Below are 88,694 nucleotides of genomic sequence, written 5' to 3'. Positions count from 1 at the left end.
TTACCATTAAGGAATTAAGCCATTTTCGCTTAAAAAACTTAATAAAAATCAATTTATTGATTGCTTAATCAGAATAAACTTAACTCACTGAAATTCTTAATGTTAAATTTAAGAATAAACAGAGTTTATTTTAATTTAGAAAATTAAGAAAAGGCTATAAAAAATTTATTGAATGAAATTTAAACAGGCTCTAAAAATCTTTTTGATTTCACAGAATTTTAAATACATTTTAATATTAAAAAAAATTTAAGCAAATTTGTGCTATGAGAAAATTGGTGATTGCTGTAGATGGCTATTCTTCCACAGGCAAAAGTTCCATTTCAAAGATTATTGCAAAAAAATTGAATCTTGTTCATTTGGATACAGGATCGATATATCGCGCTGTGACTTATTACGCCTTAAAAAATTGCAAAAATTCGGAAGGAAAAATTGATTTAGATTTGCTTTTTAAAAGTTTAGATAAAATAGAAATTTCCTTTAAAGAAGATAAAAATGAACTAAAACTTTACCTCAATGGCGAAGAAATGTCGCACAAAATTCGGCAAATTAAAGTTAATAACAATGTAAGTTTCATTGCCAAACAACCAGAAATTCGTGCATTTCTTTTAGAATTGCAAAGAAATTTGGCCAAAAATGGCGGTATTATAATGGATGGCAGAGACATCGGCGCTTTTGTTTTGCCAGATGCAGATTTCAAATTTTTCTTGACTGCAAGTGTGGAGGAACGCACAAAAAGAAGATTTCAAGAACTTAAAAATTCTGGCATCGACACTGAAGAAGAAAAAGTAAGAGATAATTTATTAAAGAGAGACAAAATAGACAGCGAAAGAGAAAATTCTCCACTAAAACAAGCCGAAGATGCTATTTTGATTGATAATACTTTTTTAACAAAAGAAGAAACCATCGCACTGATTCTCAATTATTTAAAAAAAACATGACAAATAACGTAATATTACTTTTTGGTACGTTTGTTGTAATTTAAAAAGCAACAAAAATTAAAATAATATTAACAATAAATTATTAAAAATGTCAAAAAAAAGTAGCAATAACGTAGCAGGAGTATTAGCAGGATTATTAGCAGGAGCCGCTGCAGGTGTAGTTTTAGGAATGCTTTATGCGCCAGAGGAAGGAACAGAAACACGAAAAAAGATTAAAAAGAAAGCGAAAGAATTAAAAGATCAGGCCGAAGATAAATATTCTGAAGTTTCTGAAAAAGCAAAACACAAATACCATGATGCAGCAGAAAAAGCAAAAGAAACCTACAAAAATGTTTCTGAAACTGTGAAGGACACAACAGAAAAAGTTGTTGGCAGCATGAAAGAAGGCTATGACAAATATAGAGATCAAGCCGCGAGTAAAATTGCAGATGTTGCAAAAGATGTAGAAAACGAGTTGGATAGTTTAAGATCTTAAGCTAAAAACCGACCTAAAAATAAAAAGGAACTTGTGAAGAGTTCCTTTTTTTGTAACTTTAAAAAAAAAATAAAAATGGTAGAAACTTTAAAAGAATTTTTAGCCAAAAGAATTGAACTTCTTAAAATGGAAGCTACTGAAAAAACCGTTATAATTTTGGCGTTTTTTGTATTTTCGGGTCTTTTTATTTTGATGTTTTTAGTTTTTGTAATCTTATTAAATATTGGTTTAGGCCTCATTTTAGGCCATTATATCGGCAATTATGGCTATGGCATATTATTAATTGCTGGCTTTTATTTGATATTTGTTTTTATCACACTCCTTTTTAAAAATAGCATTAAAAAACGGGTGGCTAATTTTTTCTTAAAATTTATAAATTCTTAAAAAATGGCAAACAAATACAATAGTTTAGAAGAACTTAGAAGAAAAAAAGCCTTACTGAAAAAGGAAGTTTCAGATTTGCAAGATCTTTTAACTTTTGAAGATACGAAAGAAAGTTTGAGCGTTTTAACGCACGGTTTCTCCGATTCTTTTTTAAAAGAAGAATATAACAAAGATGGCGAAAAATCTGTGGCTTTGGATGGAAAAGAAATTGTAAAAAGCATTTCAAATCAGGTAAAAAGCACACTTATGAATAAAAAAAATATTATGAATTTTGCGAAGAGTGATGTAGGAAGCAGCATTGCCGAAAATGCCATCAAATTAAGCATTGTAGGTTTTGTGGGCAACTATGCCAAAAAAAGTTTAAGCAACAGCAATTGGAAAAAGAAAGTACTTGGTTTGATTCTCATCTATTTAGCGCCAAGCCTTTTGCGATATTTAAGAACAAAATTAGAAGATTACGAAAAAAACCGCAGCGTGAGTTCTATGGAGCAATTGATCTAAAAAATCAGAGCCTTATTTCTATGTTATTTTTGTGCGAAAATCTGTCCTAAAATAATACCAGTTGCCATAGAAACGTTTAGGCTTTCAGTAGATTTAGATTTTCCAAAACGTGGAATTGTAATTTTTTTATGCAAGTTTTCTAAAGTTTTAGGCCGCATTCCGTTGCCTTCATTACCCAAAATTAAATTAAAGTTTTTAGGAAATTTAAAATCATAAATATTTTCGCCTTGCATATCTGTGCCTATATTTTCATTTTTAGTTTCAGATAAATAAAGTTCCAAATTTTTATAATAAATTTTAACGCGCAGAAAACTGCCCATACTTGCCATCAACACTTTTGGATTAAAGCAATCTGCTGTGTCTTCACTACAAATAATTTGCTCAATCCCAAACCAATCAGCCAAACGAATGATGGTGCCCAAATTTCCGGGATCTTGTATGCCATCTAAAATAATTTGCTGCTTTAACTCCTGAAAAGGTTTTTCTAATGGGATTTCGCAAAGTGCTAAAGAATTTTTTGGATGCTGAAGAAAACTTATTTTTTTTAATTCTGCCGCAGAAACGGATATAGTTTCGGTATATTCTACATCAAGATCTTCCAAATCAATTGAAAAAATTTCCTTAATTTTAAAGGAAGAATTCAGCATTTCTCGAATGATTTTGTTACCTTCAACCAAAAACATATTGTATTTTTGTCTGAATTTCTTCTTATCGAGAGATTGTATAATTTTTATTTTATGAGACGACAGCATTTTTTAAAATATTTTCAAAAGTATTACTTATTAATCTGTTCTGCAACTGCGATGCTTTTCATCTTTGGCTGTAGCGCAACTAAAAAAGTGCCGCAAAGCGAGTTTTTGCTTACTAAAAACAATTTTAAATTTACAGATGGTAAAATTTATGCCAATCAAATCCCAGATTATGTAAGCCAAAAGCCGAACAAAAAACAACTACTTTTTTTCCCGATTGGGCTTTATTTTTATAATGTTTCCAACCCGAAATATGATAGTATTCTCAATGAATATCAAACCTATCCCAAAGCAATGCGAAATCAAAAACTTCGAGATTCGCTTTTCATTAAATATAAACATCCAGAATATGTGGGCGAAAATTTATTTTGGAATCGTTTTTTTCATTCTTTGGGGACCGCACCTATTATTTTAGACCAAGGTAAAACGCAATCGAGTGCAGATAAAATTAGAAAATTTTTAGTCTATCGCGGTTATTGGGATTCGCATGTAGAATATAAGCATCAATTGGATTCAGCTACTAAAAAAGCACAAGTAGATTACACCATTACGCACAAAGACCCGACGTTTATTAGCGAATATTACTATGATATTAAAGATCCACAGATTAAAGAAATTTATCAGTGGAACATTAAAAAAAGCATCGTTCGGCAAGGTGAAATTTTAGATCAAACCAAACTAGAAAATGAAGTAAATAGAATTGAAGATCTAATGAGACAAAAAGGGTACTACAATTTTAATAATTCTAATGAGGAAATCTATTTCACTGCAGATACTTTAAGCAGTAGAAAACAAGTGCCATTAACGATGAAGATTGATTCTACCTACAAAAAATCTACCATTGGCAAAATTGAAGTTGCAATTGTTAATAACGTCAAAGATTTCCCAAAAAATACTGTAAAAGATAGTTTGCGTGGCATTAATATCTATAAAATGGATGAGCAATACAAAACCCGTGCGTTGTGGCGACCAATTACTATAAAGCCTGGTGAAATTTACGACCAAAAAAATCTTGATCTTACTAAAAGGAATTTGCTATCGATGAATAATTTCAGCATTTTATCGTCTCAAATAGAATTGCGAAATGGTGGAAAAGCCCCGCCAAACGATAGTATTATTGATGTTCTCTATTTGCTAAAACCGTTACCAAAATATGAATTAAAAGTCGCAACAGATATTAATTATAGCCAACTTCTAAACTTCGGTATTTCACCTTCGATTGATCTAACAAGCAGAAATATTTTTGGCGGTGCAGAAAATCTTTCTTCGAGCATTTCTGGAACTTTCGGCTCTGTTAGAAACGCAGCGGATATTAACCAAAGAACTTTAGCCTATGAAATTTCCACACAATTTTCTTTAAAATTTCCGAGGTTATTGTTGCCTTTTTCCTATTGGCGGCTCATCCCGAAACGCTACTCTCCTACCTCATCTCTTAATTTAGGTGCTTCGGTGCAGAATAATATTGGTTTGGGCAGAATCAATTTCAATGCAGGCTTAAATTATTTCGCAAATGTGGACGACCGTATTTCTCATCGATTAACGATTTTTAATTCCCAATTAAGTTTAACCCAAAATAAAGATAAATATTACGACTTTTTCCCGGCAGATAATGCTTACCGGCAAGATATTTTTAATCTCTATTTTATAAATCATCCACTAGAGCAAGCGTCTTATAACGATGGTACATTAACTAGTGATGAACTTACTCTTTTGATAACTGGCGATTCTACTTTTATAAATTCTCTTGATTCTGCGCAGTATAGTACTTTCAATAATTTTGTGCAAAGTATTTTTAATAAAGAAAGACAAACGCAAGATGTTTTAATAAATTCATTAATTTACAATTTCACATACAATGAAATTGGCAAGAAAGAATACGAAAATCCCTTTTATTTTAATGCAAAAGTAGAATTTGCGGGTAATTTGCTATCTCTCATCAGTGGAAACAAAAAGAAAGACAATATTATCTCGGATGCTACTAAAACACTTTTCAATATTCCCTACTCACAATTTGTGAAGTTTGATGTGGATTTTAGAAAATATTTCACCTTCACAATGAAAAATGGGCGAAAAAACACACTCGCCGTACGACAATTATTAGGGGTTGGAATTCCGTATGGAAACTCGCAAAATATGCCATTTGTGAGGTCTTATTTTAATGGTGGTTCTAATGATATTCGCGCTTGGACGGCATTTGGAGGTTTAGGTCCGGCAGATTCACAATTAGATGAAAGAGTTCGTTCTTATATTCTAGATAATGTAAAACTCACGACATCAATAGAATATAGAATGCCTTTTACAGACATGTTTGAAGGCGCGATTTTTACCGATGCTGGAAATATTTGGAGTTTAAAAGACAACGGCTTGGGCGATCAGTTCAAATTTAATAAATTTATAAAACAAATGGGCGTTGGGAGCGGCTTAGGTTTAAGAATAAATGTGGCCTACATTACACTTCGCGTAGATTTGGCCTATAAAATTTATGACCCAAATCAACCTGAAGGCGAACGATGGAGGTTTTCTAAAATACAACCTTTTAAGCCCACATTAAATTTTGCATTTGGATATCCGTTTTAGAAAAAAAACATTTTTAAGTAAATTTACAGACGTATGTATTTTATGACAATTTTGATTATATTCAAAATAATTTCAATCAATGTATAAAATTCTTCAATTTTTATCTTTAGTTTTGAAAAAAAGCAAGTTTTTACCTGTAACTTTTTAGCACATATTCACACTTATAAATAATAATAAAATATTATGATTAAAAAATCTTTTTCGGCCTTAGCACTTGTTCTTATCGGAGCATTTTCTCAGGCGCAAGAAATTAAATTTCAAGAATACGATTTGCCAAATGGCATGCACGTTATTCTGCATCAAGACAATAAAGCACCTGTAGTAACTACGGCCGTAATGTATCACGTGGGTGCAAAAGACGAACTCGCTAACCGCACAGGTTTTGCGCATTTCTTTGAGCATTTGCTATTTGAAGGAACGCCCAACATCAAACGTGGAGAATGGATGAAAATTGTAGCTGCCAATGGCGGTACAAATAATGCAAACACCACAGACGACAGAACGTATTATTACGAAACGTTTCCATCAAATAATGAGCAATTAGGACTTTGGATGGAAGCAGAACGTTTGACACATCCCGTTATCAACCAAATTGGTGTAGATACGCAAGACAAAGTAGTAAAAGAAGAAAAGAGAAGAAGTTATGATAATAGACCTTATGGCAATATTTTGACGGCTATAAAAGAAGGTTTATTTAAAAAACATCCTTACAAAAATACAACGATAGGAAAAATGAAAGATATAGATTCTGCCAAATTGGAAGAATTCAAAACTTTCTTTAAAAAATATTATGTCCCAAACAACGCCACTTTGGTTGTAGCAGGCGATATCAATATAAAGCAAACCAAAGAATGGGTTAGCGATTATTTTTCAACCATACCAAAAGGAGAACCCATTGTAAGAAATTTCCCGAAAGAAGACCCTATTACAAAGGAAACTGAAATTACTTATTACGACCCGAATATCCAAATCCCAGCCTATCTTTATACATACAGAACGCCAAGTGATAAAACACGAGATGCAAAAGTTTTGGATATGATATCTTCTTATCTTAGCAACGGAAAATCTTCTGTTTTGTATAAAAAATTAGTAGATAATGAGAAAAAAGCATTGGCCGTGCAAGCGATCAATCTAGGTGAGGAAGATTATAGCATTTTTGCGTTTTTTGCAATCCCAATGGGCCAAACTTCTGAAGCCACTTTGAGAACTGATATTGATGCAGAAGTGAAAAAATTACAAACCGACCTTATTAGCGAGGAAGATTATCAAAAACTTCAAAATCAATTTGAAAATCAGTTTGTGAATTCCAATTCTAGCATTCAAGGCATTGCAAGTTCTTTGGCTACTTACCACGTTTTGCAAGGCGATACTAATTTAATTAATAAAGAAATTGATATCTACCGAGGCATCACACGAGAAGACATCAGAGACGTTGCAAAAAAATATTTAAACAGCAACCAAAGAGTTATTATTAACTATTTACCAGAAAAAAAATAATCTTAAAACTATGAAAAAATCAATATATAGTCTTGCTGCGGTATTTTTAGTTTCTGGCATTATAGGCGCACAGGTTATCGACCTTAACCAACAGCCGAAACCAGGACCAACACCAACAGTAAACATTGCAAAACCACAAAGTTTTAAACTTAAAAATGGTTTAACCGTTTTAGTGGTAGAAGATCATAAATTACCCCGCGTAAATACCACTTTAAGTTTTGATCATCCTCCATTGTTGGAAGGCGACAAAGCAGGTTTAAGCGGTATAATGTCAGATTTATTAGGAAGTGGTACTTCTAAAATTTCAAAAGACGACTTCAATAAAAAAGTAGATTATTTAGGCGCTTCTATTAATTATAGCGCAAATGGTGCATTTGCAAATAGTTTATCTAAATATTATCCAGAAATACTCAATCTTTTTGCTGATGGAATAACCGATGCAAAATTTTCTGCTGAAGAATTAGAAAAATCCAAAGCAAGAGCCATTGAAGGTTTAAAAGCCAATGAAAAAAGTACGCAAGCCATCGGAAATCGCGTTTTTAATGCATTAAGTTATGGCAAAGAAACTGCGCTTGGCGAATTTACAACCGAAAAATCTTTAGAAGCCATTACACTTCCAGACGTTCAAGCAGCATATAAAAAATATTACGCGCCACAAGATGCTTATTTAGTGGTTATCGGTGATGTGAAGTATAAAGAAGTGAAAAATATGATTGAAAAAGCCTTTGATGGCTGGCAAAAATCAGATTACAAATTTCCATCTCTACCAAAATTTGAAAATGCTCCAAAAACGGAAATTGATGTGGTAGATGTGCCAAATGCAGCGCAATCGGTGATTATTTTAGGAGATTTGCATCAATTAAAAATGAAAAATCCTGATTATTTTGCAGCAACAGTTGCCAATTATATTTTGGGAGGTGGCAGTTTAGAAACCCGCGTAAACATGAACCTTCGCGAGAAAAACGGCTTCACTTACGGTGCTTATACTTCATTAGATACATCGAAATATGATTCTAATTTTGGCGGTACAGCCGAAGTTCGTGGCGAAGTTACCGCTCCAGCGATCAAAGAATTCATGACGGAAATAAATGGCATTAAAACCATTAAACCAGAAGAATTGAATAATGCAAAAGAAAAATTAAAAGGCAGTTTTATTCTTTCATTAGAAAGACCTGAAACTGTGGCACGTTTTGCCTTAAATTTAATTACGCAAGATTTACCTAAAGATTTCTATACCAATTATTTAAAATCTGTAGATGCCCTAACTGTAGACCAAGTGCAGAAAGCGACCAGCGATTTTATTAAGCCAAATAATATGAGAATATTTGTCGCAGGAAAATCAAGTCAATTTGCAGATGGATTAGAAACATTGGGCTACCCAGTAAAATATTTCGATGCATACGCCAATCCTGTTGCAAAACCAGAGGTGAAAAAAGTAGATGCAAGTGTTACTTTGGCTACAGTTGCAGATCATTATCTCGCAGCAATTGGTGGTAAAGACAAAGTTTCGAAAATCACTTCTGTCACTTTCAATTCTACTACAAAAATGCAGGGAATGGATTTAGGCATCAAAAATACCCAAGCAACTGGTGGCAAAATGAATATGGAAGTTTCTATGATGGGAAATGTTGCTCAAAAAATGACTTTTGATGGCACCAAAGGAACAATCACAGCGATGGGCAAATCTCAACCAATGCCCGATGCAATGGTAGCTGGATATGCAAAAAATAAAGAAATTTTCCCAGAGCTTACTTTCGGCACTACAAAAGATTATACTTTAGGTGGCATAGAAAAAATTGAAGGCGCAGACTCTTATGTCGTAAATGGCCCAGATACAAAATATTATTATGATGTAAAAACTGGCCTTAAAACTGGAGAAGTAAAAACTGCAGAAGCGAACGGTCAGAAAATGGAAGTTCCGACTTATTTTTCTAACTATAAAGACGTAGATGGTGTGAAATTTCCTTTCACCATGAAAGTGAAGCAAATGGGAATGGATATGCAACTTGACGTTCAAAACTATGAACTAAACAAAGCAACAGACGCAGATTTTAAATAAAATTCTCGTTTTTGTTTACATTAAAACGGCGCCGAAAGGTGTCGTTTTTTTTGTAGTTATAGCTTTTTGCGATACAAAAAAAGTTGATTTTTCAAATTTAAAGTTGATTTTTGTGAAGTAGAAAAATTTTGTACTTTTAATCAAATACTAGATTACCGATAAACAATAGCTGCAACTACAAAACACCAAAGACAAAAATACAATGAAATATTATTTAATTTTAACACTATTGATAGCAACTAAATTAACTCTTGCGCAATCAAATTTTAAGAAAGACTCTTTAATAAAAAATCCAAATTTTGACAAATCGTTAGCTGAAGAACTAGGCGCAGATGAATATGGAATGAAAAGTTATTTTTTAGTTATTCTAAAAACAGGATCTAACACGACGGCAACTAAAGAACTTACAAGTAATAGTTTCCGCGGACATTTAGACAATATATTTCGTTTAGTAGAACAAGGCAAACTAATCGTGACAGGACCATTGGAAAAAAATAAAAATACTTACAGAGGAATTTTCATTTTAAATAATATAGAAAACATTGATGATGCAAAGAAAATATTGCAATCTGATCCCGCCATTCAAAACGGTCTTCTAGACTATGAAATATTTACTTGGTATGGCTCTGCAGCACTATCTAAATATTTACCATTTTCTGATAAAATTTGGAAATTAAAACCATAATAAAAATAGATAAGGCAACGCAAACAATGATAAACAACCTGTATAAAAATACAGGAAAGACTTTAGAACAATGGATTGAAATTGTAAAATCTCAAAATTTTGCGAAACATGGAGAAATCATAAAATTTCTTAAAGAAAAACACGGTTTTACTCACGGATTTGCAAATCTTGTTGCTCATAAAGCAAATAAATCGGACGCAGGATCTTTCAAAAACCAAAATGATTTGATAACGAAACAATATCAAAATAAAGAACATTTTAAACTTTTGTACGACAAACTTATTTCCGAAATTCAAAACTTTTGGCTAAAGCCAATACATTTTCAAAAAAAACAAGTCGGGCTAAAGCCCTCCTCTTCCTCAAAAAAACCAGATCAAAAAAAACTTTTTTTTATATTTGATTAAAATAAAGTGTAAATATGGAAACCAGAATAGAACTCAGTAAATCAAAAATCGTCTTCATGTTTCTAGGCGCCTTGGCCTTCGTTGCAGCAAGTATTTGGTTTCTAACAAATCCCGAAAAATTCGCAAAAGTATTTTTCAATTTAGATTTTGCCGTTTATACCATTGCAATATTAGGTATTTCATTTTTCGGTTTGATTGCTGTTTTATTATTCAAAAAAATATTTAATTCAAAACCGGGAATCCTCATAAATTCAGCGGGAATTACCGATAATTCTAGTGCACTTTCTGCTGGTTTTATACCTTGGGAAGACATTAGTGCAATAGAAAGTAAGCGCATTACGAATCAAAAATTTATCATTATTATTTTAAAAAAACCTGAAAATTATTTAGAAAAAATACAAAATAAATTTAAGCAAAGAGCCATGCAAATGAACTATAAAATGAGCAATTCGCCGATAAACATTTCCGCAAATTCTTTAAAAATTAGTTTTGATGATTTGTATGAAGTTTTAAATAAGGCTTTATCCGAAAACAGCAAAACTGTCTAGAAATGCAAAAAAACCAATTCGAAAATGTTTCTGACGAAACACTTTTAAAAGAGCAAAAAAAACTAAAAAATTTGAATAAAATTTACGGCATAGTTTTAATATTGATATTCTTCGCTGCCATTTATCTTGCATTTGCAAAAGAAAAATTCGCGATGGTAATTGTTTGCACTGGGCTTTTTAGTATTTACGTGGTAAACCATCAATCATTAAATGATTTTAAAAAAGAGGTGGCGAAGAGAAATTTGAATTAAAATTTTTATAATTTATCCAATGGCGATTGTACGTTTGCGATTGTTTTATCTGCAACATCTGAATATTGAAAATCATTATCACCCAATAATTTTTGTATAAGCGTAATATCTGTTCCAAATTCTAAAAGATGTGTGGCATAACTGTGGCGCAAACTGTGAATACCCACTTTTTTTGTAATTCCTGCTTTATTCATTGCAGTTTTAAAAACCGACTGCGCACTTCTTAAAGCATATTTGCCGCCATATTGTCCTTCAAATAGATATTCTTTCGGTAGAAATGATTTATAATAAATGCGCAAATCATTCAGAAAACTTTGCGGCAAATTGACATAGCGGTCTTTTTTTCCTTTTCCTCTTTCTATAAGCACTTTCATGGTTTTAGAATCTATATGCTCCATTTTTATATTCACAATTTCACTTGCGCGAAGTCCCATGCCGTAGCAAAGTTGCAAGATAAGTTTGTGTTTTGGGTTTTCTGCTGCGTTTATTAATTTTGAAATTTCTTCGGTATTTAATGCTTTTGGCAAGAGCAAAGGTTTTTTTGGGCGCAGAATATCAAAAAACATTTTGTCTTTGTGCAGCACTTTTTCAAAATAAAATTTCACGGCATTCATTCTGCTATGAATTTGGTTTTCTGAAAGTTGCAATTCTTTATGACAATACAGAAAATAACTTTGTAATCGTTCTGGCGAAAGTTCGTTTACGAAATTAGATTTTAAAATATAAAGTAATTGTGCAAATTCCATAGAGTAAACCCTAATTGTATTTGGGCTAAAACCTTTTAGCATTAATTGATCTTGAAACTTCTGAAAGGCATCTAAATTTATTGGATCAATTTTTAACAACACCTCTTTACCAACAATTTTTATATCCAGGCCAAAAAGTTCTCTGTTAAAATTATTATCTGTGACATACCAAGAATTTTGGCTTTGCGACCAAGTGGGTTTTGTAGCAGATTTGAGCATATTAATTAAATAATAATCTTTTGTAAATGTAATCCAGATAATTTTCTTTCCCTTATAAACATCTACTTTAGTTTGGAAAAGGTTTTTATCAAAAACGGGCTGCGTATTTTGCATAACTAATATTGCGTATTTTAAATAGATAATCTTGCGTATTTTAACTATTAAGAAAGATATTAAAATTAAACGACTGATAATCTGTACTTACCAAAAATTATATTTTTCTGTAGATTTATAAAACTTGCGTATATTTGAGAGTTATCTGTAATTGTATCAAAATGACGTCAGAATTTAATATTGAAGAATTTAAGGGAAAATTAAATGAATTAACTAAAAATGGTTATGCTTTAATTAAAGGAAATCCATTTGCTATTTTTAGCATTAATTTTTCTGATAAACCTTTTTACGGAAACATCTATGAATCAGAATTTAAAATTACTAAAAATGCGAATTTAAATCCTGTTCCTTATGTAATAATAGGAAACTTTAAAAAAAGTGGAAAAGCAACAGTTGTCAAATACAAAATTAAACCAATGAAATTTGGATACTATTGGATTAGATTTATTCCAATTCTGATCAACATTGTTGGAATATTTGCTTTACTACTTAATCTAAAAAATATAGACAAAAATATTTTTACTATTAAATCTTTTATAATTGTTTTTATGGTCGAATTGTTTCTGTTATTTCCCATTTTGCTTACAGAAATGAAGAAAAGAAAATTTGAGAAGGAATTTCTTACGAAACTAAAAATAAATAACAACTACAGATAACAGCATATTGGCAATAGTGCGGATTTCTCGTAAGTTTAACCATTTTAGATTTTCCGAAGATTAATTTATAATAAGAAAGTTTCCGCGTTAAAGCCGCACCATCGCCAATATGCGAAACGTTATCTGCAAGCGTAACCGAAAATAACGCATAAAATGAGAAAAAATTTATTAATACTTTTTGTTTTATTAGCATCAATCTGTTATTTACAAATTAATGCTAAAAAAACTGTTACAAATTATGATAGAAATATTCAAGATACTATTATTGTTAAACACAAAAATTTTATAGATAAATCATCTTTCGAATTTGGTTTTTATTCAAAATCATACAGTTATTTTTGGATTGTTGGAAAAGATACTCTAGATTTTTCAATTAGTGCATGTGAATATGAAAGAGATAAATCTATGAGTATAAAAATTTTTCACAAAAATCCTATTAATTTAGAAACAGTACTAAAAAACACTAAAAATTGTTTACCTCTAATAAAACAAGATTTTAATACTGAAAAACTAAATTACTTATACTTCACAAACTCATTCATCTACTACCCAGACATTGTTACTAAACTATCAAATGAATATGAAGAAAAGTTTGGACAAAAACGAATAAAGTACGAAAAATTAAATAATTTTATGCTTAATTCAATTTTTAACAGAAAATTAAATATTTTTCTACAATTAGAAAACAAAAAAGTGAGTAGTTATAGTATTGAAAAATTTAATTTGATTGATAAAGAAAGTATGAAATATCAATTACCTAATTCTGAATTAAAAGATTATCCTACATTTTCAATCAATGGAATGGGAACTGTTGTAAATTTGAGTCAAAAATAAATAAAACGCCTGCAGATAACATCGGTTTTGCAATATGCGGGGTTTAGAGAAAGTAGAAACATTTGTGGAATTTATCCGCAAAAAACCATTTTCTTTTACAAATTTTTGTATTTTATCAAAAGAAAAATGGCTTTTGCTCAGTTCGGTTGCAGTTGTAACTTCCTGCCAATCAATACCGTACATCACAAAGTCGTTTTCCGTTAAAAAAAACTTCAAAAACAATTTAATTTTTCGCAAAAAATTTCTTTAAAATATTAAAGAGTAAAACAGAAATAGCGCCAACTGAAATCCCAACAATCAATTCCCGCAACAAATCTGGTAAAGCCGGAAGCAGATGATGAAACCACTCGATATTGTGTAAGAAAATGCCACCAGAAACCAATAGCAAAGCAACAGTTCCTACAATAGCTAAGGTTTTAATCACATAAGGTAACGCTTGAACCAAAACACTTCCTATTTTTCTTTTGAAACTTGTTTCTTTTTTGCTTTTTTTAATTAAATAAAAGCCCGCTTCATCCATTCTCACAATTAGCGCAACAATTCCGTAAACCCCAACTGTTGCTAAAATGGAAATTATAGAAACTACAAAAATTTGATTCGCCAAAGGGTCGTTCACTACAGTGCTCATCGCAATAATGACGATTTCTACAGACAAAATAAAATCTGTTACAATGGCGGCTTTTACGCGGGATTTTTCTAATGCTAAGATATCGGCTTCACTCTCTATTTTGCTTACATCTTCAAGTTTCGGGTGCGGAAATAGCCATTCATAAATTTTTTCAGCACCTTCAAAGGCGAGATAAATGCCTCCAAAAATTAAAATAATTTTAATAGCAATCGGGAAAAATGCACTTAATAAAAATGCAATCGGAAGAATAATTAACTTATTTAAAAGAGACCCTTTTGTAATGGCCCACAAAACCGGAAGTTCTCTTGTTGATGCAAAACCAGAGGCTTTTTCTGCATTTACAGCCAAATCATCTCCCAAGATTCCAGCGGTTTTTTTTGCCGCTATTTTGCTCATCATTGCAACATCATCCAGCAAAACTGAAATATCATCTAAAACTGCGAAAAATCCTGAAGCCATGTTCTATTTCTAAAATTTTTCAAATATAATTCTAAAATAGACCTTAAACAAATTGATTTTAAATTAAAAATCTTTTATAAATTTTAATAAAAGAACAGAAAATGCTTAAAAAGCAACTAGACGACAAACAAAATTCTTAATATAAATTTATTGAAATCTGAACAGTTAACACTAAAATATATTTGAATATTTTTAGTTCATCCAAGATAAAATCTTTACTTATTAATTATTTTTTTGAGGCCTATAAATTTTAAAATATTTATCTAAAGGCGATAATATAAAAATGATAATTCTACAAAAATATAGGAAAAGAGTTTTCATGGTTTTAATTTTTAATATTTAGCCTTCTCAAAGTTCTAATTTTTTAATAAAAAAAAACAGAGGAAAAACACCCAGTTTTTAGCCACAAAAAAAGACTGTAAAAAATACAGTCTTTAACTTTATCTAAAAATTTTTTATTTAAGAATCTTTCAATGCTTCAGCACCGGAAACGATTTCTAAAATTTCATTTGTAATAGCCGCTTGTCTTGCTTTATTGTAGTAGATTTTCAATTCATTTCTTAATGCGTCGGCGTTATCAGTTGCTTTGTGCATTGCGGTCATTCTAGCGCCATGTTCTGATGCAACCGAATCTAATATTGCTTTGTAAACTTGCGTTTTAATAGATTTTGGAATTAGAACATCTAAAATTTCTTTAGCATTTGGTTCAAAAACATAATCTTTGCTTGTATTATTAGAGGCCGTTTCAGGCATTGCAATAGGTAAAACTTGCTCTGTAATCACTTCTTGCGTTGCCGCATTGATGAATTTGTTGTAAACGATATACACTTTATCGAACGTGCCCAAAGTGAATTCTTTCATTACTTTTTTGGTAAATCGGGACACGATTTCAAAAGTTAAGGCATCATATACAGCACTTTGATTATCAAAAACAGTTCTAGTTTTTCTTACCGCATCATAAACCTTTTTTCCTACCGCAAGTATTTCTACATCGTAGTCGTTTTCAGAAATTCTTGTATTCAATTCTTTTATTACTGAAGAATTAAAAGCGCCCGCCAAACCTCTATTGGAAGTTACTGTAATATAAAGCACTTTTTTTATAGGCCGTTGTTTTGCGTATGGCGACACATTATCTGGCTCTGGGTTAGAATTAACATTTTCTATTAACTCTTGCAGTTTCTCAGAATACGGTCTAAGCATCACAATTGCATCTTGTGCTTTCTTCAATTTTGCAGCAGATACCATTTTCATGGCACTTGTAATCTGCATCGTAGAAGAGATGGAGGATATTCTTGCGCGTATTTCTTTTAAGTTTGCCATTCTATTTTAGTTGTTGGTTGTCGGTTGTTGGTTGTTAGTCTGAGAAAAAATCCATCAACTAACAGCCAACAATCATCAACTAATTTTAATTATATTTTGATGCTAATTCTGCAGCTGCTTGCTTCAAGACAGATGTGATAGAATCATCAATTTTACCAGATTTAATTGCAGCCATTGTTTCCGGATGTTTGCTTCTTAAAAAATCGATATATTCTATTTGAAATTCTTTTACATTTCTAATAGGAACAGATTTCAAAAGATTTTCGGTTCCTGCGTAAATCATTGCAACTTGGCTATCTACAGGTAATGGCGAATTTACGGGTTGTTTCAAAATCTCCACGTTTCTTTCACCTTTAGAAATTACAGCCATAGTGGCGGCATCTAAATCGGAACCAAATTTTGCAAATGCTTCTAATTCTTTATATTGCGCTTGGTCTAATTTTAAAGTACCAGAAACTTTTTTCATAGATTTAATCTGAGCATTTCCACCCACACGAGATACCGAAATACCAACGTTGATCGCAGGACGAACACCTGAATTAAATAAATCTGTTTCTAAGAAAATTTGTCCGTCAGTAATTGAAATTACATTCGTTGGAATATAGGCAGAAACGTCACCTGCTTGTGTTTCAATAATCGGAAGCGCCGTTAATGAACCTCCACCTTTGATAATTGGTTTTAAAGACTCTGGCAAATCATTCATTTGGCTTGCGATAGTATCATCTGCAATTACCTTTGCTGCTCTTTCAAGAAGTCTGGAGTGTAAATAAAAGACATCTCCTGGGTAAGCTTCACGGCCTGGTGGTCTTCTTAATAATAAAGATAATTCACGATACGCCACAGCTTGTTTAGATAAATCATCATAAATAATTAACGCTGGACGACCTGTGTCTCGGAAATATTCACCGATTGCAGCACCCGCCATTGGCGCGTAGACTTGCATTGGTGTAGGATCTGAAGCGTTTGCAGCCACTACAGTTGTGTAAGCCATCGCGCCTTTATCCGTTAAAGTTTTTACGATTTGTGCAACAGTAGAACCTTTTTGGCCAATTGCTACGTAAATACAATATACAGGTTCACCTGCATCATAAAATTCTTTTTGATTAAGAATAGTATCAATGGCCACGACAGTTTTACCTGTTTGTCGGTCACCAATAATTAATTCTCTTTGTCCTCTTCCGATTGGAATCATAGAATCTATGGCAACAATCCCTGTTTGAATCGGTTCAGTTACAGGCTGACGAAAAATTACTCCTGGAGCTTTTCTTTCTAGTGGCATTTCATAAGTCACGCCTTCGATAGGTCCTTTTCCATCAATTGGATTTCCAAGGGTATCTACCACTCTACCAAGCATGCCTTCGCCTACTTTAATGGAAGAAATTCTTTCAGTTCTTTTTACTGTATCTCCTTCTTTTATCAATCGAGATTCACCCAAAAGTGCCACACCTACATTATCTTCTTCAAGATTTAGCACGATGCCTTCTACGCCACTTTCAAATTTCACCAATTCGCCATATTGCACATTTTCTAATCCGTAAACACGAGCAATACCATCACCAATAGTGAGAACTGTGCCTACTTCTTCTACATTAGATTGTGTATCAAAATTGGCTAATTGCTGCTTTAAAATTGCTGAAACTTCAGCTGGATTTATTTCTGCCATTCTATGATTATTTTCTTAATTTAATTGAAATTCTTTATTTAATTGGCTAAGTTTTGAGCGAACTGAAGCATCTACTTGCTGATCTCCTACTCTTAAAATATAGCCTCCCAAAATATTTGGGTTGATGTTGGTTTGCAAATCAAATTTTTGCTTTGCATCTACCAAGTTTGTTGATTTTAAAATTGCATCTACATTAGCCGCAGAAAGTTGAGTTGCAGAAGTTAATGATACTTTTTGCAAACCCTCTAAAGTTTCCACTTTATCAATAAATGCTTGTGCAATTTGCTGCAATTGTTTTTCTCTACCTTGTTTGATGATTAAACTAATAAAATTCTGCGCACTAACTGAAAAGTTTTTAAAAATTTCTCCTAAAATAGCAATTTTCTTTTTACTATCTATAACAGGTGTTTGCAGAAAACTGTTTAATTCTCTTGAAGATTTCAAGATATTCACTACATCTTTCATTTCACCGAAAAGTGCAGTTGTGCTGCCAGAATCTGTGGAAAACTCTAACAAACCTTGCGCATATCTTTTTGCTACTTTTGAAGTTCGCATTTTAGTTTAAGTTTGATTTGTTTAGATATTCTTCTACTAAAGCATTTTGCGCTTCAGAACTATCTAATTTTTGTTTCAAAATAGATTCAGCGATGTTGATAGAAAGAGATCCAATTTGTTTTTTAATATCTGCCATTGCCGCAGATTTTTCAGCTTGTATGGCTTGTCTTGCTTGCTCAATCATTTTATCGCCTTCTTCTTTGGCAACATCTTTGGCTTCGCCAACAATTCTGTCTTTTATTTCTCTCGCTTCTTTCAAAATGGCATCACGTTCCACTTTCGCAGCACGGATTATATTTTCGTTTTCGGCTTTTAAGTTTTCAACTTCTTTTTTTGCTAATTTAGCCTGGTTAAGAGAATCTACAATGCTGATTTCTCTTTCGTTCACCGCATCTAAAATCGGTTTCCAAGCATATTTACGCAAAACGAAAAGCAATACTAAAAAGATTGCTGATTGAATAATAAATAAACCTGATGAAAAATTTTCTAATAATCCCATAAGAGTTATATAATAAATTTGTTTTTTATAATTTTTTAAAAACCCGCAGATTGCAACCAACCGTTACAATCTACGAGAGAATTCTTTAAACTTCTTACGATGCAAAAAGTGCAGCAAACGCTACTCCTTCTACAAGAGCCGCAGCGATAAGCATCGCTACTTGAAGTTTTCCAGCTTGTTCTGGTTGTCTAGCCATACCTTCTAAGGCAGCAGCACCGATTTTTCCGATACCGATACCTGTTCCGATTACTACTAAACCACCACCAATAATTCTAGGAATTGATTCTTGCATAATATAAATTTTAAAAAATTAGTTTCGTTTTAATATAATTGATAAACAATTATTGCTAATTGATTTCCTCATCTGTTTAATTTCTATTAATAATATCGATTTAATATCATTCATCAATTATCTTTTATCATTAATGTCTTAATGTACCATTCCTTCTTCACCTTCGTGGCCATGTTCTTCATTTGCCATACCGAAATAAACCGCGGAAAGCAAAGTGAAAATATATGCTTGCAAAAGTGCTACTAAAATTTCTAGTAAATAAATCACAAATGTTAAGAATGGAAAAGCAACACCTGCAATAACATTTTTAAAGTAAAAAATCAAAGCAATTAAACTCATCATCACGATGTGACCAGCGCTCATATTTGCAAAAAGACGAATCATTAATGCAAATGGTTTAATGAACACACCGATAACTTCAATTGGCATCATGACGATTTTCATCCACCAAGGTAAACCTGGCATCCAAAAAATATGTTGCCAATAATTTCCGTTAGCGGTAAATTGTGTAATTATGAAAGTGAGAAGCGCTAATGAAAATGTGATGGCAATATTACCTGTAACATTAATACCAAAAGGCAATAAACCAAAAACATTTAAAAATAAAATAAAGAAAAAAATCGTCAATAAAAAACTCATATATTTCTTATATTTCTTACCAATATTTGGCTTAGCAATATCATCTCTAACAAAGACAATTATAGGCTCAAAAAATTTACCCGCGCCAGAAGGAACTGCAGATTTTTTATAACTTCTCGCAATAGATGTGAAAATTAAGACCAACATGATACTGGTAACCAAAATCATCAAAACATTTTTAGTAATAGATAAATCTAATACTTTTTCGTTTTCTACATGGCCTTCTTTATTTAAAGTTAAAGTTCCAGCCGCGTCTGTTTTGTAAATTTTTTCGTGTGCTAATTTATAGAATGCGCCTTTACTTTCTACCACTTCTTCGCCGTGGTGAAATTTAGAACTCATAAATGCGTGAAAACCATTGGCTTTATCATAAAAAATAATGGGTAAAGAAAAGCCTTTGTGATCCTCGGTTCCATCATCATTTTTGATGGTCATAATATCGAAACTATGCGCATCTAATACGTGATGATCGATGAATTCCTTATTTTCTTGTTTAGTTTTTTCAGCTTCAGAAAGGCTAGATTTTGCTTCAGATTTTTCTGAAGTTACCGCCGTATTTGTATTCTCATGCTGCGCAAAAGATGTTGAAAAAATCGAGAAAAATCCCAGAACCAGTATTATTCTTTTCAGCATTCCTATATCTTGTTTTAAGTTTTGCAAAAATATAACAAATTTTCAGAATAAAAAAGCCAATATTTACTGATTTTTTTCATCTTTAATTAATTGTACGGCGTATAAGGTTTCTAACACTAAAGAAATTAAATAAGGGAGAACAAAATGCAGTTTATAGAGCGGAACTTCTGTGATGTTTAACTTTTTTTTGAGGAGCATTATCATCGTAAGTTTAAACAAAATTAAACCCAAAAAAACAAAACCAATGTAGTTGGGATAGATTTTTTTAAATATCGACAAAACAGTTATAACCATCATAAAAAGTATGGTGAGAAACAGATAATATTTAAGAAATATAACTTCAAACCCTAATTTGAAATACTGCCAAATCGCAAAATGCAGAAAAAAAAGTAGAAAATAAATAAGGATAAAAAGTGTAGTTTTTTTCATTTTTTCTTAAGGTTTTCTTTGATGTTGAAAGCGCTCATTTTTATGGCCCAAAGATAAGTTTTTAGGGCGCACTATTTTATTTTTTTGAAGGTGCAAATTTAAACTAATTTGATTTAATTTCAGGTTATATGGTTTTCCGTAAGTTTTATTGAAGAAAATTCAATTAATTTAATGAAAACTAATTAATAGGAATTGAAAACTCAATTTTTATTAAAAAAATGCTTTAATTATGCTAAAGAGAACCATTTTATTAGAAAACAAGACTTCGGTAAGCACCAAACATTTGCAATTGGTCATTAAAACAGAATTGCGAGAAAGCACGATTCCGGCGGAAGATGTTGGTTATTTGGTGATCGATCATCCGCAAGTTTTTTTAAGTATTCCTGCAATGAATTTATTGGTTGAAAACAATGCGGCCATTGTTGTCTGCGGAAACAATCATTTACCCAATGGCATGTTTCTGAACCTCAATAGCCATTATATTCAACAAGAAATTTTTCGAAACCAAATTGAAGCAACTTTACCTTTGAAAAAGCAACTTTGGCAACAAACTGTGGTAGAAAAAATCGCCAATCAGGGCCTATTATTAGAAAAGATAACTGGTGAGAGTAACTCGCTAAATTTTTTGGCTTCAAGAGTGTTGAGCGGCGACACTTCAAATATGGAAGGCGTTGCGGCTAATCTTTATTGGAGGGCTTTTTTTGAATACAGCGATTTAAAGGTAAAGCGAGAAAGATTTGGTGATTTTCCTAATAATTTTTTGAATTATGGTTATGCTATTTTAAGAGCAGCAACGGCGAGAGCGCTTTCTGGAAGCGGACTTTTGAATACTTTGGGCATCCATCACCGAAATAAATATAATGCGTATGCTTTGGCAGATGATATGATGGAACCGTTTCGACCCTTGGTGGATGAAAAAGTTTTTGAATTAATAAAAATGAGCGACAACCAAGATCTGACAAGCGCTGTAAAAGTAGAATTTCTAAAAATCTTGACGCAAACGGTTTACTTTAATGAAGAAAAAAGTCCGTTGATGGTAGGTTTGCAAAAAACTGCGAGTTCTCTGCAACAATGCTTTACGGGAGAAAAAAAGAAACTAAATTTTCCAAAATTATGGAACTAAATGGCTACCGAATTATGTGGATTTTTGTGTTTTTTGATTTACCGACCGAAACTAAAAAAGACCGACACAACGCGTCGAAATTTAGAACAAATTTATTGAAAGATGGTTTTAATATGATGCAATTTTCTGTTTATATGCGGCATTGTGCAAGTAGCGAGAGCGCGGATGTGCACGAAAAGCGTGTGCAACAATTGCTTCCACCATTTGGGAAAGTGAGTGTTTTGCGCATCACGGATAAACAGTTTGGAAATATTATGAATTTTTGGGGCAAAGCCGAAGTCCCGAAACCGCCTGGCCCTGTGCAATTGGAATTATTTTAGGAATAAAAAAATGCTTCAATCTTGCTTTATCAGTGCAAAAAAGAAGCATTTTTTAGAACGATATTTTCCACTTAAAACTTTGATTATTAGAAGGTAAGGCTCCAACTAATATCGTTTTTTCTAATCTTTAATCAAACCACAACGCTTGCTTGATCTATGTAGAACAAACGAAAAATATCGTTTTTTCTAATCTTTAATCAAACCACAACAAATCCATACTGCAAATATACAAATAAAAGAATATCGTTTTTTCTAATCTTTAATCAAACCACAACGAGGAAGGTATTTCAATCTTTGGAAGAAAAAATATCGTTTTTTCTAATCTTTAATCAAACCACAACAATTCAACTAAATATAATAAAATTGAAGAAAATATCGTTTTTTCTAATCTTTAATCAAACCACAACAAGAAAGCCATTACATCGGTGCGAGAAATCAATATCGTTTTTTCTAATCTTTAATCAAACCACAACTAAAAGCCTCGTAGTTTGCGCCGAACTCTTAATATCGTTTTTTCTAATCTTTAATCAAACCACAACACCTTAAACAGTGTTGTGGGAGCGGCACAAAATATCGTTTTTTCTAATCTTTAATCAAACCACAACAGCAGTATCGTAGGACTTGAATTGAATTAAATATCGTTTTTTCTAATCTTTAATCAAACCACAACAAGAAATTCATAAAACAAATATAAATAATAAATATCGTTTTTTCTAATCTTTAATCAAACCACAACATTCTCTCAAAATCATAAACCCAAACCCATAATATCGTTTTTTCTAATCTTTAATCAAACCACAACGGATATTGTTGCACCCCGATTTTACTAGATAATATCGTTTTTTCTAATCTTTAATCAAACCACAACATTTGATTTTAAAGTATGAATTTAGTGCCGAATATCGTTTTTTCTAATCTTTAATCAAACCACAACACGGTCAAGCAAATACATTTGAGACCATAAAATATCGTTTTTTCTAATCTTTAATCAAACCACAACACACTTTAGATTTTGCACTTAAGCCTGTTGAATATCGTTTTTTCTAATCTTTAATCAAACCACAACTAGATTGCAGCAGAGTTATTATTTACCTTAAATATCGTTTTTTCTAATCTTTAATCAAACCACAACGGTGATTGGCTACAAAAAGCAGGTTTTGAAAATATCGTTTTTTCTAATCTTTAATCAAACCACAACGCTGCGACACGTTGTGCATCTTTACCTTTGAATATCGTTTTTTCTAATCTTTAATCAAACCACAACACAACAAAGTGGGTGCTTTGTTTATGAAACAATATCGTTTTTTCTAATCTTTAATCAAACCACAACATCGGCACTCGATTTCCGAAGATTACTTTTAATATCGTTTTTTCTAATCTTTAATCAAACCACAACGGCTCACACCTTTACGGTTTAGCACCGACAAATATCGTTTTTTCTAATCTTTAATCAAACCACAACAAACGATTCGCCCGTTGCTTTGTCTTTATCAATATCGTTTTTTCTAATCTTTAATCAAACCACAACAACTGGAAGCAACTCTATAACCTCACACTCAATATCGTTTTTTCTAATCTTTAATCAAACCACAACATGCAAGATTTGCAAAACAAAATCACAGAAAATATCGTTTTTTCTAATCTTTAATCAAACCACAACTAAACTGAATATTATAGTAAGGAATTGCCGAATATCGTTTTTTCTAATCTTTAATCAAACCACAACAACCGTCATTAATTAAATTAACAATTGCATAATATCGTTTTTTCTAATCTTTAATCAAACCACAACAACGCCGTTTATTATTTTTTCTGAGTTGTCAATATCGTTTTTTCTAATCTTTAATCAAACCACAACGGAAAATCCGTTGCAGAAAATCGGGAAGATTTTCCGTTGTGGTTTGGTTGCTTATGACCTCCGAAAAACTGTATGTCAAAGAGCTTCTTTCTAATTTCCTAATATTTCGCGCCAATTCTGTATTGATCTATGGCATCATCTGCTCTTTTATCCAGTAAATCGGTTTCTAGTATTTTTGGATTTTGAATTACAATATTAGTGTAAATTTCAATTGCTAAACCTTCAAATTCATTTTTTTTGTCAATTTCACTTATAAATGCAGAAAATTCAACACCTTGGTCTAACATATTGGCAATCGCAATATTTTCATAAGCAGCCAAATAACCTAATTTGTATTCATTAAAATAAACCTCAACGGCAAATTGGTCATAAGTATTCGCTATTTCTCTTTCAAGTAAAAGTTCTTGACCTAAAGTTAATTGCTTTTTAATTTTTCTAAATTGGTAGTGCATTAAACCTTTCACATAATTGTCATATATTTTTACTGGTTTTTGCGACCATAATGTATTTGGAATGACTAAACCTACCGAACCTAAACCGAATGCTTTTAAAAAATCTGAACGATTCATACTTTTAAAATTTTTCCTGAAACTGAAATTTTTACTTTTATGGGATTATGTGTTAACCATCCATTCTTCCCTAGACCAAAACTATTAATTTGTTGTTTTTCTTCTCCGTTTTGGATGGATGATGTTTTAGCAATTCTAAAATAAAAATCACCAGATGTAAATTTCTGAACTCTATACAAATGCTCTTTTAAATGGTTATAATTTGGATTTTCCCAATTGATTTCATCTTCATTTAATCCCAACAAAAACATATCATTTATTTGCAAAGTTGTAACTATTTTTTTGCCATCAGATGGTAATTTATAAACGGGTTCACCTGTTCTTTTGCGTTCAACTACAGTCCAGAAAGTAACAACTTCTTCTTTTAAATTTCCGTTTTCGTCTTTGTATATTAAAACGTGGTGATTGTTTTGCGGATCAACAAATTGTTTTATTTCATTATTTAATTTTTCCGCATTTCTTAATACTTTCCTAATTCTAACTTTTTTAATTGGAACTGGCATTCTTTCAAAATTTGCAGGCTCAATTATATTTAGGCGAATATATCTTTTGCCTTCATTTGGCATAAAAAAAGATGTTTCTTTTAAAATTTTATCAACTTTTGCCTTAATTTTTTTCACTTTGCTTTTATCTAAATTTTGAACTTTTGAATTCATTTTTTTGAATAAAAGTTTTTCACTTTCCTCAAATTTTTTTATAACGCCTTCAACAATAACTGCTTTTAAATTAAGATCTATGATATTTGTTAATTGAGAAAAACTTAAATTATTAATATCAACTCTATAAACGTATTCGTCTGCTTTACAATTTTTATTATGACCATAATAGGTTTTGTCATGCAATTGCCCACGAACCGACATTCCTTCACTTTTATATGTTTTACCATTTTTAGTGATTTTCTTTGTTATTTTTGTTAAAATATTTTTGTTTTGTTTATGCGAAATCAAAATGCTATTTATTGATTTTTGTGCATCAACATGAAATTCCTTCCAAGGTTCTGCAAAATCTAATTGTTCTTTTTCATATTCATTTCCGCGCTTTTTATTTTCAGATGAAGCATTTCTTCTACTTAATTGTTGGAAATAAGTTTCTTTGGTTAATGCTATCACTAAAGCATCAATTGCATGATGACGATGGTCTTCTCTGTTTTTTTTTGGATCAAATTTTATTTCTCCTGTATATTTATCTACCCAAATTGTTCCTTCTGTTAAAGATTGTCCGTTTTCTAATTCAGGACTTTTGGTTTTTATTGGATAGAATTCATTTACTTCTGAAATAATATCAAACAATACGTAATATTTGCCTTTGCCCTCATTCATTAAAAATTGATGTTGACAGTCCATATCTGAAACAAAAACATTTTCATCATTCGTAATTCCTTGAATTAATATTTGGTTTTCTAGTACTTCTGGTCGTTCGTTTAAGGCTTTTTCAAATTCTACATTTTCAAAATCAATATCAAGAATTAACCAATATTTACCGTCTTCAAGATCTGCATCGCATTCGTACATATAGGAAGAGAAAACGCCTTCTTTTACCGCTCCAAAAAGTAAGATTTGCTTTCCATTTTTCTTTGGTTGGTCATCTTTTTTCGGTTTTTTAAATTTTTTATCTACTATTGATAATTTCGCCCAATAAGTTCCGTTTTCTTTACCTTCTGCATTTATTCCACTTAATCCTTCATGTTTAAATTTTTCTTTTTCAATTTTCCCCCGAACCACAATTTCATTTTCAGTTGATTTTGGTTTTTCCTTAAATACACGAACTATACTTTTTGGATTTGATAAAAGTAATTTTGCCCAATATTCTCCATTTGATAAATTTGGTGCTTTTACTTCAAATTTTACATATTTTTCTTTTGATTTAAAAATTTCATTATCTACAAAGCCAGTTATAGAAGTTTGATTTGCTTTCAATATCGGCTTATCATTATAAATCCGTTGAGATAAAATTGGCACATTATCCTCATCCAAAACGACATAATGAGGAATATGTTTGTTTGCATCAATATGAAGAGCAGGCAAATCTAGAACAAAAGCAGGATGTAAAATATTGTTTAATCCCCACAATTTTCTTAATTCAGCAGTTAAACTTCCTGGCATTACTCTTACGTCTTCGCAAATCTGAGATAAAATTTCTTTTGTTTTTTTACTTATATATCTTGTATCATTTAATTGTCTTTGAATAAAATCATTTGTTTCAAATTTAGTTTTAGATGTGAAGCGTTTTGCTTTTGAATATGGTAAAATTCGAAATGTTCGCCGTTCAATTTCTTCCCAAGATTTAGAACCTCCCCACAAATTCGCATCATTGTTAATTTGATAAAACTCATAAGGTGTTCTTTCACCTTTTAAACCATTAAATTTTGAATCACATAAGGTTTTATTTGCAAAACTATCATCCAACGAAATACTTTTGGGTATAATATGTTCTATTTGCATTTTATTTTCATTTCCCAACACATCAGAAATATTAATTGTCTTATTGGTATAAGGACAAACTGCAACAGTTCCTCTATCCAACATTTCTTGAAATAATAAAACTTTTTGCACATTGTCTCTACTTTGTCTTAAACCATATTCAATAAGAAGTTCTTTTGCTTTCTCATTTTTGGCAGTATTTTCACGAATTTTATATCCTATTTCTTCGCGTTTAGATTTGTTATTTTTTAAATCTCTTCCCAACTCAACTCTAACTTGGTCAAATTTCCCATGTACATCCAATAATTCATTTACTAATCGTCTTACTTCATTTACGCCTTGCTGAACAATTGGATTTCTTAAATCTTCAACAGGTCCAATTTTTTTCTGAAGTTTAACTTCTACAACGTCTTGACTATGATGGTAAAGTTTTTTAAATCTATTATCATTTTCAGTAAAACCAAATTTATAATCTATCAAATATTTTTTTATTTTTTCAATGGCTTCACCCTCTTTATTAGATTTTTGATGATTTATGTACAAAATATCTTTTTCAATTTTTTCGTGAAAATCAATAAACTCATGCCATTTTTTCCCAAAAACATTTCGGACACCTCCTAAAATCACTGCATCACTTAAAAGTTTACCTTCTTTTAAATAAGGTAAAATATTTTTAATTGCTTTTAAAGAAACATTAGAATATCCTTCTTTTAAATTTATTTTTGAAATTTTTTCTATATCATTTTCAGATAAATCAAAATTATCTTGAAGTTTTTTAATTAAAACATCATTATCTTCACAAAAATGGAATAAATGCCAAATGCGCTCATAACCATATTCTATAATATCTTCTTTATTAACGTTTACTACAAATTCTTTTTCTAGTATTTCTTTTGGGAAAATAGAGTTCAAATTTTTAATCATATAATTTCCATTAACTGACGAATCATCTGAATAATTAAAAGTTTCATAGGATAACTTTAACTTCTTTTTTATTTCACTAAATTTAAAATTACCGTCTTTAGAGTTTATCAAGTCTATAACTTGCTTACGTTGGGATTCTTCAAGTCGTTGTTTCTTTCCATATTCAATATTATTCACATATTGATAGGCTCTATATTCTTCATATAAAGGATGTGATAAATGACAAGGTGTTTTTCCTTTCTGAATAAATTTACCATTATCATCTTTTAAATCTGGTTCAAAACGACATTTTGCAAGCAACTTTTTTTGAGAACGTAATGGTCGCTGCCAAAACAATACACTTTCATTACTTTTAAATTTAATTTTACCATCCTCATCCTTTTCAATTCTTCCTGCTAAAAATTCTTTTAATGGAAGTTTAGTTGCAATTTTTAATAAATACTTCGGTTTTTCATTTTTTGAGAGGTTATTATTTAAAGTTATAATCTCAATATTTCCATTACCTTTTATTTTTTTTAGGTGGTTGATTTTTCGTTCATTTTTTTTGTTTTTTAAACTGCCTTTTAATAAAACATTTTTTACATTGGAGTAATAAATATTATCAAGACCTAAATGTTTTGCTTGTCTATTCCAAATTGCTTCGAATTCTGCAATGTACATATCTCGCAAAGTATATCTTGATCTTACACGTAATTCATTTCCTAGTTCATCTTCTATAATTTTAAATGGCTCGCCCTCTTTTGGTAATATTTTAAATAAAAATTTACCCAAAGTTGAATTCTTAATTTGTTCATTAGTTTTATCAATTCCGACTATACCTTCTTTTCCACCATAAATTTTTCCGTCATCTTTCCCTTTTCGATTACTTAAAAAACCTCTTCTTTGTATAAGATGATATAAGACTCTTCCAAATTCAGTTAAAGTTAAATCTTTCGATAATGCTTTGTCTCTCAAAATGTAAGGATTTTGTTTCAACCATAGATTATATGCACTATTTTCTGGAAGAAATAATTCAGGTGCCATTCTACCTTCCTTCTTTTTTATTTTGTCCCATTTACTCCAAACATCAAGTTCAAAATGTTCCAACGGGCACATTTTAAAATTAATCAATGTTCTTAATAATTTTATTTTCCTCAATCTTTTTCTATAAAAACCTCTCCTTGTTTGACGGCTTTCTCGCCTTTTCGCATTTTTACTTTCTTCTTTATCTCCACTTCCAATAGTTTTTGCAACTACTCCTTCAGGAAAAATTCTAACTCCTGTATCAAGTATTTTGCTATTCTTATCATCCACAATCGCCCAACCAATGGAGTTTGTTCCTAAATCTAAACCTAATATTTTTGCCATTACTCTACTATTTTTAATCAATCTTTAAAGTTAAATAAAAAATAATTCTGCATCTTACGGCTAGCCGTAAACAAGTTAAAAAGTTTTTCCCTATATTTGTAACTGATTAAAATTTCTAGTCTTTAATCTTATCACAATAAGGCTATATGCCGTAGATGTAAAATCTTTAGTCCTGCTTCGGTGGGACTTTTTTTTTGCAAATCTGTAATTCTTTAAAAATATATAAATTGTATTGCCCAGTTTAAAAATTTATTTTATTTTTGCAGCCTGTAAACTAACCTCTGACGATAGACGTGAACGTTGCTTTGCTTAAAAATTATTTACAATTAAACAATGGATTTAATTAATTACGTACAAGAAAAGTACATTGAGAAAAAAGATTTCCCAAAATTTAAAGCCGGTGATACAATTACCGCTTATTACGAAATTAGTGAGGGTGCAAAAACAAGAACACAGTTCTTTAAAGGTGTAGTGATCCAAGTTCGCGGGACTGGTGCTACTAAAATGTTTACCATCAGAAAAATGAGTGGTGATGTTGGTGTAGAACGCGTTTTCCCTTTAAATTTACCAGCGCTTCAAAAAATTGAAGTGGATAGAAGAGGTAAAGTAAGAAGAGCAAGAATCTATTACTTCCGTAATCTTCGTGGTAAAAAAGCGAGAATTAAAGACGCTGCTAGAAGATAATACTTCTTTTTATAAAGATACAAAACCACCGAATTTTCGGTGGTTTTTTTTATGTTTGCAACGCTGCAATACATTCTTCTCTAATCTGCCAAAATTCAGAAAACGCAAAGTTTATTTCTGGATGCTCTTGCAAATATTGCTTTAAATAAGTTTGATGATAGTTTGTTTTGAACTCTATCGTTTGATCAGATTGAATTTCAATTTCTTGAACTAAATCTTTTAAAAAATCTTCTGGGGTTGAGTTTTTTCTTGTAAAATCTAGATAGTTCTCGCCTACTTTTAGATAATTGTGCGCTTCCGGCATTTCGGTTAAATGATATTTATCTAACACTTTTGAAATCTTTGTTGAGTTCTGAGAATTCATATTAAAAATACCAAGCATCAATTTTATTTCTTCATGCTTATTTTCTACTGCTAATTCTTTTAATAAGGCGTGTTTTGTGCTGCAAGTTCCACCTAAATCTTCAAAAACGCAGAGTTTGTTGAACTTATTAGTATTTCTTTTATATGCAGAATTTTGCACAAACTTTGAGGCCTGAGCAAAATCAAAGATATCTTGACTGATAAAATATTTTGATATTTTACCTTCTGAAGTTATTTTAAAATTCATAAAAATCTCTTATTTTGGAGGGATAAAGTTACAACATATTTAAAGTTATAAAAAAAGCGCTTCACGAATACCGTGAAGCGCCTTATGTAAAGATAGAATGAAGGTTAATTATTTACCTGCATCCATTTTCTTTTTTAATTCTGCTAAAACATCAATATCACCAAGTGTAGATTTTTCTTCACTTGTAGATGAAATTGCAGCAGATTTACCTGCAGATTTGCTAGAAGATTCTTTTACGTTTTTCTTCTCTTCTTCTTTAAAGATGCCGGTGTGGGAAACCACTACTCTTTTGAATTCTTTATTGAATTCAATAACTTTAAAGTCTGCATCTTCTCCTTTTTTGATTTTAGAACCATCTTCTTTTTCTAATAATCTTGCTGGGCAAAATGCTTCAACTTCTGCATCTTCAAACTGCACCGCTGCTCCTTTATCAAAAACATCAGTTGCTTTTCCGTTATGGATGGTTCCTTCAGCGTATTTGGTTTCAAATTTATCCCAAGGATTTTCTTGCAATTGTTTGTGACCTAAAGATAATCTTCTGGCTTGAACATCAAGTTCAAGAACGATTACATCTAATTTATCGCCAACGTTGCAAAATTCTGATGGATGTTTGATTTTTTTAGTCCAAGAAAGATCAGAAATATAAATTAATCCGTCAATTCCTTCTTCTAATTCTACAAAAACACCAAAGTTTGTGAAGTTTCTCACAGTTCCTGTGTGTGTAGAACCAACTGGATATTTAGATTCAATATTCGTCCAAGGATCTTGGTTCAGTTGTTTCATACCAAGAGAAATTTTTCTATCTTCTCTATCTAAGGTTAAAACTTCTGCTTCTACTTCGTCACCCACTTTCACGAAATCTCCGGCGCTTCTTAAGTGCGTGCTCCAAGACATTTCAGAAACGTGAATTAATCCTTCCACACCTGGTGCAACCTCTACGAATGCGCCATAATCTGCAAGAACAACTACTTTTCCTTTTACTTTATCACCAATTTTAATATTTTCACCTAAAGCATCCCACGGATGAGCCTCAAGTTGCTTCATACCTAATTGGATTCTTGTTTTATCTTCATCAAAATCAAGAATTACCACTTTCACAGTTTCACCGTCAGAAAGAACTTCTGATGGATGGTTTACTCTGCTCCAAGATAAATCTGTAATGTGAATCAAACCATCTACACCACCTAAATCTACAAATACACCATAAGAAGTGATGTTTTTCACAGTTCCTTCTAATACTTGTCCTTTTTCTAATTGTGCGATGATTTCTTTTTTCTGACCTTCGATATCGGCTTCGATAAGCGCTTTGTGAGATACAACAACGTTTTTAAATTCTGGGTTGATTTTCACAACTTTAAATTCCATTGTTTTTCCAACAAATTGATCGTAGTCTTTAATCGGTTTCACATCAATTTGCGAACCTGGTAAAAATGCTTCTAAACCGAAGACATCTACAATCATACCGCCTTTTGTTCTAGATTTTACTAAACCATTAACAATTTCGCCTGATTCATGAAGCTCATTTACTCTATCCCATGCTTTTAATGTTCTCGCTTTCTTGTGAGATAGTTGCAATTGGCCAGTTTTATCTTCTCTTTTGTCCACCATTACTTCCACTTCATCACCTACTTTTAGGTCTTGGTTGTAACGGAATTCGTTTAGAGAAATTACACCTTCAGATTTAAAATTAATATCTACAATCGCTTCTCTATCTGTTAATCTTACCACTTTACCAGTGATAATGTCAGAATCTCCTAAATCATTGAGAGAGCCATTATAAATTTCTTCTAATTCTTGTTTTTCTGTTCTATCTTCAGCGTTTAGTCCGCTTTCAAAAGATTCCCAGTCAAACGCTTCTGGTGCTACGTTTTGGTTTACTAAAACCTCCTCGTTTTTTTGTGTGTGTTGGCTTTGGCTTTCTACAACCTCTTCCGGTGTGTTTGTCGTTTCTGACATATTAAAAAAAATTTGTATTCCTTAAATTTCAGTTTTGGTAAATGTGGTAACCTGAAAAATATGGAAGTTGTTAATTATTAAGACTTTACTTTCCCAAAATACTTCCCACAAAAGTGGTGCAAAAGTACAACTTTATTTTGAAATATTATATTAATTTAAAAGACAAATTAAGAATTACAATATTTTATTTGGGCAACTTAATCCGCCCTCCGTTCCTGCTTCCGCAACACCTAGGATTTCTTTACAAGTTGAGATGCGTTAATCTTTTCGCCAAAAAAACTATCATGTTATACGTATTTCAGAAGTAAAGTTCACCACTTAAAAACTTCAAAACATATACTTTTCTCAAAATCCTATTTAATATCATATTTTTTTTAAAATTATAATCGATCTTAAATTCTTATATTTACGAAAATAATTTTTATGACTTTTGAAACAAAAGAAAACATCAAAATGATTGCAGAAACTGCAAGAGATTTTGCTGAAAAAAATATTAGGCCACACATTATGGATTGGGACGAGAGCCAAACCTTTCCCGTTGATTTATTTCACCAACTAGGTGAAATGGGTTTTATGGGTATCGTAATTCCCGAAAAATATGGTGGTTCTGGTTTAGGCTACCACGAATATGTAAGTATTTTAGATGAAATTTCACAAGTAGATCCCTCAATCGGTTTATCTGTTGCCGCGCACAATTCGCTCTGTACCAATCATATTTACGAATTCGGAAATGAAGATCAACGCCATAAATGGTTACCACAATTGGCTTCCGGAAAAGTAATCGGCGCTTGGGGATTAACCGAGCACAACACAGGGTCAGATTCAGGCGGAATGTCTACAACGGCTGTGAAAGATGGCGATGAATGGGTGATCAATGGTGCAAAAAATTTCATCACACACGCTATTTCTGGCAATATTGCAGTTGTAATGACAAGAACAGGCGAAAAAGGGGCAAAAAATAATTCTACAGCTTTTGTTTTAGAAAAAGGAATGGCCGGTTTTACTTCTGGAAAAAAAGAAAATAAACTAGGAATGCGCGCTTCAGAAACCGCTGAACTTATTTTTGATAATGTGAGAGTGCCCGATGCAAATCGTTTAGGCGAAGTAGGTTCTGGTTTTAAACAAGCCATGAAAATTCTTGATGGCGGTAGAATTTCTATTGCTGCATTAAGTTTAGGACTCGCCCGTGGCGCTTACAAAGCCGCTTTAAAATACGCGCAAGAAAGACATCAATTTGGAAAATCTATCTCTAGTTTCCAAGCGATTAATTTTATGTTGGCCGATATGGCAACAGAAATTGATGCCGCTGAACTTTTAATTGAACGCGCATCAGAAATGAAAAATAATAAAGTGGTGATGACTAAAGAAGGCGCAATGGCAAAACTTTACGCTTCGGAAGCTTGTGTGAGAATCGCTAACAATGCCGTTCAGATTTTTGGAGGTTATGGTTATACTAAAGATTTTCCAGCAGAAAAATATTACCGAGATTCTAAACTTTGCACCATTGGCGAAGGCACTTCAGAAATCCAAAGATTGGTGATCGGGAGAGAGATTACGAGATAATTTTTAACTAAATAGTTTTAAAAGCACCTTTTTTAGGTGCTTTTTTTTGTTTTCAGATTCTAATCTAATTTTTTATTCTTAATATCTTATATCATTTTGTCAATAAAATTACTTTAAAAGATTGAACTCCTCCGGAGTTCTTTTTCAATCTTATTCATTTTTTCTACAAAGATATTGCTCCTATGGAGCATTTTTATTTTTCGGAAAATTCAAAGATAAAATGGTATTATAAAGTAAAAATGAAGATTTTTCTAAATGAAAAAAATATTTTTTTCAATTTTTTGCAGTCTCTTAATTTGCAGATTTAATTCTTATAATACACGATTTCAACTCTGTTTTTTTTTATGTTGTTATTTCCTTATTTTTGCAACATTATTAAATAAAAATTATGTTCAACAGTTTACAGGATAAATTAGATAAAGCACTCCACAATATAAAAGGCCGCGGAAAAATCACGGAAATAAATGTGGCAGAAACGGTGAAAGAAATTCGCCGCGCACTTGTAGATGCCGATGTAAATTATAAAATCGCTAAAGATTTAACGAAAAGAGTTCAAGATAAAGCTTTAGGACAGAATGTTTTAACAAGTTTAAGCCCGGGACAATTGATGACGAAAATTGTTCACGATGAGTTGGTAGAATTAATGGGCGGTTCGCAAGAAGGCATCAATCTTTCTGGGAAACCAAGTGTTGTTTTAATTGCAGGTTTGCAAGGTTCTGGTAAAACTACTTTTTCGGGTAAATTGGCCAATTATTTAAAACAAAAAAAAGCAAAAAATCCATTATTAGTTGCTTGTGACGTTTACCGACCAGCGGCAATTGAGCAGTTGAAAGTTTTAGGAAAGCAAATTGGCATCACAGTTTATACGGAAGAAGAAAACAAAAACCCTTCTTCTATTGCCCAGAATGCGATTAATTTTGCCAAAGAAAATAAGCACGATGTTGTAATTGTTGATACCGCCGGACGTTTGGCTATTGACGAAGCCATGATGAACGAAATAAAAACTGTTCATCAAACTATAAAACCTACTGAAACTCTTTTCGTAGTTGATTCTATGACGGGGCAAGATGCTGTAAACACTGCAAAAAGCTTTAACGATACTTTAAATTTTGATGGTGTAGTTTTAACGAAATTAGATGGTGATACACGCGGTGGAGCAGCTTTGACGATTAGAACCGTCGTTGAAAAACCGATAAAATTTATTTCTACAGGAGAGAAAATGGAAGCTCTGGATTTATTCTATCCAGAAAGAATGGCAGACCGAATTTTGGGAATGGGTGATGTAGTCTCTTTGGTAGAGCGCGCCCAAGAGCAATTCGACGAAGAAGAAGCCAAAAAACTCCATAAAAAAATTGCCAAAAATGAATTTGGTTTTGATGATTTCTTGAAACAAATCAATCAAATCAAAAAAATGGGAAATATGAAAGATTTGATGGGCATGCTTCCTGGTGTGGGAAAAGCCATCAAAGATGTAGATATTAATGACGATGCTTTTAAACACATCGAAGCCATCATTCACAGTATGACACCAGATGAACGAAGAACACCGTCACTCATTAACACAACCAGAAAACAAAGAATTGCGCGTGGCGCAGGAAGAAAAATTGAAGATGTAAATGCTTTGATGAAACAGTTTGAACAAATGGGAAAAATGATGAAAATGATGCAAGGCCCACAAGGCAAACAAATGATGCAGATGATGAGCAAAGGAATGCCAAAAGTACCCGGAATGGGCGGCAATTTATTTGGAAAATAAATTCTAAATAGTAAAAATCAAAAATCCTAAGCGACTTGCTTAGGATTTTTTTAATGAAATAATTTAATTGATGATTACTATTTAAAGTTTTTAGAAATACCAACAGTAACGCCTTGTCCAAAAGAAAAACCAAAAGAATTTGTTTTGGTATCCAAACCTTTTACTTTAGAATTTTCATATCCTATTCCTCCGATATTAAAGTTAAGCCCAAAAGAATTTTTCATATTAATGAACAAATTTGGTGTAAATCTCACACCAAAACCTTCTGTTTTTGTATCTGTATAAGAAACCGTATTTCCAACAAAATTTGGACTTGTTACCTTACCACTTGTTGCATAAATATCTAAATCTCCATATACAGAAAACAAATCGCTAAGAGGCATGCTATATCTGCCAAAAATGCCATATTGAAAAGCGTTGTTTTTAGATTCAGTATTTATTGAACTCCCTTGCTGATTAAAACTTACCGTTTGTGTACTTGTACCTACACCTAGTTTTACACCTGCAGTTAGATGATCTGTAAACTGATAACCAACAGTAGGATTAAAAGCGAAAACATCTGCTTTCATTTCTGATGTTGCTCCAGTTGCATTTGAAGTAGTTTTAGATGTGTTATAAGAAATATCACCTTGCACTAAAACAGAACCTTTCTGTGCATTCATCAAGCCAAAAAGCGCTACAGCACTTGCTAATACTAATTTTTTCATTCGATTTTTTTTTAAAATTGGCTGCAAAAGTAGTTCAAAACTTCGTATCAAATTGGGAATATGAGATAAATCACAAAAGCAAAAAAACCACTAAAAAAAGTGGTTTTTATAAAATATTCTAAAAATAAACCTTTTAATCCATTCTTTGCTTCTTATCTTCCTCCGCATAAGCCACAATTATTTTTCGCACCACGGGATGTCGCACTACATCTTCTTCTGTAAGATGTACAAAACCAATTTCATTTACATTTTCTAGAATGCGCATCGCTTCCCGAAGACCAGATTTTTGTCGCATCGGCAAATCTACTTGGCTCGGATCGCCGGTTATAATGAATTTGGCGTTCATTCCCATTCTGGTGAGAAACATTTTCATTTGCGAATGGGTTGTATTTTGGGCTTCATCTAAAATCACAAAGGCTTCATCCAAAGTTCTTCCTCGCATAAATGCCAATGGCGCCACTTCTATCACATTTTTTTCTATAAAACCTTCCAATTTTTCGTGCGGAATCATATCGCGCAAAGCATCATAAAGGGGTTGCAAATAAGGATCTAATTTTTCCTTTAAATCGCCGGGTAAAAAACCCAAACTTTCGCCCGCTTCCACTGCAGGTCGCGTTAAAATAATTCTTTTTACCTCTTTTTCCTTTAATGCTTTCACCGCCAAAGCAACACTGGTGTAAGTTTTTCCTGTTCCAGCTGGCCCAATCGCAAAAACCATATCTTTTTTCTCCGTTTCTTTAACGAGTTTTTTTAGATTGGTGGTTTTGGCTTTTATAACTTTTCCGTTTATGCCTTTTACAATTACATCATTGTCAAAAACCAATTTTTTCTCCTGTTCATCTTTAATCCTCAAAATACTTTCTACATCTTTTATATTAATGGTATTGTATTTTTTAATGAAAGACACCAAATCATTCAATTTTACTTCAAAAATATCGAGCGCTTCTCTGTTGCCTTTAGCAAAAATAAAATTATCTCTTCCCGTGATTTTTAAAGTCGGAAAACTAGATTTTATTAAATTAAAAAATTGATTATTAACACCGTAGAAAGATTTTACATCTATTTCAGAAATTTCGTAGTTTAGTTCAAGCATTCACTTTTTTATTAAATTTTATATCACAAAATTGATAAACTAAATTTAAAATAAATATTTTAAATCACACTATTTTAATTGAATCAATTGCGAGAAACTTTTTATTCTTAACTAATTAAATTAAATTTGCACCCAACAAAATACTTCGTTTTTTAACCAAAATTTTTATGCCTTTAATTACTTTAACATCAGATTATGGTCTTGTAGATCACAGAGTTGCTGCTATAAAAGGTAAAATTTTGAGCATGAATGAAGATGCGAAAATTGTAGATATTAGCCACGAAATAAACGCTTTTCACCTTACGGAAACCGCTTACGTGGTGAGAAATTCCTACATCCATTTTCCTTTAGGAACAATTCACATTATTTCTGTGGATAGTTTTTATTCTAAAGACCGAAAATCTATTTTGTATAAAGCAAACGGGCATTATTTTATTGCTGCAGACAACGGTTTATTGTCATTAATTTTCTTTGATGTAAAGCCTGAAGCAATCTACGAAATTACTTTAAACAACCGTTTTGATGATGAAGTAAAATTTGCAAGTACTGATATTTTCGCTCCTGCAGCCGTACATTTGCAAAACGGTGGTTTGCCAGAAGTCATTGGCAGAAAAATAACAGACCCTGTTCAACTAACCTTTCCGCGCGCAGTTTACAACGAATCTGAAAAAATCATCGTTGGACAGATTATGTACATTGATAATTTCGGAAACGCTATTTCCAACATTTCAAAAAAGTTTTTTGAAAAAATAAATGCGGCGCACGATAGTTACATCGTGAAATTCAGAAACCTTTCGCTCAATAATATTTACGAGCGCTACACTGCCTTCATCCCAAATTGGGAAAATGAAACGCAATACCACGGCAAATCTATTGCGATTTTTAATGATGCAGATTTATTAGAAATCAGCATTTATAAAGGCAATAAAAACAACGGCGCTAAAACACTTTTGGGCATCAATCTTGGCGAAGGTATTTTCGTGGAATTTTCTTAATTTTTAAAATTAAAATAAATATTTTTTGGCAGTTTGAAACTCCAATATTAAACTTTGAAAAAACTTTGCGCTAATTGCGTAAAAAACATTGCGCTCATTGCGTAAAAAACATTGCGCTCATCGCGTGAAAAACATTGCGCTCATTGCGTAAAAAACATTGCGCTCATTCCATGAAAAACTTTGCGCTCATTCCATGAAAAACTTTGCGCTCATTGCGTGAAAAACTTTGCGCTCATTGCGTGAAAAACTTTGCGCTCATTGCGTAAAAAACTTTGCGCTCATTGCGTGAAAAACATTGCGCTCATTGCATGAAAAACTTTGCGCTCATTGCGTGAAAAACTTTGCGCTCATTGCGTGAAAAATCTTGGTATTTATTAAGAAAAAATCTTGGCGTGAAAAAAAAATACTAAATTTGCAAAATAGAAAAAACTATGTTATACCTTATTATCAAAGCGCTTCACATCATTTTTATGGTCAGTTATTTTGCGGGGATTTTTTACCTTGTGCGCTTATTTGTTTATTACAAAGACACAGATTCTTTTACGGAAGAAAAAAAAATTATTCTACGCGAGCAGTATCTTTTTATGATGCGCCGTTTGTGGAATATCATCACTGTGCCGGCATTTGTAATAATGACCGTTTGCGGAATTATAATGATATTTTTAAATCCTTATTTACTGCATGCGCCTTGGTTTCATTTAAAACTTACTTTTTTAGTGGGCTTGTTTTTTTACCATTATTGGGCTTGGAAGAAAATTTTACAAATAAAACTTTTAGCAGGAAAAGACTTGCCTATTTCGAATTTAAAGCTTCGCCAATTCAATGAAATTGCTACTTTTCTTTTATTTTTAATTGTAATCACGGTGATTTTAAAATCTACAGTAATTGATTATTGGTGGCAATTAATTTTAGGATTTTTCGTTTTGGTTTTTATAATTACATTAACAGTTAAATTAGTAAATAAGTCTAAAAAATGATGTTTCCAAACTTTTTACTTTAACCTTTTTACTTTTTACTTAAAAAACTATGCTTGCAATTTTTAAAAAAGAGCTTTGGTCTTATTTCGGTAGTTGGAGCGCTTGGCTAATTTTAGGTGCTTTCAGTTTACTGGGAACGCTTTTTCTTTTTTTCTTTGATAATGATTTCAATATTTTCGAAATCGGAATGGCGAGTTTGCAAAGCTATTTCGTGCTTGTTCCATGGTTGCTAATGTTTATTCTTCCCGCTTTATCCATGAAAAGTTTAGCAGAAGAAGAGCAAAACGGCACTTTAAGTTGGCTTTTTTCTCAACCTATAAAAATTTCTGAAATAATAATAGGAAAATTTTCAGCGGTATTTTTAATTGGGATTTTATGCCTTTTGCCTTCTCTCATCTATTTTTACACCGTTTACGTTTTAGGCGTTCCTGAAGGAAATATTGATTTGGGCATGACTTTCGGGAGTTATTTTGGTTTAATTTTATTAATCGCAGCATTTTCCGCCATCGGAATTTTAGCGAGTTCACTTTCCAAAAACCAAATTATGGCTTACTTGGTAGGTGTTTTTCTTTGTTTTATTTTATACTTTGGCATCCAGCAATTGGCATCTTATAAATTATTAGGCGGCGCAGATTATTTGCTACAAAACTTAGGATTTTATCAGCATTACATTGGTTTTTCTCGTGGTTTGGTAGATAGCAAAGATGTTTTTTATTTTCTTTTTGTGATTGGTTTGGGTTTATTTTTGGCTAAAGTTTTTGTTGAAAAGAAGAAATAATTTTTAAAATGAATAAAAAGAAAATCATCTATTTATTTTTGGCCTTAATATTAATTTTGGGCGTTTTTGGTGTTTTTAAATTTCGTTGGGATTTAACCCAAGAAAAGCGCTACACACTTTCAGATGCGACTGTAAAAGTTTTAGAATCTGTGAAACACCCAATGCAAATTGATGTGTATCTCGATGGCGATTTCCCTGCAAATTTTAAACAACTTCAAAATGAAACCCAATTTTTGTTGGAAGAATTTCAAAAAGTAAATCCAAAAATAGATTTTAAATTTATAGATCCCATAAAAACCAAAATGTCGCAAGATACTTTGCAAGCCATGGGCATGCAACCTTCCATTTTGCCCGATATGAAAGATGGCAAAATTTCGCAAATTGTGATGTTTCCTTTTGCGACGGTTAAATACAATTCTTATGGTTCTACAATTCCATTAATTGTAAGCCAAAACGGTTTAGATGCCTCGGATCAACTTAATAAATCTATAGAGAATTTAGAATACAACTTCGTTTCCAGCATTAAACAAATGACGGAAGAACGAAAAAAAAATGTGGGTTTTTTAGTCAATCAGCAAGAACTAGATCCCGAACATTTTCAAGGATTTTTGCAAATGGTGCTCGAAAATTATAATGCAGGACCTATCATCCCAGAAAACAAAACAGAACTTTCCTTAGCTGACGTTCCGAAATTAAAAAATATGGATGCTTTGGTCATCGCAAAACCGAGAAAAGCTTTTACTGAAAAAGAAAAAGTAATTCTAGACCAATACATCATGAACGGCGGCAAAACTTTGTGGCTCATAGATGCCGTAAACGCTGAAATGGACAGTCTTTATCAATCAAAAAAAATAATGGCTTACCCGATGGATTTGAATATGACGGATTTCTTTTTTAATTATGGTGTTAGAATAAATCCTGCTTTGATGAAAGATTTAAAAAAATCTGCGCTAATAAGAATTGTTTCGGGCGAAGTAGCGGGAAACCCACAATATAGCAGTTTTATGTGGCCTTATTTCCCACTTGGTATTGCAGATAATAACAATCCAATCACAAAAAATATTAATCCTGTAAAGTTCGAATTTCCCACGTCAATCGATACTTTAAGTAGAAAAAACATTAAAACAAATGTACTTTTTGAAAGTAGCGACAAAACTTTACTCAAAAGCGTCCCCAATTATGTCTCGCTTGCAGAAATCATAAAAGCCGATTCTTTAAGCGAAAATGAACATTTAACGACGCCAAAAATCTTTGCTGTAAGTTTGGAAGGAAAATTCACCTCGGCTTATGCTACAAGAATAGAAAAAAATTCTTATCCCAATTTTAAATCACAAAGTACTGATAATAAAATGATTGTAGTTGCAGATGGCGATGTTGCACGCAACCAAGTTTGGAAAGGGAAAGCTTTGCCTTTGGGCGAAGACATACTCACAAAACAAACTTATGGAAATGCACAATTTCTTCAAAATTCTTTAGATTATCTGTTTGATTCTAATTTGATGGCACTGCGAAACCGAAATATTGAAGCCAGATTGCTCGATAGAGAAAGAATCAACGATGAAAAAACAAAATGGCAATGGCTGAATTTGCTTTTACCTTTGGGGATTTTAGCAATTTTTGGTACTTTTTTCCTTTGGTTTAGAAAACGGAAATTTTCTTAGTTTAAATTGCAACTAATCGAAAAAGACACAATTTTTATTCGTGTTTTCGTGGCAATAAGAGACCAACTATTTTCTTAATTAAAAAAAACTGACACAAGTTTTTAAAGTATTAGAAACCAATAACTACAAAACTTGCGACTGCAATTCTATTGCTTTGCCGAAGAATTTTTTCGAAATTTTCTCGAAATTTTTAGTAATGTCTGAAAGGTAGAAATCGTAAGTCGGCTGGGGATTTTGTTCGTTTAATAAATGTCTTTTCTCCAACGAATGCCGCACTTGGTTGGCTACGATATTTGGCGAATCTATCACGCGAACTCGGTTTCCGTAATACTGTCGGATTTCATCTATCAACAAGGGATAATGTGTGCAACCTAAAATTAGAGTTTCAATGTTTTTTAATTTTTGATTGCTCAAATAATGGTAAATTATGGAATGTGTAATCGCGTGATTCTTGAAACCTTCCTCTATTGCAGGAACGAGAAGCGGCGTTGCCAATTCATCTACTTTTATAAATTTATTGTGCTTCCGAATACTTTTTCGGTATAAACCAGAATTAATGGTCGCTTTAGTCGCGATTACACCAACGTTTGTGTGAATTTCAAAAGCCACTTTTTCCGCCACAGGATTGATGACATCAAAAACCAAGGCTTGGTTATTTACCACTTCCACAACTTCTTTTAAAGCGTTTGCTGTGGCAGAATTACAAGCGATTACAATCGCTTTGCAATTTTTTTCTAAAAGGAATTTTGCAATTTTTACAGAATATTCAATAATCGCTTCCTTGGATTTATCGCCGTAAGGTAAATGTTTTGTATCGCCGAAATAAATGAGATTTTCTTGCGGCATTAAACGTTTAATCTCTTTAGCAACGGTTAATCCACCAACGCCAGAATCAAAAATACCGATGGGTTGTGTGGCGGAAAGTTGCGCGAAATCTATTTTTTCTGTTTTCAAAAGTTGGATGTTGTAAACACAAATTTAATGATTTTTTGGAAACTTTTAATACTTCATTTCTTAATACAACTGACACAAATAATTTTTTCATTAGATTAAAAATAACACAAATTTAAAATCTTGGTTCTTGATTCTTGAATCTTGAATCTTGATTCTTGAATCTTAAATCTTGAATCTTAAATCTTGAATCTAAAGATGAAACAAATCACTCGCAATTCCATCGGCTAGAAACCAATGTTTTTCAGGAATCTTTAGGAAATTATTTTCTAAAATTAAGAAGCCTTCTTCAATTTTTCGATTAATTTCAAAATTCGATTTATCTAATAATTCTGCTGAAAATTTTTCTTTTAATTTTAAATAATCTACGCCTAAACTAGTTCGTAAACCAATCATCAACATTTCATTAAACTGCTCATTTTCCGTTAAAATTTCAATTTCATTCGGTCTAATATTTTGAGAAATTTGTTGGATGTATTTTTGATTATTGGCCACATTCCAACTCCTCGTATTTTCACCATCGTAAGAATGCGCAGAAGGACCAATTCCTAAATATTCATTATAGTTCCAATACGCAGAGTTGTGTTTGGATTGAAAGCCGGGTTTCGCAAAATTTGAAATTTCATAATGTTGAAAGCCATTTTCTTTTAAAAATCCGGACATAAAATAAAACTCTTCATTTTGCTCAGATTCATTTGGTGCGGAAATTTTATTAGTTAAAACCCATTGCTGAAGCGCAGTTTTTGGCTCGACAGTTAAAGCATAAGACGAAATATGCGGCACTTGCAATTCGATGGATTTTTTCAGATTTTGTTTCCAGATTTCCACATTTGAAGTTGGCGAACCGTAAATTAAATCAATGCTTAAATTTTCAAAACCAAAATCTTGCGCGCGTTTGATGGAACTTTCTGCTTCGCTTGAATTGTGAGCGCGGTTCATCATTTTTAAATCGGGTTCGTGAAAAGATTGCGTGCCGATTGAAAGCCTGTTGAATTCTGTTTTGGATAATTCTTTTAAAAAATTTTGGCTTAAATCATCGGGATTGGCTTCTAGAGTAATTTCGATATTTTCGTTAAAAGTGTGGTATTTTAAAACTTCATCAATCAAAAATTTTAAATCATCTACTTTTAATAAAGAAGGCGTCCCACCGCCGAAATAGAGAGATTTTAAAGTTTTATTTTCGAGTTCATTTTGGCGCAAATCCAGTTCTTTTGCCATTGCCGAAATCATTTCATTTTTAAAATCTAATGAAGTAGAAAAATGGAAATTGCAATAGCTGCATTTTTGTTTGCAGAAAGGAATGTGGAGGTAGATCATTCTTTAAAAATATAAAAAATTAATACGAAAAGCATCCCAGAAATAAAGCCGAAAATGTGCGCTGCATTGTCTGCATTAGAAATTAATCCAAAAAAGATATTAACAATAAAATAGGCGAAAATAATCAATAAAGCAAGCTTTGTTTCTTTAAAATTATTCTGTAAAATTAATGACATTGCAAAAGCGCCCATTATTCCAAAAATTGCTCCAGAAGCGCCAACCGCAACTAAATTGCCATTATGCCAAAGTAAAGAGGAAATCCCTGCAACTATTCCACTTAAAAAGTAAATTATAATAAAACGTTTTCTGCCAAAAATATTTTCACAAAAAAATCCTAGAATTACTAAAACAACCATATTTTGAACAAGGTGCATAATTCCGGCATGCATAAACATACTGGAAAATATTCGCCAAGATTCTCCGTGGAAAAAAGCAGAAGTTAAAGCGCCAAATCTTATTAATTCTTCCGTTTTTGGTTCAAATGGATTGACGCCAAACAACGATAAAATTATAAATACTAAAACATTTAAATCTAATAAAATTGGGGTAATGAAAAATTCTTTTGAAGGAATAAATACATTAATAAAAAACTTAAAATCATCATCTTCCTTAGCATTGGAAGGTTTTTCTACATATTTTGGAAAAATTAATGCAAATAAAATTATGAAAGTCCCAATTCCCAGAATTTTAAAAAACCAAGCCAAAATACTTTTCCCGTCATCTACAAATTTTCCGTTTGAAGGCGATAAAATAATTAGTTTTTTGTTTTGAGGATTCTCAACTACATTTAGAATAAGTTTGTCATAGACCGTTTTGTCTTCGGAAGTTGACAGACGCAAAAAATACGCATTGTTATAAAAATTAAAATGCTCTAAATCTTGATAACATTTTTCTCTAAATGCTTTATATTCAGCATTTTTCTTATCATCAGATTCTCTATTATTTATTTTTTTCGAAAATTTATTAGCAAACCAAACTTCAGGCAAATCGTCCTTTGGCTCTTCTAAACTATCTTTTAAAATTGCTGCAACAAAATAAAAATTAACGATTAGATTTTCGCCATATTTACCAGAAACATCAGATTCAAATTTATAATTGAGATAAGAATCATCAACATAATAAGATTTTATTTTGATGTGCTTTACGTTTTTATCAGAACTTATTTTATCTACATTTTCTATTGTTTGGTTTTTAGAAAATTTTGCATTGTAATAAAATTGCGAATTGACCAATAAAGCACATAAAACCGCTGCACAAATAACTAAATAGATAAAAGTATCTTTTGATGGGTCTTTATGCCTTAAAATTTTAAATCTTTTTCTGATAACAATTAATGATAAAACCGAAAGTAACATAGGAAGAAAAATTTCCCATGCCTTATCGCTTAAAGCAAGTATTTGAAGTTTATAATCAAAAATATATCTAAATAAGGCCAAACCAAACACACATAAAAAAACTGCCAATAAAAAAATTGGCAGAATATGTTGAACTTTTTTTAAATAATTTTTCATTATCTATATCTAAATCCTCGTGTATTAATAAAATTATCAAAATTATAACCGATGCTCAACATAAAACTGCTTCCGCCGTAGGTTTGAATGTCGGATAAACCCATATTATAAGTTGCACCAAATGTAAATTTATTCAATTTCGCTTTTATAATAGGCGAAAAACTGAGTTGCTGACTTCCAATATTGTCTTTTGCAGAACGAAAACTTACGCCTGCTGCAAACATATTGGTTTCATTGTAAATTTTCGCTAAAATATTGTAATCTATTAATTTAGAAGAATTGGTATTTAAATTTACTAAAACTGATGGTTCTAATGAAAAACCTTCGGTAAGAACATAATCATAACCTGCATTTAAAATATATTTTGTGGGCGATGGTTCTATGCCGTTTACGATTGGGATATCATTGGTAAGTGGAATATCTAAAATTGAAACCCCACCGAAAAAATTCTTGTAAGTCGCTTGCATTCCTAGGTTTGCGTAAACGATAAAAATATTATTATTGCCTTCGTATAGCAAAGGATCATTTGGGTCTTGCGGATTTAGTGCGCCATAGTCAAAATTCATATTATAGAAATTGACATTTGTACCAAAAGAAAACTGGTCTTTTCTTTCGCCATCATCGCTTAAAGGTATAAAATAAGATGCGCCTGCCGTAATTCCGTTGGAAGAAATGGGGCCGTTTTGGTCGCGGAAAAAAGAAATTCCGGCGCCTACTCTATCAAAAATATTAGCATGAATGCCCACAGATTGCACATTTGGAGATTCTGAAAGTTTAGAAAATTGTTTTTGGTAATTACCATTTACCACAACGTCATCCGTAGCGCCATAAAATGCAGGATTTATAAGAAATTGGCCATCCAACAAATATTGTTGATAAATAGGCAATGTTTCTTGCGCCATTGCAAAACCACTAATTATAACAACAAAAAATATATAAACTTTTTTCACACTCTTTTTTAAAACTAATAACGCCAAATTTAGGCAAAAAATATAAAACCTAATTACTTTCTAAATAATTTCGCCATTTTTCTATGGCTTCTTGCATATCTTTTGGCATTGGGCTTTCAAAATACATTTCTTCTTTCGTCACAGGATGCACGAAACCTAAAGTATGTGCATGTAAAGCGTGTCTTGGTAAAATTTCAAAAACATTTTGAACGAATTTTTTATATTTCGGTAAATTGATGCCTTTTAAAATGTTGTGCCCTTCATAGCGCTCATCATTAAATAAAGTATGACCGATGTGTTTAAAATGGGCTCTAATTTGGTGTGTTCTTCCTGTTTCTAATTTGCATTCTACCCAAGTGAGGTATCTGAAACGTTCCAAAACTTTATAATGTGTAACGGCGTGTTTGCCGTGGCTGCCATCTTCGTAAACCGACATTTGCATTCTATTTTTCGGATGCCGCCCAATATTTCCTGTAATTGTGCCTTCATCTTCTGCTAAATTTCCCCACACAAAAGCCCAATAAAGTCTTTTCGTGGTGCGATCGTAAAATTGTTTGGCCAAATAACTCAAGGCATATTCATTTTTTGCAATTACAAGTAAGCCAGAAGTGTCTTTATCAATTCTATGTACCAAACCTACACGATCTAGATCGGTCTTGAAGTTGGGATCTTTTTGAAAATGAAAAGCCAAAGCATTAATTAATGTACTGTGGTAATTGCCATGACCGGGATGAACAACCATTCCTGCTGCTTTATCAACAACCAAAACATCATCATCTTCATACACAATATTAATTGGAATATCTTGCGGAATAATGATATTTTCTCGTTTTGGATGCGCCAAAACAACTGAAATTTCATCGCCAGGTTTTACGCGGTAATTTTGTTTTACGACTTTGCCGTTTACCAAGACATTTCCTGCGCGGCAGGCTTGCGACACTTTATTTCTGGTAGAATTTTGACGAAAAATTAATAGATATTTATCAATTCTAAGAAGCGATTGGTTGGCATCAACTTTAATATTAAAATGCTCGTAAAGTCCGGAGTTTTCTTCTTCTTCGTGTTCTTGTTCGTCTAAATTGTCGTCTTCCCTTATCATCATTTATTTTAAAATAAAAAAACTTCAACAGGGTTAAAGTTTTTTATATTAAATAGTTATTCTACCACTACTTTTTTCGGTTTCGGTTTTGCCGGGGCGCTGGTTTTTTCTGGAACTACTTTTGGTTTTACCGAATTTTCAGGTTTTAAAACTTGCGGTTTAGGTAAATCATCAACTTGTGGTTGTGGTTGCGTCTTTTGTGCTTTTTCGATAGGCGGTTGATAGTTATTGATCCTAGAACTTGTTGTATCAACTTGCAATCTGTACAACGAATTTAATTGTGCAATTTTCCCGCCCAATTCTGCTGGTGTTTTTTTACTCGCCCAAAGATCAACTTGCATACCTTGGTCTCTGATAGAACCACCTTCTGGATCTTGGTAATAAACAATATCCGATTCGTCCTTTCCACCGTCTTCGTGTTCAACTATACCTACTTCAAATAAATTTTGAGCAATTACTACTTTTGCTTCCTGCACGGTTAAACCGACCAAATTGGGTACAGAAATATTTCTCTGCGGACCCGCACCAATAATTAAATCTATGGTAGAAAATTTTGGTAACAATGTACCTGGCTTTAAATTTGTGCCGTTATATTGCATTCTAATTACCGCGTCTCTCTGGATACTTGGCTCGTAAATGGTATCTCCAATTTTTAATCCAACCAATTCTAATTGTCTAAAAGCCAAACCTTTGTATCTATCCAAAATATCTGGAACTGAAACAGGCGCATAATATCTAGGATTAACCGCTAAAGTAACAATTCTACCATCTTTAACGTGAGAACCAGAACTAGGATAAATTTTCAAAACTTGAAAAGATTTATATTTTGGATCATATTCCAAACTATCTACTTTGTATTCTAAACCTGTTTCATCCAAAATTTTGATGGCATCTTGCACAGATTTATTCACCAAACTTGGGATCACGATTTCCTTGCCGTGATTGGTGTGAAACTCTAACCACCGAAATGTCAACCAAACAAGTGCAGTAAAAATACCCAAAGCAAGTAGTAGATTTACCAATACCTTCCAATGGAAAAGTGATTTCAGCATAGTTTATATTTAATTACAATAATAACGCAAATATATAAAAAATCTTTTTCCAACTGGTGACAGATTTCTTTTTTAATTCTGAAAAAAGATAAGCAAAACCTAATTTTACCAAAAAACATTTCTTTAAATTTGCGTTATTAATTTTCTCCTAATGATAAAGAAAAATATTGCCGTAGTAATGGGCGGTTACTCTGATGAATATGTGGTTTCGCTAAAAAGTGGGCAATTGATTTACGAATCTTTAAATAAAGACATCTACAACGTTTATAAAGTACAAATATTGAGCGAAGGTTGGTTTTTTATAGATGATCGTGGTGAAAAAATGACAATAGACAAATCAGATTTCAGTGTTAATTTGAGCAGCGGTTATAAGGTAAAATTTGATGTTTGCTTTAACATCATCCACGGGACGCCTGGCGAAAATGGCATTTTGCAGGCTTATTGGGATGCCGTTGGGCAAAGATATACTGGTTGTAATTTTTACCAATCTGCCTTAACTTTTAATAAAAAAGATACGCTCGCGGTTTTGTCTAAATACAATATTCCCTCGGCGAAAAGTATATATTTAAGAAAAGGCGAAACGGTTTCTGAAGAAGAAGTGGTGGAAAAACTTGGACTGCCTGTTTTTGTGAAACCCAATCAATCTGGTTCATCTTTAGGAATTACTAAATTAAAAGACATTAAAAATTTACAAAAAGCCATCGATTTTGCTTTTGCCGAAGATGATGAAATTTTAATAGAAAGTTTTCTAGATGGCATGGAAGTTTCTGTGGGCGTGCTAGATTACAAAGGCGAAACCATAGTTTTGGGTATTACAGAAATTGTATCTGAAAATGAATTTTTTGATTACGAAGCCAAATATGAGGGTGCTTCACAAGAAATCACACCTGCAAGAATTGACGACGAAACCCGAAAAAAAATAGAAAATATTGCAATAAAAGCCTATAATTCTTTAGGAATGAGTGGTTTTTCGCGTTCAGAATTTATAATTATGAATGGCCTACCTTATATGTTGGAAATGAATACCAATCCCGGCTTTTCGCCCGCTAGTATTTTGCCGCAACAAGCCAGATATTATGGTATTTCTTTAGAAGATTTGTGTGGCCACGAGGTAGAGAAAGCACTTTTAAAATAATTATAAATTTTAGATTTTAATTAAACTATTAATCTAAAATTTATAATGTAAAATCTAAAATTAAACTTATGAAATCACCATTATCAAATTTGCAAACCAACACCGATGAAGATAAGGTGATAACATATGACCTTTAAAAAAATAAATATCTACATATGAAAACCGCAGTATTTCCGGGTTCTTTTGATCCTATCACGCTTGGACATTATGACATTGTTGAAAGAGCGGCGCCGCTTTTCGATAAAATAATTATCGCCATCGGTCAAAATTCACAAAAAAAATACATGTTCACTTTAGAGCAAAGAATCAACTTTATAAAGCAAACATTCAAAGACTTTCCCCACGTAGAAGTCGATTCTTTTGAAGGTTTAACGATTGATTATTGCCACAGCAAAAATGTAAATTTCATCCTTAGAGGCTTAAGAAACCCCGCCGATTTTGAATTTGAAAAAGCCATCGCACAAACCAATAGAGCACTTACACACGCTAATAAAATTGAAACTATTTTTCTTCTCACCTCTTCAGGAAAATCTTTTATCAGCAGTAGTATTGTGCGCGAAATCATCTCATTTAAAGGCAATTACGAGATTTTAGTTCCAGATGCAGTGAGAATTTAATTAGTTTAAATAAAGATTTTCATTAATTTTTAAAACGAAATCTTCACGCCACCAGTAATCTGCGCTCCTATAACTTTATAACCATTAAAAGTCTGGTAATTAACGTTTAGCAAATTATTGCCGAGCGCAAAAATGCTGAAATTTTTGTTTATTTTATATTCTGCAGATAAGTTCAAATCTGCATAACCGCCCACTTTTTTATTTCTGTTTTCTGTGGAAACATAGGCCGTTGGAACTGAAATATTGTTCGGAGAAATCTCAAAAGAATTTGTAGTTCTATCGCTTACAAAAATACCTTTAAAACCAAAATTTAATTTTTCATTAAGCATAGAATATTTTGCACCTAAAGTTGCCTGAAGCAAAGGCTTATTAAAAACCTCATCCAAATTATCCAATTGGTATTTTTGAAATAAAAGTTCTGCGCTTAAATCCAAATTTTGCAATGGAAAAAATTGCAAACTTCCTTTCACTTCACTTAAATTTCCATTGTCATAAATCGTAGAATATGTATTTGCAAAGTTATAAGCAGAGCGATTTAAAGTATAAACATCATCAAAAATAGAATTGGCCTGGAAGAATTGCATGTCATTTATTTTAGAATATCCCGCAGAAAAATCATACTTTAAATTTTCATCAATATCACCTTTTAAACCGATATATAAGTGGTATTTTGTATTTGTTGGTCGCAGTTCAATGTCTGAAACTAAAAACGGATTTTCTGTTAAAAGTTCAGCGTAAGAATTTAATTTTAAACCGCCATCAACGCCTGCATAAAATCTAAATTCATCTTGCGGTGCAAATAAAACTTCCACATTTGGCGACCAAATAATTTCACTTTTTTTGTCTTGAGGAAGAATTAAACTTTCATTTCTACTATTCAAAAAATTGATATTTGCACCAATTTTTAAATAAGATTCTCCTTTGTAAAAACTAATTTCCGGTAAAAGTGCCGCATTAAAAAAACTAGATTTATTTTGATTTAATAAGGCAAAATCTGTTTTTAAAGTTTCTAATTTTACACCTAAATCTGTATTCATTTTAAAATCATTTCCAGCAAAAAGTCGGTGTTTAGAAAGATTCACCGTAATTGCGCCTTGATTTTCGTTTGCTGAAAAATGATCGCTCAAAAATGAAGTTTGCAATCGCACATCATTTAAAATTTCATTAGAATAAAAATCATAATTTCCATTGATGGTAAATCTGTTGGTTTTTTGTTTTAAATCGGTATCAGAAGTTGGTTGCAATGCATAAATCCCGTAATAATTATAATCTTGCAAACCATAATTCGCTTCCAAATTCAGTTTTCCTTTTTCACCATAATTATTAAGAAACGCTCCGATAGTTGCATTTGATTGATTAGAATTCCAATCATATTCTTTCTTTAAGCCCGTTGTAGAAAGATAATGAACATCTGCGCCCACTTCCATTTTGCTTTCTAAAACTGTAGAAATATGAGCATCACCTAAAATTTTTCCAAAATTTCCCATCCCAAAACGAACATAATTATTTTGATAATCCGTATTAAAGTTCGGCGAAATATCTTGCCCTTGGATGGTGGAAGTTTTAAAATCTGAAACCGCCGGAACATTCGTTATATCGTAAGTTACGGGATTTGCAGACTTTTCCTCCGGCGGATAATTTTTAATAGTTTCTACCGAAGTTTTTTTCTTTTCGATTTTCTTTACTTCTGGCTCTCTTTTCTTATCTAAAATTAATTTTTCCTCTTTAATTTGGGAAAAAACAATCTGCGACAGTCCTAAAAAAAGGAAACTTAATATTTGAATTCTTTTATTCATTTTTTATAATGATTTCGCCACTTCGTGGCTCGTTTTATTTATCTTATTTTCGACGGGTTAAAATCAATTTCCGATTTAATTTCCGACGGGTTAAAACACTTTTCCGACGGGTTAAAACACTTTTTCGACGGGTTAAACACGTTGTTATTGCATTTTTCGACGGGTTAAAACCCGTCGCTACGTTTATTTTTTTATCTGTTTTTTCACGTCTTTCGCTTCTGCCACAATTTCTGGGAAATCGCTGTAGTTTGCGATAATTTGGTCGCAGGTATAACTCGCTTGGTAATTATCTTTTAAGGCTAAATAATTTTTAGCCATTAAAACCAAAGATTTTGCACCCCAAAATTCTTCTGAAGCATAATTATTGGCCAGTTTAAAAATGGTTTCATTGGAAGATTTAAATGCTTTTGCTTTGTTTTGATAAAAGGCTTTTGCGTAAAGCGCTTCTGCCGCAACTTCAGTATTAGATGATTTTTCTAAAGCGGCAAAAGCAGTTTGCGCGTCTTTATCTTTTCCTTTATTCATCAAACTTCGCGCTTTTATCACTTTCGCTTGTTCTAAAACTGCGGCTGAATTTTTAGAATTATTTAAAACCAAATCTGCATAATTTTCTGCCTGAGAAAAATCTTTTTCGTCCGCAGATATCTTCATTAATTCTACGTTTGCGTAATTTTTAATATTCGCGTTAGAAGAATTGGCCAAGTTTAACAGATATTTTTTGGCGTCTGTCGGATTTCCTTGGGAAATATAAATTTGCGCCACTCTTGTCGCCGCATCTTCCTGATAATCATTTTGTACGTTCGCAACTTCCTGCAAAACCAACAAAGATTTTATCGGATTATTGGTTTGAAAATAACTTTCGCCCAATTCATATTTCGCCTGATACAGATTTTCGCCAGACGGATTTTGGGTTAAATATTTCTCGAAATATGAAATGGCGCTTTTATAATCTTTTTTAGCGTAAAATTGTTTCGCTGTGTTGAGATTGATTTCGTCAATTTCGGAAGCATCAATTTTCACATTCAAATCTGAGGCAAATTTCTGATAACCTGCGGTGTCTCCATTTTTCGTGTAAATTGGTCGCGCCGCCTGAACAATTTTTTCCGCGTAAGCGCTGTTTTTATATTCTTGTCCGAGTTGTTTCAACTCTGCTAAAGCCTTGTCACTTTGGTTTAAATCAATATAATTCTGCGCTCTGTAGATTTTTGCATTGGCCACTAAATCTGCGTCAGAACTGGATTTTATAACCTTATTAAAATAATCATTTGAATTATTAAAATCATCGTTAGATGCATAAGCAGAAGCGATTTCGTATTGCGCATCATCAACGTAATCCGAATTTTTATAATTTGAAATTAATTTTTTCAACTCATCAATTTTAGCTACAGAATCTCCTTTGAAACCAAGTGCCATTGCTTTTTGAAATGAAGTATAATCATTTCCTTCACTATCATTATAGACTGCAATTGCTTCATTTAGTTGATTATTAGCGTAGTAACAATCACCTAACCTTAATTGCGCGTCATTTTTAAACTCTGGTTTTGGATTTTTTAAATATTCTTCAAAAGAATTTTGTGCCTGTGGAAATTTTTTAGATTTAAAATAAGCGTAGCCCAAATCGTAATTTAATTGTTGCTTTTCCGGAAAATTATCTGATGATTTCAACTTTTCAAATCTCACAATTGCCGAAGGATAATTTCCTTCTTGGTAATAAGTTTGCGCCAACCAATAAAGCGCTCGTGGCGTAAATTCCTTATTTTGATTGAGTTCTAAACTGCGAAGAAAATATTTTTCTGCCTCTTTATAATTGCCTTTGTTAAATTCTTCCGTTCCTAAAAGGTAAGACACTTCTTGGTCAATTTTATCGGTTTCGGGCGTAGAATTCGGCAACTGATCAATCGCTGCTAAAGTTTCTTTGTAATTCCCGGAATAGAGATAAGATTTAATTAATAATTTTTTGAGTTCCGGAACTTGTGGATTATTTGGGTATTTTTTTACAAATTTTTGAATAACCGTTGGTGCAGATTCGTACGGATTTCCAATATCGTAACTCAATTTTGCGTATTGAAGAAACGCCAATTCCTGCACTTTTTTATCGTAGGTCATTTCCGAAGAAGACCGAAACGCAGACAATGCTTCCTGTTTTTTTCCAACTTCCAAGTAAGCATTTCCCAACTGATAATAAGCGTTTTGTGCAATTGGTGAATTACTGTTAATCAATTGGTTATAGTAAGAAACCGCCTGATCATATTTTTTAATTTCTGCTGCCACAAATCCCATTTCGTATAAATCATTTTCTGAAGGATTTGGTTTAGAATCGGCATAAATTTTAAGATGTGGGTACGCCGAAGCGTAATCTTTTTTCATAAAATAACTTTCGCCAATGATTTTATGAACTTCGGCATTGTACTCATCGGACAAATTTTCATTTAATAAATCATTGCCCGAAGAAATGGCTTCATCGTACTTTTTTTCATTAAAATAAAGTTGCACATAGTACGGCTTCACTAATTTAGAAAATTTCGGATTATCTTTAATTTCATCAAAATATTGAAAGGCTTTATCATTTTGATTATCAGCATAATAAAGATGTCCGAGCATGTAAGCGACGTCCGGTTTTTCAGTTTGCTGAACATTATTGTAGGCTTCTTCAAGGGCTTGAATCGCGCCTTTAGAATCGCCGGTCATAAATTTGGCGTAACCTAATTTTAAAATATACTGTGTGTTTTCCTCACGGCTCAATTGATATTGATTCACTTTTTGCAAGGTTTCCAGCGCTTTTGGGAAATCTTTTTGGGTTAAATAATAATCGGCCAAAGGTAAATTGGCTTGCGCAAAATAAGCCGATTTTGGATAGTCGCGCATAAACGCTTTTAAGCCTTCTTCGGCGTGGTCGCGTTTTAAAATAACACCAATTACATTATCAAAAAATTGCGCCGCTTCTTTTTTTGAAGCGCTTAAATTTTGATTATAAAAATATTGACGCGCATATTCAAATTGTGCAGCATTGAAAATCTTAGATTGATATAGATTTTCTGCTAAATTGAATCTGTAAGCATTTTGGTCGTTAAAATATTGAGATTGCTGAGCCTCGGAAAATCCGTACAAGAAAATTGCTGCCGCAATGGTGATTTTTTTTGAGTTCATTAATGAATGTTTGGTTTGAAAAGATTTGTGATTTTCTTCTTTATTAAATTAAAAGTTATCCACAAAATATCAACGAAAATATGGAAAAGTTATTGTTTATACAAAGTATTTTGCATAAAGTTAATTTGTGGATAAAGTTAAAAATTTAAAAAAATTCTTATCAATCTGCAAAAATTGTGTGGCTCAATACTAACATATATGAAAAGTGGTACACGTTTAAAGATTTTCATTTTAACCGATGGTAATCTGAGCGTATCAAAGAAATTCTAGACGAGAAATTCTACAAGTTTTTAAGAAATTTTTAGGTTTTTTTTTAGAAATCATTACATTTGTTTTTTCCAAACTAAAAAAATAACGATGAATCAATTATTCAAAAGAAAAAATTATAATGTAAAAGACCATCCTTCGGGACTTTTACGAGTACTCGGAACTTGGGACATCGTTTTCTTTGGAATAGCCGCCATTATTGGTGCTGGGAGTTTTAGTAGTTTAGGAGAAGCTGTTTTTCGGGGCGGGCCAGGTGTTATTATTTTATACGTGATTTGCGGAATTGCGAGCGGTTTTACAGCGCTTTGCTACGCCGAATTTGCAAGCAGAATTCCCACCGCAGGAAGCGCTTATACTTATGCTTATGCCAGTTTTGGCGAACTAATTGCGTGGATTATCGGTTGGGCTTTAATTATGGAATATTCTTTTGGAAATATTTATGTAGCCTTTTCTTGGTCGGATTATTTCACGAGTTTTATAGGAAGAGTTGGCGTTCATATTCCTGATTTTTTAACTTGTAGTTATCCCGAAGCAAAAAAAGCATTTTTGGGGAATTCATCTAATGTAGAATTAATAAGCGCGTGGAAAACCGCACCGATTATCGGAAACTGGAAATTTATTGTTGACATTCCTGCTTTAGTTATTAATGGATTAATCACTTGGTTGGTTTACCGCGGCGTTCGAGAAAGTAAAAATTTCAATAATATTTTAGTGATTATGAAATTAGCCGTTATTGTTTTAATCATTTTAGTTGGCGTGGCTTATGTAAATTTTGATAACTGGGAACCGATAAATCCGGTGACCAAAGTTTCTTCTTTTATGCCAAATGGTTTTGCGGGCGTTATGAGTGCAGTTTCGGGTGTTTTCTTTGCTTATATTGGTTTTGATGCGATAAGTGTTTTGTCTGAAGAAACCAAAGATCCCCAAAAAACTTTACCGCGTGGAATGCTTATTTCATTGGTTTTATGTACCGTAATTTACATTATTTTAACGCTCGTTTTGACGGGAATGGTGAATTATCAAAAATTTGATGGGATTGGAGATCCGCTTTCTTTTATTTTTGAAAAAGCAAATGCCAATGTCGCCTGGATGGAATTGGTGGTGTCTTTTGTGGCAATTGTCGCGATTACGACAGTTTTACTCGTTTTCCAAATGGGGCAACCAAGAATTTGGTACGCGATGAGCCGTGATGGTTTGATGCCAAAAAAATTCCAAGAAATTCATCCAAAATATTCTACACCTTCTTTTGCAACGATTATTACCGGACTTGTAGTGGGAATTCCCATTTTGTTTACCGATAAAACATTCATTTTAGATTTCACAAGTATCGGGACTTTGTTTGCTTTTGTTTTGGTTTGTGGCGGCGTTTTGCTCTTGCCTGCGAAAGAAAAATTGCCCGGAAGATTTCACATGCCTTATTTTAATTCAAAAATAATTTTTCCGGTGCTGTTTATTGGCAGTTTGGTTTTCTTTTATTTCTGGCAAGCCGATTTTTTTAAAAATTTATTTGATTTTAATAATCCTGTAGATTTAGAGTTCAGAACTTCAGTTATCATTTATATCATCATCAATTTGGTGTTATGCGTGATGGCTTTTGCTAAAAATTTATCATTAATTCCTTTGTTGGGATTAAGTTCTTGCCTTTATCTTTTAACTGGAATGAGCCATGAAAACTGGAAATATTTCGGAATTTGGTTTGCGATTGGTTTAGTGATTTATTTCGCTTATGGATACAGAAAAAGCAAATTACGAACGGAAAATGAGTAGGTTTTTAGGTTAAGGTTAAGGTTTAGATTAAGGTTTAAAAACATCAACATGATTTTGTCATTCCGCAGGAATCTTAACTGTTTAAATTTATTCAAAATGTAAAAAGAATTAAAATATTAATAAAAATTAATTATATCTCTTTGAAATTTTTATCAATTTTCTAATTACAACATATATGAAATTTACATTTCAAATATTCTTTCTTTTCATTTTAATTGCCTGTGAAAGTTCTAATAAAAAAGAAAATGTACAATTGAATAAAATAATCAAAGAAATAATTAATGAAGAATTAAAGCACGGACATAAATTACCAAATCATATAAAAGAAAAAATCAAATTTTTATCGATTTATTCCGAAACTGAAGAAGATTCCTCACGAATATTAATTAGACAATTACCAAATGTCGGTCTTGGGAAAATTTTAAATTATAAAAGTAATTCTTTTAGAAAAGATTCAATTGCATTAATTAATCAAAATGAATATCAAATTAAAAATTTTAAAATTGATAAAACTATTAATCCAAAATTAATTTTATATAAAAAGGGAAGCACTGGTTCACATTTTGAAATCTCTAACCCTGCATATTTCGAGGGAAACAAAAAAGTTTATATCCAATTCATGATTACTGATAGTTTAGGTGATAGTGAAGCAAATAGTTACATTCTCAAAAATGAAAATGGACTATGGAGAGTGATAGACGAAGATAAATTGTGGCAAAATTGAAAAAATCTAATAATGAAAATAAAATCACATTTCTATTTATTTTTTACTTTAGTTCTAAGTTCGTTTTTTAACGCACAATTGCCAACAAACGGTCTTGATGTAAAACATTATGCCTTCAATATTTCTCTCAACGACAGTACAAATATTATTAGAGGAAAAGCCATAATCACAACTGCTTTTACTAAAAATGAAGATCAAATTGTCTTTGATTTAGTTAATAAAAATTCGGACGGAAAAGGAATGACCGTTCTTTCTGTGACGAAAAACGATAAAAATTTAGAATTTTCCCAAGATGCACAACATCTTATCATTAATGATCAAGGATTTTTAGGAAAGGAAAATACTTATTCCATCACGTATGAAGGAATTCCGGCAGATGGTTTGATTATTAGCAACACCAAAAACGGCGACCGTAGTTTTTTTGCGGATAACTGGCCAAACCGCGCCCACAACTGGCTTCCTTGCAATGATCATCTTTCTGATAAAGCAACTTCGGAATTTATGATAACCGCACCGGATCATTATCAAGTGGTAAGTAACGGTCGCGAAATTGAAGAAACCAATCTCCCTAATAATTTGAAATTTACACATTGGAAATCTGAAGTTCCTTTGTCCACAAAGATTATGGCGATTGGCGTTACAAAGTTTGCCGTTAATAATTTGGGAAATACTGACGGAATTCCCGTTTCAGAATGGGTTTTCCCCGAAGATCGCGACAATGGTTTTAAAAGTTATGAACTCTCAAAAGAAATTTTAAAATTTTACATTAAAAATATTGGCGCATTTCCTTTTGAAAAATTGGCGAATGTGCAATCTAAAACAATTTTCGGTGGTTTAGAAAACGCGGGCTGCATTTTTTATGCTGAAAATTCTGTAAATTCTAAAGGCGTAGAAAGTTTAATTGCCCACGAAACGGCGCACCAATGGTTTGGTGATAATGTGACGGAAAAAGATTGGCCACATCTTTGGCTGAGCGAAGGTTTTGCGACTTATATGACGGATTTGTATCTCGAAAATAAATATGGAAAAGACAGTTTGCAAAGTCTTTTGAAACAGCAGAGAAATCAGGTAATTTCTTTTTCAAAACATTTTAAAAAACCAGTTGTTGATGGTTCTGAAGCCGATGATTTAATGAAATTATTAAATCCGAACAGTTACCAAAAAGGCGCGTGGATTTTGCACATGTTGCGAAGAAAACTGGGCGATGACTTGTTTTGGAAAAGCGTCCGAACTTATTATGAAACTTACAAAGGAAAAAATGCCACAACTGAAGATTTAGAAAAAATATTTGAAGATGTAGGCCAACAAAATTTGAAAACTTTTTTTCAACAATGGCTTTTCTCTGTCGGACAGCCAGAATTAAAAATCAATTGGAATTATAATAATTCCGCGAAAAAAATATCTGTTAAAATCGAACAAACCCAAAACAATATTTTCGAATTTCCTTTGACGATTGAATTTTCTAACGGAAGCCAAACTTTTATTAAAACAATATCTGTGAAAAATAAAGTGACGAATGAAGAATTTTCGGTTTCTTTTTTACCTACCGATATGAAACTCGATCCAGATGTAGATTTGTTGTTTGAAAATGTTAAATTAGATTAAAATAATTTGCCTAAAAAAGTCACAATTTTAAAATAAAAAATGATGTCTGAAAAAATAAAGAATTTCGCAGAATTTTATCAATTTTATTTGACTGAACATTCTAAAACCTGGACGCGGATTTTCCATTTTGTGGGAACACTTTTGATTTTTGTGGTGATTGCGTTTGCGATATATTTAAAAAATGGAAATTATTTGTGGTATATTCCACTTTTTGGTTATGGCTTTGCATGGTTCTCACACGCTGTTTTTGAGCGAAACCAACCCGCAACTTTTAAATATCCACTTTGGTCTTTAATTTCGGATTTTAAATTATTTTTTGAGTTGCTTGTTGGTAAACAGAAATTTAAAACCGCCTAAAACAAACCCTTTCAGGGATTTAAAACCTTGAAAGAGTTGCGAAAAACGTAGGTTTAATCAAAAAAAAATCTCACCGAAAAGTGAGATTTAATTTATAATGATAATGCTTAAGACGATATTTTTTCTAAATTTTGAGCAACTATTTCTGCCTCATCTAATTTTTGATCACCTTTTTTCTTTTCAAGATCTAACGAAACATTAGGATAATTTACTTCCATAAAAGTTTGAAAATCTTTTAGATTTTTAAAAAGATTGAAACTTTCTTTTTCTTCTTCAAAAATTACTGCTTTCTTTCTACGAGCAGATGCTGATGCAATTAATCCGCCCCACATTGCAGCACTATTACTTACAAAATAATCTTTTACAAATAAATAGCCGCCCTTGTTTTCGGCTTTTAAATAATAAATACCTCCATCATAAGACTGCCCTTTATCTTCAGAGTTAAATTTCTTAATAAGGTTTACAATTTGGATATAAAGATTTTTTCCATCAGAAATAGCAAAGGCTTTTTTAAATTTTTTCCCTTTATCATCCATATTATTAAAACGATAGGCTGTAGAATCTGTGCTGTACGGTGATGACAAATTTGGGGTTTGTGAAGGAGTTTTCATCCTGAAATCTTCATAGGTTTCATAAACTCCTTTAGGATAATCTGCACTGTTAAAATGCTGTGCAAATGAAATAAATGATATGCTAAAAAAAGAAAGTAAAAGAAATTTTTTCATATGTTCAATAATTAATATATTTTTATGCTTTACAAAATTAGATAAATTATTGACATATGAAAATAAAATTATTATTCTTGACACTTTTATCACTTTTTATCTCTAACTGCGAACCTGTTTACAAAGCAGCCAACTTTCGAGAAATAGCCAATTCTCATAAAACTATTGCGGTGCTCCCTCCTAAAGTAATCATTGAAATAAAAAGTAAAACTGACAAAGAAAAAATACTTACGCAGGAAAAATTAGAAAGTTTAAGATTTCAGCAGGCTTTAGTAGAATATCTTAATCTTCATTATGGTAAAAATGATATTTTTGTTGCTGCGCAAAATGAAGAAATCACCAATAAAATGCTTTTAGATAACGGAATAACATCTCTCACAAATCAAAATTACAAAGATTTAGCGGTTCTTTTGAATGTGGATGCAGTGGTAAGTTCCCGCATTTCTTTAGCAAAACCACTTACAAATGCTGCTTCATTTTTTACTGGACTTCTCACTGGTTATATGTCTCCTTCAAAAGTAACTACTGTAGATTTATCTTTAACTGATAGAAATTCTGGAAAAATGTTTTGGAATTTTAATTTTGAAAACGGAGGTACTTTTACTTCTACTGAAAAACTCACTAATTCTTTAATGAAGGCAGCAGCTTATAGATTTCCGTATAAGACTAAAGATTTAAATAAAACAAATTAAACAAAAAAATCCCTCTTTTCAGTGGGATTTTAATTTTTAAAGTTCTTACGAAATTAATACTTCCCTTCTTTATTATCGTGCCCGTATCTTTCTGGTGCTGGTGGGAAATTTCCTTTGTCGGCTTCTTCTAATTTAGAAACGGAAATCATTGCAGCCATCATATCATTCAGCATATTACTGGCGGAAGTTGGTGAGTTTGGCAACAAAACAAGATTACTTCTGTTGTTTGCACCAATAGCTTGCAAGGTATCATAATGTTGCGTTACTACAATTAATGAAGACGCTTCTTGCGAGCCAATATTCACTTTATTTAGCATTCTCACAGATTCTTCCAAACCTTTTGCAATTTCTCGTCTTTGATCGGCGATTCCTTGTCCTTGCAGTTTTTTAGATTCTGCTTCTGCTTTTGCAACGGCAACAATTCTAATCCTTTGCGCTTCAGATTCATATTCTGCGGCAGTTTTTTCGCGTTCTGCAGCGTTAATTCTGTTCATGGCGTGTTTCACTTGTTCATCTGGGTCGATGTCGGTTACCAACGCTTTAATGATGTCGTATCCATAACTTTGCATCGCATCTTGCAATTCAGATTTCACAGCGTTTGCTATGTCATCTTTTCTAACAAAAACATCGTCTAATCTGGTTTTCGGAACTTCTGCACGCACCACATCAAAAACATAAGATGTAATCTGATTTTCTGGATTTTCCAAGCGGTAATATGCATCTTTCACATTTGTTCTAATCACTTGATATTGAACCGAAACTTTCATTTTCACAAAAACATTGTCTAAAGTTTTGGTATCAATCATCACATCTAATTGCTGAATTCTAAGATTTAATCTTTTTGAAATTTGATCAACGTATGGAATTTTTAAGTGCAATCCCGAATCACAAACTTTCAAAAATTTACCCAAACGCTCTACAACTGCGGCTGATTCTTGCTTCACGGTAAAAAATGAGGCTAAAAGCGTAACTAACGCAAAAAAGGCAAAAATTGCTAAATATGGCATTGTTTTTAAATTTTAATATTAAATGGAAAGATAAGAAAAAAAATCTAATTAATTATATTTTACATCGTCATTCCAATATCAATTCCTTTAATTTTTCGGTATAAATCCGTTGCAAAATTATCCGTCATCCCAGAAACGAAATCTAGAACGCCCATCACTTTTTCGTAGTCTGTTCCTTTATCGTAAACAAACTGTTTTGGCAAGAGTTTTAAAGCCATTTTATCATAAGATTTTTGGGCTTCTTTTGGTTTTAAAATAGATGGAATAAAATGATGCAGCAATTCGTACATCACATTATAACCTGCATTTTCGATTTCAATGACGGCTTTATGGTTGTAAATTTTCTCGATGGAAAAAGACTCAATTTCTTGTAAAGAAGGATTTTTATTTTTGTAAATATCTAGTAAAGATTCGTTTAAATTTCCATTTAAAATATCATTAAAATTAGTTTTAAATAAATGCAAAGAATGATTAATCAAAGCATTAATAACTTTTGCGCGCAAGTAGGAAATCCGTTCGTTTGCGTTTGTAATTAAAGTAAGTTTGTCTTCTACCCTTTTTGTATTTGGGTTTTCAGATTTTATTAAATCAAAAAAAAGATTTTCGCAATCAGACGTAGAAACTATGCCCAAACGGTGCGCATCTTCCATATCGATAATATTATAGCAAATATCGTCTGCCGCTTCTACGAGCCAAACGAAAGGATGTCTTTTAAAAATTAATGGTTCAGAATTTTCCTCTAAAATACCGACAGATTTTGCGATTTCCTGAAAAGTATCTTTCTCGGTTTGAAAAAAACCAAATTTTTTACGGTTAATAAAGCCTTTTTTCTTCGCAACGGCTTCGCACGGATATTTTGCAATACTTGCTAAAGTGGTGAATGTGAGTTGCGTTCCGCCTAAATCTTTACCAGTTTGCTGATTTGTTAAAACCCTAATTCCATTGGCGTTTCCTTCAAAATTGATTAAATCTGCCCATTCTTTTTCGTTAAATTTTTGTTTTAAATCACTCTCATTTTTTTCGAAATAACTCGCGATGGCGTCTTCACCAGAATGCCCAAAAGCGGGGTTTCCAACATCGTGACACAAGCAAGCCGCGGCAATCACATTGCTTAATTGATGTTGATAAAACTGTTTAGAATTTTCATGTAAAACACTCGAGAAATTATCGCTTATAAATTCGCCCGCTAAACTGCCTAAACTTCGGCCCACAGAGGAAACTTCTAAAGAATGTGTCAATCTATTATGCACAAAAACACTTCCTGGAAGCGGGAAAACTTGTGTTTTATTTTGCAATCTTCTAAACGCAGAAGAAAAAATAATTCGATCAAAATCCCGCTGAAAATCTGTGCGCGAAACGGCTTGCGCAGAATGGTTTCCCGTGCGTTGATTTGTAAATAAATGGTTGAGTGAAGTCATGCAGCAAATATCGGAAAAAATTAAAATTAAATTAAAACTTTAATTTTAAACTATTAAGGTTTATGAAGGGATTAAGAATGTTACGGTTTGGAATCTTTATTTAAAATAGTAAAACTTCCAAAATTTATCAATACCTTGAAACATTAATAGAACGCTTAAAAAAAATATGTCAAACGAGAAAAATATACAAGAAAAAACCAGACTTCACATCCGAAATAAAAACCGTGAAAAATACGATTTAGAGGCTTTAGTAAATGCTGTTCCGGAATTAAAAAATTATATAAAACCCAATAAATATGGCGAAAATTCTGTTGATTTTGCAAATCCTGACGCGGTAAAATTATTAAACAAAGCCTTACTCAATTATTATTACGGCATTGAAAATTGGGATTTCCCAAGTGAAAATTTAACACCGCCAATTCCCGGCAGAGCAGATTATTTGCATTATATCGCAGATTTATTAACCGAAAATAATTACGGAAAAACGCCAATTGGCGAAAAAATTATGGGTTTGGATATCGGCGTTGGTGCGAGTTGTATTTACCCAATAATTGGCGCAACTGAATATGGCTGGAATTTTATCGGAACCGACATTAATGAAAACTCGGTAGAATCTGCGAAAAAGATTGTCGAGGAAAATGAATCATTAAAAGGAAAAATTCAAATTAAATTACAAGAAGATTCTACTCAATTTTTTAGTGGCATTATCAGTGAAGAAGATCAAATAGATTTCACGATTTGTAATCCGCCGTTTCATTCTTCAACAGAAGAAGCAGAAAAAGGTTCAAGACGAAAAGTGAAAAATCTGAGCGGAAAGAAAGTCGTAAAACCGACGCTTAATTTTGCGGGAATTAGCAGTGAACTCATTTATGAAGGGGGCGAACATACTTTTATTCACAACATGATTTCCGAGAGTAAAAATTTTGGAAAAAACTGCTATTGGTTTTCCACTTTGGTTTCCAAACAATCGAATATGAAAGGGATTTACAGATTATTAAACGAACTGGAAGTCGTTAATATTAAAACCATCCCAATTGGAACTGGCAATAAATCGAGCAGAATTATCGCTTGGACATTTCAGGATAAAGATGAACAGAAATCTTGGAAGGATGGGCGTTGGAAGATAGAATAACTACTTTTAATGGGAAACTTTTGCAAGGATTTTAAATTTAAAGTTTATTGGTATATTTGGTTTTATTAATGAATTTTTGTTTTTCTCAAATCATTAATTTTACTTATATTAATTTAAATCACGGATTATAAATCCGCGCTATCGGATTACAAATAAAATTATAGAATGAATTTCTTAAGATTATCAAATATTTTTAATTAAGTAAAATAGAATTTTATGAATATACAACTACCAGATAAATTTTATAAATTTTTAGTATTTTTATCTTTCATTTTAATAGTATTTATTTACTTGAAAAGTGGTGAAGATAGTAAGAGAGAGATAAACTCGATTTTGCATAGAAATTCATTAATTGACTCTTTAGAACTTAATAAACTTAAAGAGAAACAACTACGAGAAAACTTGATAGATGAAAGTGAAATTATATCAACTCGCAACAATATTAGAAACCCTATTAGTTACTCAAAAGATTCTTTAATAACCTTCAATAGAATAATTACTAGTAAAAATAAAAAAGAAATTGAGATAAATGATTTAATAAATTTGAGATGGAAAAACTTTCAGAACTTTGAAAATAAAAATTTGCTATTAGCAAAACAAATTGATCAGGCTAACGAAGACAATGAGATTGCAACTAAATTATTTGAGGATGAATTTTTTTGGCTACTAGTTTTATTATCAATAATTTCAGGAATGTTATTATTTGAAGGTATTAAGTCATGGTATAAGCAAGAACAACTAATTACTAATACTTTTAAAGATAAAAACTTGATTGTTTATCAAAGGTGCCAATCTTGTTTTAAAAAATTTTCCTCAATACGAAATTATTCGCAAAACGCAGATAACACAGTTAATTACGCATTTTGCGAAGATTGCTATCAAAATGGAAACTTCACTGAAAAGTACAAAACAATAGATGATTTATATAATGAACTAACCAACAATAGATCTCTAAAAGAAAATGAGGTAAAATATTTAAAACATAAAATCTGTAAATTAGATAGATGGAAAAAGAATGAGTATTAAGACAATTATTATTAAGTTATTTCCTAAGTACACAATGTCATCCAACTAAAAGCAAAAAAAAATTCCCTTCGTCACCGAAAGGGATTTTATATAAAATTTAATTTCTAATTTATTCCATATAACTTTCAATCGGCGCACAGGTGCAAACCAAATTTCTATCGCCATAAGCGTCATCAACACGTGCAACGGAAGCGAAGAATTTTCTCGTGCGAACCCAATCTAATGGATAAGCCGCTTTCTCGCGAGAATAAGGTTTGTCCCAAGAATCGGAAATCACCAATTCCATTGTGTGTGGTGCGTTTTTCAAGACGTTATTTTTTTCGTCTGCGTCACCGTTTGCGACCTCATCAATTTCTTTTTTAATGGAAATCAAGGCTTCCGCAAAACGATCCATTTCTTCCTTGCTTTCAGATTCTGTTGGCTCAATCATCATCGTTCCAGCCACAGGAAAACTCATTGTGGGTGCGTGAAAACCGTAATCCATTAAGCGTTTCGCGACATCAACGACTTCAATCCCGATCGATTTAAACTGGCGGAAATCTAAAATACATTCGTGCGCAACTCTGCCTTTTTTATTAACGTAAAGAATTGGGAAATGTTCGCCTAAAACTTCTTTTAAATAATTGGCGTTTAAAATGGCGTGTTCCGTGGCTTTCATTAAACCCGAAGTTCCGAGCATTTTGATGTAAGCGTAAGAAATATTTAACACCAAAGATGAGCCGTAAGGCGCACCGGAAATTCCGTCAATCGATTCTTTCGTCCCAATTTTGATATTTGGGTTGGTTGGTAAAAAATTAACCAAATGTGCTGCGACGCAAATCGGTCCAACGCCTGGTCCGCCACCGCCGTGAGGAATTGCGAAGGTTTTATGTAAATTCAAATGACAAACATCTGCGCCAATATTTCCCGGACTTGTGAAGCCAACTTGGGCATTCATATTTGCGCCGTCCATGTAAACCTGGCCACCGTTATCGTGAATTATTTTTGTAATTTCTTTAATATTTTCATCAAAAACACCGTAAGTTGAGGGATAAGTAATCATCGCTGCAGAAAGGTTTTCCTTGTGCAATTCTGCTTTCGCTCGTAAATCATCAGAATCGATTTCACCACTTTCAAGGTTTTTTACAACCACTACTTTTCCACCTGCTAAAACCGCAGACGCAGGATTTGTACCGTGTGCAGATTGTGGTATTAAAACAATATTTCTATGACCTTCACCAATGGATTTTTGATATTCTCTTATAACCATTAAACCTGCATATTCGCCTTGCGCACCAGAATTTGGCTGCAAAGAAGTTCCAGCAAAGCCGGTGATTTCTGCTAAATCTTTTTCTAATTCTTTGATCATGATTTGGTAACCTCCCGCTTGTTCCGTTGGTACAAATGGATGTACACTTCCCCATTCTGCCCAGGAAATTGGCAACATTTCAGTTGCAGCATTGAGTTTCATCGTACAAGAACCTAAGGAAATCATAGAATCTGTTAAAGATAAATCTTTACGTTCCAGCCTTTTGATGTAACGCATTAATTCCGTTTCCGTGTGGTAAGAATTGAACACGTCTTCCGTTAAAATTTCATCCTGACGCAAAATTTCATCAGGAATCTGAACTTCCTCACGAAGATTTAATCTAAAACTTTGCTTATCTACAAACTGTGCAAAAGCATCAAATAAACGTTGCAGTTTTTCCATGGTAGAAGTTTCATTAAGTGAAATACTCACAAAACCTTCTGAGAAATAATTTAAATTTATTCTTCTTTCTCGCATCAAACGCATCAAAGCATTTTTGTCTTCCGGATGCATTCTGAATTTTACGGTGTCGAAAATCGGTTCTTCAACCAAATCATAACCAAGTGCAAGCAAACCTTCTTTTAAAGCAATGGTTTTAAAATGAACCTGATCTGCGATAAAATTTAAACCTTTTGGCCCATGATAAACGGCGTACATTGAAGCCATTACCGCCAAAAGAACTTGGGCTGTACAAATATTGGATGTTGCTTTTTCTCTTTTAATATGTTGTTCCCGCGTTTGCAGCGCCATTCTCAACGCACGTTTTCCGTACATATCTTGCGAAACACCAATAATTCTACCCGGAATATCTCTTTTGTAAGATTCTTTACAGGCGAAAAAAGCCGCGTGCGGGCCACCGTAACCCATCGGAATTCCGAAACGTTGCGTGGTTCCAACCGCACAATCTGCGCCCATATCTGCAGGTGATTTTGCCTTAATTAAAAATAAAGGATCACAGGCGACAACGACTTGAAGATTATTTTCTTTATAATATTTAATATTTTCTGTGTAGTCTAAAATTCCACCATTTTTGCCGGGATATTGCAATAAAACACCGAAGTAAGAGTCATTGAACTGGTGGTTTTTGTGATTGCCAATAATCACATCAATTCCTAAACCTTTTGCTTTTGTTTTTAAAACTGAAATGGTTTGCGGTAAAACCAAATCTGAAACAAAAAATTTAATTGCGTCTGCTTTTTTCTGGTCTTTGCTTCTACTCTCAAAAAACATGTGCATTGCTTCTGCCGCTGCCGTAGATTCATCTAACAAAGAAGCATTTGCAATCGGCAAACCTGTTAAACTCACCACTAAAGTTTGATAATTTAAAAGTGCTTCTAATCTTCCCTGCGCAATTTCTGCCTGATAAGGCGTGTAAGCCGTGTACCAACTTGGATTTTCTAAAATATTTCTTTGAATCACAGAAGGCAAAATCACATTGTGGTAACCGAAGCCGATGTAATTATCAAACATCAGATTTTTTGAAGCCAATTCTTTAGAATGTGCCAACATTTCGTATTCCGAAAGTGGTTCAGAAATATCCAGATTTTTCTGTAAACGAATAGAATCTGGAATGGTTTGTGAAATTAATTCTGAAATACTTGAAACGCCCACTTTTTTAAGCATTTCCTGCGTATCACTTTCGTTTAGACTAATGTGGCGATTAACAAACTGCTGTGTATTCATATTTTTTATCGGGATTTTTAAGAATAAAAAGGTTCGTAAAAATACGAATTTTTAGAAGAGAGCGCAATATCTAACTTTTTTAAAAGATGATATTTGTCAAGGAAGATGTGAGATGTGAGATATGAGATTTTAGAAATTATTTAAAATAAATGCGATAATGATTATTAAAATAAAAAGTAGCAATAAATATTTAAATATTTTAGGAAAACCTGAGGGATTTTGAGGGGTTCTTCTTTGTGGTTTTAGCAATTCCTGAACGTCGGATTTTATTTTTTCTCTGTCGTTATCAAAGACTTCAGTGATTGTAATTCCTTTTACTGATGTCTTCTGAATTGCTGAATTGGTCGCATGTAGCAAAATCTGAAATTTTCCGTCGGTAAATTCGTTAATTTTAAAAGTCCTTTCACCATAAGATTTTTCTAAGCCGAAAGGTAAAATTTTCACTACATCTGCATTCTGAGTTTGCCAATTAATAATAATTTCCTCCCCTTTTTTTACTCTAATTTTATTGGCTGAAAAAGTTTTGATGTAAGGCGGTAAGTTATTTCTAAACGATTTTGGGACAGAAAAATTTTGATCATAAATCTTTCGGGAATCTTCATTACTCAGAGTTTCATAGGCTTCCTGAACTTCCCTAAAACGGTTTTCAAAGAATTCATCATCGCCATTTTTGTCTGGATGGTATTTTAAAGACAGTTTTCTGTAGGCCTTTTTGATGTCCTCTTCCGAAGCATTTTCCTGGACGCCGAGAAAATAATAGTAATCCTTCATGTTTTAAAACCGGGATACAAAAATAGGATTTTAAAAATTTACACAAAAAAAACGGAAAGATTATCTCTTTCCGTTTTCCAAACAATTATTAAAAATAATTAAGCCGCTTCATTTTCTTTTCTGAAATGTCTGTTGCAGCAGCGTTTTGAAGCAAAATTTTCTTTGATTCTATTTTTCAACTCTGCGTATTTTTCATCATCCATTTCTCTGATTTTGTCCGTGAATGCAAAAGGCGTCCGTCCTTTTATTTCATATTCCGCTAAAATTCCTTTTACTTCTTTTTTTCTGTCAGACATTTTTTTTACTGTCAAAGCAACTCCAACCGCTGCCAATGTAAGGAATACACCTTTTAAATTTGAATTTTTCATTTTTTTTATTTTTTTACTTTTTAATTAAAGTATGTTATATTCTTTAAGACGAACTTCTTTAGTTTTTACTTTAAATAATTTTATTTTTTTTTAAACTTAAAATTTATCTCGAAAGAATCCTCTCTCACATCGCTGCTTCCAGACTTCCTTCAGTTTTTCTTTCTGCTCGTCCGTCATCCCGCGCATTCTTTCTTCCTTTATTCTTCTGAATTTATTTCTTCCAAAACCACCTTTCCCGTGAAAACCACCGAAAAGTATTTTAGACAACACCAAAATTCCCATTGCTTGCCAAAAACTAATTGCTTTAACACCCAAAATATCGGGCAAGATATTGTTCCAAAGTCCCATTACAATTGCAGAAACTGCAAAAAACATCGCAATTACAAACAGAACCAAAAGGATCATTTTTCCTCTAAATTTATTTTTCATTTTTTTTATTTTATTCGTTTAGGTCTTTATATAAAATAGACATTCTTTTTCTTAAATGCTGAATGGCATAATTTTTCCGGCTAATGATGGTTTTAATATTTTCTCCCTGTTCATCGGCAATTTCCTGAAGTTTTTTACCTTCAATCTCGTGTTCCACAAAAACCGTTCTCTGCTTTTCTGGAAGTTCTTCTAGCGCCGAAAAAAGTTCTTTCCAAACTTCTTCCCGAAAGGCCAAAAGTTCAGGATTTTCGGAATCGTCCAGCAATAAAATATCTTTTATTGAAAAACTTCCGTCTTCATCTTCGAAAGTAAAATCTTCCAAATTTTCCGTCTTCTTTTTGCGGTAACTGTCGGTAATTTTATTTCTAGAAACCGTGTAAAGCCAACTTCCGATACTTACAATTTCAGAAATATTAGTCAGATTGCTAAACTGAAACCAGACTTCCTGCACAATATCTTCGGCATCTTCCAAATTATTCACTTTGGGACGGATAAAAGACAAGAGTTTACCACCGTAATTTTTCACGGCTTGTGCAATCAGATTTTCTTTTTCGCGTTGTGACATTTTTATTACTTCTACGTCCATAAAGATGCAGACGAAGGAAAACGAAATTTACTTTAAAAAGTTTAAAAATTAAATAAAAATTTCAAAAGTTATTTTTAAATATATTATAAATCGATTTTTATAATTTGAAATCTTAAAAACCCCTTCATCTTTCCTATTTAATATTTAAAAAGATTAATTTTGACGGATGAAATCGCCACAAACCTCTTGGGTGAACAATACTAATGAAAAAGGCGATAACATATGACCTTTAAAAATATTTATTTCTGCATATGAAAAGAAAGGTACTTCTCATCTACACCGGCGGAACAATCGGTATGGAAAAAGATTATGAAACGGGCAGTTTGCGCGCTTTTAATTTTGAAAATATTTTCAACAAAATACCAGAAATGAAACTTTTGGAATGTGAGGTTTCAGTTCATCCTTTCAAAAAGCCTTTAGATTCTTCGGATATGGGGCCTGAAGAATGGAAAATAATTGCCAATTACATCGGTAAAAATTACGAAAAATTTGATGGATTTTTAATTTTGCACGGTACAGATACGATGTCTTATACCGCGTCTGCATTAAGTTTTATGCTAAAAGGATTAAGAAAACCAGTGATTTTAACTGGCTCGCAACTTCCTATTGGAGATTTGCGAACAGATGCGAAAGAAAATCTTTTGACCAGTTTATATTATGCCAGTTTATATGAAAATGACGAGGCCGTTGTACAAGAAGTTGCGCTTTATTTTGAGTATAAATTATTACGCGGAAACCGAAGTTTAAAATATTCTGCGGAGTTTTTTGATGCTTATCAAAGTCCAAATTATCCAATTTTAGGGCAATCTGGCGTTCATTTGAATGTAGAAAAAGACAATCTTTTTCGAGCCGAAAAAAAAGAAAAATTTTCTGTGGATTTAAATATTTCACAAGATGTCTTGTTTTGGCGCATTTTCCCAGGGATGCAACTTTCTCATTTTAAAGATTTACCGAAAATGAAAGTTTTAATACTTCAGGTTTTTGGTTCTGGAACGATTTTTAACACCGATAAAACTAAAAAAACTTTAGAAAAACTTCGAGAAAACGGAACTGAAATTGTGGTTGTTTCGCAATGTATTTCTGGTGGAATTTCTCTTGGAAAATATAATAACAGTAATATTTTCAAAGAAATCGGCGCCATTAGCGGAAGAGATATCACCGCGGAAAGTGCCATCACAAAAGCGATGCATTTATTAAACAATCCAAATTATCCTGGAAGTTTTAGAGAAAATTTTGAAAAAAATCTTCGAGGAGAAATTTCTGAATAATAATTTCCTTGTTGATTCCAATAAAAAAACCTATTTTTGCGCACTTCAATAGAGAGGTGTCCGAGTGGTTGAAGGAGCTAGCCTGGAAAGCTAGTATACGGGTAACTGTATCGAGGGTTCGAATCCCTTCCTCTCTACAAAAACAGCAACAATGATGGTTGCTGTTTTTTTATTTTTTAGCGATTTATAGTAAATTTTCTGGGGTAAGTATTTTGTTAAAATTTTTTTCTGCCATCTCCTTTTCACCCCTCTGTTGTAAGAATCTTTTCGTGTGGTCATTCTTAAAAATCAAATACTATAATATTTTCTAATATTCCTTTTCGGATTTAGAAATTTGTAGTTTCTGCTGATCTGAAATTTCTGTTAAATCAAGATAATATAAATTAATAAACTTTCGCGTAAATATTATGACAACACGATGCAATCTTGTTGCAGCGGTGTAAGGCTCACAAAAAAAACCATCCTAAAATAAAAAGAATTGGAATCGTTAGGCTAACTAAAATACCTCTGATTAGATTTGTCTTTTCTTGATTTGGGTAAAATGTATCGGGTAAAATTTTATCCATAAGATATGCTATTGGTAAGAATAAAAGTATTCCTAAAAATCTAAAATTACCTCCTTTATGTAAAAATTCTAATTTTGAATAAAAAAAGATGTTAAAAAATGTAACAATTAAGACTCCAAAATCCATTAGAGTGAAACCTTTGGCATTTTTATTTGCTCTTTGATCGGTCTGCTTTATTGCCTTAAAAAATTTGAAATGTGAAATAAAGTAATATAGATAAATAATTTTTAATATCCTTTTCATAAGCACTCTCTATTTTATTATTATTGCGTCGCCAGTTTGTTCCGATGGAGCGGATTTGCAATCCGTGACAAGTTCTAAACATTCTACTTGTCTTTAAAAATTATTGATTTTAAGTGTCATACTTTTTAGATTTGTATTCATAAATTAAAAATAAGAAAAAACATTCAAACTTCTTATCAATTTTACGAGCACGGATTGCAAATCCGCGCTATCGGTGTAACTGTATCGAGGGTTCGAATCCCTTCCTCTCTACAAAAACAGCAACAATGATGGTTGCTGTTTTTTTATTTTTTAGCGATTTATTGTAAAGTTTTTTGCTTTTCAGAAATCACTTATGGGGTAAGTATTTTATTAAGATTTTTTTCTTTCATCTTCTTTCACTCCTTTGCTGCAAGAATCGTTTCGTTTTGTAATCCGTGATAAGTTCTAAACATTCTACTTGTCTTTAAAAATTATTGATTTTAAGTGTCATACTTTTTAGATTTGTATTCATAAATTAAAAATAAGAAAAAACATTCAAACTTCTTATCAATTTTACGAGCACGGATTGTAAATCCGCGCTATCGGTGTATTACCATCAACCTACATCATTATTATGCGAAGAAAAAGATAAAAAAAGCAAACATCAATAGGTGAAATACCGATTTCAGTAGGAAGGATTCTAAAAACACAATTCATTTTTTTTGATTTTTTTAAATCAAAACCATTCTCAGACACAAAGTTGAGAAAAACAAAAAAGGCCGTTTTCACTTTTTGTGATGCAGCCTTTTTGTATTGATCACAAAATAATGTTTCTGATACTGCATTATCCAAAAAAAAATAATGGTCACATTCAATTGAAATTTGGTGGTTAATAAGACTGACATTTGCAAAATAGGACTTTCGTTCTTGATTTTTTTATCTTCTTACCCCGCTGCGCAAAGTCTCCCGACTTTGAGCCTTAAAATCCCGATGGCGCGTATTTGTAATCCGTGACAAATTCTAAACATTCTACTTGGCTTTAAAAATTACTGATTTCAAGTGTCATACTTTTTAGATTTGTATTCATAAATTAAAAATAAGAAAAAACATTCAAACTTCTTACAAGTTTTACGAGCACGGATTGCAAATCCGCGCTATCGATATCCGCGCTATGGGGTTATTTAGACTTATAAAAAAAACCAAATAGAGTATGGGGTATTTTTTATTATTTAAAAATGAGATATTTGCTGAATATTTTTTTTGAATTATTTGTAGAAATCATAAATTGTGCAATTTACCCATTTGATTTTTTCATAAAAAACAGGTAAAACAATTTAAAATTTTTTATATCATACAAACAAAATTCGCAAATACACGTTTTCTGGAGTGAAGAAAATTTTCTCATCAGTAAACTTACTATTATTTTCTTTTTAGAAATTTTTTAGAAAAAGTTTTCCCGTATTTATCAGTTACATTTACAAAGTAAACTCCAGGTTCTAAAGCAGTAATAGAAATAGAATTTTGCAGAAGTTTTCCACCTTTTACAAAGTTCCCAACCGCATCATAAATAATAAAATCTTTTGGTGCTGAAAGGTTTTTAAGGAATATTTCTCCCTGATTTTCAGATAAATAAACAATAAAATTGTCTGTGCTGTCTTCTACTGTTGCTAAACCATTGGTGTCATACACTTTTACATCATCAAACATTGCTCTTGCCTTGCCGGCGTTTCCTGCTAATAATTGCAAATGAATTGGAGTAATGGTTTTTTGTAAATCGAATTCTGAAAAGACCTCTGACCCAATCGTTCCTGTCAATTGTTGGCCATCAATAAAAACTTTTGCTTTTCTGGTAGTTAAATTATGTTCTATCTTAATAAAATACCATTTATTTACTTCATATTTAAGATTTAGAAGATAGCGAGGTCCAGATCCGTTGTAGTAAGAAGTCATATAAATATTACCTGTTTCACAAAATTCTAATCGAGAAACTCTCGTTCCCCAACTTCCTACAGAAAAATTGCCAATTCCAATTCCTGCAGAAAGTCCATTTGCCGCTAAATCCATATTAAACCAAGATTCAACAGTAACTAAATTCGGAAAATCAACTATTTTGTAAACTTCTGCCGACCAATTTGCTTTTCCTTCTAGTTGAAAAGACTGCGCTCCGTTTTTCACCACATTATTCACTACTTTTTGGTTTGCTGTTCCTGTTCCGTTATATTGTAATTTATATCCAGATGGAAATGCACCTAAAGCATCACTTTCAAAATCATCATTCACTAGTACTTGACCAAACATTAAAGTTTGAAGTAAAAGCAATCCTGTAATAAACAAATTTGTTTTCATTGCTTTAAATTTTTACTTAAATTTACCACAGAATTTAATGAATTCCTAAAAATTTAGATTAATAATCTTAATAATTGATTTTAATCATAGTAAAAAACTGCTAACTAATAAGAGCCTGTTTAAATTTCATTCAATAAATTTTTTATAGCCTTTTCTTAATTTTCTAAATTAAAATAAACTCTGTTTATTCTTAAATTTAACATTAAGAATTTCAGTGAGTTAAGTTTATTCTGATTAAGCAATCAATAAATTGATTTTTATTAAGTTTTTTAAGCGAAAATGGCTTAATTCCTTAATGGTAAAAATAAATTATAAATTTAAACAGGCTCTAAATTTTTAATAATTGTTTATCGGCTTAAAATTTCACAATCTTAAGAGCAACGAATTGCTAGAAAAAAGAACTTTGCAAAAGTCGATTCTGGCATAAGAAGTACTTGTGATTATTTCAATTTTTACCAAGTTTACAAATTAAGAAATAATCAAGTAAAGCCTTTTTATATAGATTTTAAAGTAAATAGTTGCTATTCTGTAAACGCCGTTTCCGTTTTTTTAAACTCACTTTTTATTCCGAAAAGCAAGTTTTGGGGAGATAGATTTGTCGTTCTTTCTTCAATAGCCAAAATAGATGCTGTCATTATTGCACCCGCAATTTGTGAGCCTGTTAAATCATATTTTTCTGCCAAATCTTCCAATAAATTACAATCCACTTCTGCATTTTTTGAAATCATTTTTTGCCATAACGCAAGCCTTTCTTCCATATTTGGTTTAGAAAATTTAATGATAGAATTAAATCTGCGTAAAAAAGCATCATCAATATTATTTTTAAAATTAGTCGTCAAAATCACCAAACCATTGAAACTTTCAACGCGCTGCAGAAGGTAACTCACTTCTTGGTTGGCATATCTGTCGTTGGAAGATTTTGTGGAAGTTCTTTTACCAAAAAGTGCATCGGCTTCGTCAAAAAGCAAAATCCAGTTTTTATTTTCTGCGAGATTAAATATTTTTTCTAAATTTTTTTCGGTTTCGCCAATGTATTTTGAAACCACTTGTGATAAATCTATTCGGTAAACTGGCTGATTAAATTCTTTCCCAATTAAACTTGCAGTAAGCGTTTTCCCCGTTCCAGAAGGGCCATAAAACAAAGTTCTATATCCTGGCAAAATGTGTTTTTGAATTCCCCACTCTTTCAGTAAAGTTTCATGGTGTTTTAGCCAAAGTTTTATTTGGTTGATTTGCGAATGAAGCATTTCACTCACAATCAAATCTTCCCAATCCATCAAAGTAGTCACTTCTTTTGCCGGAAAATTTGTGCTGAATTTTGGTTTTAATTTTTCGCCGAAACAAAGCAAATGCACCGTTTCTGAAGGAAGAATAATTCTGCCGCTCATTTCTGGTTCACCTATCTTTACCTCATCTAAATACAAAATATTTTCTTTGGAAAACCAATGTTCTGGGGAAAATAATTGTTGCAATTGCAATCTATCATCTATATTTTCTTTTGCTAAAATAAATTGTATGGTTTCTCCCGTAGGAATAACGCCTTTATGATTTCCCTCTCTGGTTCCGCCGAATTGAATAAAATCTTTCTTTTGAAAATTTAGTTCTTCAATTATTTCATCAAAAAAAGTGGGCAGAATGTGAGGAACCATCGCAACCAACAAAATTACCGCCTCCGTGTGCGTTGTTTCTCTCATCAAAACATCAGAAAAAGAATTTTTAAAATTGAATTCTTCTTCAGATGGCGTTTCAGATAACTGTGAAATGATATATTTTTTTAAAACTTTAAAGGGCATTTTTTTAATTTATTTTATATTTCATATCCACTCGGCAGGAATAATTATGGTGTTTTTTGCATTGAATTTTTCTAAAACTTTTAAAAATTTTTCAGTAATGCCAAATTCTGGGTGATCTACAAAGCCAAAAATATCTTCGCGTTCCCAAGAATCAAAATAAACCTGTAAATGTATTTGGTTTTCAGAATTTTCTCTGTACATATTTTTCATTTTATCTGCATTAAACTGCAAAATATAACTTTTGCAAAGACTGCATCTTTCTGAATAATCATAAGCAATAGGAATATTTAAAACTTTAGAATTTAGAATTCCTAAACAATAAAATTTTGGCAATTCTTCTATTCCGTTATAATATTCTGATTTTTTTACAGTCACTTTTATTGGTGCAAAACCTTTTAATTCTTGCGCCACCAGTTCTTTATAAAAATTTTCTGTAATAATTAAAGCACCTTGCGGACAAAAAATATCCTCTCCATTGTAGTTTTCGATTATCAATTCTACATTAGCGAATTTTATTTCTTCTGGGATTTCTTTGTTACAAAGTTTGCATTTTTGCTGTGCAACTTTAAAGGTTTCTTCGCCCAAATATCCTAAAACATTAGAACAATTTAAAGTATATATTTTTGGCTTCATTTTAAATTAATTTAAAAGATGTTTAAAACTATCTGTGATAACGGCAATTTCATCTTTTGTTAAAGCCCTTCCTAATCTGGCTTCTTCACTCACAATTTTTGTGAGACTTTTACCAATGAAGCCATCAGATTTTGTTGCAAAATCTGTTATAATGTTTCTTACGCCATCTTCATTAATCAATCCTTTTGATATTAAATCATCTAACTGTAAATAGATTTTATCCCACCCTTTTCTAATGTCTGACAAGTGAAGAACGGAGTTTATATCGCCTTTAGGAATTGCTCTTAAACTTTTAGGTGCGTTTACAAGTTCTTTTTCAAAATACTTCGCATATCTGGAATTTTTTTCTATTAAATGATGTATTACTTTATCCGATATGCCTTTGTTGCCGTGGGTTAAATCAAATATTTCTCTATAATTTGGTGTTCTATCAAATTTATCAAGGTTTGATATTTTTAATAACTCTCTTCCTTGGTCATCTACATATTTTTCACCTTTTTTTAGAACTTTGTTGGCTTCATTTGCATCAACTTTTAGTAGATCTCCTATTTCTTCATTCGGCATTGGACCGGCCATAATAACAAAGAGAGGATTTATTTCGGCTAAAATTTCCCAGCGTTTTCCTTGGATTTTAAGAATTACTTTCTTAATTCTCATTCGCTCCAAAATATCATCTCCTAATTTACGCAAAGATTTAAAAAGTTTGCCTAAATTTTTCCCTGCAATACCTTTAAATAATACTTTGCCTTTCTCAATAATAAATTTAGCAAATTTTAGGACAGATTTTGCGGCGGTTTTTACTAGTTTTATTCCGCCTTTTACAACTTTCATCACTGCTTTTGCACCGACTTCTATTACTTTAAAGCCGAGATACATTGCAAGCTCTATAACTGCTGCACCTAAACCTCTGCTAAATCCTTTGGTACCGCCTTTTACATCGCCATCCCACGCTTTGCTTATTCCATCCACAAGATAGCCCCCAAATTGTGCAATCATTACGCCTACAAAAACAGCTTCTAAAATTGGCATGATCACTGGTAAAGCCGCCGTTATTGCGCCTCCAGTTGCAACTTCAGCTGCAACAAAAATTACAATTGCGGCAATAATACCACCTACAACATACGGCCAATTTGCATTCCACCATTTTTTTATGCCCGCTTTCATCATTTCCCATTTTATTTCAGCGCGCTTCATTGGGGTTAAACCATCATCTATTTTTTTACTGGGAGTTGCGTTTTGTGGAGTTGTTTCAGAGCCGGTTGCTTCTTTCATTACAGCATCCATAGATCTACTTGGATCATTTCTTTCGCCGAGTGCTGCTTCGGTTTTCCCCTCTGTTTGCATTCTTCGTAATTCTGCCTGCATTTCTGGCGATAAATCTTCAAAACTTACTGCATCTACACCAACATTAGCATTAGTCCAAGGTGCTTTTGGTAAGCCATCTTCAGAATATCCGCCTTTATCTGATAATAATCCCATTTGCATTGCCGCCATTAATTCTCCCGGACTTAGCGGTTCATCTAGATTGGCGCCCAATAATTCTTCCATTCCACCTTGTTTGATGCTGCTAAAGGAAATTGCAAATATTGCATCTTTCAGATGGCCAAGTCTTTCTAATAATTCTCCTATTTCGCCTTTAATAATCATACCCACAACAGTAAGAATACCGTTATAAATACTTTGAATTAGTCCCAAGAGTTTGTCTAAAGTTTCTGCAAGAAAATCTATTATTGCTGTTACAATTTTTTTGAATAATTCAAATGCTTTGTTTACATATTTTTCTGCAAATGCAACTGCGTAATCTATTTTTGCTTTTATTTTATCTCTTAACGCAGGAAAAGTAGCAAATGCAATATCAACAAACGCTTTAAGTGTTGCACCAAATACTTTAATTATACCTACAATTAATTTTCTTGCAAATTCTAAAGCAGCAACTATAAGTTTTTTTGCAGCATTAAAAATAAACTTCACCGCTTTTCTTAAATTATCATAGATAAAGTTCATTGCTCTTTTCAAAGCATTTATGAGTGCCGAAGCTTTGTCTTTTAACCAACCGAAAAAACCTCCACTTTCTTTTTTCTTTTTGGCTTTTGCTTCTGCCGCTTCTTTATCCGCTGCTTTTTTAGAATCTTCTGCTTTTTTATTTGCTTCGTCTAAATGTTTTTGGGCTTCATTTTCACCTTTGGATTTCTCTACATTTATTTTTGTAAGAGTTTTTGCGGATTCTTGTGTAGATTTAGTGTGGAAATCTGTTTCTACTTTTTCTAAACCATTTTTCCATTCTACTCTAGCATTATTTACACTTTCTTTTGTTTCTTTGGCAGAATTAATCTGTGCTTTTTGAGATTTATTTTTTTCAACCTCTATTTTTTCATCGGTATCTGTTTGTTTTTCAAGCACTTTTGTTTCGTGCTCTTCTTGGGCTATTTCATATTTCTTACTTTCTTCACCTATTTTTGATTCTATTATAGGCGCAAAATTTGAATTAATTAAATTTTCATCTAAACCCTTTGCACCAAAACTTTTTATGGTTTTTACTTTTACGTTACTAGATTTAATTTTATGTTTTGAACTTAAAATCTTATGATCTGGTTTTTTTAAAATATTATTTTCACCATAATCTTTAGAAACTTCTATTACGGCAGAAAGCTTCTTCATATTTACCGACAAATTTTCAGATGATTGTAAACTAGACAAATTTTTGGTATCTGCTTCGCCCGTTAGTTGAACTTCTGGATCTACTTCCATTTTTGTTGGCACAGAAGAAGTATCAAGATTTATGGAATCTAATTCATTTTGTGCGGCGTGTTCTATATTTGCTTCTTTTTCTAAAGACTGAAAAGGATGGTTTGTGATTTTTAAAGGTGTCTTTTCTGGGATAGCTGGATCTTTTATGACCGAGTTTTTAACAGAACCTGTAATAATTTTATTTTTCGGAGTTGCTTTAGTTTTGGTGTTTGTTTTCCCTTTTATATTTTTTGAAAATTTTTTTTCGGAAAATCCATAAGCACTTCCTTCAGTTTCATCTACTTTAGGAATTTTACTTAATGTTTCCGTTTTTTGTGTATTTAAAATTGTTGCACTTTCATTTTGTACTGCATTAAAATTAAGACCAAGTTGTGTGGCAGGAGAATAAGACAAGTTTACCAAAAGCAAGCCTGGGTTACTTTTGGCAACAGAAGAAGTTTTTGCTTTCGCTTTGGGTTTCAATTTTACTTCTTGTGCTTTCATTGCTCATTCTATTTACTATATCTTGTTTTCTTGCAATTTTTTTTAATTCCAATTACAAAATAAAAATTCTTCCATCCAAGGTGTTTTTATCATACCGATTCCCCATGGAAGTTGGTTTAATAAAATATCAAAGCCTTTTTCTTCTACCCACATTTCAAATTGCCTGTCTTGCGTTTCTTCTAACTTGGCTTTTCTTTGCAAAAAAGTTTGTTGCAGCGCAACTGTGGAAGATTTGCTCATCGCCGTCCAATGTTCTAGAACGGCTTCTAATAGATTGTTGCAACTTTCTTTTTCCGTTTTTGTAATTTTTAATTTTGTGTTAATCACTTTATTAAGGTCGAAACCACAGAGAATTTTATTTAGCAAAAGATCACTTTCCTGGGTTTCTTCTTTTCCTGTAACCAAATATTGGCTTAGTAATATGGCTTTTTGTTGGCTTATCTCGTTTCTCCAAATCTCATTTTTAGATAGATTTAATTTTTCGAATAATGCCTTTAGAAAAGGATGCAAGATCACCAAACCCGCATTTTCTATAAAAAGTGCTTTTTGAAAACTCGTTTTTTCCACAAGTGTTTTTGTTAGAATTACTTCAGTTTTGGTATCCAATGTTTCGATTTCTGAATGGTCTAAAATAATATAAAAGAATTGCAAATATTCGGCTTCAAAATAATTTTTCAATTGAATAAAATACTTGAAAACCGCCTTTATATCTACTTCTGAAATCCCCCAATATCTTTTAGATTCTGCTAAAAACTGATTGATATAAGTTTGGTAAGAATCACTTTTTACCAAAAGCAAAACCATCCATTCTAGAAATTCAAACCAAAAATTGCCTTGCTCTTTATTTTGAAATTTGTGCAAAAATTCTTGCAGTTTGGGGGCATCTCTCTTTTTGTCTTTAAAAAAATCAAATAAAAAATCTTTCTCTTTTGTAAAATGTAATAATAAATAAATTTCTTCTTTTAAATATTTTGGCGCATTAAAAATAAATCGCAAAACACAAGCATTGTTTTGATGAAAAAGTTTAATGAGTTCTATAACAAAATCTTCACTAAACTGAATTTGTTTTACAATTTCGTCTATATTTTTCGAAATCGTATTTTCTTCTAAAATCCCATTTTTTAAATAGTTCAAAAATAAAAATCTGGCATTTTCTTGCATCGAAATTACCGCATTCAAATCTTGATTTTCATTCGTTAAAACGTGGTTGTTTTTATATTTAATTAAAGGTTTATTTTCAATTAAATAATTTTCAATTTGTAGCAAACTTTCTTTAATAAGAACTTCTTTCCAGTTTTTATGTTCTATTTCGCTAATATTAATGTCGATACATTCTATTTTCCAAATCTCATATTTTTCATCATATAAATTGAGGAGATTTTCTAGTTTTGGATAAAAATTGTTCTCTAACAAAAAACCCAAATCGTTTTGCATTTCTTTCCCAAACTGGGCAGATTTACAATCTATCTCAATGGTATTTTTTGTAATTAAATGCATTTTATTTTAAGAATTGTGAATGGCGAAAGAGGCGGAAATGGAATCTCCGGCAAACAAATTGTCATTTAATTCTTGGCTTTCTATTAAAATAATTAATGATCGCGCGTTGAACGTAAAATTCAAATTGGCAATTCTAAACTTTTTGGCTGGTTGAATTTCTAATTTTCTATAAATTTCGGCCGATTTATTATTCCGAATTTTTACCAAAAAATCTATTGTATTTTCGTTGTTTTTAATAATAGAATTTAAAGAATTAAATAAACCTCTGTTATTCACAAGTAAAGATAATTTGCCTTGCAATGTTTGTTTTATGCCAATTTGCAAGGTAATATTGGCAAATAAATCAGTAATTCCTCGGATGGAGTACGAGACGATTGCGCCACTTGCATCTGTTAAATCTCCATTATATTGAAAAGTTTCTAATGAATTTGTATTGCCGGAATTTAATTCATCACAATTTAAAATATCTTTTAAAATTGCGTTGGTGTCTGTTGCTAAAATATTTCCTTTAGAAATTATTTTCGCATCTATGTTTGTTATAATGTCTGCTTTGGTTGCCATAATTCTATTTTTTTTGAGGTTGTTATTTAGTATTAAAATCTTCCGGATTAAAGTCTTCCGGATTAAAATCACCAATTGAAGTTTCTTTAGTTTCAAACTTCACTTCTAAAGTTGTTCCTTCGCTGCAGCAAGTATAAGGCAAGAAAAAATCTGCAATAATTGTTTGTTCTGGGATATTATTTTGCGGGATTTTGTGGAATTCATATTGCAAACCCGCTTTTATATTTCCCAAAATATATTGTCGGATTGCAGGCGAATATTGCTCCCCTAAATTTGCGGTTGCAACATCGATCAAAGAATTTTTTATACTTTCGGTTTCAGCTTTTGCTTTTTCTAAAACTTCGGTATTGGTTTTTTTTAGTACATGAGATTTATAATCACTTAACTTTACAGTTTTTGCTAAATCTTCTTTTACTGAAGCCTCAATGGGAATATTATCTTTATACGCAGTTATAGCTGTAAGAATCGATTGATGTGTGAGCGGCGGCGCAGCATTTTTAAAAATAGAAGAATCTGTATAAACCAAAACAAAAGTGCCACCTTTTATAACACCAGCTTTGTGATCTAAACCTGGATGTTTTTTTACAAATGTGGAGAAAAATAAATCTTTGTAAATATTCTGCCATCTTAGCATGGCTTCATCGAAAATAACGGTGAATGGATCATCTAGAAATAATTCATTAATATTATCTAAATAATCTATTAAATCTTCGGCGATTGAAGACAAAGTGGGATGAAGCGCTTGTATGCAATTTCTGTGGTAAATAAAAACCAAATTAAGTTGCTTAAATATTTCATTAAAACTTTTACAATTAGGCAAAAATGCCATCAAATCTTCAGTTAAGAGACCTTTTATTTGCGACAAAATATTTTTAAAATTATCGATACTTCCACTAGCAATAAGTCCTGCGGCGTTTAGTTGCACTTTTTTAGTTTCCATCCAGTTAATCACAAATTCTGTGATATTAAAAACTCTTTTTCTTGCCAAATCGTAATCGGTTTCCAGATCGTCCCATCTTCCGTCGAAATTGGAAATATCAACTTCTTGGTTAAAAAAATCTGCGGCGTTCAACGCTGTAATTTTAAAAGGCAAATTATTGCTGTCTCTTATTAAAGTAATTTCTTCTATTGCAGATTTATAATTTAAGCCGAGATGCCCTTCAATTCTGAAAAAATTGTAAGGTTCGATATTAAATTCTAAAGGATTTTTAACAGATTTTTGATCCGAATATCCAGAAATATCTGAAAAGTAAGACAAGATAGAATCGTTTTGATTTTTCGCCGTTAAATCTGGATTCCATTTTTTATTCAAATCTAAAACAGAACTGTAATAAAAAGGAATTGCTTTCTTAGAAAGGGCGTAACTGCCATATTTTGAAGGTGTTATTTTTATTTCATCTGTTTTTAAAACTTGAAATGAAGAAATAATTAGCGCTAATTTTTCAAAAAGAACCGTTAGTTTTTTTAATTTTCTTTTATTTTTATTATTTGCATTTGCAGTTTTAAAAAAAGGCGTTCTATAAGTATTTTCGAAATCTGAATTTCCTCCTAAAACCACGTGGAAAGGAAACAAACTTTCATCTACGCAACAAAGCGCAGGATTCAATTCTTTAAAATCTACAATTTCATTGTAAGCTTCCACAATATCTGAAATCCAATCCCAAAGATACTGAATGTTAATTCCTGATTTATAAGTATTTACACTTGCGTTTATTTTAGATTTTACGGATTGTAAAATTGGTAAATCGGCGGTACGCAAACTGCTTTTAAAATCATCATATAATGTTGAAATTTTAGCCGAAACATCAGAAATAAAAACATCGTCATACACTTTTCTAAAACCATCTAAAACCAAAACTGGCGTAGTAAGATTGCTTGCAAATGGCACATTATATCGTGGAAAAGCGATTTTTTCATGGTATTTGAGAGCGGGATATTCTTGCAATAAAACACTCCTAACTTCATTAATGGGAAGCAACAAAGGTCTCACAATAAAATCTAATCTTTTCCCTTTATCGTCGCAATTGGTAGTAACACAATTTTTTTCATCAATTAAATCTATTTCTAATAAAAGCATGACTACTTTATTATCAAAAAAACCTGCTGGTATTGGTTTTTCATCTTCTTGACCAGAATTTTTTGGAAGCAATTCTACACAATTTTTTATGGAATTATAGGGTTCAGTAAAATTAAAAATAACATCTAAAAATGGTTCTTTTATGAAATCTGGTTTCAGAAACTGATCCGATATTTGAATATTGTGGTAATTTTGAAGCGTTGTTTCCGCCCAATTTATTTGAAAACCTAAAGAAGTTACCGCCGTTCCGCAAGCAATTTTCACCGAATTTCCGGCACTAAAATCGAGATCCAAACCGCAAGAAATACCAATGCCAATTAGATTTTTTCTGGTTATTCTGTCTTGCTCTTCCAAATGGCTTATAATAGAATTCAGATCTTTTTCACTTAAAACCTGATCGGCTTCAAAAACTGGAAGATTAGAGTTGATATATGCTTTCATTTTTTATATTTATAAAGTTCCTAAAATTGAGTTTCCTAAAATTAGCGGATTACTAGTTTCGCTAATTTGGCAATTGTATAGATTTCCGACTGGGTAAATGGTGTTCAGTTCCTTTATTGCTTTTGCCAGATTATTCAGTGTCTTTTCATAATTAATTTCATCTTGTGCAGAGAGCCTATTTTTGCAAAATTTGAGGCGATATTCTCTGTAATTTTCCATCCAATTTCTATATGCTTTTTGAAATTTGAGCATATCTGAAATATTCACCCAGCAAATTTTCAAAAGTACGTGCGCAGGTGCTTCTTGGCGAAAGACTTTTTCGGCATATTTTCTAAAAACCAAACTTTTGAATCGAGAAAGATAACCTGGCAAAACCAATGTGGCTTTAAAAGAATACGGGTCGTTTCCGGCTTCGTCATCGCAATCATCTTGCAGGCAAACCGTTAGTAAATCTTCGTCTTTAAAAGATTTATTATTAAAAGGACGAAGTAAAATATGCTCTAAACAGTAAAAATTCTCATAATAAATATTGAGTACTTTTATCATTTTAGTTAAATATGCAAAAGCCTCTATTTCACTGCTAAATTTCTTGTCTAATTTTGCAATTTTCTTATTAATTTTCACCAAATAGAGATAGAAATTAGGACCATAATTATCAATTTTATATAAATTTTGATCTAAAAAATGCAACTGCGCCCAATCCCATTTTTCTTGTAAATCGACATTCGGCGAAAGAATTTTAAACACAAAATGTTCTGGCGTAGTTTCCACTGTCCACTGCGTTTGTGCTGGTAAATTTTCTGTAACAATGTTGCGCAAAGAAATTTCATTAATTCCTAATAATTTTGCCACTCGTTTCTCATAACCACCGCGAAGAGTGCTGTTCCAAAACGGATTTAAGTGTAATGAATCTTCAACAATTTTTGCGTTGATATAGTCTATTCCCAAACCACGATTGCTGCTAATTTCTGGGTAAATATTTAAAAAATTTTGTTTGTCTTGTATCAAATCTTCATTATCAAAACTCAATTCACCAAGCCCAGAAGTGTCGCTTGCAACGCTGTACATCATAAAAACGTAATCATTAAAACTCTCGGAAAAGCGCGCCAATAAATGGTCTAAAATTTTATTTCTTCGGCTAAAAAAAGCATCTTTTGTTTCGTATAAATTTACATTACCTGGCGTTTCACCGTTTAGCAAAACCGTTTGCAAATTACTGTTATACAATTCTTTAGAATAAAAATCTTCGCCAGATAAATCATTTTTTTCTAAGTATTTAGAGAAGTAAGTTTTGCCAATTGTTTTGGTGTCAAAAATATCTTTTGCATTGTATAATTGCGCAAAAAAGTCGGCTAAAATTTGCTCATAAAAATACAAGTAGCCTTTTAATTGTTTCACTTGCGCTTTTCTTAAATCGCTTTCTTTTTCTGAAATATAATTTTTTCCCAAGCCGTAATTTCGCGGGAAATCATCTTGAATACTGTAATATTGATCGAGTTCAAAATAATTTCCGGTAGGGATTTCAAAATCAAAATTGGCATCTTTTAATTTTTTTTGATTGAATTGGGTTTTGTATAAAATCACTTTTTGATTCACCAACATTTGTTGATTTTCTGAAAGTAAAAAAGGAATATTTTTTTGAAACAATAATAATTTCGAAATTTTAGCATTAAAAACAGGTTTAAAATCACCGGGAAGTTTTAGAACCCAACTTTTGTTCATCGCATTTGGAAAGGGTTTTCCTAAAATGTTGAAAGCCGTCATCATGAAATTTTTGACGGATTTCACTCCATTTATTTCCATTAAAACGGCAATAATATCCGAAGCGTGAATTTCTGTAGGTAATTGTGCGTTTTCTATTTCTTCATCTTTCAAAAAACCATACGTTAATTTTGGTCCTAAAAATATATCTTCAGAATGAAAACCATCATTTACCAATTGAGTGAGTGTATAAAAATAAATTTTTGGATTAATTACTTTATCAATTGCAATTTGAATTTGGCTTACAACTTCTACTAAATCGACGCCAGTTTCCAACTCAATATCGGCGCAAATTCCGATGTCTATTTTTTCCACAATTTCTGTGCAAAGAAAATCTTCGGTAAGGTTTCTGTTTTGGTGAAGTTTTATATTTATTTTAGAAAATGTTTCGATGATCTTTGCTCTTTTCTGCTCGAATAAAGAAATAAATTCGCAAATATTTTTTTCATTATTAAAATGATTTAAGACCAAATCCAACTCCGAAATATCTTCAGAAAAAATTCTAAAACGCAAAGAATCTGCAGGTTTCGAGGCTCTTTTCACCTCCATAAAAACCAAATCATCCATTTTTTTAATGCTATCAATTGTGATTTTAGTTGGCTTATTCATCAATTTAAAAAGCCTTACATCTGGATCGTTCCAATTGGTAAAATGCGGAATAATTTCTACGTTTACCCAGCGGTTATTTTTCCAAAAAGAAAAACTGAACAGCATTGAATTCAAGTCGCCTAAAACAGGATCTTCATCTAATTCTATTTTCACTTTATTCAAACCTCGCAGAGACAATTTTTCTAAAAGTTT

General features: G+C 32.0%; 72 protein-coding genes, 1 tRNA gene and 1 CRISPR repeat array (1 of these 74 only partly in view). Of the genes, 33 read left to right on the top strand and 40 right to left on the bottom strand.

Annotated features, from left to right (window positions below; all coding sequences use genetic code 11):
* Positions 1 to 263 precede the first annotated feature (263 nt).
* From cmk to C4S29_RS14550, 4 genes are all read left to right on the top strand, one after another.
* Positions 264 to 938, top strand: coding sequence for a (d)CMP kinase (gene cmk, locus C4S29_RS14565; RefSeq protein WP_103914837.1), 675 nt, complete (start codon positions 264 to 266; stop codon positions 936 to 938).
* Positions 939 to 1,026: 88 nt separating this feature from the next.
* Positions 1,027 to 1,413, top strand: coding sequence for a YtxH domain-containing protein (locus C4S29_RS14560; RefSeq protein ID WP_103914836.1), 387 nt, complete (start codon positions 1,027 to 1,029; stop codon positions 1,411 to 1,413).
* 75 nt (positions 1,414 to 1,488) lie between these two features.
* On the top strand, positions 1,489 to 1,797 hold the full coding sequence (locus C4S29_RS14555) for a hypothetical protein (RefSeq protein WP_103914835.1): 309 nt from the start codon (positions 1,489 to 1,491) through the stop codon (positions 1,795 to 1,797).
* A 3-nt stretch (positions 1,798 to 1,800) separates the two neighbouring features.
* Positions 1,801 to 2,298, top strand: a complete 498-nt coding sequence (locus C4S29_RS14550) for a phosphoribosyl-ATP pyrophosphatase (protein WP_103914834.1) — start codon at positions 1,801 to 1,803, stop codon at positions 2,296 to 2,298.
* A 23-nt stretch (positions 2,299 to 2,321) separates the two neighbouring features.
* Here C4S29_RS14550 and C4S29_RS14545 read toward each other — a convergent pair whose 3' ends face one another.
* Positions 2,322 to 3,050: a TrmH family RNA methyltransferase gene (locus tag C4S29_RS14545; RefSeq protein ID WP_103914833.1), complete on the bottom strand. Its 729-nt coding sequence runs from the start codon at positions 3,048 to 3,050 to the stop codon at positions 2,322 to 2,324.
* Between C4S29_RS14545 and tamL the strand changes: the two genes are divergently transcribed.
* The 7 genes from tamL to C4S29_RS14510 all read left to right on the top strand — a co-directional run bounded on the left by tamL (position 3,036) and on the right by C4S29_RS14510 (position 11,068).
* Positions 3,036 to 5,624, top strand: a complete 2,589-nt coding sequence (gene tamL, locus C4S29_RS14540; protein ID WP_103914832.1) for a translocation and assembly module lipoprotein TamL — start codon at positions 3,036 to 3,038, stop codon at positions 5,622 to 5,624. The two genes, C4S29_RS14545 and tamL, sit on opposite strands and share 15 nt — an antisense overlap.
* Before the next feature lie 183 nt (positions 5,625 to 5,807).
* A complete protein-coding gene (locus tag C4S29_RS14535; protein WP_103914831.1) occupies positions 5,808 to 7,121 on the top strand; it encodes a M16 family metallopeptidase in 1,314 nt (437 codons plus the stop codon).
* 10 nt (positions 7,122 to 7,131) lie between these two features.
* A complete protein-coding gene (locus tag C4S29_RS14530; RefSeq protein WP_103914830.1) occupies positions 7,132 to 9,180 on the top strand; it encodes a M16 family metallopeptidase in 2,049 nt (682 codons plus the stop codon).
* A gap of 202 nt (positions 9,181 to 9,382) precedes the next feature.
* The gene (locus C4S29_RS14525) at positions 9,383 to 9,865 is read left to right on the top strand and encodes a YciI family protein (RefSeq protein WP_103914829.1); all 483 of its coding nucleotides are present in this window, start codon (positions 9,383 to 9,385) and stop codon (positions 9,863 to 9,865) included.
* Positions 9,866 to 9,891: 26 nt separating this feature from the next.
* Positions 9,892 to 10,269 (top strand): DUF4287 domain-containing protein, encoded by a 378-nt coding sequence (locus C4S29_RS14520; RefSeq protein WP_221405543.1) that lies wholly within the window; start codon positions 9,892 to 9,894, stop codon positions 10,267 to 10,269.
* 14 nt (positions 10,270 to 10,283) lie between these two features.
* Complete coding sequence (locus C4S29_RS14515) at positions 10,284 to 10,817, top strand: STM3941 family protein (protein ID WP_103914828.1); 534 nt, start codon at positions 10,284 to 10,286, stop codon at positions 10,815 to 10,817.
* 2 nt (positions 10,818 to 10,819) lie between these two features.
* Positions 10,820 to 11,068 (top strand): hypothetical protein, encoded by a 249-nt coding sequence (locus C4S29_RS14510; protein ID WP_103914827.1) that lies wholly within the window; start codon positions 10,820 to 10,822, stop codon positions 11,066 to 11,068.
* A 5-nt stretch (positions 11,069 to 11,073) separates the two neighbouring features.
* Here C4S29_RS14510 and C4S29_RS14505 read toward each other — a convergent pair whose 3' ends face one another.
* Positions 11,074 to 12,147, bottom strand: a complete 1,074-nt coding sequence (locus C4S29_RS14505; RefSeq protein WP_103914826.1) for a tyrosine-type recombinase/integrase — start codon at positions 12,145 to 12,147, stop codon at positions 11,074 to 11,076.
* A gap of 161 nt (positions 12,148 to 12,308) precedes the next feature.
* Here C4S29_RS14505 and C4S29_RS14500 point away from each other — a divergent pair, with 161 nt between their 5' ends.
* Entirely contained in the window at positions 12,309 to 12,803 is a 495-nt protein-coding gene (locus C4S29_RS14500; RefSeq protein WP_103914825.1) for a hypothetical protein, read from the top strand.
* Positions 12,804 to 12,956: 153 nt separating this feature from the next.
* Positions 12,957 to 13,637 carry a hypothetical protein gene (locus tag C4S29_RS14490; protein WP_103914823.1) on the top strand — a complete coding sequence of 227 codons (681 nt, stop codon included), beginning with the start codon at positions 12,957 to 12,959 and terminating at the stop codon, positions 13,635 to 13,637.
* A 223-nt stretch (positions 13,638 to 13,860) separates the two neighbouring features.
* Here C4S29_RS14490 and C4S29_RS14480 read toward each other — a convergent pair whose 3' ends face one another.
* From C4S29_RS14480 to atpB, 7 genes are all read right to left on the bottom strand, one after another.
* Positions 13,861 to 14,724, bottom strand: a complete 864-nt coding sequence (locus C4S29_RS14480) for a DUF808 domain-containing protein (RefSeq protein WP_103914821.1) — start codon at positions 14,722 to 14,724, stop codon at positions 13,861 to 13,863.
* Between the two features lie 459 nt (positions 14,725 to 15,183).
* On the bottom strand, positions 15,184 to 16,044 hold the full coding sequence (gene atpG, locus C4S29_RS14475; protein WP_103914820.1) for an ATP synthase F1 subunit gamma: 861 nt from the start codon (positions 16,042 to 16,044) through the stop codon (positions 15,184 to 15,186).
* Between the two features lie 85 nt (positions 16,045 to 16,129).
* On the bottom strand, positions 16,130 to 17,707 hold the full coding sequence (gene atpA / locus C4S29_RS14470; RefSeq protein WP_103914819.1) for a F0F1 ATP synthase subunit alpha: 1,578 nt from the start codon (positions 17,705 to 17,707) through the stop codon (positions 16,130 to 16,132).
* A 15-nt stretch (positions 17,708 to 17,722) separates the two neighbouring features.
* Positions 17,723 to 18,262, bottom strand: coding sequence for an ATP synthase F1 subunit delta (gene atpH, locus C4S29_RS14465; protein ID WP_103914818.1), 540 nt, complete (start codon positions 18,260 to 18,262; stop codon positions 17,723 to 17,725).
* A gap of 1 nt (position 18,263) precedes the next feature.
* Positions 18,264 to 18,761, bottom strand: coding sequence for a F0F1 ATP synthase subunit B (atpF, locus tag C4S29_RS14460; RefSeq protein WP_103914849.1), 498 nt, complete (start codon positions 18,759 to 18,761; stop codon positions 18,264 to 18,266).
* A gap of 94 nt (positions 18,762 to 18,855) precedes the next feature.
* Positions 18,856 to 19,053: an ATP synthase F0 subunit C gene (gene atpE, locus C4S29_RS14455; protein ID WP_103914817.1), complete on the bottom strand. Its 198-nt coding sequence runs from the start codon at positions 19,051 to 19,053 to the stop codon at positions 18,856 to 18,858.
* A gap of 138 nt (positions 19,054 to 19,191) precedes the next feature.
* Positions 19,192 to 20,325, bottom strand: a complete 1,134-nt coding sequence (atpB, locus tag C4S29_RS14450; RefSeq protein ID WP_103914816.1) for a F0F1 ATP synthase subunit A — start codon at positions 20,323 to 20,325, stop codon at positions 19,192 to 19,194.
* Positions 20,326 to 20,983: 658 nt separating this feature from the next.
* Between atpB and cas1 the strand changes: the two genes are divergently transcribed.
* The gene (cas1, locus tag C4S29_RS14440) at positions 20,984 to 21,877 is read left to right on the top strand and encodes a type II CRISPR-associated endonuclease Cas1 (RefSeq protein ID WP_103914814.1); all 894 of its coding nucleotides are present in this window, start codon (positions 20,984 to 20,986) and stop codon (positions 21,875 to 21,877) included.
* The gene (cas2, locus tag C4S29_RS14435) at positions 21,868 to 22,197 is read left to right on the top strand and encodes a CRISPR-associated endonuclease Cas2 (RefSeq protein ID WP_185116971.1); all 330 of its coding nucleotides are present in this window, start codon (positions 21,868 to 21,870) and stop codon (positions 22,195 to 22,197) included. Before cas1 ends, cas2 begins: the two co-directional genes overlap by 10 nt.
* A 107-nt stretch (positions 22,198 to 22,304) precedes the next feature.
* A CRISPR array of direct repeats spans positions 22,305 to 24,055; the repeat unit is 36 nt; unit sequence AATATCGTTTTTTCTAATCTTTAATCAAACCACAAC.
* A 98-nt stretch (positions 24,056 to 24,153) separates the two neighbouring features.
* Here cas2 and C4S29_RS14430 read toward each other — a convergent pair.
* Both C4S29_RS14430 and cas9 read right to left on the bottom strand, forming a co-directional pair.
* Entirely contained in the window at positions 24,154 to 24,624 is a 471-nt protein-coding gene (locus C4S29_RS14430; protein WP_103914813.1) for an HIRAN domain-containing protein, read from the bottom strand.
* Positions 24,621 to 29,315 (bottom strand): type II CRISPR RNA-guided endonuclease Cas9, encoded by a 4,695-nt coding sequence (gene cas9 / locus C4S29_RS14425; protein WP_103914812.1) that lies wholly within the window; start codon positions 29,313 to 29,315, stop codon positions 24,621 to 24,623. The genes C4S29_RS14430 and cas9 overlap by 4 nt, the downstream gene beginning before the upstream one ends.
* Before the next feature lie 333 nt (positions 29,316 to 29,648).
* On the opposite strand from cas9, the gene rplS reads away from it, so the two are divergent.
* Entirely contained in the window at positions 29,649 to 29,999 is a 351-nt protein-coding gene (gene rplS, locus C4S29_RS14420) for a 50S ribosomal protein L19 (RefSeq protein ID WP_103914811.1), read from the top strand.
* A 49-nt stretch (positions 30,000 to 30,048) separates the two neighbouring features.
* On the opposite strand, the gene C4S29_RS14415 is transcribed toward rplS, so the two are convergent.
* On the bottom strand, positions 30,049 to 30,609 hold the full coding sequence (locus C4S29_RS14415) for a hypothetical protein (protein ID WP_103914810.1): 561 nt from the start codon (positions 30,607 to 30,609) through the stop codon (positions 30,049 to 30,051).
* A gap of 108 nt (positions 30,610 to 30,717) precedes the next feature.
* Positions 30,718 to 32,565: a 30S ribosomal protein S1 gene (gene rpsA / locus C4S29_RS14410; protein WP_103914809.1), complete on the bottom strand. Its 1,848-nt coding sequence runs from the start codon at positions 32,563 to 32,565 to the stop codon at positions 30,718 to 30,720.
* A 423-nt stretch (positions 32,566 to 32,988) separates the two neighbouring features.
* Between rpsA and C4S29_RS14405 the strand changes: the two genes are divergently transcribed.
* Together C4S29_RS14405 and ffh are read left to right on the top strand one after the other, a co-directional pair.
* Positions 32,989 to 34,128 (top strand): acyl-CoA dehydrogenase family protein, encoded by a 1,140-nt coding sequence (locus C4S29_RS14405; RefSeq protein WP_103914808.1) that lies wholly within the window; start codon positions 32,989 to 32,991, stop codon positions 34,126 to 34,128.
* Positions 34,129 to 34,516: 388 nt separating this feature from the next.
* On the top strand, positions 34,517 to 35,884 hold the full coding sequence (ffh, locus tag C4S29_RS14400; protein ID WP_103914807.1) for a signal recognition particle protein: 1,368 nt from the start codon (positions 34,517 to 34,519) through the stop codon (positions 35,882 to 35,884).
* Between the two features lie 77 nt (positions 35,885 to 35,961).
* Here ffh and C4S29_RS14395 read toward each other — a convergent pair whose 3' ends face one another.
* Together C4S29_RS14395 and C4S29_RS14390 are read right to left on the bottom strand one after the other, a co-directional pair.
* The gene (locus tag C4S29_RS14395; RefSeq protein WP_103914806.1) at positions 35,962 to 36,591 is read right to left on the bottom strand and encodes an outer membrane protein; all 630 of its coding nucleotides are present in this window, start codon (positions 36,589 to 36,591) and stop codon (positions 35,962 to 35,964) included.
* 133 nt (positions 36,592 to 36,724) lie between these two features.
* Positions 36,725 to 37,684, bottom strand: coding sequence for a PhoH family protein (locus C4S29_RS14390; RefSeq protein WP_103914805.1), 960 nt, complete (start codon positions 37,682 to 37,684; stop codon positions 36,725 to 36,727).
* Between the two features lie 167 nt (positions 37,685 to 37,851).
* On the opposite strand from C4S29_RS14390, the gene C4S29_RS14385 reads away from it, so the two are divergent.
* The 4 genes from C4S29_RS14385 to gldG all read left to right on the top strand — a co-directional run bounded on the left by C4S29_RS14385 (position 37,852) and on the right by gldG (position 42,095).
* Complete coding sequence (locus C4S29_RS14385; protein WP_103914804.1) at positions 37,852 to 38,679, top strand: SAM hydrolase/SAM-dependent halogenase family protein; 828 nt, start codon at positions 37,852 to 37,854, stop codon at positions 38,677 to 38,679.
* A gap of 431 nt (positions 38,680 to 39,110) precedes the next feature.
* Complete coding sequence (locus C4S29_RS14380) at positions 39,111 to 39,656, top strand: CopD family protein (protein WP_103914803.1); 546 nt, start codon at positions 39,111 to 39,113, stop codon at positions 39,654 to 39,656.
* A gap of 49 nt (positions 39,657 to 39,705) precedes the next feature.
* Positions 39,706 to 40,434: an ABC transporter permease subunit gene (locus tag C4S29_RS14375; RefSeq protein WP_103914802.1), complete on the top strand. Its 729-nt coding sequence runs from the start codon at positions 39,706 to 39,708 to the stop codon at positions 40,432 to 40,434.
* An 8-nt stretch (positions 40,435 to 40,442) separates the two neighbouring features.
* On the top strand, positions 40,443 to 42,095 hold the full coding sequence (gene gldG, locus C4S29_RS14370) for a gliding motility-associated ABC transporter substrate-binding protein GldG (RefSeq protein WP_103914801.1): 1,653 nt from the start codon (positions 40,443 to 40,445) through the stop codon (positions 42,093 to 42,095).
* A gap of 123 nt (positions 42,096 to 42,218) precedes the next feature.
* Here the strand turns inward: gldG and murI are convergent, their stop codons facing one another.
* From murI to C4S29_RS14340, 6 genes are all read right to left on the bottom strand, one after another.
* Positions 42,219 to 43,049 (bottom strand): glutamate racemase, encoded by an 831-nt coding sequence (murI, locus tag C4S29_RS14365; protein ID WP_103914800.1) that lies wholly within the window; start codon positions 43,047 to 43,049, stop codon positions 42,219 to 42,221.
* A 189-nt stretch (positions 43,050 to 43,238) separates the two neighbouring features.
* Complete coding sequence (hemW, locus tag C4S29_RS14360) at positions 43,239 to 44,363, bottom strand: radical SAM family heme chaperone HemW (protein WP_103914799.1); 1,125 nt, start codon at positions 44,361 to 44,363, stop codon at positions 43,239 to 43,241.
* Entirely contained in the window at positions 44,360 to 45,874 is a 1,515-nt protein-coding gene (locus C4S29_RS14355; protein ID WP_103914798.1) for a rhomboid family intramembrane serine protease, read from the bottom strand. Before C4S29_RS14355 ends, hemW begins: the two co-directional genes overlap by 4 nt.
* Positions 45,874 to 46,824 (bottom strand): PorP/SprF family type IX secretion system membrane protein, encoded by a 951-nt coding sequence (locus C4S29_RS14350; RefSeq protein ID WP_103914847.1) that lies wholly within the window; start codon positions 46,822 to 46,824, stop codon positions 45,874 to 45,876. The genes C4S29_RS14355 and C4S29_RS14350 overlap by 1 nt, the downstream gene beginning before the upstream one ends.
* 49 nt (positions 46,825 to 46,873) lie before the next feature.
* A complete protein-coding gene (locus C4S29_RS14345; RefSeq protein WP_103914797.1) occupies positions 46,874 to 47,923 on the bottom strand; it encodes an RluA family pseudouridine synthase in 1,050 nt (349 codons plus the stop codon).
* 56 nt (positions 47,924 to 47,979) lie between these two features.
* Positions 47,980 to 48,975, bottom strand: coding sequence for a PASTA domain-containing protein (locus C4S29_RS14340; RefSeq protein ID WP_103914796.1), 996 nt, complete (start codon positions 48,973 to 48,975; stop codon positions 47,980 to 47,982).
* Positions 48,976 to 49,126: 151 nt separating this feature from the next.
* On the opposite strand from C4S29_RS14340, the gene C4S29_RS14335 reads away from it, so the two are divergent.
* Entirely contained in the window at positions 49,127 to 50,110 is a 984-nt protein-coding gene (locus tag C4S29_RS14335; RefSeq protein WP_103914795.1) for a D-alanine--D-alanine ligase, read from the top strand.
* Between the two features lie 155 nt (positions 50,111 to 50,265).
* A complete protein-coding gene (coaD, locus tag C4S29_RS14330; protein ID WP_103914794.1) occupies positions 50,266 to 50,727 on the top strand; it encodes a pantetheine-phosphate adenylyltransferase in 462 nt (153 codons plus the stop codon).
* A 29-nt stretch (positions 50,728 to 50,756) separates the two neighbouring features.
* On the opposite strand, the gene C4S29_RS14325 is transcribed toward coaD, so the two are convergent.
* A complete protein-coding gene (locus tag C4S29_RS14325; RefSeq protein ID WP_103914793.1) occupies positions 50,757 to 52,523 on the bottom strand; it encodes a TonB-dependent receptor in 1,767 nt (588 codons plus the stop codon).
* Between the two features lie 183 nt (positions 52,524 to 52,706).
* Complete coding sequence (locus tag C4S29_RS14320; protein ID WP_103914792.1) at positions 52,707 to 55,670, bottom strand: tetratricopeptide repeat protein; 2,964 nt, start codon at positions 55,668 to 55,670, stop codon at positions 52,707 to 52,709.
* 357 nt (positions 55,671 to 56,027) lie between these two features.
* Between C4S29_RS14320 and C4S29_RS14315 the strand changes: the two genes are divergently transcribed.
* From C4S29_RS14315 to C4S29_RS14300, 4 genes are all read left to right on the top strand, one after another.
* Positions 56,028 to 57,704, top strand: coding sequence for an APC family permease (locus C4S29_RS14315; protein ID WP_103914791.1), 1,677 nt, complete (start codon positions 56,028 to 56,030; stop codon positions 57,702 to 57,704).
* A 253-nt stretch (positions 57,705 to 57,957) separates the two neighbouring features.
* On the top strand, positions 57,958 to 58,428 hold the full coding sequence (locus tag C4S29_RS14310) for a hypothetical protein (protein WP_146063333.1): 471 nt from the start codon (positions 57,958 to 57,960) through the stop codon (positions 58,426 to 58,428).
* 12 nt (positions 58,429 to 58,440) lie between these two features.
* Positions 58,441 to 60,033: a M1 family metallopeptidase gene (locus C4S29_RS14305; RefSeq protein WP_221405542.1), complete on the top strand. Its 1,593-nt coding sequence runs from the start codon at positions 58,441 to 58,443 to the stop codon at positions 60,031 to 60,033.
* A gap of 39 nt (positions 60,034 to 60,072) precedes the next feature.
* A complete protein-coding gene (locus C4S29_RS14300) occupies positions 60,073 to 60,390 on the top strand; it encodes a DUF962 domain-containing protein (RefSeq protein ID WP_233740568.1) in 318 nt (105 codons plus the stop codon).
* Between the two features lie 107 nt (positions 60,391 to 60,497).
* Here C4S29_RS14300 and C4S29_RS14295 read toward each other — a convergent pair whose 3' ends face one another.
* Complete coding sequence (locus tag C4S29_RS14295; protein WP_103914788.1) at positions 60,498 to 61,115, bottom strand: hypothetical protein; 618 nt, start codon at positions 61,113 to 61,115, stop codon at positions 60,498 to 60,500.
* Between the two features lie 56 nt (positions 61,116 to 61,171).
* On the opposite strand from C4S29_RS14295, the gene C4S29_RS14290 reads away from it, so the two are divergent.
* Entirely contained in the window at positions 61,172 to 61,807 is a 636-nt protein-coding gene (locus tag C4S29_RS14290) for a hypothetical protein (RefSeq protein WP_103914787.1), read from the top strand.
* A gap of 53 nt (positions 61,808 to 61,860) precedes the next feature.
* Here C4S29_RS14290 and C4S29_RS14285 read toward each other — a convergent pair whose 3' ends face one another.
* Positions 61,861 to 62,814 carry an SPFH domain-containing protein gene (locus C4S29_RS14285; protein WP_103914786.1) on the bottom strand — a complete coding sequence of 318 codons (954 nt, stop codon included), beginning with the start codon at positions 62,812 to 62,814 and terminating at the stop codon, positions 61,861 to 61,863.
* Between the two features lie 59 nt (positions 62,815 to 62,873).
* Positions 62,874 to 64,232 carry a dGTP triphosphohydrolase gene (gene dgt, locus C4S29_RS14280; protein ID WP_103914785.1) on the bottom strand — a complete coding sequence of 453 codons (1,359 nt, stop codon included), beginning with the start codon at positions 64,230 to 64,232 and terminating at the stop codon, positions 62,874 to 62,876.
* A 166-nt stretch (positions 64,233 to 64,398) separates the two neighbouring features.
* On the opposite strand from dgt, the gene rlmF reads away from it, so the two are divergent.
* Complete coding sequence (rlmF, locus tag C4S29_RS14275) at positions 64,399 to 65,364, top strand: 23S rRNA (adenine(1618)-N(6))-methyltransferase RlmF (protein WP_103914784.1); 966 nt, start codon at positions 64,399 to 64,401, stop codon at positions 65,362 to 65,364.
* A gap of 216 nt (positions 65,365 to 65,580) precedes the next feature.
* Positions 65,581 to 66,390 carry a zinc ribbon domain-containing protein gene (locus C4S29_RS14270; RefSeq protein WP_103914783.1) on the top strand — a complete coding sequence of 270 codons (810 nt, stop codon included), beginning with the start codon at positions 65,581 to 65,583 and terminating at the stop codon, positions 66,388 to 66,390.
* Between the two features lie 109 nt (positions 66,391 to 66,499).
* On the opposite strand, the gene gcvP is transcribed toward C4S29_RS14270, so the two are convergent.
* The 5 genes from gcvP to C4S29_RS14245 form a co-directional block, all read right to left on the bottom strand.
* The gene (gene gcvP / locus C4S29_RS14265; protein WP_103914782.1) at positions 66,500 to 69,361 is read right to left on the bottom strand and encodes an aminomethyl-transferring glycine dehydrogenase; all 2,862 of its coding nucleotides are present in this window, start codon (positions 69,359 to 69,361) and stop codon (positions 66,500 to 66,502) included.
* A gap of 129 nt (positions 69,362 to 69,490) precedes the next feature.
* On the bottom strand, positions 69,491 to 70,132 hold the full coding sequence (locus tag C4S29_RS14260) for a J domain-containing protein (protein WP_103914781.1): 642 nt from the start codon (positions 70,130 to 70,132) through the stop codon (positions 69,491 to 69,493).
* A gap of 98 nt (positions 70,133 to 70,230) precedes the next feature.
* The gene (locus C4S29_RS14255) at positions 70,231 to 70,500 is read right to left on the bottom strand and encodes a hypothetical protein (RefSeq protein ID WP_103914780.1); all 270 of its coding nucleotides are present in this window, start codon (positions 70,498 to 70,500) and stop codon (positions 70,231 to 70,233) included.
* Positions 70,501 to 70,596: 96 nt separating this feature from the next.
* On the bottom strand, positions 70,597 to 70,929 hold the full coding sequence (locus C4S29_RS14250; RefSeq protein ID WP_103914779.1) for a hypothetical protein: 333 nt from the start codon (positions 70,927 to 70,929) through the stop codon (positions 70,597 to 70,599).
* Positions 70,930 to 70,939: 10 nt separating this feature from the next.
* Positions 70,940 to 71,494, bottom strand: coding sequence for an RNA polymerase sigma factor (locus C4S29_RS14245; protein ID WP_103914845.1), 555 nt, complete (start codon positions 71,492 to 71,494; stop codon positions 70,940 to 70,942).
* A gap of 272 nt (positions 71,495 to 71,766) precedes the next feature.
* Between C4S29_RS14245 and C4S29_RS14240 the strand changes: the two genes are divergently transcribed.
* Together C4S29_RS14240 and C4S29_RS14235 are read left to right on the top strand one after the other, a co-directional pair.
* The gene (locus C4S29_RS14240) at positions 71,767 to 72,783 is read left to right on the top strand and encodes an asparaginase (protein ID WP_103914778.1); all 1,017 of its coding nucleotides are present in this window, start codon (positions 71,767 to 71,769) and stop codon (positions 72,781 to 72,783) included.
* A gap of 50 nt (positions 72,784 to 72,833) precedes the next feature.
* Positions 72,834 to 72,920, top strand: a tRNA-Ser gene (locus C4S29_RS14235).
* A gap of 309 nt (positions 72,921 to 73,229) precedes the next feature.
* Here the strand turns inward: C4S29_RS14235 and C4S29_RS14230 are convergent.
* The 9 genes from C4S29_RS14230 to C4S29_RS14185 all read right to left on the bottom strand — a co-directional run.
* Entirely contained in the window at positions 73,230 to 73,592 is a 363-nt protein-coding gene (locus tag C4S29_RS14230; RefSeq protein ID WP_103914777.1) for a hypothetical protein, read from the bottom strand.
* Between the two features lie 1,380 nt (positions 73,593 to 74,972).
* A complete protein-coding gene (locus C4S29_RS14220; RefSeq protein ID WP_103914775.1) occupies positions 74,973 to 75,899 on the bottom strand; it encodes a T9SS type A sorting domain-containing protein in 927 nt (308 codons plus the stop codon).
* Positions 75,900 to 76,420: 521 nt separating this feature from the next.
* Positions 76,421 to 77,692 (bottom strand): ATP-binding protein, encoded by a 1,272-nt coding sequence (locus C4S29_RS14215; RefSeq protein ID WP_103914774.1) that lies wholly within the window; start codon positions 77,690 to 77,692, stop codon positions 76,421 to 76,423.
* 21 nt (positions 77,693 to 77,713) lie between these two features.
* Positions 77,714 to 78,325, bottom strand: coding sequence for a hypothetical protein (locus C4S29_RS14210; protein ID WP_103914773.1), 612 nt, complete (start codon positions 78,323 to 78,325; stop codon positions 77,714 to 77,716).
* Between the two features lie 6 nt (positions 78,326 to 78,331).
* Positions 78,332 to 81,556: a hypothetical protein gene (locus C4S29_RS14205; RefSeq protein WP_103914772.1), complete on the bottom strand. Its 3,225-nt coding sequence runs from the start codon at positions 81,554 to 81,556 to the stop codon at positions 78,332 to 78,334.
* Between the two features lie 42 nt (positions 81,557 to 81,598).
* The gene (locus C4S29_RS14200; RefSeq protein WP_103914771.1) at positions 81,599 to 83,053 is read right to left on the bottom strand and encodes a contractile injection system tape measure protein; all 1,455 of its coding nucleotides are present in this window, start codon (positions 83,051 to 83,053) and stop codon (positions 81,599 to 81,601) included.
* Positions 83,054 to 83,059: 6 nt separating this feature from the next.
* Positions 83,060 to 83,614: a hypothetical protein gene (locus tag C4S29_RS14195; protein ID WP_103914770.1), complete on the bottom strand. Its 555-nt coding sequence runs from the start codon at positions 83,612 to 83,614 to the stop codon at positions 83,060 to 83,062.
* 22 nt (positions 83,615 to 83,636) lie between these two features.
* Positions 83,637 to 86,132 carry a hypothetical protein gene (locus C4S29_RS14190; protein WP_103914769.1) on the bottom strand — a complete coding sequence of 832 codons (2,496 nt, stop codon included), beginning with the start codon at positions 86,130 to 86,132 and terminating at the stop codon, positions 83,637 to 83,639.
* A gap of 9 nt (positions 86,133 to 86,141) precedes the next feature.
* Positions 86,142 to 88,694 carry the 3' portion of a hypothetical protein gene (locus C4S29_RS14185; RefSeq protein WP_103914768.1) on the bottom strand. The gene runs 468 nt beyond the window's last position, so only the last 2,553 of its 3,021 coding nucleotides appear in the window; its start codon lies off the right edge, out of view; it ends in the stop codon at positions 86,142 to 86,144.

This window comes from Halpernia humi, from assembly GCF_900108025.1.
In the GTDB taxonomy this organism is placed as follows: Bacteria; Bacteroidota; Bacteroidia; order Flavobacteriales; family Weeksellaceae; genus Halpernia; species Halpernia humi.
Note: the sequence above shows the minus strand (reverse complement) of the source record. Positions and strands in the feature narration are given on the sequence as shown.

Bases quoted from the DNA above. Each gene is read 5' to 3' on its own strand.
- C4S29_RS14205 (WP_103914772.1), bottom strand. From the start codon at position 81,556: ATGAAAGCACAAGAAGTAAAATTGAAACCCAAAGCGAAAGCAAAAACT.
- C4S29_RS14340 (WP_103914796.1), bottom strand. From the start codon at position 48,975: ATGCTGAAATCACTTTTCCATTGGAAGGTATTGGTAAATCTACTACTT.
- C4S29_RS14545 (WP_103914833.1), bottom strand. From the start codon at position 3,050: ATGCTGTCGTCTCATAAAATAAAAATTATACAATCTCTCGATAAGAAG.
- atpB (WP_103914816.1), bottom strand. From the start codon at position 20,325: ATGCTGAAAAGAATAATACTGGTTCTGGGATTTTTCTCGATTTTTTCA.
- C4S29_RS14230 (WP_103914777.1), bottom strand. From the start codon at position 73,592: ATGAAAAGGATATTAAAAATTATTTATCTATATTACTTTATTTCACAT.
- C4S29_RS14375 (WP_103914802.1), top strand. From the start codon at position 39,706: ATGCTTGCAATTTTTAAAAAAGAGCTTTGGTCTTATTTCGGTAGTTGG.
- C4S29_RS14250 (WP_103914779.1), bottom strand. From the start codon at position 70,929: ATGAAAAATAAATTTAGAGGAAAAATGATCCTTTTGGTTCTGTTTGTA.
- C4S29_RS14505 (WP_103914826.1), bottom strand. From the start codon at position 12,147: ATGCAAAATACGCAGCCCGTTTTTGATAAAAACCTTTTCCAAACTAAA.
- ffh (WP_103914807.1), top strand. From the start codon at position 34,517: ATGTTCAACAGTTTACAGGATAAATTAGATAAAGCACTCCACAATATA.
- C4S29_RS14210 (WP_103914773.1), bottom strand. From the start codon at position 78,325: ATGAAGCCAAAAATATATACTTTAAATTGTTCTAATGTTTTAGGATAT.
- C4S29_RS14525 (WP_103914829.1), top strand. From the start codon at position 9,383: ATGAAATATTATTTAATTTTAACACTATTGATAGCAACTAAATTAACT.
- C4S29_RS14390 (WP_103914805.1), bottom strand. From the start codon at position 37,684: ATGCTTGAACTAAACTACGAAATTTCTGAAATAGATGTAAAATCTTTC.
- rlmF (WP_103914784.1), top strand. From the start codon at position 64,399: ATGTCAAACGAGAAAAATATACAAGAAAAAACCAGACTTCACATCCGA.
- C4S29_RS14190 (WP_103914769.1), bottom strand. From the start codon at position 86,132: ATGAAAGCATATATCAACTCTAATCTTCCAGTTTTTGAAGCCGATCAG.
- C4S29_RS14530 (WP_103914830.1), top strand. From the start codon at position 7,132: ATGAAAAAATCAATATATAGTCTTGCTGCGGTATTTTTAGTTTCTGGC.
- C4S29_RS14295 (WP_103914788.1), bottom strand. From the start codon at position 61,115: ATGAAAAAATTTCTTTTACTTTCTTTTTTTAGCATATCATTTATTTCA.
- cas9 (WP_103914812.1), bottom strand. From the start codon at position 29,315: ATGGCAAAAATATTAGGTTTAGATTTAGGAACAAACTCCATTGGTTGG.
- atpH (WP_103914818.1), bottom strand. From the start codon at position 18,262: ATGCGAACTTCAAAAGTAGCAAAAAGATATGCGCAAGGTTTGTTAGAG.
- cas1 (WP_103914814.1), top strand. From the start codon at position 20,984: ATGCTAAAGAGAACCATTTTATTAGAAAACAAGACTTCGGTAAGCACC.
- C4S29_RS14290 (WP_103914787.1), top strand. From the start codon at position 61,172: ATGAAAATAAAATTATTATTCTTGACACTTTTATCACTTTTTATCTCT.
- rpsA (WP_103914809.1), bottom strand. From the start codon at position 32,565: ATGTCAGAAACGACAAACACACCGGAAGAGGTTGTAGAAAGCCAAAGC.
- C4S29_RS14300 (WP_233740568.1), top strand. From the start codon at position 60,073: ATGATGTCTGAAAAAATAAAGAATTTCGCAGAATTTTATCAATTTTAT.
- C4S29_RS14270 (WP_103914783.1), top strand. From the start codon at position 65,581: ATGAATATACAACTACCAGATAAATTTTATAAATTTTTAGTATTTTTA.
- hemW (WP_103914799.1), bottom strand. From the start codon at position 44,363: ATGATCTACCTCCACATTCCTTTCTGCAAACAAAAATGCAGCTATTGC.
- C4S29_RS14325 (WP_103914793.1), bottom strand. From the start codon at position 52,523: ATGAATAAAAGAATTCAAATATTAAGTTTCCTTTTTTTAGGACTGTCG.
- C4S29_RS14285 (WP_103914786.1), bottom strand. From the start codon at position 62,814: ATGCCATATTTAGCAATTTTTGCCTTTTTTGCGTTAGTTACGCTTTTA.
- atpG (WP_103914820.1), bottom strand. From the start codon at position 16,044: ATGGCAAACTTAAAAGAAATACGCGCAAGAATATCCTCCATCTCTTCT.
- C4S29_RS14305 (WP_221405542.1), top strand. From the start codon at position 58,441: ATGAAAATAAAATCACATTTCTATTTATTTTTTACTTTAGTTCTAAGT.
- C4S29_RS14405 (WP_103914808.1), top strand. From the start codon at position 32,989: ATGACTTTTGAAACAAAAGAAAACATCAAAATGATTGCAGAAACTGCA.
- C4S29_RS14430 (WP_103914813.1), bottom strand. From the start codon at position 24,624: ATGAATCGTTCAGATTTTTTAAAAGCATTCGGTTTAGGTTCGGTAGGT.
- C4S29_RS14395 (WP_103914806.1), bottom strand. From the start codon at position 36,591: ATGAAAAAATTAGTATTAGCAAGTGCTGTAGCGCTTTTTGGCTTGATG.
- C4S29_RS14355 (WP_103914798.1), bottom strand. From the start codon at position 45,874: ATGAAAAATTATTTAAAAAAAGTTCAACATATTCTGCCAATTTTTTTA.
- C4S29_RS14315 (WP_103914791.1), top strand. From the start codon at position 56,028: ATGAATCAATTATTCAAAAGAAAAAATTATAATGTAAAAGACCATCCT.
- C4S29_RS14555 (WP_103914835.1), top strand. From the start codon at position 1,489: ATGGTAGAAACTTTAAAAGAATTTTTAGCCAAAAGAATTGAACTTCTT.
- C4S29_RS14560 (WP_103914836.1), top strand. From the start codon at position 1,027: ATGTCAAAAAAAAGTAGCAATAACGTAGCAGGAGTATTAGCAGGATTA.
- C4S29_RS14255 (WP_103914780.1), bottom strand. From the start codon at position 70,500: ATGAAAAATTCAAATTTAAAAGGTGTATTCCTTACATTGGCAGCGGTT.
- gldG (WP_103914801.1), top strand. From the start codon at position 40,443: ATGAATAAAAAGAAAATCATCTATTTATTTTTGGCCTTAATATTAATT.
- gcvP (WP_103914782.1), bottom strand. From the start codon at position 69,361: ATGAATACACAGCAGTTTGTTAATCGCCACATTAGTCTAAACGAAAGT.
- C4S29_RS14380 (WP_103914803.1), top strand. From the start codon at position 39,111: ATGTTATACCTTATTATCAAAGCGCTTCACATCATTTTTATGGTCAGT.
- C4S29_RS14490 (WP_103914823.1), top strand. From the start codon at position 12,957: ATGAGAAAAAATTTATTAATACTTTTTGTTTTATTAGCATCAATCTGT.
- C4S29_RS14415 (WP_103914810.1), bottom strand. From the start codon at position 30,609: ATGAATTTTAAAATAACTTCAGAAGGTAAAATATCAAAATATTTTATC.
- C4S29_RS14195 (WP_103914770.1), bottom strand. From the start codon at position 83,614: ATGGCAACCAAAGCAGACATTATAACAAACATAGATGCGAAAATAATT.
- C4S29_RS14510 (WP_103914827.1), top strand. From the start codon at position 10,820: ATGCAAAAAAACCAATTCGAAAATGTTTCTGACGAAACACTTTTAAAA.
- rplS (WP_103914811.1), top strand. From the start codon at position 29,649: ATGGATTTAATTAATTACGTACAAGAAAAGTACATTGAGAAAAAAGAT.
- C4S29_RS14200 (WP_103914771.1), bottom strand. From the start codon at position 83,053: ATGCATTTAATTACAAAAAATACCATTGAGATAGATTGTAAATCTGCC.
- atpA (WP_103914819.1), bottom strand. From the start codon at position 17,707: ATGGCAGAAATAAATCCAGCTGAAGTTTCAGCAATTTTAAAGCAGCAA.
- C4S29_RS14500 (WP_103914825.1), top strand. From the start codon at position 12,309: ATGACGTCAGAATTTAATATTGAAGAATTTAAGGGAAAATTAAATGAA.
- C4S29_RS14220 (WP_103914775.1), bottom strand. From the start codon at position 75,899: ATGAAAACAAATTTGTTTATTACAGGATTGCTTTTACTTCAAACTTTA.
- C4S29_RS14245 (WP_103914845.1), bottom strand. From the start codon at position 71,494: ATGTCACAACGCGAAAAAGAAAATCTGATTGCACAAGCCGTGAAAAAT.
- cmk (WP_103914837.1), top strand. From the start codon at position 264: ATGAGAAAATTGGTGATTGCTGTAGATGGCTATTCTTCCACAGGCAAA.
- C4S29_RS14345 (WP_103914797.1), bottom strand. From the start codon at position 47,923: ATGATAAGGGAAGACGACAATTTAGACGAACAAGAACACGAAGAAGAA.
- tamL (WP_103914832.1), top strand. From the start codon at position 3,036: ATGAGACGACAGCATTTTTTAAAATATTTTCAAAAGTATTACTTATTA.
- C4S29_RS14520 (WP_221405543.1), top strand. From the start codon at position 9,892: ATGATAAACAACCTGTATAAAAATACAGGAAAGACTTTAGAACAATGG.
- C4S29_RS14550 (WP_103914834.1), top strand. From the start codon at position 1,801: ATGGCAAACAAATACAATAGTTTAGAAGAACTTAGAAGAAAAAAAGCC.
- atpF (WP_103914849.1), bottom strand. From the start codon at position 18,761: ATGGGATTATTAGAAAATTTTTCATCAGGTTTATTTATTATTCAATCA.
- atpE (WP_103914817.1), bottom strand. From the start codon at position 19,053: ATGCAAGAATCAATTCCTAGAATTATTGGTGGTGGTTTAGTAGTAATC.
- C4S29_RS14535 (WP_103914831.1), top strand. From the start codon at position 5,808: ATGATTAAAAAATCTTTTTCGGCCTTAGCACTTGTTCTTATCGGAGCA.
- dgt (WP_103914785.1), bottom strand. From the start codon at position 64,232: ATGACTTCACTCAACCATTTATTTACAAATCAACGCACGGGAAACCAT.
- coaD (WP_103914794.1), top strand. From the start codon at position 50,266: ATGAAAACCGCAGTATTTCCGGGTTCTTTTGATCCTATCACGCTTGGA.
- C4S29_RS14335 (WP_103914795.1), top strand. From the start codon at position 49,127: ATGATAAAGAAAAATATTGCCGTAGTAATGGGCGGTTACTCTGATGAA.
- C4S29_RS14480 (WP_103914821.1), bottom strand. From the start codon at position 14,724: ATGGCTTCAGGATTTTTCGCAGTTTTAGATGATATTTCAGTTTTGCTG.
- C4S29_RS14385 (WP_103914804.1), top strand. From the start codon at position 37,852: ATGCCTTTAATTACTTTAACATCAGATTATGGTCTTGTAGATCACAGA.
- C4S29_RS14260 (WP_103914781.1), bottom strand. From the start codon at position 70,132: ATGAAGGATTACTATTATTTTCTCGGCGTCCAGGAAAATGCTTCGGAA.
- C4S29_RS14515 (WP_103914828.1), top strand. From the start codon at position 10,284: ATGGAAACCAGAATAGAACTCAGTAAATCAAAAATCGTCTTCATGTTT.
- C4S29_RS14215 (WP_103914774.1), bottom strand. From the start codon at position 77,692: ATGCCCTTTAAAGTTTTAAAAAAATATATCATTTCACAGTTATCTGAA.
- C4S29_RS14240 (WP_103914778.1), top strand. From the start codon at position 71,767: ATGAAAAGAAAGGTACTTCTCATCTACACCGGCGGAACAATCGGTATG.
- C4S29_RS14320 (WP_103914792.1), bottom strand. From the start codon at position 55,670: ATGAACTCAAAAAAAATCACCATTGCGGCAGCAATTTTCTTGTACGGA.
- cas2 (WP_185116971.1), top strand. From the start codon at position 21,868: ATGGAACTAAATGGCTACCGAATTATGTGGATTTTTGTGTTTTTTGAT.